Origin of the sequence: Novosphingobium sp. Leaf2 (assembly GCF_001421325.1) — a bacterium.
Taxonomy (GTDB): domain Bacteria; phylum Pseudomonadota; class Alphaproteobacteria; order Sphingomonadales; family Sphingomonadaceae; genus Novosphingobium.
This window is the reverse complement of sequence record NZ_LMJY01000005.1, coordinates 57,672-171,732: the sequence shown is the minus strand read 5'-3', so window position 1 is coordinate 171,732 and position 114,061 is coordinate 57,672. Positions and strand designations below refer to the sequence as shown.

Below are 114,061 nucleotides of genomic sequence, written 5' to 3'. Positions count from 1 at the left end.
CCGTGTCGTCGCCCCGTGCCCGCGAGAAGCGGGCGGTGTCGCCGAACTGCCGTTCCCACGACACGCCGATATAGGGCGCGAACTCACGGCGGCCCTCGTAGCGGAGCCGCAAACCGGCCTCCAGGTCCGTAAGCCCAGAGCCGATCCCGGTCTCCCGCACGTCCTGGGCCGCGAAGTTGGCCTCCACCCTGGGCTGGAGAACGAAGTAGTTGGTGATGCGCTGGTCGTAATAGCCCTCGGCGCGGGCGAGCACGTCGCCCTTGTCGGAGAGGAACAGCGCTCCCTCGACCTCGAATTGGTAGGGGGCCAGCCCCTCGATCCCGATCGTCGCATAGGTGCGCGACGGGTTCGGCTTGAAATCGTAGCGGACGCCGGCCTGGAGGTTCCAATAGGGATCGAGGGCGTGGCTATAGAGCGCCTGCACCTCGGCGCTCTCCAGCGACTTGCCGAAGCTGCCTTCACCCTCCGACTTCAGCCAGAGCCGGTTGATGTCGCCTCCGATCCAAGCCTCGCTATCCCAGCGGTAGCCATCGCTTCCCTTGCGGGCCTGATACTCCGCGAGATTGAAGAGCACCTGATAGTAGGTCATCCCGCCATGCTCGCGCCGCAGATCGTTCTCGCGCGAGCTGGCCATGGCATCCGCCCCCCAGAAGCGATCGGCGAGATGATCGCCGGACGGCGCGGGAGCGGGCTTGTTGCCGGGAGGAAGGTCGGTCCCGACCTTGGCGCCTGCCTGGCTACCCTCCGTCGCCATACCGGGCATCGCGCTCATGTCATGCCCGGCATGCGGGTCCTGCCCCGCTGCTGCCGGGGAGCCCATACCGGGCATCGCGGACATGTCGTGGCCGGCGTGCGGGTCCTGGGCGGGCGCGGCCTGCTGCCCGCCCATGTTCATGCCCTGCATCCCGCTCATGTCGTGACCGGCGTGCGGATCGGTCGCCCGAGCCGGCAGGGCCTGAGCGCGACGGGGGGCCTCACGCCGAACAGGAGCCTTCCGCTTGGCCGCGGGCTTCGCTGCCGCTTTCCGTGCGGGCTTGGGGGTCGCCTTGGCCGCGGGCTTCCCCGGCATGGTCATCCCCGGCATGTTGTGCATGGAATGATCCATGCTCTGCCCAGACACGGGGTTGGCCACGACTGCCGTGGCGATTCCGGCGAGAAGGAGCGACCGCTTCATGCTGCTGCCTCCCCGGCCTTGCGGACTTGCACGACGCGCATCATCCCTGCGTGCATGTGGTAAAGCATGTGGCAGTGGAACGCCCAATCGCCTTCCTCGCCGGTCACGTCCCAGCTCACCGTGCCGCCTGGCTGGACGAGCACGGTATGCTTCCGGGGCGCGTATGCGCCTTTCCCCGTCACCAGATCAAAGAAGTGACCATGGATGTGAATGGGGTGCCCCATCATCGTGTCGTTGATGAGGGTGACGCGCACCCGCTCGCCGTGCAGTAGGGTGATCGGATCGGGGCTTTCCGACAGCTTCTCGCCATCGAAGCCCCACATATACCGTTCCATGTTGCCGGTAAGGTGGAGCTTGATCTCGCGCTCGGGTGCCCGCGTGTCGGGATTCCGGTCTAGGGCAACCAGATCGCGATAGGTCAGCACGCGGTGCCCGACGTTCTCCAGTCCCTGACCAGGCTCGCCGGTGCGATCGACGGGCATGGCCGAAATGGTCTGGACACCCGGACCCTTCTTCACGCCCGGGGCCTTCGAGAAATCGCGCATGTTCATGCTGCCCATGTCCATGCCGGCCATCGACTGCCCATCCGTCATGCCCGGCATCGCACCGGACCCGTGATCCATCCCGGCCATCGCGCCACTCTGATCCTGCGGCGCGGTCATCCCAGCCATGGCGCCAGCAGCAGCGCCGGCCCCGCCATGGTTCATCTGGGAATGGTCCATGCCCGCCATCGATCCGGCCTGCGCGCCCGTCACACCGCTCTCCATGCCCTGCATGGAGCCGTGATCCATGGTGCTCATGTCATGACTGCCCATGCCCATGTCCTTCATGGTCGCGAGCGGGCGCTTGCGCAGTGGTGGGACCTCGGCCGCCATGCCCTCGCGGGGTGCAAGCGTCGCGCGCGCCATGCCGGAGCGATCGACGCTCTCGCCCACGAGCGTGTAGGCGCGCATGTCGGGCGGCGTGACGATCGCATCATAGGTTTCGGCCGGGCCGAACTGGAACTCATCGATCTGAACGGGGCGCACGTTCAAGCCATCGGCCGCGACGATCGTCATCGGCAGGCCAGGGATTCGGACGTTGAAGGTTGTCATGGACGATGCGTTGATGAAGCGAAGCCGCACCCGCTCGCCCGGCCGGAACAGCGCGGTCCAATTGTCCTTGGGGCCATGGCCGTTGACCAGATAGGTGTAGGTCGAGCCGGTCACGTCGGCGACGTCGGCGGGGTCCATCCGCATTTTGCCCCACATCAGCCGCTCTTTCAGTGGCTGATCCTTGCCGGCCAGCAGCCCGCCCAAGGTCTGGCGCTGACGGTTGAAATAGCCCGACTCCTTCTTGAGGCGATCGAACAGATAGTGTGGGTGCTGGAAGCTGTGGTCGGACAGCACGATGACGTGCTCGCGATCGAACTGCACCGGGTCGGGGTTCTTGGGGTCGATCAGAATAGGGCCGTAATGCCCCTCCTGCTCCTGAAGCCCCGAGTGACTGTGATACCAATAGGTACCGCTCTGGATGATCGGGAACTCGTAGGTGAAGGTCGAGCGCGGGGGGATGCCCGGGAAGTTGATGCCGGGCACACCGTCCATCTGGAAGGGCACCAACAGCCCATGCCAGTGGATTGACGTCTCCTCGTCCAGCTCGTTCACGACATGAAGGCGGACATTCTGCCCCTCGCGTAAGCGAATGAGCGGCGCAGGCACGGTGCCGTTGATGCCGATCGCATGGCTCTGCCGCCCATCGATCATCATCATCTGATGCGCGACCTTCAGCGTGATGTCGTCGCCCGAGACCGTCGGCAATGGCTTGGCAATGCCCGCGGACACCGGCTGCGCCCACGCCGGCATGTACGCCGACAGCGCAAGGCCGCTTCCGGCTAAGGTGGCACCGCGCAGCACTTGGCGGCGGTCGAGTACGCGCGACATGGAAGCTCCTCGAAGGGCGGGACCGCTATCGGCCCGTCTCACCCCTTCTACGCGTCCCGCACGCCCATCCCTTGTGCGCCGCCCAACTTTTCTAGGAGGCGCAAGCGTGCCCGGTAGAGGCGAGTTTCGACAGCCTTCTGGCTGATCCCCAACACCTCGGCGGTTTCGGCCTGCGTTAAACCCTCAATCGTGCGCAGCACCAGCGCTTCCTTAAGGTTCATCGGCAAGGTCGAAATGGCACCTGTCACCCGGTCCAACTCCTGACGGTCGGCTGCCCCGTCGTCGACCGCCACCTGATCGTCCACCACAGCTTCGGCCCGATGATCGATAGGGGTCGCAAAGGAGAAGAACCGGCGCACCGTGCGCTTTCGCGCCCAGTCACGGCACTTGTTGATCGCGATCGTCGAAAGCCACGCCTTCATGGCGCGCTGCCCGTCGTACCGCGGGAGGGCCTGGTGTGCGGCGACGAACGTCTCCTGCACGAGGTCGAGCGCTTCTTCGGGTTCGCCGACGCATGCCCGCGCGAGCCGGAACACCGGCTGTTGGTAGCGCCGCACGATTTCGGCAAAAGCAGCCTGCCGACCGGCGATGCTGAGCGTCGCCAGCTCGGCATCGGACAGTGTGGTCCAATCGAGGCTCACCCCTGGCCGTCGGTGAGCGCCTTCACCACCGCAGCGTCGAATTGGGAGGTCTGATCGGTCCGTAGAAGCTGCCGCATGGCGAAAATGTGGGCCAACGTGGCCTTTTGCAGCTCGCCCATTGCGGCATGGCTCTGATCGACCGCGGCCGTGACCTGTGGGCCGTTGCCGTGCTCGGCCTCGATCGCCTCGGCAAGCCGGGCATTGGTCGCGCGCAACTCCAGCTCGAGAGCGCGCCGTTGTACCGCGAACCGATCCTCCAGAACCTTCAGCTTAGCCTGCTGATCGGCATCGAGCGCGAGCTTGTGATGCAATACCTCGTGCAACGCTACACCGGGCTGCTTGGGTTGGGGCAACAGCGCACGCCCGACGAAAACGCCCCCGATCGCCGCGAGAAAGGCGAGGACGACACACAGAAGTACGCGCTTGGTTGAGGTCACGGCTCGCCTATCAGCAAAGTCGAGGGTGCGAGCGGTGAGGCTCCGCCGAGCGGTGCGAGCGACACCGCGGGGCTCGCGGTCGCGGGCAGTTCGGCGCCGATCATGCCGATCGCCAATGCCGCAACCGTCACCACACCGATGCCGAGCCCGGCCTGCCGCACGACCGGCCGGGCGCCGATGCGTGCGAGAACACGTGCTTCGACCTCGTCCAGCGCGGCCGGAACCGGTGCTCCCGCCAACCTCGCCAACGCTCTGTCCAGATCATCCATGTTTTCCACTCCGTCCCCTTAACACTGGTTACGCAGCGCTGCCCATCATCCCTCACCCGGCCGCTTGAGGGGTGCGCAATTGCGCCGCGTAGAATGGACAGAACATAACGGAGTACCTCATGCGTCCCGCCAGCCTCCTCGCCGCTCTTGCCATTCTCGGGCTTGCCAGCACTGCCCAAGCTCACCCCAAGCTCCTGTCGGCTTCACCCGCGCCGAACGCGACCGTTGCCAAACCCGCACGTCTCGCGCTTCGGTTCAGCGAGAAGCTGATGCCGAAGTTCTCAGGCGCGGACCTGATGATGACCGCGCATGGCGGTAGCGCGCACCCGCCGATGAAGGTCGCGGCTGCGGCCGGGGTCGCTGATGATGGCCGCACCCTCGTTGTCACGCCGAAGGCACCACTCGCACCGGGCCGCTACAGCGTCGCATGGCATGTCGTCTCGGCCGACACCCACCGCGTCGCTGGCAACTTCGCGTTCGCGGTAAAGTAAAAGTGGACACCGACTGGCCGCTGATCGCGGTCCGCTTCGCGCTCTATGTGACGCTAAGCGGACTGTTCGGCCTGTCGGCTTTCAGCCTTTATGGCCTCAAGGCCGGCGAGCTCGCCGACGCGATTGCGTTGCGCCTCTGGCTCGTCGGAAGCGGCCTACTCGCCCTCCTTTTCTCCGGGATCGCCCTCGCGCTGCTCGCCGCGGCGATGGCCGGGGCGCCGCCTTGGCCGGTCGATCAGGAGGCGATCGGGATGCTCCTCTCCGGGTCTGCGACGGGCACCGCGTGGGAAGCGCGGATGGCTGCGCTTGGGGTGGCCTCGATCGCGGCCCTCGTGGCAGCCGGTCGCCCGGTGTTGCTCGGCTTGGTGGCGTTCGCCGCGGCCGTGGCGCTCGCAACACTTGCCTGGACGGGGCACGGCGCGATGGACGAGGGCACCATTGGCTGGGTACATCTGGGCGCCGACATTCTCCACCTGCTTGCCGGCGGAGCGTGGGCGGGAGCGCTGCTTGGGCTTGGGCTTCTCGTCGCCCGGCCGGTCCGCCGCGTCGACGCCGCCCATCTGGCGCTCACGCACCGCGCCCTGCACGGGTTTGGCTTGGTGGGCACGATAATGGTCGGCACGATCGCCGTCACCGGGATCGTCAATGCCTGGTTGCTGGTCGGCCTTGCCAATCTGCCGAACCTCGCCGCTACGGTCTACGGCCAGCTTCTGATCGCGAAGCTCGCGCTCTTCGGCGTGATGCTCGCGCTCGCGTCGCTCAACCGATTTCGTCTCACGCCGGCGTTCGAGCGGTCGATCGCCGTGACCGATCATCGCGGCGCACTCGGCGCCTTACGGCGCAGCCTCGCGGTTGAGGCGAGCTGCGCAGTGACGATCCTTGCGCTCGTCGCATGGCTGGGGACACTCGAACCGCCCGCTTCGGCGATGTAAGGGGCGGGCGGCCGAACGCCGCCCGCCTCGCCGCTCAGGCGGCCATCTTCTCGCATTCTTCGGCGCACCGCTCGCAGGCGGCAACGCAGTCGTCCATGCCGTCGAGCACTTTGCAGCTCGCCGCGCAGGCCCGGCAGATCTGAGCGCAGATGCCGCACACGAGCTTATGCTGGTCGGAGCCGCGGGCCATGAAGTCGAGCGAGGTGGCGCAAACCTGCGCGCAATCCAGCATGATCTTGATATGGTCGGGCGCGGCGTGCGCACCGCCTACCTGAAGGCAATGTTGGGTCGTCATCGACAGGCAGGTCACATGGCAATGGTGGCAGGCGTCCATGCATGCCTGTATCTCTGCGCTCATCTGGTGGTGCATCGGTCATCTCCGCTAAGCCCCCGCCCGTAGAATAATACGCGGGATGCCGGTTTGGCCCTCAACTACCTGGCCTCATTCGTTGCCGGTCGGCGGAGTTTTTACCGACTTCGGTTTAGGACCACGCTTCACTGTTTCACGCCAAGGCCGCGCAGGAGACGGGAGAGCGACCCGTAGCGATGCCGCCCTGCCGCGAACGCCATCCATCGTTCTTCCCATTTCTCTGGCAATCGTTGCCAATGGCTGTCTCGCGGCGATCCGCTGGCGAAGCTCTGCGTCCGCTTCCTCCGTCCAGCGCCATCGCTTTCTTGTCGTCACCGCGTGCTCACGGGCGCAGGTGCCCAGTGTCCTCGCAAGGTTCGGCCGCTGCTTCGGTCTGGATCGTACAATGCTCGATCCCGAACCGGCTATCGAGCGTGTCCGCAACGGCCTTCCTGACCGCGTGGGCACCGGCGCCATCGACCAGCGTCACGTGCGCCGTGCAGTTGATATCGTCCGACGCCATCGACCAGACATGGAGGTCGTGAACGCCGGCAACACCGGGTACACCGGCGATGCTCGCACGCAGTTCCGGCAGCTTGATCCCCCCCGGCACACCTTCCAACAACACGTTCGTGGTGTCCCGAAGCAGCACCCACGTCCGGGGCAGCACCCATAGGCCGATCCCAACTGCCACAACCGGATCGACCCAAGTCCACCCGGTGAACCGTATTGCGAGCGCACCCGCGATCACGCCGACGGAGCCGATCATGTCGGCCCAAACCTCAAGGTAGGCGCCCTTGACGTTCATGCTCGCGTCCTTGCCGGACGTGAGCAGCTTCATCGAAATGAGGTTCACGACGAGGCCGATCACGGCGACGATCATCATGCCCGTCGACTGAACCGCCTCAGGCTGGCGGAACCGCTGCACCGCCTCCACCAGCACGTAGATCGCTACGCCGAACAGCAGCAGCGCATTGAAGGCGGCAGCCAGAATCTCAAACCGTTTATAGCCGAACGTCCGTTTGTCATCGGCGGGCTTTTGCCCAAGCCGGATCGCGAGCAGTGCGATCACCAGCGCTGCCACGTCGGTGAGCATGTGCGCTGCGTCGGAGAGAAGCGCGAGGCTGTTGAAGACAAAGGCGCCGATTACCTCGGCGACGAGGTATGCGGTCGTGAGCGCCAGCGCCCAGCTCAGCATCTTGGCGTTCGCCCCAGCAGTGTGATCGTGGGCGTGTCCGCCGTGATCGTGGCCTGCGCTCATTGGTCTTTTCCTTCTGTATCCGCGTCGGAGCGAGCATCACGCAGGATTTCGAGGCCGCCTTTCACCGCAATAGCGGCGACAGCAACGCCGACGACGAGGTCCGGCCAGTTCTGCCCAGTCCAAAGGACAATCACGCCGGCCAGGATGATGCCGCCGTTAGACACGAAGTCGTTGAGGCTGAAGGTCGTCGCCGCCCGCATGTTCACATCGGGCTCGCGCAACCGCTTCAGCAGCCACAAGCAGAGACCGTTCACGAGTGCGGCGACGATCGCCATCCCGATCATCGTGGGGCCGAGCGGTTCGCTTCCGGATAAGTAGCGCCGCCCGGCATCGAGGAGCACACCGGCGGCAAAGAGCAGCAGCAACACGCCCGATGTCAGTGCCGCCCCTCGTTTCCAGGCCTGTGAGCGCGAGAGCGCGAACAAGCTGATGATATAGACGATCCCATCGGAGGCGTTGTCGAGCCCGTTCGCGATCAGAGCGCTTGAATCCGCCGCCACTCCGGACACGCCGAAGCCTGCCGCCAACCCTAGGTTGAGCAGCAGGACTATCCAGAGAGTCCGGCGCTTCTCGGCCGTGTCGAGATCGAAGCTCTCTTCGCTCATGCCGGCAGCTCCTCGGCAACGGGGCCTACCTGCTTGGCCGGCCTTGGCAGCTCACGGCTACCAAAACGGGCATAGAGCGTCGGCAGCACAAACAAGGTGAGCAGTGTCGCGGAGATCAGGCCTCCGATGACGACGGTCGCCAGCGGCTTTTGCACCTCCGCTCCTGCGCCGTGCCCCAACGCCATCGGTACGAAACCGAGCGAGGCCACGAGGGCGGTCATCGCGACAGGCCTGAGCCGAACCAGCGCACCTTGATGGGCCGCAAGCGTGCGGTCCATGCCGTCCCGCATCAGGTCGTGAATGGATGACACCATGACCAACCCGTTGAGAACCGCGATGCCGGATAGCGCGATGAAGCCGACAGCCGCGGAAATGGAGAACGGCATGCCTCTCAGCACCAACGCAAGAATGCCTCCCACCAACGCCAGCGGAACGCCTGTGAACACGATCAGCGCGTCCCTGACGGAGCCGAGCGCGCCGTAGAGCAGGAGAATGATGACGACGAAGCAGATCGGGACGACGATGCTGAGCCGGTCACGGGCAGATGCGAGGTTCTCGAACTGACCACCCCATTCGAGGTACGTCCCTGCCGGTAGCTTCACTTCAGCATCGATGGCTGCCCGGGCGTCAGCCACCACGCCAGCGACGTCGCGATCGCGCACGTTGGCCTGCACCACCACACGCCGCTTGCCGTTCTCGCGGGTGATCTGGTTCGGACCATCGACAACAGCGATATCAGCCACGGTCGAGAGCGGTACGAAGCCGCCAGCGGCAGTCGGCACCGGCACCTGGGCGACGGCCGTAAGGTCCGATCGTGCGCTTTCCGCCATCCGGATCACGACGGGGGAGCGGCGATCCCCCTCGAAGATCACGCCGGCCTGTCGGCCGCCGATCGCGGCCGCAACCGTGTCCTGCACGTCGCCGGCGGTTACGCCGACGCGCGACATGGCAGTGCGGTTAGGCCGGATGTCGAGCATCGGCAGACCTTCGGTCTGCTCGACCCGCACGTCTGCGGCACCCTGAGTGCGCCGGAGAATGCCAGCGATCCGATCTGCGGTCGCATTCATCTCGCCGAAGTCGTCGCCGAACACCTTGATGGCGATGTCACCGCGCACGCCCGCGATCAGCTCGTTGAACCGCATCTGGATCGGTTGGGTGATCTCGTAGGCGTTGCCGGGAAGTGTGGAGAGACGCTTCTCAAGGTGCTCCACCAGCTCTTCCTTGGAAAGGCCAGGCTCCGGCCATTCCGCCTTCGGTTTCAGGATGACGAAGGTGTCCGTAGCGTTTGGCGGCATCGGGTCAGATGCGATCTCGGACGTACCCGTACGCGAAAAGGCGAAGCGGACCTCCGGCGCTTTGGCCAATGCCTTCTCCACCTGGAACTGCATGGCCTGGCTCTGATCGACTGACGTGCCGGGGATGCGCACGGCCTGCACGAGGATGTTGCCCTCATCGAGCTGTGGCAAAAATTCCTGGCCCAGCGTGGTGAAGGCGACGCCGGCAAGCGCCAGTGCGCCGATAGCAACGCCGACCGTGAGCGTGGGTCGACGCATCGCCGCATCGAGTCCTGGTTCGTAGCGCTGCCGAAGGAATGCGATGGCCCGGCTTTCCTTCTCCTCCACGCGCTTGCTGAGCCAGATGGCGATAGCCGCGGGCACGAAGGTCAGCGACAGGATGAACGCGAACACGAGCGCGATGATGACAGTGAGCGCCATCGGCTCGAACATCTTGCCCTCAACGCCGGTGAAGGTGAGCAAGGGCGCGTAGACGAGGATGATGATTGCCTGCCCGTAGACGGACGGCCGGATCATCTCGCGGGCTGAAGCCGCGACCAACCCGAGCCGCTGTTCCAGCGTCAGCTCGCTGTCTCGGCCATGCTGGGCTTCGGCGAGGCGCCGCAATGCATTCTCGACGATGATGACGGCACCATCGACGATCAGGCCAAAGTCGAGGGCGCCGAGGCTCATCAGATTGGCCGAGACGCCGGCTTCCAACATGCCGATGCTGGTGAGCAGCATTGTGATGGGGATGACAAGGGCCGCGATCAGCGCCGCGCGGAAGTTGCCGAGCAGGGCGAATAGGACGACGATGACCAGCAGCGCGCCTTCGGCGAGATTGCGGGCGACCGTCGATATGGTGGAGTTTACCAGCTCGGTCCGGTTCATCACGGGCTTCACGACCACATCGACGGGCAACGAGCGCCCGATCTGCGTCAGCCGTTCGCCCACCCCCGTCGAAACTGTGCGGCTATTCTCGCCAATCCGCATGACGGCGGTCCCGACCACCACTTCGTGGCCGTTCTCGGACGCCGAGCCCATGCGGAGTGCCTGGCCCGTTCGAATGGTCGCGATCTGGTTGAGCAGTATCGGCACACCCTCCCGGGTGGCGACGACAGTGCGGGCAAGCTCGTCGGCATTGCGCACGCGCCCATCGGATCGGACGGCCAGTCCTTCGCCGTTGCGATTGACGACGCCGGCGCCGGCGCTGGTGTTGTTGCGCTCCAGCGCCGTGGTGAGGTCCTGCAGCGTCAGCCGCATGGCGGCCATGCGCTGCACGTCGGGAACAACGAGGTATTCCTTGGTGTAGCCGCCAAGGGAGTCGACCCCCGCCAGTCCTTCCGTGCTTTTCAGCTGGGGCGTGACGATCCAGTCCTGGACCGTGCGCAGGTAGGTTGCCTTGTCGGCTTCGCTGACGAGGTGATCGCCTTCAGGCGTGATGTAGCTGCCGTCTCGTTGCAGCCCAGGCTCGCCGTTGCGATGGTGAACCTGATCCAGCTCGCGGTACTCGACGGTCCACATGAAGATGTCGCCGAGCCCGGTCGCGATCGGCCCCATCTCGGGGTTCACGCCCTCGGGGAGATCTTCCTCCGCGGTCCGCAGCCGCTCCGCCACCTGCTGACGGGCGAAGTAGATATCCGTCTTCTCCGTGAAGACGGCCGTGACCTGGGCGAAGCCGTTGCGGCTGAGCGAACGGGTATATTCGAGGCCGGGGATGCCGGCGAGCGCGGTTTCGACCGTGAACGCCACCTGCTTCTCGATCTGGTCTGGGGAGAGAGCAGGGGCGACGACATTGATCTGCACTTGGTTGTTGGTGATGTCGGGAACGGCGTCGATCGGGAGCTGGCGCAGCGCGCCGATCCCGAGCAGCGCAGCGGCGACGGTGAGAAGCAGGACCAACCAACGCTTCTCGACGGAGAGGGTGACGATGCGACCGATCATGGCTCAGTCCTCATCCCCGCCTTCGCCCTTGCCCAGTTCGGCCTTAAGCGTGAAGCTGTTGGTGGAGGCGATCCGCTCCGAGCCGGTAAGCCCGGACGTCACGACGACCTGACCACCGTTGGTGCGCCCCAATGTTACTGGCGTTGCCCGGAACCCGGTTGGGGTCCGCACGAAGACGAATGACTTGTCCTCGATCATCTGGACCGCGGCGGATGGCACGGCGACGGTGCGGTCCCCACTGGCGGGCACCAGAATCGAGACGTTGACCGTCTCGCCGACGCGCCATGTGCTGCCGGCATTGTCGAGCGTGACGATCACCGGCACCAAACGCGTCGTTTCGTCCAGAATGGGAGACACGAACGTGACGCGCCCCTCCTGACGGCGCCCCGCGGCTGTCACCTCGACGCGCGCGCCGGGCTTCACCCGGCCCGCATCGCTAGGCACCAGCGAGGTTGCGACCGTGACCTTGGAAAGGTTGGCGACCCGGAAAAGCTCGGCGTCGGCTGCGACCGTCTGCCCGAGCGTGGCGGAGCGCGCGACGACCTGACCGGCGATCGGCGAGCGCACCGCAATGCGGTTGAGCGCACCGCCCCCGCTACCGGTCGCGGATAATTGCTGCTGTGCCAGGCGAAGCGCGATGCTGGCTTCCATCGCGGCGGTCCGGGCCGCGACGAGATCCTGTTCCGGCGAGACGCGCTCGGCGAACAGGCGCTGCTCGCGGCGAAGGTTCGACTGCGCGAGGGCAGCACGCGCGCGAGCGGCTTCCACTTCGGCTTTGAGGGACGCCGCTTCGCGGCTCTCGATGATGGCAAGGGGATCGCCACGACCGACGGACTGGCCGAGATTGCGGGTCAGCGAGACGAGCCGCCCGCCCAACGAAGCTGATACCACCTGCACGCCTTGCGGATCGCCTTCGATCGTCGCCGAAAGCTCGATCGCACCCGCCACCCCGCCGACCGTCGGCCGCGTGACCTCGATCCCGGCGTCAGCGATCTGCTGCGCGGACAGGGTGACGACATCCTTGGGGCCTTCCTTAGCCTCGCTGGCTTCGGCACCTTCGGTCTTTTCGGCTCCGACCTTTTCGCCGGCTTCACCACTGCTGCCGGCTCCACCGCATCCGGCAAGGATGAGGGCCAGGGTCACGGGCGCCAGCGCCCGCATGATGATCTTCGTCATTGAATGGTTTCCTCGCGGGAGGGCGCGGCGGCAACGAGCCGTTCCAGGCGTGCCTTTGCGTCGTGATAGGTGGCGAGCGCGTCGATCGCGGCGGTGCGCGTCTCGGACAGGGTCCGCTCGGCATCGAGCAAGTCGAGCTGGCCGAACTTGCCCTCGCGGTAGCCGATCCGGGCAATGCGAGCCGCCTCGGCAGCCGACGCCAGCACCGGGCCGCTCGCATTGCGTGCGGACGTGGCGGCATTGGCCACCTCCGCCTGAGCGTTCGCGATGTCCTGCGCGACGTCCAGCTCGGCGGCACGCCGCAGGGCCTGCGCCTGATCGCTCTGCGCGCGGGCCTGGGCCACGGCTGCCTTGCCGTTGTTGAAGACGGGGAAGGGGATGGAAACCCCGAATACCGCGGCAACGTCGTTGGTCGCCTCGAGCCGTCGTGCGCTGGCGCTCAGCGTTACGTCGGGAACGCGCTGAGAGCGAGCGAGCCGCACCTGTGCTTCGGCCGTCGTTGCGTCGGCACGGGCCGCGGCCAGGGCGAGCGTACCGGCGGGTTCGATCGGCCTCACCGGTCCGAAGCCCTCGACACGATCATACCATGCGAGGTCCAGGGGCGCGGTCACGGGCTGGCCGGTCCGGCGCGCGAGATTGTCTCGCGCCACCTCGGCAAGCCGCTGGGCACGCTCCACAGCCGTCTCTGCGTTGATGCGCAGCACGTCGGCACGCTGCTGTTCGAGCGGTGACGCACGTCCCGCCTGCACACGGACCCCGGCTGCGCGCAGCGCCTCACGGGCGATGCCGGCCTGTTCGCGCGCTGTGACGACACGACGCTCGGCCGATGCTGCCTGGATGTAGAGCTGCGTGACGGCAAGCCGCAGATCGGCCTCTGCCAGCACCGTACCGATGCGCGCCCGGTTGCCGATCGCGTCGGCGACCGCGATCCGCGCCGACCTTTTGCCTCCCAACTCGATCGGGAGCGCCAAGCCGGCGGTCGTCTCCGCACTGCGGAGACCGCGATACTGACCGCTGCCGGCGATGTTCTCGGTTTCGGCGACGATCGACGGATTGGGGCGATAGCCGGCGACGGTACGCCCCGCCTCGGCCGCACGCACCCCTGCTGTGGCAGCTTCGAGGCTAGGCGCGGTTGCCCCGGCGAGCGCCAGCGCGCGCGCCAGCGTGAGTGGGGGACGGGTTGATGCCGGCTCGGAAGATTGCGCGTGCGCGATCGACGCGCACGACGCCACGGCAAATAAGGCCGCGATGAAACGGGACATGGTGACGAACTCCTGACGAACCTGAGGTGCCGCGCGGGAAGCTCCCGGCGGATTAGGCGTTCGTCAGGCTTGGGGTGGTCGCAGGGCCGGGTCCGAAGGCACCGGTGCCATCGGATCGTTGTTCCACGCGATGGGCGCCATCGGCAGCTCGTTCACGGATGCGACAAGACCGGCCTCGAAGGGCACGCCGATATGATGGCCGTGACAACCACCATGGTGGTGCGGGTAGGACTTGTCGGCATCGGCCGGCACCTGGTCCCCGTCACCGACGCTATGTTCGAGCGAGCTGGCGGCGGTAGGGTCGACGCATCTCACGCCTTCGGTCGCATGCGCGACCGATCCCAACCCAAGCGACAGCATGAGCATGAGACAGAGGAACAAGGAGGAAAGCCGGTGCATTGAAATCCGCTTTAGCAGCTTACCGATTGCCATGTAACGGCTGCCTGTAATTGGAAGGAGCAGGCGTGAAACCGGATCGCAGTTCGGCGCGCGCTTGTCGCATGATCTGGAAGCCGCCTGACAGACCGAGCAACGCCATCAACGTGGCCACCACAAGATCAGGCCACGCGCTGTTCAGACCGAAGACGCCGCCTGCGGCCAGCACCACGGCGATATTGCCGATCGCGTCATTGCGCGAGCAGATCCAGACCGAGCGCATGTTCGCGTCACCACTGCGGAAGCGGTACAGCATCACCGCAACCACGACATTCGCGATCAGCGCCGTGACCCCTACGACACCCATAACCTCGGCATGAGGCACAGCGCTGTGGAACGCGCCCCAACCCGCCGCGAGCAGGACATAAAGTCCGAGTAGCGCAAGCGTCGCTCCCTTCAGCATCGCTGCGCGCGCGCGCCAGGCTATCGCCATCCCGGCGACACCAAGGCTGATCGCGTAGTTGGCGGCATCACCGAAGAAGTCGAGCGCGTCGGCTTGGAGCGCTTTCGAACCGCCCGTGATCCCGGCGACGATCTCGACCGCGAACATCCCGCCATTGATGGCGAGCGCGATCCACAGCGCGCGCCGCCACTTCGGGTCGTTGAGGGTGTCCGTCTTGTCGGACGCGCAACTCGTGCAGGCCATGTTCGCCACCTCGATAGAATCGATCTGGCAGCCTATATGCACCCTCTAGTCGCTAGAGGGTCAAGCGCAATGTCTGAGAAACTGACGATCGGGAAGCTCGCTTTGGCGACAGGCACCAAGGTCGAGACGATCCGCTATTACGAACAGATCGGGTTGCTGCCAGCACCAGCGCGGTCGGCCGGCAACTATCGAACCTACGAGGGCGAGCATCTGCGGCGCTTGTCCTTCATTCGTCGCTCGCGCGATCTTGGCTTCTCGATTGATCAGGTACGCGAGTTGATGGGGCTCGCCGATCGTCGCGAACAATCCTGCATGGCCGTGGACGTGATCGCCAAACAGCACAGAAATGCGATTACGCGAAAGATTGCAGACCTGACCGCGCTCGCAGCCGAACTGGATACGCTAATCGATTCTTGTAGTCGCAACACGATGGCCGACTGTAGGATTCTTGAGGCCCTAGCGCCCGGCGCTTTTGAACCTGCCGCCTGACGATACCGTGTGTCGGGAAGCCGGCGGTCCATGCTGCTCTATATGAGTGGTGGCACTCGGTGAGCCCGATCCATCGCTGGCCTTGTTCCGCCGTCAGCTTGTCGCAATCGTTGCGCAAAACCACTCAAAAGAAGCCATGGTCGCCATCGTTGCCCCGCATGAGCGAGGGGAGGCAATCCATGGTCAGCATTGTGCGGGCGGGCACCGGTGAACGGGGTATCCCGGCAAGCTTCCCGATCCTGTTTGACGCCAAAATGGCGATTATCGAGCCTGCCTTCGTCTGGCTCATTGAACATGCCGAACTCAGTGGCCACGCGCAGGCATCGGAAACCGTGCGGACTTACGGTGAGCATCTACACGACTGGTTCGACGCGCTCGAGCAATCTGGGATAGAATGGCGCGAGGCGGACGAGCGTGTGATCGCCGCCTATCGCAACCGCATGCTGGAACAACCTAGCTCGCATACCGGGCGGCCTTATGCCCGGACCACGATCAACGCGCGCGTCTCCACTGTCTGCCGCTTCTACGGTTGGGCGCTCGATCGGGGACTGATCGACCATTGCCCGTTCCGATTGACTGAGAAGATGACGCTGATGCTCAACGGCGCTTATCGCCCCGGATTGCAGCGCCGACAGGTTAACGCGCTGATCGTCTCTCGGCCTGAAAGGCTGCCGCGGCCGCTGCGCGCCGACGAACTGGCCGGGCTGTTTGCGCATCTCAGGTCCACAGCGCGCCTTGCTGCGCAATGGGCGCTCGGAGCGGGCCTGCGCCGCAAAGAGCTTTGCGCGCTCGCCGTGGACCAGATCCCCGATAGCTGGCCGCTCGGCCTCGCCAGCGACCCGCTGGTCGGCGTGCCGCTGCATATCACCAAAGGCGACCGGCCAAGGACGGTTTATCCGCCGCTTCGGCTGCTGGATCATACTCATTGGTATATCGGCGAGGATCGTGCCCGGATCGTCCGCCGCGCCCGCCGTGCCAACCGGGGCTACCGCGCACCATCCAATCTCCTGCTGAACCAACATGGCCGTGCCATGACTCGCACGCTCCTAACGGCGCAGTTCGCGGAAGCGTTCGCGGCCTCAGGGCTTCACGGCACGCTGCACTGGCTGCGCCATACCTTTGCAATGGCAATGCTCGCCCGTCTTCAGGTGCAGGTCCGCACTAATCCCGATCTAAACCCGCTCAAGGTCGTGCAGGTGCTGCTCGGCCACGCCTCGATCGCGACCACGGCGATCTATTTGCGCTGCGTCGAGCTCCACGAGCGCGACCTGAGCGAGAGCCTTGCCTATCTCTATGGCGAGCTGATCCCCGCCGATGGCTAGGAGCCGCCTCGATCGGACGCTGCGGCTCGATCCGGTGCCGGCAGACCATCCGGCGGATGTTGCGGACGTCCAGTTCCGCGACGAATGGGGCGAGATCGTCCAGCGCTTCGATCCAGCGCTGTTCGGAATGCCGGACGACATTAGCGCAGCTATCGCCCAGGCCTTCCGCGATCATGACGTGGCATCCAGCGCCGCCACCCGTACTTCTCGCTGGTTCGCGCTGCGCGTGTTCGGGAGGTTCCTGGGTGAAGACGCGCAGGTCGGGTGCGCGGCCGACCTCGATACGGCAACGATACGCCGATTCATCACCTGGCTGGCGAAGCCCGCCAATGGACGCAGGCGCAGCGTAAAGTCGCAAGCGGGCCAGCTCGGTATGGTCAGACCGATCCTAAATCGCGCGATCGCGGACAATCCGGGCCTGTTCGCACCCAACCTCTCGGTGCCGAACAATGCCATCCCGCTTGCCGGCAGCCAGCGACTGCCACAGAAGCGGTTAACGCCCGCCCAGATGCGGTCGCTGCTGGCAGCCTGCTATGCGGCGATCGATGCGGCCTGGGACAAGTTCCAGTATGGCCAAGCCGTCATAGCCCTGCCCGAGCTGCCGCCACGACCTTCGTGGCGCGGAGAAGGATTGGACCGATGGATATGGCGGCTCCACCGGGCCAACGATGGTCTGTCCCCGGGCGGCAATGGTATGCGGCGCCTAGGTTTCAATTCGAAGGGACTGCCGAAAGCTCATCGGATCGCATCGATCGAGGGCTATCTGCATATAACGACCGATGCTCTGACGGCGTTCTACATCGCGCTGCTAATTCAGACGGCGGCCAATGTCGGGCCACTGCGTCAGATCAAGCGCGACTGCCTTGTAGCCCATCCGCTCGAACGGCATCGCATTATGGTCGAATGGACGAAACCCCGCGCGGGCAGAAAGGTGAAGCGCATGCAGCGGCGATCGTTTGACAATCGCCGTCCCAATGCAGCGCCTCGTCTGATAGAAAAGCTTCTTGCGATGACGGCGCCTCTGTTGCCGCATGTGCAGCGGTCCCAGCGCGACCGGCTGTTCCTGCACCGCTTCCTCATGACGACCGGCCGCAACGAACGCGAGCATAACGCCGGCCAGATCGCGCAGGCCACGTTGCGTTGGGCAATGCTGCGGTTCTACGAGCGCCAGAACGCCGCCATCGCCTTATGGAACCAAGCTCATCCCGATAAGCGCCGGCCGTTTCTTCCCGACTTCTCGCCCAAGCTGTTCCGCAGCAGCATGGCGAGCGCCCACTATACCGCGTCGCAGGGCGACATCATGGCGGCCAAGTCGGTCCTCAACCACGTTAGTGTCGCTACGACAGATATCTACGTCGATGGGGAGGCCGTTCGCCGCCTCGAACGCGATACGATCGGCCGACTCCAGTCGCTGATGATCACATGGGTGCGCGGCGAGTCAGGCTCGGATCGCCCGCAAGATAAAGAGCCAAGTACCAGCGCGCCGGTGACGGTGCTGTTCGGCCACGACTGTCTTCGTCCAACCGACGATGGGCACGCGCGCCCCGGCCACGTGTGCCCGAAACTGGGTGGCTGCCTTACCTGTCCGGGCTTGATTGTCCCGATCAACCCAGATCATCTCGCACGGATTGTGCAGGCCATCCGGCATCTTGAATCAGCCCGTGAGCGTATCGACCCAATCCGGTTTGGCCTCTTCTACGCGCCGAGTCTTCAGGTGTTGACGCAAGACCTACTTTCGGCGTTCCCGCCCGAGATGATGCCAGACGCGGACCGGCTCATTCCCTTTCTGCCGCCGCTGCCGGATCTGGAATAGCAATATGGCCTCCGTCCCGACATCTTCGCTCGCCACGACCCCGCCGCCATCGCCCGGAAACGAAGACGTGTCCGCCGCGATGTCGTTTAACTGGCACTTCGAAATGCCGGATGAAAGCCGGTTCAGCGACGATCAGTGGACGCCGCTTCGCCGCGCGGCGGAACTGTTCCTACTTTCGCTGCTGCACGATCCACCTGAAGGTCGGATGCCACTTCGAAAGAACACAATCCGAGGCCACTTCAGTAACATCCGCTTCCTAGTTCGATGGATGGCGGTCGAGAATGTCCGACGTTTCAAGGATCTTGATGAAGACACGGTCGATGGGTTCGTTGCGATGCTTCGCGCTCGTCGCGGCAGGAGCGGCGCGCTGCTTTCGCTTAGGACTGCCGAAGGTCATCTAGGCACGATCCGCACCTTCCACATGCAGCGCGAAAAGCTCGATGACGCACCGCCTGTGCCGCCGCCCCGCGCCGCTTCAGTGGGGAAGCGCCATTGGAAACCTTATGGTGGCCATCCTTACACCCCCGACGAGATCGCCGTGCCACTGGTGAGCGGGGCGATCGAGCTGCTCGGCGAAGCGGCGGACCAGATACTCGCACTTCGCGACCATCTCGAAAATCTCTATGCACGCCTCCGACCGCACCACCAGGGTCGGAGTCTTCACTGGCATATTAAACGTGCCATGCTGGACGAACCCTGTCCCTGCGCGCTTCGGTATGCACATCCCGAATGGCCGCTGCGCCGCCTGGCGTTCATGCTCGACCGGCTTGGCGATGCCTGCTTCGTTGTCATTGCCTACCTTGTTGGCGCGAGAGCTTCAGAGATCCTGAGGCTCGAAGAGGGCTGTATCGAACGCCACGCGGCCGACGACAACGAAGAGGAGCACGTTTATCTGGTCGGTACGATCACGAAGACGTCGCTGACGGAGCACGGCAATGTCCACCGATGGCTCGCACCTGAGCCGGTTCAGCGGGCGATTCACATACTCGAACGTTTGTCAGCTCCGCTTCGTGAACTCAGCGGGGAGAAGGATCTCTGGCTTCACCAACTCGGAAGGGGGCGATCGCCACTGCCGACGTCCATGCCTATTGCGCGGCTGCGGCCACCCATGGTCAACGTTCGCTTGAATGAGCGGTTTGCGCCATTCCTGACCTTGCCAGATCACCAAGGGGGCACCTGGCACCTGACCACTTATCAGGGGCGCAAGACGTTCTCGCGGTTCATCGGTCGGCGTGATCGTACCGGCCTGACGGCATTGCAACACCACCTCGGCCACGTTCACCGCGCGATGACCGACCGAGCCTATGTCGGCACCGACTTCGAGCTTGCCGAGCTGATCGACGACCAAACGGCGGAAGAAACCTGCAAGGCGCTCGAAGACCTGCTCCTGGCTCCGCATGTTGCCGGCAAGGCAGGGATCATGCTCTCCGAACGATCACCGTTCCGCGGCCGCACGCGATCGGGCGACGTCGATGTCTACATCACCGAGATCCTGGCCGAAACGGATATGCGCCTCGGGATCTGCGACTGGGGCTACTGCCTGTACCGGCGCGAAACCTCCGCGTGCCTCGGCGGCGAGCGCGAGCCGAACCCGGTGCTTCGCACTCAAACTACCTGCTCGACCTGCGCCAACTTCGCCGTGACCAACCGGCATAGACACGTCTGGGAAGCGCGCCTTGAACGTAACACCATGCTGGCCCAGCGGGATGATCTCGACGCCGAGAGCCGCGCGCTTGCCGAGGCCCGTATCCAGGAATCGCGTTGCATCCTCGACCAGCTCGACGAGGAAAATGCCGATGGCGTCCGAACCTGACCTGTCCACTCCGCAAGGCCGCCGCTGGGGTAAGACCGATGCCCGTCTGCGCGAAGCTCTTGGCGCCTTCGCCAATGACCCATCCACTGCGCCGACGGTCGCCGCCCTCGCACGAGCTGCTGGGGTCGGCCGCAATATCATCTATACCCACCATGCCGGCGTTCTTGACGCTCTACGGAAACTTCAGGCGCAGCGTGCTAAAGACACAGAAAGGATCGCAGGTGAGACGGATCGCACACGCACGGCTCTTCGTGATGCAGAAGGCTGCAACGTCGCACTTGCGACACATAACGCCAGCCTGCTGAAGCGCGCCCTCGAAGCCGAGCAGCGCGCGGAACGGCTCGAACTTCGCAACGCGCAACTCGTGCAGGAACTCGATCGGATTCGCCGCCCCATCCCAATCCGCACCAGCGCTGAACCGCACGATCCCTCCCCTGACTGAAGGCGGTTCCGACTTAACCGGGCGTCTTGGAAGGGGAGGGGGATTGGAAGTGGTGGGAATGCCGGCTTTGCGGGGCAAAGAGGACAGACCTATCCAGACCTAATGCTCTCTCAAATGGAAGGTGGCGCCGCAGGACAAATGGACGGCGCAATGGGCGCCCGCGATACGGTGCTGGGGAGAAGGCGGACGTGTTGTCAAACTGATCGGCTATGACTGTTCCAGTGCCGATCAGCGTCGCTACGCGCATGCCGAGGGATATGCCGACCCTCGCTATGACTATCGTTATCCCCTTCGCGAACTGGGCTGGACCCGGGCGGATTGCATTGCACGCATTGAGCGTGCGGGCCTGCCTGTACCGCCCAAATCCTCCTGTTTCTTCTGTCCCGCTATGCGGCCGCACGAGGTTGATGCGCTCTCCAGGGATGAGCTTCGCACCATCGTTCTGATGGAGGCTCGCGCAAAACCTCGCTTGCGCACGATTGATGGCCTGTGGCGCAAGCCCGTTGTCGGCCGCGGTGGGGCAACACCGAGACCGGGCAATATCACCGCCTATATCCGTCAGCACGGCCTTCTCTCGCCGAGCGAAGTTGATCGGATCGTGGCGGATGCACCGCTCGCGCTGGTCGCGTTCCAGGCGGCGCAAGCCTGCAAGCCCGTCGAGCAGCGCATGTCGATGGCGCGCTGGCTCGACGCATTCCACCGTGGTCAGTCCGCAGGCTGACCCCCCTCACTAGCTACGGAGACTCTCATGGCCGATCGCGCTTCTGTCGCGATCCGCATCGGCGGATCGCTGTCCCCTGACCTCCTTCCCGGCTTTTGCGCTGCCGTCGAGAGCGACGGCGCCTTCACGGATTGGGAGGGCACCGCGTTCGACCCGGACGATCTCGATCCGAGCGTTCCCCTGTACCTGGCCGACCATGAGGTTGCCTGGGGCCGGTTCGAAGCGATCGAGACTTTCTGTGTCGATCATGCCCTGGTCTTCGCCCGCTGGGCGGACGGCGCTTCTGGGGCGTTTGGCCCGGAGCGGGTGGTCTTTGACGGCACGACCGTTCGGAGTTTCAGCGCCTCGGACGATGACGAGATCCTAATTTCGGCGGAAACGGTGCGCCGTCTCGGCAGCTACGCGGCGGTGCTCTCGCATCTCGCGGCGGCGGAATTGGAGATATCCCCGTTCCGGATCGACGGCGCAGGCTGAGGACAAAGCGAAAACCGGTCTGTGACGACACCTCCCCGCCACAGGATGCTGCATATGGGCGCCCGCGAGGCGCTAGCAACCCGCGAACGGCGGGCCGAGTTGCCGTGTGCCACGGCTGCCCGCACCACCCCTTGTTCGCGAGTTTCCCTCGGCTGTGCCTCGGTGCCAGCCCCTCTTTTGCGAGCGCCCGGAGGATGCGCATCCGGCGGAGAGGCCGCCGGCAAAGACAGAAAGGCTCGCCATCATGACCACATCGCTTGCAGCCGCACTCGCGGCACTGGAGCTAGGGCACCTCGAACCCCGCGCTGAAGACCTCAGTGGCATGGCGCCGCCACCAACCGAGGCGCTGGAGCAGACCGTCACCGCAATCTGGAGCGATCTCTTCACGACGATGAGCAACACGTCGATCGAGCGTGACATCGAAGATCTGGGCTGGGGGCTGGTGAACCTATTCCACCGCGCCGCCGCCAAGAAACACGGGCTGGTCGACCGGTTGACCGACGACATTCGCTTGCTCCTCGCCGAACAGGACGGCTCCGAAATCAGCACGGCCAATCTGGAGGAAAAGATCGATCTCGCCAAGAAGGTCGAGGAATCCGCGGGTGCCTTCGAGATCATGCGCGATGTCGCCGCCGCGCACTATATCCGGGAAACTGGGAGATCGTGGGTGCCATCGTCCGGCAACCGCATTTCGCTCGGTGTCACCGCCGGGATCGTCGACGGCCATGCCTTCCTGCGGGCGCGCCGCGAGCGGGCTTTGAACGCCAACACCGCGCAGGGTACGCCGGTGGTGTTCGCCGGCGGTCGCCTGACGTTTGCCAATGACGCCGACATGATGACCTTTGCTGATAACCTCCTAGCGACCCTGAACAAGGTTCACGCTCACGTTGGTGACATGTATTTGGTCCACGGCGGCGATATGAAAGGTATCGAACGGCTTGCAGCGTCATGGGCCGAGCAGAACGGCATCCAGCAGGTGCGGTTCGGTCTCGATCGCAAACTCGGAGATCGCGCGGGCTTCCGTCGCAACGAGCAGATGCTCTCGCTTAAACCGCGGTTCGTGATCGCCTTCCAGGGCAATGGCGTGACGGAGCGGCTTGTCATCGAAGCCAAGGCTCGGGGACTCCGTGTCGTTGATCGCCGCGGCCCATTGGGAAGCCCTCCTTCAGCTGCTGGTCGCGGTGCGGGCTGAAGCCGGTGGCCGCCGGTTTCCCGGCGGCCCCTTTTCCGCTCCGCTCACGGTCGTCTTCTCGAAATTCCCGCAGGCAAGAGGGGAGGGCGCTGAGGCCCTTTTGGGTGTCGCTGAATAGCAGTGGAACCCGTCGGCCGTGTCGGCAGCGGGCGTGCATTTCAGAGTCCACCAGCCATCCGCGTCGCTCACGCTGCACCGGGTGCCGCTTTGCCACGAAGAAGGGAGATGATGATGCGCGATTTGCATGATGAGGAACTGCGCGCTTTGCTTGCGTTCCGACAGCGCCATGGTCGCTGCTGGAAGGCGGCGTTGCTGCTGCGCTGGTCGGCCTGCACCGACATTGATGAACCCGGTGCGGCGCATTTGCGCCATCTGCGCAATATCGGAGGATCGCGCTGGCTGATCGGGCTATCGGCCGCCACGCTTGATGACGCTGCGCGGCGTTTCGCCGGGGACGTCGATCCGGCGCTGATCGACATTTTCATGGAGAATGCCACGGGCTTTGCCCGTGGCGCGTCGGCAAGCGTCGGGATCGCTCCGGCGAGTGCTGCACATTCGCTGGCCATCGCGATCGAACTCAGCCTCAAAGCCTTTCTGATGAAGGCGGGCTATGCCGACGACTGGAACCGTGTCCATATTCGGCATGACCTCGAAAAGGCCCTGGCGCTTGCGACGGAAGCAGGCCTGTCCGGCCTGCCTCTGGAATTGCCGGATCTCACAGCGATCCTTTCGCCGGCCTATAGTCACCACGAGATCGACGCGTTGTTCCGGGTCGGGGCGTCACCCTTCGATATGGCCGACGCCTGTCTCTGCGTCGACCGTCTCCTTGCCGTGATCCGGGTGCAGATCGCGTAACCGGCCCCGCAACATCATCCGTGCGCGCACCACTCGAAAGGGATTTGCCAACCCGATTGAAGCCAGAGACGGTTTTCCGACTAAACCCGCCGGACGGCCATCATGTCTTCTTGTCGTAGGGGCCGCCGCTGCTTCGCTGCGAACGACAAGTCGAACTGGAAAATGGGCTGACCAACGGTGGTGGGGCTATCGGGCGTAGATTGCTGCGGTAATGGGGCAATGCTTCTGCAGCGGTTCCTGGGTTCATAGAACCAAAGCCACCATCCCTTCTTTTTGACCTGATCCCTAAGTCGGTCGTTCGGTGCTTCCAACCCGCTCCCCTTCGGGCCGAGTTGCCGTGTTCCACGGCTGCCCGCACCACCCCTTGTGTCGGGGTTCCCCTACGCCGCTTGCGCGCTCCGGTGGAAGCACCGCCCATGCCCGCCTTTTGCGGGGGTCAGTCGAAGGGACGGTCCCTTTGGCACCCAAAAAAGGAACCTCGACATGCAGAACCTCGTCATCCTCGCCGGCAATGTCGGCGCCACGCCGGAAGCCCGCACCACGCAGGGCGGCACCAAGATCACCCACTTCAGCCTCGCGACTTCGCGGCCCAAGCGGGACAGCAACGGCAAGGTCGTCAAGGACGACAATGGCCGCCGGATCGAAGATACCGAATGGCACCGGATCACCTGCTTCAACGGCGTCGGCAAGACCGTCGAGCAATATGTCGACAAGGGGATGAAGGTGATGGTGCGCGGTCGCATCCACTACACCCGCTGGACCGACAACGAGAATATCGAGCGGTACGGCGTCGAGATCATCGCCGACGAGGTGACCTTCCTCACCCGCGCCAAGCCCGCCAGTGGCGACCAAGGCGGCAATGACAGCTCGGTGGATGACGACGAAATTCCCTTCTGAGACCGGCAAAGGCCCGGCGGCTCATGCCGCCGGGCCTTTTTGCTGTTTTCCGCAGCACGGTCCGGGAACGAGGAAAGTTCGGGACATGGATCTGGAAGCGCGCGGCTAGGATATTGCTCTTCAGCGTCCTCTCAGCGGCAGTGGCCCGCCGCATAGCGGCTCCATCGCAGCACTGTGCCGGTCGCAATCATGGCGCAACTGATATCGCCGATGACAGGCGTTGTGCACCAGGCACCGGTGCGATTGCCTTTCGCATTTCCATTCGATCGGCACTGGAGCCTTGGTCCTGCAACCAGGATGTGACCGCTTCCGGTTCGGCCTCTCGCGCCGCCGAGCAGCCGCACCAGCGTGTCGCGCGCAGCAATGCCGCTGGCGCGCGGGCAGGGGTGCCCCCTGCGGCACGAGCCATCGATCTCCCGCGCCGCTATCCCAGCGAGCCGGATCCGTGGTCCCTCGCGACACCAGATCGGGCCATCGCCGTCCCAGACCCTGACAGGAGTGCAGGTGAACGACTGGCCGCCCTGCACGACCGCGACGGCAAGCAGAAATACATCGAGCATCAGCGCTCAACCCGGAAGGTGGTGTGCGTCATGCTTCAGGGAAGAGCGGCAATGTATCGGACCTCGCGGCGGGTTCGTCGGCGAGGATATCGTAGCAGCGCAAACGCATTGCCAGGTGGCGCGCCAACTCCGCCGTTGCACGGCGTCGTGCAACGGTATCGCCACACCCAATATCGGTGACGAGGGCCGGTTCGGCCGTTGCGAGCGACACCTCGAGGTGGAGGGCCAGGCTATCTTCATCGACTCGGAGCATGGCTGCAGAATAGAACAAAGAAAGAACATCTATCAAGTGTCGAGATCCAGCGAGCCATCCATTATTGCTTGCTGATCGCCAAGCCCTTTGCGATCGGCCAGATCGTCACGGCGGTCTCGCAGCTGCTCAACGCCGGCGGACCGGCTGTCGGCGAATAAGGCAATTGAAAAGGTCTAATCCCAATAGGCCGGTCAGGCACGATCAGCCGTAGAGCCGGTCATCCCACCAGATTGGTTCGGGCAGCTCGAAGCTGATTGCTTGCGCATCGGGATGTGCTGGATTGATCAGGATGTTGCGTTCCACCCGCGCCGGGATCGAAGGCACCAGCAACAGCGCCGAGCGTTGCGCCGTGAACCACGCCTCGCCAAAGGCCTTGCAGATGTCTTCGCGCTTGCCGTCCCACCCGGAGAATTTGGCGGTCGGGAAGACTTCATAGCTGACGTCGTTGGGGATCGTGATGCGGATATAATGCTGGTTGGGCGGCATCACCGTGTTGGCGTGGACGAGCTTTTCCAGCATCGCCGTCGAATAATGTTCTGACGTGTAGATGATCGGGCTGGCCGCGGTGTTCCACCGTCCCGGATAGAGCCGAGCGCCTTCGCTGTCATAGATGGGATGCGCGCCATCGGGATCGCCGATCCGGAAACAGGTCAGCACGCGGTCGGTGATCTGGGCGCTCACGCCCCGCCGCCGTAAGCCGCCCGTCCCAGCAGGTTGATGACGACATCGGCTCCCGGACCCGTCGCCAGCGCCACGTCGAGCGGCGGCTTGTTGTCGAGCATGGGGTGCGCGCGCCCGAGAAAGTCGCGGACCTTGGCGGGATCCTTATAGATATCGAGCGCGAAGCTGAACACCTTGGCGATCCGCGCCAGCTTGTCGCCTTCCTCGCTGGTCAGGCGCTTGGACGCCGACTTCTTGCGGCGATCGAGCGTCGCCTTGGAAATCAGGCGGAACTTGAAGCGGCTGTCGCCCGGTGCGACGGTGTCGGCGAGATGGTCGAGTGCGCCGACCGGCAGGCCTTCGAGAATTGAATAGCTCAGCCCCAGGCGCGTGTCGCCCTTGGGGGGCGCAACCCCAAGCAAGGTCTCGATCGTCACGGGCTGGCTCGTCATCTGCTGCTCCTGTCTCATGTGATGCAGATATATGTCTCACATGAGGCAAACACAAGCAACCGGTGATATCCGTCCGGTGGGGCCATGACCTCTTCCGGCCGTCAGCTTCACCCCGCTCTTTGAGGCGCAATCCTTGGTCCGGCGCGCGGCCTAATGCGATCAACCCGTAAAGGGTCCGGTCGCGTGCGCTACGGCTTTTGGCCTGCGGCAAAAAGTGATCGCGGCCACCCACCAAACACTTCGGGCGCCAGTCGAGCGGGGATGAACCCGCCGGCTTTCAAGGAGCCTCGACATGTTCACCGACATCAAGATCGCCCGCAGACACGCGCTCGGCCTCTCCAAGACCCTCATGATCGCGACGATGGTCATCGGGATCGGCAACCAGTTCGCCGTCATCACCGCCGACGACTTTGACGGCGACCTGGTCGTCATCAACGAATATGATCCGTTCGCGTGACACTTGCCGGGAGCCCCTGGGCTCCCGGCTCTGCCAAACATCAACGGGCATCGCGCGCTGCCTGCGCTCTCGAGCAACCGATTATCAACATGCGCGCGATACAAAGTCGGGATCAATGCCGAAACAAAGATTCTATCCCAAAGTGATGACGCATTGTGGAGCCGGGTGGTCCATGATGTGAACGCATGGCGCGGGGCCTGTCTGCAGTGTTTCTCCGCGGCCGAGGCTGGCGTGACCGAAACCTTGCTATCTTTGAGTACGGTGCCGGAGAAAGGTGCGGCCGTCCGTCTACGCCATCTGACCGGGCAGCGGTTCGACGATATCGCGGCGGTCCTTGGTACGGAAGGGGCCTTTGCCGCTGAGGGGAAAGCGGCGTTCAAAGCGATTGACGCTTTTCGTGCCCATGAGCGCCTTCGAACGTTTCTGGCGCATGGGGTGGCAAAGATTGCGGTTGAGCGGACGGACAAGTGGATCGTGGTTTACCGTCAGGTCTCTATCCGTGCGCGGCAGGCCGAACGCACCATGCTTCTGGTCGAGGAAGCGGAAGGCCTTGAGATGCTCGCTGATATACGGCGGAAAAGCCAACAGCTCTGCTCAATTCTGGCAAACCTGCGCCACCAGTTGGTGAAATAGACGCAGTACGCATCGCTAATTGGAAATGAAGCGAGGGAGTTGGCGGCTCCGGTTGCACCGGACCGGGCTCTAGGCTTGCGCCCCGAGCCCCGTGCCGGGTCTCGGCCCATGCGGGTAACGATCCCTGCCGTGGTCGCGCAGTCAACGGCGCTCGGTAACGAGCAGCGCTGCGCTGTCGCTGCAAGGGGCTGGTCGACCAAGCGCAAGGTGGGCTGGCGGGCATAGGCTCAGCCCGTCGCGCAGCGCCGCATCGTCGACCAGGATCCGCCACGGTCCACCATAGCGCCGGGCCGCGAGGTAGAAGGTCGCGCCATCGCACGCGACCATGCGGCATCGCTCCTGGCGATCGATCAACGACGCATTCCCGCCATAGCGGGCGACCAGCTCGTCGAGATCGGCGCGCATCAGGGCGCCGCAGCGGCGGCACTGGGTGCGAACCTGAACCTGCAGCCGCTGCATCGCGCCGACGCTTGATGTCCAGCGTGGCCATAGGGCAATGATCCGGGCGGTGTCTGTCATGATCGGAATGATAGCGAAGCTCTCACTCGCGCGTCCAGCAGCAGTTCCGAAAAGTCGGCCATGCCGTTCCTTATTCCCTCTGACCGCCGCACCAACGGTCCCTTCCTGGCTTGGCGTCCTCGCCGCGGCACTTGCCAGCGCAAGCCCGGTACCGGGCTTCTCCACATCCGTTGCGACCCTGTCGGGTGCGCGGGCGCGCTATGCCCCGGGGGTCCGGTCGCCTGTCGTAAGGCCCCGATCGGCGGGGTCTGACACAGCTTGGAAAGTCGAACGTCATGGCCGACCCCCAGAATGACAAAGTCCTATCCGCAGACCAGCGCATCGCGACCATCGCGCGGCTCAATGATGCTCTGCGCCAATCCATCCATAACCCGGGCGTCAACCAGGTGGTCATGACCGCCGGCGTCGCCGACTTGATCGGCGATACCAGTCTGTTTCGCGGGTTTCAGCGCCGCGCGGAACTGCTGCGCACGGTGCGCGACTATCATGCCTTTGGTCCCGACGTCGATCCGCATGGGGAGCGTGATTTCGGTCGCTTCGAGTTTGCGGGAGAGGCCCTGTACTGGAAGATCGATTATTATGATTGCGCGCTGACATATGGATCGCCTGACCCGACAGATCCCGACGTCACCACCCGCGTGCTGACGCTGCTTCTAACCCACGAATATTGAGCTATCATGGCCCCGACCCTGTCGGGGCCACCTTTTTACGGAAAGGATTCGCCGGTGCCGCCCGCGCGGATCGCTTTGCGTACCCGGTTGCGCCCGGCGTCGGCCTGACCAGATTTCCCATCCTTGGCGAGTGACCCCGGCCATCCCCCTGACCGGGGGGATAGCCGAAAAGTCTGCTTGAGCAGACTGTCGGCGGTGCCGCCCCGACGTCCCATCGGGCCTTGCTCCCCAGCACGAGAGGGGAGGCTGCGCGGCGAAAGCGGCCGCGTCTTGCTGCGCGGTGAGGAGACAGATCGGTGTCCCTCGAACACCCCAAGGAGACTCGTCGTGGCCGACTATTTTTCCCGCCATCCCGACCATGCGTTCATATTCGCGTTCGTCTGCTTCGCGATCACCGTTTACCTGTTTCGCTATGTCGGCCCGGGGATCGGCGGCGGTGGCGACTGGTCATCGCGCGACCATTATGAGCGCAATCTGCGCAATGGTCCCGACGACTATGAATCGTGACGGCGCTGTGCCCATGAAGACGGTCGTCGTCAGCCTGCTCAAGGGCGGGGTCGGCAAGACCTTTCTCGCCACCCACCTCGCCTGGTATCTGGCCGAGCAAGGCGGCAACCGCGTCGCCTTTCTCGACCTTGATCCGCAGGGCAGTTCCACACGCCGGCTTGCCACCGAGCGAACTGGGTGGTTCTCGGCGGACCTGTTCGATCCCGAGGCGCGGCTCGAGCTTACCGATGCGCCCGGGATCACCGTCTTCGCCGCCGATCCGCGCCTGCAGATGGTCAAGGCGGCCGCGGATGTGCGCGATTTCCTCGGCTGGTTCCCTGCGCTTGGTGCTCATTTCGACCATTGCGTCATCGACACCGGTCCCAAATGGGACGAGCTGACCTTGAGCGCGATGGCGGTGGCCGACGCAGTGATCGCGCCGGTCCAGGTCGCCGAGGATTCGATCGAGTGCGCCAAGATGCTGCTCACCGCGCTCAAAAAAGCGGAAGGTGCGCGAGGCGGGCGCAAGGTCGATTTTCTCGGGCTGTTGCCCTCGATGGTCAATCCGTTCGACCGCCGCGAAATGGACAATGCGGTCAAGCTCGCCCGCGCCGTTGGCGAGAAGCTGATGTTTCCCGCCTTCATCAAGGCGCGGCCAACATACAAGCATTCGGCCGAACAGCATCATCCGGTCTGGCGCGAAACCGGCAGCGGCGTAAAAGCGGCAGCGGACGAAATCCGGCCGATCCTGGCCGAGATCGTTCGCCGGATGGACGTCCGCCGCCAGAGTGCGGCGTGATGGGCAAGTTCGATCAGCGCGCCGAAGAGTTCGGACTGCTCGTCGGTCTCCATGATAGCGCGCGGCGCGTCGAGGATCTGCCGCTCGACTGGATTATGGCCGATCCGGAAAATCCGCGGCGCGTGTTCGACGAGACGGAGCTCAAGGATCTTGCTGCCTCGATCGCCGCGCGCGGAGTCCTGCAGCCGATCATCGTCGCCCCGAAAAATGGCGACGGCCTTCACGTCATCCGCGTCGGTGAGCGGCGCTTTCGGGCATCGCGCCTTGCCGGGCGCGAGACCATCCCGGCGATCGTGGTGGCGGTGGTGAACCGCGCCGACACGCTCGCCGATCAGATTGTCGAGAATGACCAGCGCGCAGGCCTCACCCCCCATGATCTGGCGACCGGGATCGAACGCATGCTGGGTGCCGGCGTCACCCAGGCGGAGATCGCCCGCGCGCTCGGCCGATCGAAGCAGTTCGTATCGCTCTATGCCGCCTGTGCCGACATGGCGCCCTGGCTGCGGGCCGCGATCGACCAGATGCCGATCCGGTTGCTCTACGACCTCCACCGGGCTGCCCGTACTCATGGCGACGCAGTGCGCGCCTATGTTGAACGGCTTGGTGATGAAAGCGTGACCCTGGCCGAGGGTGGCCGGTTCATCGCGGGACTCAAGGCATCCGAGACTCTGCCCGACGCCCGTCTGGGCGATGTGCCCGCGCTTTCGGACGGACAGGGCGCCGCGCGCGCCGCACCGAGCCGGCCGGTTCGTGCCGGTGCCGGTTTGCGGTCGATGTTCGCAACGGAGGTGCCGCCGCAGCCTCGGCCGCTCGATGCGGTTCGGGTGACGGTGGGTGGGCGGACAGGACGTTTGATCCTGCCCGAGCGCGTTCGGGTGGCGCTCGACGACGGCCAGGAGGTCGAAGCGCCTGTTGCCGAGATCGCCATGGAGTAAACCATCGGCGGGGCAGGTCGGGCGCATCCAATCACCCCTCACTCCGCGTCGAAACGATCGAGCTTTTTCAGACAATTTTTACAGCCGTGCCCCTTTCTTCAGGGGCGCGGCTGTCTTCATTTTCACGGGCGGAGGGAATTGGTTCGCTCGAGAAAATTCCTTTTTTCCGCCGATGCCAGTTCGGGTTGGATACGTCGCTTGAAGAGGGCCGGAGTCTGTTTGAGCAGACTATAAGACGAGTGGTTTTAGGTGAGGGCCGGATAGGCTTGGCGCCGTCATTGTTAAACAATAGCAATGGGGTGTGGCGTTTTTTGGTCTCCGTCTGCCCGATGATCTCGCGGCGCGCTTCGATGCTAAGGCGACTGTCGCCGGTGGACGCTCAGCGCTCCTGCGCAAGCTGATCGACGCTGCGCTTGAAGACGCCGGGGATGCGTCGAGCGTGACGGCACCGCCTCGGACGCGCACGACTGACCGGCTGCAGCTTCGGCTCCTGCGCGAGGATATCGTCCAGCTCGATGCGGCGGCGGATGCGCGCGGCCTCAAACGGACCGAGTGGCTGGTGATGCTGTTGCGCCGACGTTTGCATGCGACGTCGCCGCCGCCGCGTGGCGACCGGGTGCTGATCGCGCAGTACTGGCGCGAACTCAACCGGATCGGCATAAATCTCAACCAGGCGGTCCATGCGCTACATGCCGCGACCATGGTGGATTCCCGTCTCGACCTGGCGCGCGAGGCCGCGCGTGTCGCATCCTTCCGGGATGAGGTGGCCGATCAGTTGCGCGTGCTTGGCCGCGCGCTCAAGGGTGACATGGCCTATTGGGACACGGCCGATGAATGAGGATGATGACGGTGTCCTGCCGCTCCCCAGTCTGATGGAAGCCTGGCGACCGCCGACCGGGGGCAAGCGCAGCCTTCGTGGGGGGACACTACGGATCCGTTCGGGCGGCAAGGGAAGGGACGGTAGCAATGCCGCGCCGGCGCTGTCGGCGGCGCAAGCGCGGGCCAAGCTCGAGCGGATCGTGCGCAAGGCCCCCGAGGTCATGGTCAAGATCTCGGGCAAACAGCGTGGCGCCAGGCATCTTGCCGAGCATTTCGGCTACATCTCGCGTCACGGAAAGCTCGAAATCCGTAGCAGCGAGGGCGAGATCATCACCGATGAAAAGCGGTTGAAGGCGATCGCCGCCGACTGGGACATGCTCGATCAGGCGATGAACGCGCATGGCAAGGACCGTCCGACCTCGATGTCGATGGTGTTGTCGATGCCTGGCGGTACGACCGATGCCGCAACCATCCATGATGCCGTCCAGGCGTTCGCGCGCGTCGAGTTCGAAGGGCAGTTCAGCTATATGGTGGCGCTCCACACCGACACCGCTCACCCCCATGTCCACTTGACCGTCGCGACCCAAGGCGTCGACGGGACGCGGTTCAATCCGCGCAAGGCCGACCTTCATCATTGGCGCGAGAGCTTCGCCCATGAATTGCGCCAGCGCGGCATCGCCGCCGAAGCGACGCCGCGCCGCGCGCGCGGCCATGTCCAGAAGCGGGTGCGTTCGCCGGCGCACCATCTGGAGGCGCGGACAGCGGGGCAGGGGAGGGAGTTGGATCTCAACCGGCTGATCGAAGAGCGCGCGCAGGCGTTCGCACGGTCACAGAACCCGGAGCGTCGGGTGGAGGATGTGCTGGCGCTGGGCCGACAGAAGCAGATCCGGGGGGCTTACGCAGATGCCGCAGCCGCGCTGGCGACGACCGGGAAAGACGAGGACCGCGCGCTGGCCGAGGATATCGAAGGGTTCGTGGCCGATATGCCGGCGGCGGTGTCGCGGCGATTGGAGCGGGCGCGGGAGATCATGATCGATGATCGGAAAGCAGCGGATCTTCGCAGTCGAGAAAAGAAGGGCGAGGCAGTGCAACGACCTGATATTGACCGACGTGCCCGTAAGCCTCGTGATCGAGAGCGTTAGAAAGTGACGTAGGAAACAGACGTCGAGGCAACAGCAGCAAGCTTTGACCGGATAACAATATGCACGTTCGACAGGCGTTTTGCGGGGCAGTTGTCGACCCTTATGAGACGCTCAGAGCCAGAATTCGGCTCCCCAGGTGCAGACCTTCCGCTCTTCCGGCAGCTCGCGACCAGAGCCAGCCAGGTATGTATGGCAGCTGCGATTGCCGAAACCCGGCGTTGTTCCCCGCGGACGGGTCGACTAAGCATTTTGTTTTCGGATTATTGGGTGGATTTGCGATCCGTTCCGCGACGCGGCGTGACGCGGAAGGAGCTACGCGACCGTAGACAATGAGCGTATGAAGGAGTTCGGGTGGACGACGACAAAAACGACGCGCTCGGCTGGGCAAACTATTCGCCGGCGGCGCATCCCGCGGAAGCGCAGCGCGTGGCCGAGTTGGTACCGGATGCGAGCCGGGCCGCCGCCTATCTCGCCTTCGGATTGAGGCCGATGGGGGCGATGGATCGGGATCCTTATGGTCAGCCTATGGGGCAGATGAAGCCCTGGGCGCCCGAACCCGGTGATTTCAGCTCCGAGCCGGTCCTGGTCGACACGATGACCGGTTGGCGCTTCCGCGTCGACACCGGCGGAACCACGCTACGTCTTGATCTTCAGGGCACCGATAATTTTATCGAGGCGCAGGAACTGCTGGCGCGGGCCGAACAAAAGAAGAGCGCATTCGCCTTTAAATCGAGGCGTATCCCGTCAGTTCACGAACTTGCTCCAACTGACGGATCGGATTTCGCTTTTCCAGTCGTGCGGCCGATCGAGCTTCACGCCGACACGCGTGAAGAACTGGAGCGACATGTCTATGATCTTGGGGAGCTTTTCTGCGGACAGCTGCCGGTCAAGCGGCTATGGTTCCGCGGCCAGCGCCAAGAGTATTTACTCCCGCGCGATGCCTGGATCTCGCATCAACTGTATGGTCGATCGCTGCCGTCGCTGACCCCCTCGCTGGAGCGCTATGCCAAGCAGAATCCAGAGAGGATGAACTATGGCTTCGCCATTGCTGGGCCGAACCATCAGTGGAACAAACCTTTCATAATCTGGCTGATGCGCCAAAATAAGCATTGGTTCGACCATGATGCGCGTTTTTTACCGCTGATCGAGCGCGTGTTAGCCGATGGTGAGGATGCGCATTTCGCCGAACTGCTGATGAAGATCCAGATGAGTCCGCTTCAGATCGGGGAGCCGCCGCATCTCGATTGGCCCGAAGAGGCGGACGATCTGCGGCAGTGGTTCTTCTCGTTCATGAAAAAGCGGCCGTTCGCGATCACGCTGCAACAATATGGCTATTATACCTCGCTCCTTGATCTAACCGAAGATCTCGACGTCGCGCTCTATTTTACGCAGGCGAGCATGGATGAGCATCAGCTGATGCGCTGTGCGCCGCCGAAGCCGGGCCGGGTAATCTATGTGTTCGCCGAGAGCCGGGGAGGGTTTTATCACCATGGCAACGAACTATTCTGGGGGAGCGACGGGTGGCTTCGTGAACTGCCGCCTCGCCTCAGCCTCCAAAAGGCCGGGTTCATTCAGGGCGCGACCAACCGCACCCAGAATTTCTACGGGATCATGATCGTTGCGCAGATCACGCTTGGGCCGAACGAACCGCTTACCAACCTCGTCGACACTGACCTCTTCCCCCCTGAGAGTGACGATTTGCTCTACGCGACGCTGCGGGCGTCTCGCCCCGTGCTTGAGGGTCTCTATTGATAAGTGGACATCGCTTCGCCGTATAAGCAGCGATGTGCCGAATGCTGCGGCCTGTACGCGCCAGTAAGGCGGATGCCGGATGTCAGCTCTTGGCTAAAATTTGCCGGTCGACACGTGGAGGGAAAACATCGGCACTCCCATGATCCGGCGCCCCCTCCGATGGAACCGGTCCTTGTTGGTCACTCCGCGTCCAATTTCCGACGCCGCCAAGGTACGGACTGGCGGCTTTTTATATGGGGCCCGAAGATTGACCACGCGTGCGCCCGTCTAAACTTCGCTTTCAGTCACCGTCGAAGTCATGAAACTAGCGAAAGGCTCGCTTTCGCGGCCGAAGATGGTTCCGGCCCGGCCAGTCTGAAAATCAAAGTTTCGATTTCTTCGAGCGGCATGGCGAGGTCCTTTGCAATTTCCGCTTTGGTAAGCCGTTTGGTCCACAACGCAGCTAGAACCTTCGCCAAGACGATTGATCTTTCTCGCTCTATTCCTCCCGGCTCTCCGCTTCGATATCCCAGCTTCCCAAGCTCGATACAAAAAGCCCGGTAGTTCCAATCCGACAGAAGCTTGAGACTGTGCAGTCTGTAGGCAAGCGCCATCGCCGACACCTTCCAGCGCTTCTTTGCTCGGATGATCTGTTGCGGCGAGACAACGTTGGACAACTCGTTCTTGATATCATGCTCGGGCATGAGAAACGCCGAAGCGAATTGATCAGCTTGATACTCAGCGCCCTTGTCATTTCGCGCACCGGCGTGATGATGAAGGACCAAATGGCCGAGTTCATGCGCACTGTCGAAAATAGACCGTTCGGCAGTCTTTTCCTGATTTAGGAAGATGTAAGCACGATCGCTACGCCAGAAGGAATAGGCATCCACATTCTGCGTGTTCTCAGAAAGGGAGAGGACGCGCACACCCTTGGATTCCAGCAGTTTGAGCACGTTACCAATGGGCCGGTCACCCAAACCCCAATGCTGCCTCAGCAGACGTGCCGCACTTTCCGGACGGCTCCGTTCCTTGTTGAGATCGATGAGGTCGGTCGCAGGCAAATCAAAACGACCGTCGATCCACTCGTAAAGTTCGATACCGAGAACACCAGCTGCGAGCGAGGCGTCCCGTTCCGCAGCACTCATCTTCTTCAGACTTCGAAAGCTAACTGTATCAGCTTCTACAATCTCGGGCGCATCCAGAAAAAAGAAGTCGAGCGGGTATTCCAGCGCTTTGGCGATCTTTTCCGCCGTCGCCGTCTCGACCTGATGCCCATTCTCGGCCTTGGAAATAGTGACCGGCGTCAGACCGGCACGATCGGCCAAGTCTTTACCAGACAGCTTGCGCCTTTGCCGTGCGACTATGAGGCGATGTGAAGAAAAGGTCATGCGCTATCTTTGAAACGGATTTCGATATCGAAGTCGTCGAGGGGAGCGGTATCCGGATTGATTTCCTCAGCCCAATCGCGGTTCGGGGAAATGATAAAGATGCGCTCGTGGAAATGCTTGTAGGACCCGTTGCTGATCACAGGGTGAGAAAGCTCAAGGCTACCGTCCTCACCCACCATCACGTAGTAAGTTGGGATGCCATCCGCCTTCACCCCAGTGAGTGGCCCCGCATCAATACCCGCATGCTCGAACAAGGTTGGGCCACAGAGGCTCTCGGAGGCGCTGCCTTTCGCGGACCGCGGGTTAGGCGGAAAATCGGGATCGCAGGCTCGATCTACATTCTGGAACCCGATACGCATTTTGAGATCGCGATTGACCACTGCCTCGATGCCGCACGTCCGATCTGCGGCCCAAACGCCATCTAGAATCTGCTGCCGTAATTCCATAACACCATAAATGTAGGCCAACGTCCCGGGAGCATTAATAGGCATCAAGGGACTTGCGTCATCTGCCCAGGTGCGCGCCGCCATACCAACAGCTTGAATTTGCTCGAGCACGAGACCGAAATCATTCAGCCGGTCGGATACGGGACGCTCACCCTCAACTATAGCGGTAGCAAACGACGGCATTTACGACTCCGTTTAAGTTTCAACCCCTCGTTAGAGGGGTTGAAACTTAAACGCAAGCCGTCTCTTTGCATATGCTTCGGGCGCTGTCGCGGACATGCCAGAGTGGTGCACAGGGCCGCGGCCATGTCAGCTTATCGGACAGACCCGAACTACCCTCAAGATCTGGGAACTACGAAGCCAACGACTCGCCCTGCGACCCGAGGTTAGCGCAGCCACTTCAGTATGACCGCAATGTTCGAGCAAGTCAGACGATCGTGCGATCAATCATAGCTTGAAGCAACTCTTCGCGCACCAGAGCCTTTCCGTTCAAGATTACTTCGCCGAAGGTTTCGTCAATGATGCGATCGGCGCCGTCGTGGACGTGCACATGAATACCGTATTCCTGAGGCCGGCTGGCGGTCCACACGATTGCCGGGGTCGAGGCCCAGACGGTGTAGTTGCGTCCTTTGTGGTCGTCGAGATTAAGACTTCGATCGGGCAGAAGAGTAGTGAGGCGGGTCGCAGTACGGTCATGCAACGGCTTTAGCGGCGTCGAGATAATCGCACCCTTACTCCAAGTGCTGTCCCGTCCGCAATTTGCGCAGAAGTGCTTGCGATGCGGCGTTTTGGCGAAGTCTCCAAGGTCGAGATGAGGATAGCCACAATTTGAGCAGTCGATACACCCCATCTCCAAGTGCGCTTCGAGCGCACAAACGAAATTGAAGGCTGCGGCCGGAGTGATGTCGACCCGAGCGAGTTCACCCTCGCCAAACAGACCCTCCCGGGTAGAATGAATGGTTGATGCGACTGTGAAGTCCTTATCGATACGCTTGTCGGCCTGAGGGGTGTCGCGCACGTGGACGTGAATTTTTGGTGGGCGGGGTTTGATCTCAGCAGTCGAAAGCGCTGCGGGCATTGAGCACCAGATACCCACCTCAGCATGCTTATCTAGGTTCACTACAAACGGCTCGATCTCGTAGCTCATAAGCTGGGCGTGGTTAGCGCACCTCAACTCGTTGGAAGACTGCAGTTCGGCGAGGTCGGCCTTGATACCCCAGTGGCTCTGGTGCGTCCGGCACCACCATCTGTGGACACCGTGCCGATATTTTCCGGCGTAGACGAAGTCGCACGGCAAGACTACGTCGTTGGCGCGCTTTCCAGCGAGGTGTCGGAGAACGTCAGGTGAGCGGATCTCTATGTTTCCTAGCGTTTGTTGATGCGCCCAGCATACGGCGCCGTGCTCTTGTGCTCCGCTTTTAGACATAATCTCCAACGGCTGTTCATCGGCAATCTTGCTGACGAGTGCCCCTTCTCGCCCGGGACTGCTTTCGGCCCACCAAAGCTCCACTACGCCGGACGCGGGACTGATCACTCTCTCGATTAGCATCGACTTCCTTACGACCTAGCTTCCGATCCGGACGCCGCAATTCGAATTTAACACCATCATGGAACAAACTTAGTGGAGGACCCGGCGAGCGCCGTTGGCCTCTTAATTTCGGTCGTTCAGCAACATCACGCCACACCGCGCGTAGCCCGCAACGTCAACCCACGAATCAAGATGTTCTGGCGACTGGACTAGACGCGCAACCTTGATGACCACCATGCCCAGGATCTCGCGGATTTGCGCATCTCGGCACTCGTCCACAACGGATCGCAACGCGGCTATACGACGATAGGTGTCTTCGGGCGCGCCGTATATGTCGCGTCGATCCTGGGTGACGTTTGCGTAAGCCGCATCGAACTGCTCCAGAAGGCTGTTCGGGCATTCTCCCTCGCTCATCGCATTCCCCATATCGATCACGCACTTTCTCCGATGCAGAAGAAGTCATTCACCAAATTAGGCAGAAAACCGCCTTTAAACCGCATTTGATTGTAGTCCGCGAAAGCTTCTGTACATTTCAACAGCGACGCTTCCACAGCGAACTTCAATAGGCGAAGGCTTCCCATCACCTTCGGCGCGCCTATCAAATTGGAAGCGAGCCGTCGCGCCGCCGCATCGTCGGTGCAGAAACCGCAATCTGTTGCCTCACAGACGGCGATCGATTCAAGCTCCCCATCGCCGATGTCGTGGTCGGTGACCAGTTCTAGAAAGCGATCCGGCGAAATCTCATCGTCTGGGACAAACTGGATGCGACCGGCTGCCTCTAAGGCCATGATCTCGGCGGCACAAGCTAGTCCGCATTCCGAGACGACTATCGGAGACATCGCGATCTCGGTGTTTGGCAACTGGCAGATGATCGCTAGCCTCCCGCAATTGTGGAGATTAATTGCTGCGCAGGCATCAATGAGTAGTCGCACGGCGCCCGCTCGTTGATGCATGGGTTTCGTAGATGCTTTCAATCGACGTACCGAGCCGATCAGCGATCCACGACGGCGAAGTCCCGCCGTCAGAAATGCTTTGATGAACAAATTTCATCAAAACGGGAGACACAACGTCAAAGTGAACACGTTCCCTGGCAGGCAGCCCTAATGCTTCGGCTCGCTTTTCCGGGTTACCGTGATGATCCCGAATGTACTGTGCGAGAGAGGCAGCGCCGCCGCGAGGTAAAAGCTCGAGGTCTTCGCAACGACGCGCGGCGACATCGAACGACACACCATATAAACGCGCAAGTATTAGAATTTCGATATCGCCGATCTGATCAGCGTTCGCCCTAATAACCTGACGTATCGCCTGCAGCGAGCCGCCCACCGCCAACGCTGGTAACAGGAAAGCTGATGCAAATGCATCAGCAAAGCCTTCGGCGCGGTTGCGGAAGCGGCCGATAGTAGTCGCGAGATCTAGGTGCGCGGATTGCAGCGAATGGTGGGCCACGACGTGACCGAGTTCATGGCCAAGGGTGAACAGCATGCGGGCAGGAAAGCGTGGCGAGACAAAAACAAACACGTAACCGCCTGCGGCGACAGAGGCACCTTCATATTTGGAGTTCTTGAGTTCGCTGACGATAAGCCCATCGAGCATTCGCAGGCGTTGCGGAAGATCGATCGCTGGGCTGTCGATTTCGCCAGGGTAGATAAAGGCACGAAGCTGGGCCGCAAGCCGCTCAGCTTCGTCATGCGTTTCCGGTCTTTGAAGCCCAAATCGGTTGAGCCAATCGGGAAGACGTCCGCGAGCGGGCAGAACCTTAATCGCCGCCTCTACAAAACCCGCCAGTCGGTCCAGGGTCGGTTCACGCTCTGAGTCAGAGATGCCAGGTGCTCGGAAGAGGGCTCCGAGCGTCGAGCTAGTCGCAGGTGACCCGGTTGAGGTGAAGGCGCGCATCGATAGCTTGAGTCCACGCGCCAAAGCGCGCAATTCCGATGCCGTCACCGGCGCGCCATCAAGAATCTCACGGATGCGATCAGGCGCCAACCTAGTCCGTGAAGCGATTTCGCTAGGCTGGAGCGAAAGCGCTATAAGGGTTGCTGCGACGTTCGCCATTCAAACTGACTGTGCCTTAATCCCCTGCAGCCAGTCTAGGGTTTTTTCGATTTGGGCCTGATCGAGCCGCGCCCAACGCCCCATGAGGTCGATGACGCGGTTGGCGCGCTGCTTCTCGAGAATATAGGAAAGGCGCTCCAGGGTTTCGTTCCGACCTTGCGCGACTTCCCTAGGCGTTTCGAGCGCCACGGGATTTACGCCGACCAGATAGTTTTCTATCCGGCGGGCGAAATTTTTGGAGCTATGGGTATCGAGCGGATGCTGGTTACCGGCACTGTCGACCAAGACATTGCCAACGAGCTTACCGTCGGCATTCAACTGGAGCCGGTTCTCCGGGAACCGCTCATACGCGGCCAGGGCGTTAATTTTCTCCGCTACTTGGAAACCACCGACTACATACTGCTGGACACCTCGCGTCGTTCCGCTGATGACAAATACATAATCGCCCCGTTGCACTAGGCGCCGCATAGGGGGCATGCAGCCCCCGAGAGTGGGAGTTCTCCTGAGGATCGGATCGTTCAGATTTCTATTCCGCTCAGGGTCTGCGTTAGTGCTGCTGATATAAATATACCCCTTCACGATATGCCCCTCTTTATCACCGGCGATTACGGCAAATCTAGAGCGATTAAGATCGAAAGAAAGTGCGTATTTAAAATGGATTGTATCTATTTGAACCACGCCGGATTTGCCGCACGCGTTGAGCTTAGAAAGCATGCTCAGCGACCATCTGGCATCCGAAAGCCGCTACTGCCTTATCAGCGCCCACGGACGCCAAGTTTGCTCTGCCAGCGTCCGGCATCCAAACTGCGGCGCTCCGAAGCCGACCGTCGCGAATGTCCCAGGGCTGTGTGTATTGACGGTGGCCTGGTCTGATCATTTCCACATTGGCCTTGTTTGCCAATCTCGTGGAAAACCCATGGCTGCCAGGTCTCCGGTCGGATGGGTCGCAAGGAGGGCAACGATGTCCGAAACCCAATTATTCAAGACGTCAATCTGCTGCAGCAGGTAGCCGCTCAGAACCAAGCTGTTGTAAAGCTGTGCAGGCCCTGCGCCCAGATTGAAATCCAACGTCGCCGCGAGGGCGGCAGGCTTCTGTGGCAGCTTCATTCGGATCAGGAAGCCCCGGTTCCAAAGGCGTGCATGGTGCGCACAGCTGTTCCTTACGGTGGAGAGGTGCTTGAGGAGCGGCACCAGGACTACTTCAGGCAGACCGAGCGGTTTTGCGATAGCGTTGCGTAGGGCGCGGTCGTCGAGGGACGAATACCATCGTGACAATTGCCCAAACGACATCATTTCGGCGACCATCCAGACCGGGGGCATGGCCGGGTCATCATAAGTCCGCCGATAATGATCGATGTAGGTTTCCGGCGATGTCCCTACCTCGCGTGCCAGGCGCGAGAAATTGTCGTGGAACTGGCGCCGCTCGCTGTAGAGCGACGCATCGAGATAGCTGTGCGGCCCGCCCTGATGGGCTAGCGTGTAAGCCCAACTGCCCCGTACCGCGACTTCAATCCGCTCTATCGCACTCATCAAAAGTAGGCGTAGGCGGCGGTCAAACTCGTAGAGGGCGATAACCGTGTCGAAACTCGTCCCGTTGACGAACCTCGGCCCCGGCTGCCCCTTCGGCCTTTCGAAAGGTAGCCAGTAGGCGCTGAGCCGATAATAGCTGACATGGCGAAGCCAATATTCTGCAGCTGCCATATCCGGGATTGCCATCCCCTGCGCCGAAAGATGGCTCATCTGCTGAGCGATTGTCATCGCAGGCTTGGTAAACGGTCGGGACATTTGTCTGCATAGCCACGGGGCACCAGAAACAAAAGACCCGCCAAGTGTGCATGCTCGAGAGCAGAGGCCTGGCGGGTTCGATTGCCCCCGAGATAGGCTTGGGATCCTTACGATTCAATCAAAAAAATGTACGGATGTAGCGATGGGCCGAATGGCTTTCCTACATACCTCCATCTCGGCTAAAGCAGGGCATGCGCTTCATCCACACCGCCGATTGGCAGCTCGGCAAACCCTTCGGCCGCTTTGAACCTGACGTTCGTGCCGCCCTTACGGACGCGCGGTTCGAGTCCATCGACGCGATCGGTAAGGCCGCCGCTGAGAACCGTGCGGGCCATGTGCTGGTTGCAGGCGACGTGTTTGACACAGAGGGCCCGGAAGACCGCACGATCGTTCAGGCTATTTCCCGAATGGCTCGCCATGGCTGCCGCTGGTGGCTGCTCCCCGGCAATCATGATTATGCCAGAAACGGCGGCCTATGGGACCGCGTGATTGGAAAAGCTGCGCCGAGTATCACCGTGCTGCGTGACCCCACGCCAGTGGAGATTGAAAGCGGCACATGGATCTTGCCCGCCCCTCTCACCCATCGGCATAACCTGGACGATCCCACCAGCGCCTTTGATGCTATGGGGACGCCGGGTGCGAAACTCAGGATAGGGTTCGCACATGGGTCGATCCGAGACTTCGGCTCTCGCGGGGAAGCGAACAATCAGATCGCGCCCGACAGGGCCAGGCTTTCCGGCCTCGACTATCTTGCGCTGGGCGATTGGCACGGAACTCTCGAGGTAGACAGTCGCACCTGGTACGCGGGGACACCAGAGACGGATCGCTTCCAGCGCGATGCGCCGGGTCAAATCTTGCTGGTCGACATCGAAACGGGACGTCTTCCAACCGCGACGCCGCTGCGGACTGGGCGGTTCCAATGGCTGAAGCGTGACTGGCGGGTCAACGACTTCGCGGCTTTTGAAGCAGAACGGCAAACGCTGTGGAACGAGATCGAGCCGTCGGCGACATTGTTGCAGCTTGCAATTGCCGGCGTCACCAGTCTTTCCGAACGGATCAGGGTCCTCGAAATCCTCGAGGCGGATGTCGGCCACCAGCTACGATACCTCGAAGCTCGCACCGACGACCTTGTCGCCCAGCCCACCGAGGAAGACATGCAGCTACTGGCAGTGGAAGGCGTGCTTGGCTCGACCGCGCAGAAACTCAATGCGTTACGGGAGAGTGGGAGCGCCGACGCCGCGATCGCGCGGCGTGCCCTCGAGCGCTTGTTTGTCGAGTTTGCTCGGGGAGACGCCGCATGAGCCTGCGGATCCGGCGCCTCGCCATTTCGAACTTCCGGAAGTTTCGGGAGCCCTTTGCCATTGAAGGGCTGAGCGATGGTCTCAACATCATCATCGAGCCGAACGAGACCGGCAAGTCGACCGTCCTTGAGGCGCTGCGGGCTGCCTTCTTCGTCCGGCATTCAACCAAAAACCAGCTGGCGAGCTCCTACGCACCATATGGCGAAAATGTGGCCCCGGAGATTGAGGTCGGTTTTGACATCGCAGGCGAACAATGGAGTGTCGCCAAGAAGCTTCTAAAGTCCCCCTCCATTGAAGTGCGTGGCCCCACGGGACGAGATCAGGGAGAGGCGGCCGAGGAACGCTTGCAACAGCTGCTTGGGTTCGAACGTGACAGCAGCCGATCACGCGATCTCAATACCTATGGCGCGCTTGGCCTACTTTGGGTCGGGCAGGCAGAAGCGTTGGAGGTCAGTGCTCCAGGCCGGATGGTCCGCGATAGCGTTCACGCGACTTTGGAAGCCGAAGTGGGCGCCATCATGGGCGGCGGCTCCTATGACCGTGTTCGCGCCCGCGTAGATCAGCAATATGCTGAGCTTTGGACAGCAACAGGCCGACCAACAGGCAAACAGGCGCTTGCAAAGGAAAGGCTCGAGACGGCAGAAGCCGCATCGAAGATCGCGTCCGAGCGACTGGCAGCTTTGGAGGCAAGCTTTTCAGAGCTGGAAAGCGATCATTCACGCCTCAGGGTTCTCGATAAGGAACTGGCGGATGATACGGAGACGCATGCTCGCAAAAACCTCGTAGCTTCGACCGAAACGGCAAGGTCAGCCGCCCAGTTGCTCCACACCCGGCGAGCCGAATACCAAGCGGTGGCTGGCAAAGCACGGGGGCTCGAGGAGCTGCTCCAGCGTCATGACGCTGCCAAGGCCGCTCTGACGGTTACATCGCAGAAAGCTGACAAGTCCCGTATCGCCCGCTCCGAAATAGCCGCGGAGATGGCGCTCGCTTGTGATCGCGCCAATGCCGCAAAGGCAGCCCACACAGAGGCCCGGACCAATTATAACGCCGCTCGTGTCCTTCTGACCGGCGGCGAGAAGCAGGTTGAGGCCGCGCGTATCGCTGCGGCATCAGAGGCCGCGCGCCAGCGGCACTGCAAGCTCATCAGCCTGGAAGAGGGCTTGGCCAGCGCAAAGGCCGTAAAGGCTGCTGGTATTTCAGTCGGCGATCTCACCAACCTGGATGAGCTCGAACGCGCCATACTCAAAAGCCGCATCGAGCTTGAAGCCGCGGCGACGCGGATCGAGCTGGTCGGGTCAACCGAAGGCATCACCATTCAAGGGAAGCCCCTCGGGGTCGGTGAGCAGATACTGGATGGTGAGACGCGGATCGAACTGGAAGGCGGCGCAACGCTTATCATTCGCCCACCAGCGGCATCCGCCAGTACGTCTGCCAGATTGGTAAAGTCACAAGCGGCGCTTGCCGATATGCTTACGAAATTAGGTCATTCCGACGTGTCGGTCGCGCGAAACGCCCATGATGCATCTCGTCAGGCAGAGGGCGAGATCAAAACCCTGCTGACCCAGATCGAAGCGCTCACACAGCCGGACACGCTCTTGGATCTGCGCGCAGGGCCAGAGGCGCTGAAGCTTCTCGTCGCCGCGATGACTAACGTACCTGCCAGCGGAATAATCGAGCACCCGGACATTGCTGCGTTGAAGCTCGCGGTCGAGGAGATGGAGATCACGTCCGCCCGTGCCGAAGGCGCTCACGATGCCGCGATAGAGGCTCTGCGTAAACTGGAGGAGCAGGACAGGCCCCTGGCCGCAGCAGAAGTCGAGGCTGCCAGCGACCAGCGAAACGCCACCGCACTGGTCGCCGATATTGAGGCTCATGCAGATTTTGCTGCCCTCACCGACGCCCTCGCCGAGGCGCGCGGCAGCGCAGCCGACTATGCCGTGAAACTTGCTGAGGCCGAGCAAAATGCCTCCGCACATGACATTGCCGCGATCGAACGCAAGATTGCGGTGATCGACGCACGAGCAGCAGCCGCAAACGGAACGAAGCGAAAGCTTGAGACCGATATAGCTCGCCTTGAAGGCACGATCGAAAGCGAAGGCGGCAAGGGCCTGGCACAACGTGCGGCTGCAGCATTGGAAGAAGCCGAAGCCGCAAGTCTTGCCTATGGCCGCATCCGCGAGGAAGCAGAGACGATCAAGCTGCTGCGGGATACGCTCGAGCTTGCCCGCCTCGAAACCTCCAGAACCTATGTGGGTCCGGTGGCGAAGCGGGCGAAGCGCCATGTCGAACGGCTGCTGCCGGGATGCGAGCTCAGCTACTCTGAGGATCTGGGCCTTCAGAGCATAATTCGGGGCAACATTGATGAAGGGTGTGGCAACCTGTCGCGCGGTACCCAAGAGCAGCTTGGCATCCTGACACGGCTCGCAGTGGCTGACATGCTGCTGGAGCAAGGCAGGCCCGTCTCGCTGATCCTCGATGATCCGCTGGTCTTCTCCGACGATGCCCGGCTCGACCTGATGACGGAAATTCTCCTCGACGCCTCAAAGCGCATGCAGGTGATTTTGCTGACTTGCCGCGACCGTGCCTTTCGTCATGTCGAAGGTGCGCGGTTGTCGCTTAGCCCCACATCGAAATCGGCGTAATTCGCAAAGGATATGGATGAAAGAGACCTTTGGATGTCGGCTTTAGCCAAGTCCGTTCCCGTCCCGTCCTTGAAGGCGAGAAATTCGCGCAAGGGATGCTGGGCCAGAGCGGTCAGGAACCAAGCCAGGCAATAGTCGCGTTCGATCACCGCCTCGGGCACGCGGCGGCCGCGAGGCTTGAGAAGGCCGTTGGCGATACGAGGAAGATCGCGCTGGGGAATCATCAACTGCTCCGGATTATATCGAGTTCGTCGGGCTCGACGTTGAGCCGGATACGCCATCGTGCCAGCATCCGGCCCTCGTTGGGGAACAGGGGATCGAGACGCTGATAGGTCGAGGTCAGCCGCGCGCGCAGTGGCTCCAATGCGGCTGCATCGGCCAGCCCGTAAAATTCCAGCAGATAGCCCAGGCGGCGGATCACCGCGCCAACGCCGAGGCGAAGCGCGTAGTCGATCATCAGTTCGACCCGCAGCGTATCGCGCTTCATCCAGAGTCCCTTGGCGACCTCCGTGACGCCACCGACATATTGCGGATGGTCGAGACCATCGATGATGGTCCGCTCGGGATCGCTGATCCTCACTTGCTCTCCGGATGTGATCCAGATCTCGGTCAGGCCGAAGAAATCCTGCGGTTTGACGTCGACGAAGCGGAACTCATACCCGTGGATGTGCTGCGGGCGCAGGCGTTTGGCGCAGGAGACGACGATGGCCAACTGCGGTTGGGTGACCATGCGGTGCAGTTCGAGAGCGCTGCCGTGGGAGATGAAATAGGGCGCGTCTCCAACCAGCGTTCTTGCGATGAGGTAGGGATCGCTCACATGCTCGGTGTCGCGGCCCCGTTCGAAGGGCACCAGATTGTAGAGACCGGGCTTGAGGCGCGTGACGATGCCGCGCGCTTCGGTATTCGCGACGAGGCTGCGTGCCGATGACGGGCTCAGACCTGTGATCTCAGCGACGTCGGCGAGCGAAAAGATCGGCTGACGGCGCTCGTTGAGTTCGACGATCAGCTGGGCGGCCCGAGGCCCCAGCGTCTTGAGATTATATCCTTCGCGCAATTCGAGCCTCTATGAGCGATGTCTGGCGCGTTCTATATAACGATGATTATATTATCTGGCAAGATTGCCGCGCTTTGCAGGACGGTTCGCGCGCATAGTATATCCGGCAAGCTCAAGCTGCGTCCCTCGTGGTTTACCAATCACGGTAGATGTTCGTCAAAGCCGAACAAATGTGCCGGTTTTTAAACCAGGAGGCGATCGCCGGACCCATTTGTCGCAGAGGGGCTACGGCACAAGAGACGGATTCCCAGTCACCGAGAGCGGCTGCGCTCCTGAGGCTTGGGCTCGCGACCGGGACGAGGGATGGGGGGCGTAGCTGGGTCACGGCCACGGACCACATCCTGCCTGACGCTGGGAGCGGCATCCTTGACCATTGCCGGTCGGATATTCCGTCCCGCCGCAATATGCGCATCAAGCTGTGTGCGGGCGACTGTCATCACCCGCGCAACCGCCTCGGGATTGTCGAACAACGTCCGTCGAATCACCGCTTCCATCACGCGCATCTGGCTGTCGGCCGCGCGATCATTCGGCGTAGTGCCACGATCGCCGCGCCGCGCGCCCGGCCGCTCCAAACCACTGGCGTCGCTCTCGCGGCCCATCCTAGTTGAACCACGGACGACATCGACGTCGCGGGCTGCCATGGGCGAAATCGTATTGCGGCTCGTTTCCCCGCGCAGCCGATCGAGCTCCTGGAGATCGCGATCGTTGGGCTTGTAGCCACGTACATCGAGCCCCTTTTGACTGGCTTCGATCCAGACCGATCGCCGAAATTCTTCCGATCCCGTGACGTGAATCCGATCCCAGTTACGGTGTTGCGCGATCGCCACCAGATCCTTGACGACCTCCTGGCTCTCCGTTGCTGTGACCAAGCGCCGCCCCTGATCGCGAAACGCAGGATCCTTTGCTTGCGCCGTCGAAAAAAACGCGGGCTCGCCCGACCATTTTGCCTTGTCGGCATAATAGCGCTTCCGCACGCTATCCGGCACATCGCCCGCCTCGATCGAATGCACCTTGGGCGCACTTCGTGACGCACCGACAGCGCCGGCATGACCAGGCGCTTCAGTGGGAGCATCCTTTGGTCCTCCGGGCGCAGACTTTTCCGGCGCAGCCGCCCCAGGTGCCGACGTCTTGCGTCGTTTGGCATCGTCGAGGCCAACGCTGTTGGTAATGGCCCTCGCCGTACCAGATTGCTTGGAATCATTCTCTGCCATGGTCATGCCTCTCGGTCGCAAATTCTGGGGATTGGGCACCGGCACCCACGGGCTCGAGAACGGCCCGGGCCGTCATCGCCGTGACAAAGGCGATAGCGGCCTGTTCGTCGCCGAGCGGTGGTAGATCCACCATGTCGCCGAGCACCAACATGTCATCGGTGATTTCGGCAAAACCCGACAGTTCGTCACCGGTGAGCGCGCGCATGACGGGTCCCGCCCGCTCTGCTGGCGCGGTCGCTTGATCGTCGATCAACAAGGCGGCCTTTTTCGCGCTAAGCGCTTGCGCCAAAGGATCGCTGCTGCTCACCTCGCCTGCCAATTTGGCGGCCGATGACACGGCGTTGATCGCGATCGGACGGGGCGCGACCTTGGGTGGGTCACTGATCCGGCTCGTGAAGCGCTTCGAGCGGAAATACTCGATCTTGCGGCCCCTGATGGGCGGAATGCCACCGCGCAGCAGCAGAAGGTCGCCCTTGGGCATCTGCATCAGTTCCTGGGGCATCATCAACGCTCGGCGCTGGTCTGATTCCGATATGCTGCGGTTGGCGAGCAGGCCATGAATCGTCCGGCTCTTCGATTTGACGTTCATCGTGAAAAAGCCGAGCCGTTCGGAAAGTTCGTTGGCGACCTTCAGCTCTTTGGGGGTGAATACGATCTCCAGCCCGCAATTGGCGATAATCTCGTCGGTGACATCCACGCCATAGATGCTGCGGGGCTGGGACCGGCTCTGGATCACGGGCAACAGGCGAAGCCCGTAGCCTGCAACGTAAGCAAAAGCCGATGCGATGACCGGCGCCTTGCCGAGGCGGGCGAATTCGTCGAGCAGAATGAGCACCGGCACGCGGCCGCCATTCTCAGGCAGTTCCCGCGTATTCAGATCGATCAGCTGCTGGAGAAACAGATTATAGACCGGAGCAATGCGGTCAATATTGTCGGGCGACACCCCAAGATAGATCGATATCCGCTCGCGCCGGACCTGACGCAGATCGAAATCGGTCTCCGACGTCGCCGCGTCGACATAAGGGTTGAGCCACAAATTGAGCTTCGAGGTGATCGTCTGCTTGATGCCGGAAAAGGTGTTGTCCGACGCGGAGGTGAAGTCGCTCAATGCCGACACGCAGGCCTGGCTCAACCGCTGGCCGCGCCGCTGGGCCTCTTCCACGACCTTCGGCAGTTCGACCTTGGGGTCGCCCGTCGTCAGTCGCCGATAGATTTCGCCGATCGTGAAGGGGAGGGCGGGATTGGCCGCGACAAGGGCGCCGACGCCGACAAAAGCGGCGCGCGCGGCTTCGGCCCAGAACGGATCAGCCTTTTCCGGCGCCGGAAACAGCATGCCGCCGATCTTCTGGAGTTCATTGATCACATCGGTGTCGTCGAGCCGGTCGATGAAGCTCAAGGGATTGTAACGGGCGCTTCGCCCTTCGGGATCGAGTGGGTCGAACAGATAGACCGCCTGGCCGTGCCGTGCGCGAAACCCTGCGGTGATGTCCCAATTCTCGCGCTTCACGTCGAGCACCACCACCGAGTCTGCCCAGCTCAGAAGATTGGGAATCACAACCCCGACGCCCTTGCCGGCGCGGGTCGGCGCCTCGAGCAACACATGTTCGGTGCCGCCGAAAACGAGATAGCGGCCGCCTTTCTGCCCGACGACGATTCCACTGTTGCTGCGCAAAAGTTCGCGCCGGATTTCGCTCTCGCGCGCGAACCGTGCCTCGCCATGGAGCGTGCGCCCCTGCTTCAGGATGACGAGCAGAATGACGAAAGCGATTGCGCCGCTGACCAGCGCACCTCGCTCCAGCCACAGATGCAGGAGCGGATCGCCGCGGTAGTACCAGAGCCAGGCGGGTATCGCCAAGATCTGCATGTGCGGGCCGATCTGGTTCAGGCCGACCAGCGCGACCAGCACCGCGCACAAGACGCATGCCAAAAAGGTTGCCGCGAGCATCCCTGCGACGATGGCGACCCTAGTGAGCGGTCGTGCGTCCGACAGCCGGATCAAAATACACCTCCTCGACTTCGAATTTTCCGGCACGCTTGCGGGTCTGAACGACGACGTCGACGAGCATGTGCAGCAGCCCCCGGATATCGTCGCGGGCCAGATCGCGTCCGCCCTCGGATTCTTTCACCAGCAACGTCAGCTGCTCGAACGCGCCCATGGCTGAACCGGCATGGACCGTCGTGATCGATCCGGGATGACCCGAATTCACGTTGCGCAGGTAAAAGAAGGCGGTGCCGTCGCGCAGCTCTTGCAGGAGGATGCGATCGGGCCGCATGCGCAGCGCGCTTTCGAGCAGTTGCTTGGGGCCGACCTTCGCCAAACCCTGCCGCTCGCTCGAATATACCATGTGCACGACATTGCGATGCTCGACGACAAGCTCGCGCGTATCCTCAATCGTCAGCAGCCGCTCGTCCGGCGGGATCAGCTGAATCAGCGCCTTGGCGAAAGTGGTCTTGCCCGAGCCGGTCGCGCCGCTCACCAGGATATTCTTGCGGGCGGCAACGGCGGTCTTGAAGAAAGCCGGCCAGTCGCCGCCGTCGCGCTGCGCAACCAATTGCGCATCGACCTCGCCGAGACCGCGCGCAGCCGAGCGCGTGGCGGTGAACAAGCCGGTCTGCGCGAGTTGATCGATCGCGAGATTGACGCGCGAGGGCTTGCGCACCGTGAACGATGGCGCGCCGGTCGGCGTCACCGAAGGTATGACAATCTGGCAGCGCTCGCCTCCTGGCAAGATGGTCGAGCAGATCGGCGTCTCCGCATTCACGTCCTGCCGGGTGAAGCTTGCCGCTGCGACCGCGAGCGTCGCGAGCCATTCGCTATCGAGCTCGGCGACATTGTGCCAATGCCAGCCCAGATGGTCCTCAATGCCGACCTCGCCGGGCTTGTTGATGACAAGCTCCGTCACCTCGACCGGCTCCAGCAGCGGCAAGATCGGCGCGAGATAATGGCGTAGGACGGCGGTATCACTCACAGGTCAGCGCCGCAGCTCGAGATTGTAGACGTCAGCGAAGTTGAAGTCCTTGGCAACGAATATCCCGACCTCTTCGCCTTGGTTCTTCTTCAGCACCGGACGGATGTTGATGCTGTTCTGGAGCGCGATGCTTGCCCCCTCGCTCGGCGTGCGCGTGGTGTTGTTGAAATTATTGCTCCCGCCGGAAACGGATTGTCCGGCGATATAGGCGGCGTCGTCGACCAGCGAGAGCAGCAGTGCGCTACCGAAGCGCGCCCAAAAGAAGGTGTCCACGGACCCGGCGATGCCTGCGCGGCCAAGGGCGTCCGACCCTGGCGAAGCCAGGTCGATGCGCACGCCCTGCGGCGTGACGGCGCGCGTCCACAACACGAACAGGCGGTTCTGCCCTTGCTGGATGCCGCCATGATATTCGCCAAGGACTTTGGTGCCCTTCTCCATCAGCACGACGCGGCCATTCTCCGAATAGACGTCGCGCGGGATCAGGCAGGACGTGTAACCCGGCTGCGCCGAATTCATGGCGGTCTGAAGAATGCAGGGGATCAGCGTGCCGGCGGTGACGAGATAGTTGCGGTTGGGCAGCATCGAGGCGCGTGCCTCGCCAACGGCCGAACTCTGACGAAGCGCATCGAGCGCATTGGGCGCGCCGCGGGCGGTGGGATCGGTCGAGCCGTCGCCAGCTGTGCCCGCATTGTCGGTATCGGAGCCAGCACCGTTAGAACCCATTGGAGTTTGGAGCGCGTCGCGGCCGCCATAGGCGATCAATGTCGATCGACGTGCCTGATCGGCGAGGTTCTGGCGCGTGTTCTGCGGTGCCGCCGTTGGTTGCGCTCCGGGTTGTATTGCCGGAACGATCTGTCCGTCAGGGCCAACGGCCGGCGGAGGATTGAGGACGGGCGCGTTGGGATCGGCACCCACGGCGCCGAGCGGCTTGGGTTTTGCTGCGACAGCATCATAAGCGACCGTTTCGCGCGCCGCGAGATCCGGCCGTTTGGCCATTGCCTCGGGCTCTCCCATCAAACTCGAGCCGGTCTTGCTCGGTCCCGAGTTCACCCACAAAATGCCGAGCACCATCGCCGTCCCGGCGAAGATCAGGGCGGTATTCCGCTTTGCCGGTGTCATTCCCCCGATCGGGTCGATGCCGCGCTCGCGGATGATTTCGTCGCGTTCAGGTGTTGGATCGCCCTGCGGGCGACGAGGGGCCTCGGCCGAAGTCTCGTCCATCGCACTCACTCCTTCGGGTCTTGTATGGTGCGCTCGACATGCGGCGATGCGGTGTTAGTGCCGTGATCGACGCCATAAGGTGTCGGCGCGAGATTATAGATGCACAGCACCTCCCGGTTCCGGCGCAGGCGCAGTTGAGCCGCCACGGCGTGGACGACCACAAACTCGTCCCGGACATCGAATGGGACCAAGGACTCCGAACCATCCGGTCGCACCAGATAGATCGCCGGGATTTCATGGTTGCCGGGGAAGCGCAGGACCGTGAACTGGCCGTTGTCGGAGATTTCTGAAGGCTGAAGGTCGCTCGCACCCTGGACCTTGTAGTTCAGGTTGCGCGGCCCATCGATGACGCCGTGGTCAAGGGCTCCCCGAACGGCACTCGCCTGCAGCGCGGCGACGCGCTGCGCCTCCTGGGTGGCGCGAATGCGGGCGGCACGATCGGCCTCATCGCGCGGGTAGCGAAACCGAACCTGGAAGAATGTGTCGCGGCTCCCGCTGCCGATCGGTCCCCGGCGTGCTGTCAGCTCAAAGGCGTAGTTGCGCAGCTCGCCCCCGCGATTGGTTGTGACGATGAGGTTGGTCGGCCCCGCCCGCTCGCGGGGTTTGAGGAACAGGATATGTCCGGCAACCGCCACTTCCCATGAGATGGTGTCGCCGAGCGCGACGTGTTCGATAGTCTCATCGGCGCCGAGCACCACCTGGGTCGCCGTCCGAAATGTGCCGACGATCCGGTAGACCTGGGTTTCCTGATATTCGACGAACTTCACGCGCGGATCCGCCGGCCCACCGCGCGGGGTGTCCTCCGCGAGGGCGGGTGTCGCTAGTATGGCGAGAAGGCTCGCTATGGAGAGAAGGCGGTTCATCGCACCACCTCGGGGTCCGCGCGGTAATTCTCGACCTGGAACCCCAATGGGTTGCGATAGCGGTCGCCCTCCGCCATCGGCGCGTTCGTGTACCGGAAGGTGACGGTCGCGATCCAGTCGCTGCTCTGGGTGTCGGTGTCGGTCTGCACCGTCCGCGTGAAGCGGACGTTGGCAACACGATCGTTGATGAAGGCGATATTGCGCACGCGGGCCTGGACGACCGCGCCCTTGCCCCAGACGACCTGTGGGCTCGAGGCGTTGTTCGAGCTGAAAAATCGGCCCCAGCGCTGCTGCTCGCCTGGTTCGGACAGAATCGTGACAGCCCGGAAATTCTCCTCGGCCGCCGCCGGCAACCAGCTTTCCCGTGTCCGGACATATTGCGCGAGGAAGAATTTCGTGACCGCCTCGTCATAGCGCATCGGTTTCTGGGTGAGGGTGGTCTGCACATCGACCGCGCCTGTCGTCTGATTGACCCGAATAATGTACGGCATGACCGTCTTCAGCGGGGCGAGGCCCGCGAGTGCGAAGCCCTCGGCTGTCGCGGCAAGTAGCCCCAGGCCTGCCACGACCCAGGCGATGCGTTCGGATCGTAACGATTTGCGCTGACGGTCCTGATCCCAGGATCGGGCATGCCCGAAATAGAGTTCAGCGTCTTTTGCCGGCACGCCTTCGGTCTGGTTCCGCATGATCAGCAACTCCCAAAGGTGCCGGGGGTCGCGCGCGCGGACGTCTTCTCGGGAGGCGGGGCGGGAACAGGCGGGGGCGGAGTGCCGGCATCAACTGGCTGTTTGATCTGCGGCACGGGCGGCGGGGCAGGGGGTGCAACGATTGCCGGGAGCGGCGAACCCGGCAGCACGCTCCCGTAGATGTTCACCTCGCGCATATGTTTGCCGTTGCAGACGGGTAGTTTCTTTGGCCCCGATGCCCCATTAGCAAGTGCCGGAAGCAAGGCGCTGGCGAGCGCTGCCTGGCGCAGCGCGCGGCCTATCATGGATCGCCTCATCTTTGGGTCCTTCTTGTCTTCATGCGCGGCTCACTGAACCGCCCTGCTGAGCGGCCTTTTCGAGATTGCGACTGTTGCGAGCGATGCGGCGTTGCTGGAACGGCGCCGCCACGGTCCCCCACGCCGAGCCGGCAAAGGCGCCGACACCGGCCGAAGCCCCGCCGGCTATGCCGGTTGCGATCGAGGGGGCCTGAAAGAAGAAGATCGTTCCCAGAAAGATATAGACGGCGAACAGTACCGCACCCAGCGCCGCGTCTCCGACACCTTCCGACGCAGTGATCGCGGTCGCACCAAGGTCGGTAATCAAGGCCGTAATGGCGATGATCACGGCCATCAGAACGATGAAGTTGAATGCCTGCCCGAGCCAGCCGTGGAACAGTCTGCGCGTAGTCTCAAAGAGAGAAAGCGCGATAAAGATCGGTCCGAGCGCGATGATGATGGCGAGCGCTACCTTCGCGAAAACCGTGATCGAGAACCCGATCGCCGCAGACAGTCCGGCCAGCGCTTTCAAACCGAGGCTCAGGACGTACAAAACGAGCTTATAGGGGTTGATATCGCTGTACGTTGCCGCCTCGGTCTCGATCCTCGCGATGATGACGTCACACTGGCTGAAATAGTCGTCGAACACGTTGCCAACGCTCGTGACAGTATGCCCCGCCAACGCCTGCGAGATCGCATCAGGCATGCCGTGGAACAGGGGGTTTGTTACCCACTCTGTGTAGGCGACCGTCGTGGCCGCAACGTAAAGCAAACATAGTTTCACCATTCGGTAGACCAGCTCGCCCCACGGCTCGCTGATAATGCCGCGCATCACCATGTAGCCGAACAGCGCGATGTAGATGACCAAACCAAGCGCGAGTGGGCCGCGCACAACCTCGATGACATTGCTCAGTCGCTCGTTGAGGAACATGTCGAGCTTGCCGTCGATGTTCGTGTAAAGCGTAGTGAAGAGCCCGTCGGCCATCTCATGTTTCCATCACGGTCAATGGGCCGGCGACAGCGAGCGCAGCTTTTGATTGAGCGTCTTCACACTCTCTGCGTTCGAGCATTCCTGTGCGTCGCGATGCGTGCCATCGGCGCACGCCTTCAGGACTTCCGCGAGCTCTTTCGGGTGAGCTTTGAGATAATCCTTTCCGCGGGCGGGGGGTTGGCACGCGACCAGAAGTGCCGGGGCCAACAGCGCGATTGTCTTGAAGATGGTTGCCTTCATTGATGGAGGCTCCCGAGCTTACTTGCTAAGATTTGCTCGCTCTCCTGCTGCGATCGAATGCGCTGCTCCGCCTGCTGCCTCATTGTAAGAGCCTGGAGTTGCACCGCGTCGTTCTGGATATGCGCATTTTCCACCCCGACACGGGCTTGAATATCCATCACGTCCTTCGCGTCAGACGCGGTGTCGAGCGACGAGCGCAGTTCTTCGAGACCCGTCGTTCGCTGGGCGGTAACGCCATATGCTGCCTCGGCAATGGCCGCGTCACGCGCTGCCATTCCGCCATTGCGAGAAATGGAATCGCGGTTCGAACGCTCGAAAGCGGTCGCGTCAGGGCGAAGCGCGGGAAGATCGACCCGGTAGTTGCTGCGAATCCGATCTGCGGAAGACCCAAGACTGCCGAGGCCTGTCGTGTCCGAAGACATAAGGCGCTGAATGTCCCGTGCCTCGCTCGGCAAGAGGTGGCGAACGGCGTCGGTGTTCAGGGAAGAGGCAATCTGATTGACGTTCGTCAGCTTGTTGACGCTGTTGAACATGTCGGTGGCTTGGGAAATTTGCTGCTTCCCCTGTTCAATCATCGATAGGGTGTTCTTCACCGTCGAGAGGGTCTGCAGAAACGTGCTGGAATCATAGACCGGGATGCCCTGCGCGAAGGCCGGCACGGAGATCGCCAATCCGCCGACAATCGCGAGCGCTCGTATTGCTTTCATGACCTTATCCTTTCTTGTCTGTGGTGGCGCGGCGGCGCTCGTGAAAGACGGGCAGCCAGTGGCTGGGATCGTCGCCATGTTCGCGGCGAACCTGATCGAGGAGTTCGACGGTTTCGGTGGTGCCCGAGAGCACGGCCAGCTCGTCGGACAGGCCGCCGAGATCCAGTTCCACCACGATGGAATCGTGACCCTGCTTGACCAGAAACCGCCGGCTTTCGGGGATCAGATCGTTTCTGATGAGCTTGAACTCGGCACGGGTAAGGCCGAGGCCATCGATATAATCAACTTCTCGGCCGTGGGGGTTGGGCAAGAGGATCTTGGTGGCGACCTGCTCCATTATGCTGTGCGAGATGTCCGATCGCAGAGCGTCGGCCGGGCTTTGCGTCCCGAACACCAGAAAGGCATTCTGCTTCCGGTAGGTCTTCAGGCCGTCCTGCGCGAAGGCGCGGAAGGCATCATCGCCCAGCGCCTTCCAGAACTCGTCGATGTCTATCACGAGGCGACGGCCATCAAGCAGGGCATCGATCCGGTGGAACATGTACATCATCAGCGGCGTACGGATCTCGGGATTGTCGAGGAAATCCGTCATGTCGAAACCGATGAACCGGGCCTCGAGGGTCAACTCATCCCGGTCATTGTCGAACACCCAGCCGAGAGCACCGCCGCGCGACCATTTCTCAAGCCGCGCGCCTATCCCTTCCGGATCGCGCTGTCCGAGCAATTGACGAAGCGCGAGGATGGACCGCTCCTCCGGGGGAAGGCGTCCAATCGAGAGGATACCCTCGTCGATCATCCGCTCCTGCGTGACGCCGAGCTGGATGCCCGAGGGGGTCACCAAATGCCGGATCAGTCGGCCGAGGAAGACGATGTTGCCTGGAGTCTGCTCAAGCGCGCGCAGCGGCGCAAACCCGGTCGGCACGCCGTTGCGCAGCGCCAGATACGTGCCACCGGATGACCGCACATAGATCTCGGCCCCTCGGTCCTTGTCGATGAAGATCTGCTGCGCGCCGGTTTTCTCGAGCTGCGCCATCAGGAAATTCTGGACGACGGTTTTACCGCCGCCCGACGGTCCGATAATCAGCGTGTGGCCAAGATCGTTCACATGGAAGTTGAAATAGAAAGGAGACTGGGCTGCAGTCTTCATCAACGCGATCGCGGCGCCCCAGTGATTACCATCGGGCTTGCCGGCGGGGAAAGTGTGGAACGGTGAGAGCGCGGCAAAATTGCGTGACGTGATCGCCGCTGGCCGCGCACGCCATGCGAAGTTGCCAGGAAGCTGCGACCAGAAGGCGGCCTCCAGCGCCGGACCCTCCCGAGCGGCTACCAGACCCGCGTCGGCAAGGGCGGCCCGTGCGGTCGAGAGATTTTCGGCCAGGCGTTTTTGATTTTCACCGAAAACCGCGAGCGAGAAATGATGCTCGCCCAGGACGAAGCGATTGCTCTGCAGATCGTCGGCCGCGTCGGCCAGTTCAAGCGCCTGGCTTGCAGCGGCATCCTCGGTCGAGGCCATCTGGTTCTGCCGACGGCGCAAGCGCTCCGAGGCCCGCGCTTTGCCCATGAACGCGAAGGACTGCGTTACGACGAATGCGAAATCTTGGCTGAGGAGCGCGTTCATCTGCCCTGGCCGCGTCATGGCCGGATATTCGCGGATGCCAAAAAGGCCGACAAACCGGCTTGTGTCATGCGCCCGCACTTCAACCGTCTCGCGGCCGAAGATCACCCGTTCCCCATAGATGGCGGAGCCGAGATGGCCTCGGACCAGGGGCACCCTGCCAGCGCGGCCCATCATCACCAGTTCAAGCACCTCCAGCGGCTGCGAGAACATCAGGCCATTATGCTCGTACAAGTGGAGGCGCTGGGGCCGGCAGCGTGCGAGGAGCTTCTCGATGTCACGCGCTTTATCCTCAAAGCGCGCAAGCTCGTCCTCGTCGACTTCGGTCCTCTCCTTGCGTGCCGACACCAGACGTCGAAGCAGCACGCCGGTACGATCGGCCGATCCGACGGACGGACGCATGATGAGCGTCAGGTAGAGCTCGTTGACGAACATGCGCTTGGCGGTCACCCGCGCGCGGTATTTTGCATCGAGGTCGGCCGCAAAGGCCGAGCGAAACTCGCCTTCGGGATAGTCCGTGATCGGCCGGCGGACGATATGCGTCCAGATCGCCAGACGGTCGTCGGCGATATTACGAAGCGTGCCGTTGAGCTTTTCGTGCCAGTCGTTGAGATGGATTGGGTCGGCGGTCTCGAATGCGAGCCCATCGAGCTTGAACATCATCATGAGATCGCGCCCGTCGAGCGCGATGACGTTGTCGTCGATATGACGCGCATAGGGGAGATAACGCGCGGGGTCGGCCTCTTGTCTGAGGATCCGCCACGGCGTCCGGGCGGCAGCGCCGCCCAACGAGCTGGCGCGGCTAGCCATGCGCGAAGCCTCGGCGTTTCGCCCCATCGATCGGCAGGGGCGAGTAGGAGCTACCGCCCCACCATCCCCGATTGCGGCAGCGTGCCTTTGTCATTGTCCAGAGCCACAGGAGGCGGAAGGCGTTCGCGTCGTGCCGCACGATCAATCGGGCTATAGCCAGAAAGGCCCCAGCTAGCGCAAAGGCATAAAGCGGGTTGCCGGTGATGATGAGCGTCAGGCACGCCGCCAGCGCGATCGGCAGCGACGCTTCAATCGGAACGCCCAACCACATCGTCGGCCGGGTCACGGCCAGGAAGAGCGTCTCCTCCCTAAGCTTTTCGTCGTCCATCCCAGCGCACTCACGCGCCGCCAGTGATGGTATCGACGATCCACTGCGCGCTGAACACGATGAAGATGCCGACGATGACGGTGACCAGGAGCCCCAGGCTCGCTCGTCCGGTGAAGAACATGAAACCCACGATGACGACCGCGATCACTGCGATGGTTTTCGCAAAAGTGCCGGTCAGCCAGGTCTTGATGTTCTCCGCCATCGACGTGATGCCATCGGCTGATTGGGCGTGGGCCGGATCGGTGAGCAGGAGCGACACCACAACGACCGCGACAAACAGCGCCAGATATTGCGCAAAAGTGCGCCGGCGCGGCGTCAACCATATCTTGGAATTGGTCGCTAAGGCAGTCATTCGGCTTGTCCTTTCGGTGAACTGTTGGATGCTCCCCCAAAGACCATCAATGATGCCGTCTGCGTTCTTGCAGTGGTGTCCCATCCGTTTTGGACGCGCGGCGAGCGGAAGCCCGATGGCGCTGGGTAAATTTTGGTTCAGGCGATACTGGCGCGGGCAAAGCGGCGGGTTCTGGCATCGCTCGACGCCTGATCGCTGGCACGACGACATTCGACGACGCATAGACGCGGCCGACATAGCCATTTCCAAACCCGCGCGAACGACTGCCCGTATTGTACATCGACATGGCGGTCGCGATGGCGACCTCTGTAGAAGGGCTGGAGCGAACAACGTTCAGATAGTTGGAAGCCAGCACGCGTGCGGCTGCGGCGAGATTACGGCAGGGATCGAAAGCGTCATCGACCGACAGGCCAAGCCACCTCAGATTTGCGCTGTTGATTTGCCCCAGGCCAAGATCGATGTTGTAGCCGCGGGCAATGAGTGATCGCGCGGCTGCGGCGGCCGACACCCGATCGCTGGGATTGGGTGCGGCAACACCCTTCGCATTCACGCCGATGGCGTAGGGGTTGAAATGACTCTCGGTATGGACGACCGACACAAGCGTTTCGACCGCAACCGATGGTGCGCATTGCTGCGCTAGTCCGACCACGGTTGCGAGCTCGAGGATCACTGTGGTGTGGTCCCTTGTTCGCTGGGAGACGCTGGCAAGCTTTCAATATTCGCAAGCGAATAGGATTGCTGCCGCCCGTCGGTGAACGTCATCACCACCCGGCGCCGCGAAGCGGAATCGCGATCATAGACCTTGGTCTTCGCAACGCCGCCACCGGAGCAGCCGGGGAATGAGCCGCCTAATGCCAGACGCTCCCAGAGCTTCACCATAGGCGGCACGCAGGCGGGGTACTGAATCGCACCGCCCGGGTTCGAGAGGCAAAGCAAAACTTGGCAACCCAGATCGTTGGCGGACGCAGGAGCCGCCTGGGCAGACATCCCTATGATCGGAACGGCAAGGGCAAGGCGCAGGCGCTGCATCTGATTTCTCCGCTTTTCAGCGCCGCTGCATTAAAAATGCGCCGACCACTCTCCGTTGAAAATCACCTCTCTTTTGAACCCGGCCCGGCGTTTTCGGGCAATCCCCCCACAAGGGGGGAGCGCGCTGGAATCAGTCTTCGCTCGATGCGGCGCGGACGTGGCGCTGCCCTGCAAGGAATTCCTCAAGTGCTGCCGTTTGATCTGGACGTAAGGCATCGATCGCGCCGAGATGGTCGGAGCGTTCCTCGCCGAGCAGAAGAGATGGGCATCGCCCTTCGTAGTTCCCCAAATTGGGCCGGTGTTGCTGGTATCCGACCAAAGCTGCCAAATCTGGAGAGAACGTCCGTGCTACCTCGGGTGGATAGACCAACCACTGATTTTCATATGGTTTCAGCCATCCGAGGCAATAGCTTACGATCATGCCTTGACGCACACCCGATGACTGGTTGCCGCCAGCACCATGAAGGGTCGAGCCTAGGAAGATGATCGCAGATCCTGGACTGCATTCCACGGCCACCGGATCCTCGGGAGGTTCAGGTGTAAGCGCATTTGCGGCGTGGCTGCGCGGCCAGATCAGGGTCGTGCCATTGTCATGCCGATATTCGGTGAACGGCCACATGACGTTGAGGAGATATTCAACCTCGCCAGTTTGGCCCCGCCACATATCCTGATCGCGGTGGGGAAATTGCGGCAGTGCGCCGGGATGCAGCTCGAGAGCTTGAGCGAGATTGAGCTGGATCGTGTCGCACCACGGACCGAGCACAGCTTGCGCGATCGCCATGATCTGGGGATGCTGGATGAACGCCGACGCATGGTTCGAACGTTTGAGCAGACTGCCGAACCTCTTGGTGCGGCTGCCGTAGAAACCGCCTTCGCAAAATGGCGTTGCCTCGAAGTGCGGAGCCATATCTCTCGCCAGCAACTGGACAATAGCGGGGGGCATGATGTCTTGAAGCACGCAGAAGCCTTCGCGCATCAGTGTTTCGTAAATTGACCCGTGGGCCTCGATCTCGGCTGCAGGCAGCGGTTTGGTAGCCATGCGATCTCTCCCGAATTTCATGCCGCGGCGCGATCAAGATCCATCAGATGGATCTGCGCGAAGATGCCGGCTTGACGCAGAAGGTGCGGGGTATCCGGGGCAATATTGATCCGCATGGCCGTCAGGCCGCGGGGATCGTTGTTGTCCGGCAATCCCAGCGGAAGGCATTCCCATCCGAACGCGAGGATCTGTTGGAACCATGCCCATTCGGCAACGCCGGTATAGGTCAGGATGCCATTGCTGAGGGCGTATTCGACCAAGGCAGAGACGAGGCGATTGCGCGTGGCGAGGCGCTCGCGAGCCTTCAGTCGGCGCGCCAAGCAGAAGCGGGTTATTTCGCGAACTGTCGGGCCGGTGGGCGGTACGCCATCGCACAGGTTGGGGAAGATGGTATCGAGGATGTGCGGCCGGTCGGTCTGGAGCAGACGGGCAGAGCCGGCATGCTCGCCGGTTTCATCGGTGATAACGATATAGAGGGCTTCATCATCATCGAACTGATCGATCTCGTAGCGACGGGCGAGAACGGGAACGTCCCAGCCCAGTAGATCAACAAACACGCGTTTGCGCTCTTCAAACATTGATCTGAATACACGGCCGCTCAGCGCGTGTTCGATACCATTTCCTGTAACAACCATGATCACCTCCATTTGTGAGGCGATCATTCGATCAGCTTGTCATGATCTGCGTTATCCCCAGAACTGGGGAGGGATCGTCAGCGCAGGATATCGGTGAAGCTAATGGCGCCGTCGAAGAGCGCACGAATGGCGAGCATCGTGCGTTTGGTTACGCCGTAGCGATCGCGTGCATCCTTGAGATGCTGCGTTACGGTTTCGGCGCCGACCCCGAGAATTTTGGCGATTTCCCAATCGGTTTTACCCTGCGCAACCAGCGCGACGCATTCGATTTGACGCTCGGTAAGTTGCGGCGCGGCCGCGATAGGGGCGATCGTGGCGCGCGCTATCTTGCGGGCGGCTTCGAATGCGAAACTGCCAACAAGCTGGACGAGCGGCAGTTGCTCTGCATTGAGTTCCTCCCCGGTGCGCATGGCAAAGGAACAGGAACCGTTTACTTCGCCGGGGACATGCGCAGGGATCGTGAACCCTTCGCCAAGGCCCGCAGACCGAGCCGTTGCCAATACCGCGTGGTCCCGCGGATTGAGTGAAATCATAGCCGCCACCTTCGACCAGGCGAAACCTATGGTTGTCGTATGGCTTGCACGATGGATCGGGTCAGCAGCGTACAGTCGGCCCTCCTCGAACGCATCAACCCAATTTCTCGGATAGTTGACGAGGCGAACGGCTGTGCTTCCCGGGTTCAGCAGGTCGATGTGATGCACGAGCGCAAAATAGCGAAAGCCCATGGCTGCCGTGATTCCTTCGACAGCCTGTAGGAGTGTATAAGGGGTCGAAGCGGCGCGGGCCACAGTGCAAAACGCCTGCACTTCGGCAAGGGTGATCATAAGCCGCCTATCTACTTGCTACACGAGAGCCTCAATATTGAGATGTCCGTCGCGGACAGCGCGAAGCACAAGTTGGGTCCGACGACGGACGCCATAACGTCGGCGCGCGCCTTCGACATATTCGTGCACAGTGTCGCGGCTCAGACCCAGAATCTGTCCGATTTCCCAGTCGCTTTTGCCCTGTGCCACCAGATCAATGCAGTCGATCTGGCGTGGGCTGAGCGGTATCGGCACGTTTGCCAGTTCATCGGGACCGAGAAGGGTTCGAGCTTGGTCGAACGCGACCGTGCCAATCAATCGGGCAGAGAGAAGGTCCGGGCTTGAAATCTTGTCATCGCCTCGGCGCGCTATGGTGAACATCGCGTCGGGCTCGTCGCGCATTCTGATCGGCATGGTGAACCCAGATGCCAGTCCATGTGCGCGACCCCGTTCAAGGATCGAACGCTGGCGAGCATTGGGCGAGATATAATCGCCGATATGATCCCAGGTGAGCCCGGAGACGGTCTTGGCGCAGGCGACGTGGACCGGATCGTCAAGATGGAGGCGCGCGTCTATTACCTCCTCGACCCAGCGCACCGGATAGGTGGTTATTAGCAGGGCTTTGCGGGTGGTGCGTTTCAGGTCGACATTGTGCACCAATGCGAACCAGCGGAATCCGAACTGGCGCACAATCGCATCGAGCAAGGATTTTAGCTGATCGAGCGTCGTCGCCTGGCGGCATTCGGCTTCGAACGCGGTGATATCGCCCAAGCGGCCGGCATCTTCAAGATTGCTCATAGTGCGAACGATTCGCATTTTGATTACTGTTTCGTCTAGTCACTATTCGGCGAAGCCATTGAAAAACAAGGTCTGCTGCATTCTATGCCCAACTCTTCGCAGGAAATGCACAAGTCGTCCTAACAGAACATTCTACGATCCAGACGGAGGCGGAGCCGTGCGGCGAGGCTAACCATCTTCATCGGTTCTGTCGCAAACGCCGGCTAGAGACGGTGTTGAGTCTTTGAAATGGTGAACTATACCGCGAGGCGGTTGAACTGCTCTGCAATGGACGGATTTCCGTCGATGGTTACCTGCCTGGGCAGACCATGGCGCGCATATGCCTTGCGGAAGAAGCGCTTCGCGTCCTTGAGATTTCGGGTCGGCGAAAACAGGAAGTCGACCGTTGCCCCGCCTTTGTCGATGGCTCGGTAGAGGTAGGTCCACTCGCCCTTCACCTTGATGTAGGTTTCATCGACATGCCACTTTCCCATCACAGGGCGCTTGCGGGAATTGAACGCTGCCAGCAGCACCGGCGAATAGCGCACCACCCAGCGATGGATCGTCGAATGGTCCGGTCGGATACCACGCTCTGCGATCATCTCCTCCAGGTCTCGCAAGCTCAAGGSGTAGCTCAGGTACCAGCGTACGCACAGCAGGATCACCGGTCGGTCAAAATGGCGGCCCTTGAACATTCTACCTCTGCGTGGAAATGCCAACAAACGCCTCCTCTACCGCCACCTGCAGATTTTTGCGACAGAACCNCGGTCGGTCAAAATGGCGGCCCTTGAACATTCTACCTCTGCGTGGAAATGCCAACAAACGCCTCCTCTACCGCCACCTGCAGATTTTTGCGACAGAACCGTGGAAGGGCATCTCGAACGCAAGGAGGAGATTGCCGGCGATCATCTGGTCCCGCTCGCCCCGCAAAGCATCGATGTGCTGCGGGCCCTATGGCGCGCGTGGCCATTGGCTCTCTCGGGAAAAAGGATGGTGGAGACTGGTAGGCAGCCCCCCAAACTGCCGAGGCCATGACCATAGCATGGTTCAAACGGCAAGGCTTCACCAGCCTCGCCAATCATCACACCGCTCTCAACATTGCCGGAAACCGCCGTGGTACGTAGAACGTGTGCCCGGTGGCGTGAGAAGGGGGAAAGCGAGAATCCCTCCTACTCGATTCCCGTGGTACGTATGTTGCGGCTCTACCGTTGTCGGCCTATCCGCATGGGTCAGGGCTGCTGCGGTAGCTCTTTTAGTTTAGTTGCTTCTGCTTCGATGGCGGCCATCCTGTCACCCTCGCAGATAGCCGTGACTACGCGCCGGGTATGGGTGCAGTATGTATACAGAACGTCAGCCGAGACCACTGGGCACGACGGCATCTTCCAAGTCAGGAAAGCCTTGACCCCATCGATCGACAACCCGAGCAGATCGTTATGCGCTGCGCGTTGCTGCAATCGCTCATATTCCTGAAGCGTTGACACGGGCAACGGCGCTTTGAGCTCATCGAGCTCTCTGGTCATCGCCAGAAGCGTTACCCGGTCCTCGGCATCGGTCCGCTCGGCCGCTGCGCCAACACATTCGATCCTCAGCGCCACGAACAGGCTTTCACCGTCTGCCACAGTGCCCCCATGAGCGACGAAATAGGCGCACAACAAACGGCTCAGCGGGGCCGTGCTCGGCGAGCGCGTAACCAGTCCCCGCCCGCGCCCCGGCAGGGCGGTCGCGGTTTCCGCATCCTCCATGAGTCGAATGGCTTGCCGCACGATGCTCTTGTCAACGCCCATCCTGTCCGCAAGATCGAACTCGTTGCCGATCAGTTCACCCTTGGTCCAGCGTTCCGGGGTCGTAGCCGACATCAGATCATGAACCAGCTGCATCGCCTGACCCTTGAAGCAGCTGCTCTGGGGGATGGAAGGAGGGGCAACCTTGCGGTCCGATGGATGGGTATCCAGTTGCGAGACAAGCGAAGCCCGCTGGACCGTTCGAATCCAATCGAGCATTTCGAAGCCGGAAGCAGCCTGTGCGATCATGCTGCCAGCGCCCGCCGGCAGTCCTTCATCGGCAAAGGGCGGGAGAAGCGCGCCTATCAAATCGCCCAGCACGGCCAGCATGCGGTTACCGCTTGCCGCGATAATCGCTTCACCGACCGCCCGGGCTCCCAGTGGGCAAGCTTCCTGAAGCACGCGCCCCAAATGCTGCCGGTCAATATCCTGGACGCCATCGATCAGCCGGATGCCTACCGACTGCAGCAAGATCCAGGTTTCGATGATCGAACTGCGGTCCATGTCGGAAACATAAGCATAACCCGCCAGTCGGGCGATCAGTTCGCCGAGGTCGGGAAGAACGACCTCCAGACCGCCGTGGGGTCCGCGTCGCATCCTGGCATGGTCGCGTGCCTCCAGTAGCCGCACGACCTCGCGGAATACGTCGCGTCCGACGCCGTAGCGTTCAGCCAGGACCGCCTCTCCGCCGATCCGGCGGCCTGCTGGCCAACCCTGGTTCAGCAATTCATCTTCGAGGCTGCCGGCAATCAGAAAGGGCTGCTTGTTGAGTGGGCGGCTGCCGACCACGCTGTCAGCGAGATCTCCCAAGGGCATGGATGCGCTGACGCGACGGCGTTTTTCGCGGCACGAGCCCGTCGGCAGACCTGCAACCATTTTTGGTCTCTCCTCGCCCTAATTATAGATATCCGCAGCCGGCCTTTCTGAGCGCCGAAATCCAGCCGAGTAGTCGAGCAAGCCGATGCATCCCGTGGCGATGGCCAAAACGACCGCAGCGACTGCCATGGGGACAATATAGCTCCCCGACACGTCATATCCAAGGCCAATAAGCAACGGAGCCAGACCGATAGCGACCATCGTCAGTGACAGGATGATACCGAATATCTGGGCAGACGCTTTCAGCCCGAAATACCGTGTTGCAAAGAATGGGGCGAGGCCCGTCGTTGCGCCCATCGCTATGCCAATGAAAATCGATCCAAGCATCAAAGCGGGCAGGGCGACACTGGCGGTCATGATGGCGATGCCGACGATCGGCAGCGCGTAGAAAAGTTGGAGCAGGCGGCTATCGCGTATCCTGTCGGCCGCATAACCGGCAAGGAAAGCGCCGGCCGTACCTGTGATGAAGAGCACTGAAAGAACCAAGGCAGCGGTTTCCGGGGCCACCCCGCGTCCGGTCTGCCATGCCACGAGATGGACGGTCAGTCCGATCACCGTTGCGCTGCCCAGACTGGCGCCGATAGCCAGCAGCCAGAAGGTGGGAGTACGCATGGCCGCGCCTACGCCTGAAGAGGTACCCATTATCTCTGGTCCTCCAGGCATATGGGAGCGGGGGCGCAAAAAGCCGAGCGCAGCGATCACGGCGGCTGCGAGCACAATCATGCCCAAGGAACGGTATGCAGCGCGCCAGCCCAGAATGGCCAGCAATTGCTGCGTCATCGGCGATACGATGGCCTGGCTGCACGCTGGCGCCACCGAGACGATGCAACCAAGCGCCAGCGCCCGGTTCCGGTCGTACCAGGATGCGATCAGCGGAACGAAAGCCGGCGGACCTGATATCGCCGCTCCTGCGCCCATGAGCAGCGCAGCACCCCAGAACAGCAAACCTGCATCCTTCAGCAAGGATACCATCCCGAAACCGGCGGCGATCATCAAAAGGCCGATGGTCACAGGCCAGCGAACCCCGATCCTATCGATGATGCGCCCGCCGATCGGCATGAGCAGAGCAGAAGAGAGAGAGAGGATCGTGATGAATTGGGGGAACACGGATCGCCCCCACCCAAGATCCTTCGACACCGGCTCCAGAAAAACCGGAAAGGAACCCATGAACAGCGCGGACATGCCCGCAGCCATGCACAGGGCGCTCGCGGCCGTGACCTGCCAGCGTTTCGGCGTCGTCATACTCTCTCCCTTAACCCTGCTTAGTTAGCTTGCAGGCCTGAAATCATGCGTCAGAGAGCGTTGCTCCGTCCCAATGTTCAGCCAGCTTGCCGTCTTCGATGCGCCACATGTCGAACCAGTAGGTCCTATAGGTTTTCGACGGATCTTCGGGGTGGGGCAGGTCGCGCGGCAGGATCATGACGATCTTGTCGCCCTCGTGTACGAACATCGGCGGCTCGGTGGCGGGCTTCATGGACGTACGCGCCCTCTCAGCCTCTTCAGACTGCGTCCATTCGATGATAGCGTCGGCGCCTGAGCGGATGCTGGGGTTATGCTGAATGTATTCGTCGGTCAGATAGGGGCGTGCCTGCGGCGCGGTGGCCGGATCGACCAACAGACCCATGACCTTCATGACAAGTTCACTGGCCGCTGCGCTGTCGAGCTGGCCCTTTGTATTCGCATTCGTCGTCATATCTTTTTCCTTTTAGAACCACTCGGCGACATGTGCGCCATCGACCCAGGTTGAATGGATGCCCAGCCGCATCCGCAAAGGCAGGCTGAGCCGTGCTACCGGCCCTGCAGACAAATTTAGGCTCTCAAGGATGACCAGTTCGCTACGCCGCTCGAGCGGGCGGTTGAGCAATGCAATCACGAAGCCATCGCCTTCGGGCGCATCTGCCGAGCGGGGCACGAATACCGGGTCTTGGAACGTCGTTGCCGGCCCAGGAAACCAGTCGTCTCTGGTGCCGTCAGCCAGATCGAAGTGGCTGAGCTGATTGAAAAGAACCGGGACAGGACGACCATTGACGTCCGTCGACAGTTTGCTGGGGTCGAGCGTCGGCACGAACATGTGCCTATACTCCTGCATCTCGCGCCGCGGATCGATATGCGCGCCCTCACCGCCGACGGGGGTGAGGACGGTCCGGTGCGCCTCTGTCAGTTCATCGGGATTCGCGTGATAGTCGATCGTCCAACGCACCAGCGCATTTTGCACCGTGCCCGGAGGAGGCGCGTTGCCGTCGCTGTCCTGAACCACCGGCGCAAAGCCATTGCCATCGGCTTCGAGCAGATCGAGCAGGATCTTGCCATCTTCCTCCCAGGCGTTGACGGTGTGCCCAGGGAATGCAGACGGCGCCTTGAACCAACGGACCTCGTCCGCATTACCCATCCTCGGGATGATGCCGAAATATTGAGGCATGTCCGCTTCATAGATGAAATGCGGGCCGCCCGAGCGAAGACGATCCATATCGCTGGTGATCGGCATGACCGGGAAGATCATGTAATTTTGCGTCAGCGCGCAATCGTGGATCATCGCGGAGCGCGGCGCCTCGAACCACACCTCATGCTCCAGCCTGCCGGAAGCATCGAAAACGTAGTAGGCGATGTCACGTGTGGTCTCACCCTTGGCGGCGTAACCGAACGCGAAGAGCTGGCCGGTATTCGGATCTATCTTGGGGTGCGCCGTGAACGTTTTGCTGGTGATAGCGCCATCGCTTGTCCAGGGCCCATGCGTTTCGAGCGTGGTCGGATCGATCTCATATGCAAGACCGTCTTCCTTCGCCGATAGCAGGCGCCCGCCATGATAGAAGAGAGCGGTGTTCGCGGTGGTACGGCTTTTGCCCTCGACGGAAGGATCGTCAGAGAAGGGATCACGGTAATTGCCGAACAAGGAGCGCCGCGCGGCACGTTCGAGCAAAAACCTTTCGGTGCGCACATAACGGGTGCGGAAATCGACATGACCGTTCTTGATACGGAAAGCGCGGACCGACCCGTCACCTCCTGCAGCCACCGTCATAAGGTGAAGGTTGGCAATCTCGGGCGGAAAAGTCTGATCTGGCACTGCCTGAACAAGCAGTCCGTCGAGAGAGGGCGGGATCTCGCCCTCAATAACTTCCAGATCAAATACCTCACCTTCGAATCGACAGGGTTCGTCGATTCCCTGCGTCATCATCGCTGGGAAAGCCTTCGTCATTATCCTGCTCCCGCACAACTCGTTCCAATGTTGTCCGCTACCTTCGCGACTCGAGGCAAACAAAACCAGACGGCGGATCATCAGATGATCTTCCGTCTGGTTTGGGCGTCACAATGATGCACTCCAAACCGCAACAAGGAGAGGAAATCGCTATGAGCAGCAGTCACAACTCCGATGGCCATCCGGACAAGGTCGCGCTGAAGGCCGCTTTGCGGTCTTTTCTTGACGCACGCGTGAGCCTCGAAGGGGAGATGCCGAATGTCGAGGCCGCCCGGTGGTCTGAAAACAATGTCGGGGCCCATCCTGATTCAGTCACCAGGATCGAGGAGTTCCCGGCGGTCCAGATTTTCGCCGACCCGCTCCAGGGGCAGGGCGCCGCGATAGGTGTTGCGCGTGTTGCGGAACAGCTGCGGCCATATGCGGCGCGTGTCGCATTCGCAGGCGATCAGATTGCCGAAGTCGAGGAGATAATCTCGACCGCCACCCACGGGCACTTCGCGGATGTCGACAGACTTTTGCTTCCCGACGTCCTCTACGAAGGGCAGATACCGCCTGAACGGGCAGGCGATCGCGACGCCGTGCGCAACAGGGCAGACAGCTACTGGCAGGCGCTCGAGGAAAGCGACGGCACAGTGGCGCGATTCGCCTATCGCTGCGACCGTTATGACAACGGGAAAAAAATCACCAATAACCTCTCGATCCTGTTGTCACCCGATGCGGCGGTGCATTCACCGGCAAGTTGCGTCAGCGCGACGCGCCCCGCACGCCCCATCGCGCGGAACCGCCGATTTCCGGTGATCGATACGGATCTCGGGATTGCCGTCAGCTTTGTTCTTGTCGATTTCCATCCAGCACCGCACCTGGATCGCCCCGATTGCGGCACTTTCTACATGGCGGGGCTGTTCAAGATCAGCGACGATGAAATTCGCAGCCTGGACGAGATACGTGAAATCCTGCCGCTCGGTATTTCCGAGATTTGGACATAACGCCGTCTGGTTTGCTTCCGGCGTTGGGGGCATTTTTATTGCAACTCACCGGCGTCGCGCCGGGCTATAAGGCGAGGATACCATGATCGGAGTTTCGCGTACCCCCATCCATGAATCGATCCATTCGACAGCCGAAGGCCGGGCGATACGAGATCGTGTCCGCGCCATCGTGCCGATGCTGCGGGAGCAGGGAGCAGAGGCAGAGCGCATCGGATGCATGCCGCTTCCCTCGCTCAATGCACTTGCGGATGCCGGAGTTTTCAGGATTTCGGTGCCTGTTGAGCACAACGGTTATGCGCTGGGTGCACGCGATCTGGCCGAGATCGTCACGGAGATAGCGCGGGGCGACGGCTCTGCTGCGTGGATCACGATGATTGGTTCGGGTTTTGCGCGCGTAATGCTGACCTTTCCCGACCGCGCGGTCGAAGAGGTGTATGGTCTGGTGCCGGAGTGGAAGGGCCCCGTGGTTGCCAGCGCCTCGCTGTTCTCTGAAAAGATCCAGCGCGCCCGGAAAGTCGATGGCGGCTACGTGGTTGAAGCTGGCTGCAAGTGGGGCTTCGGCAGCGGCTGCAAGCACGCGGCATTCATGGTAGTTGGCGTTCAGGCCGACGACGTTCGCGGTATGGTGCTGCTCGAGCGCGGCCAATATGAGATCGTCGACGACTGGAAAGTCATGGGTCTGTCCGGATCTTCCAGCAACAGCATCACCGTGGCTGAAGAGGTTTTCATCCCCGAACACCGCTTTGCAGATCTTTCGCAGTTGCCCGCGAACCTGGACAACCTGCGCAACCGCTTCGGCGGTATGGGTTACAAGCTTGACGGGCTGGGCCTCATGTTGATCGTCGCAATGGAGACGATGGCGATTACGCTGGGTATGGCTCGTGGTGCATTCGACTGTTTCGTGGCACAATGTGAAAACAAGAAGCCGTTCAACCTTCCCTATGAAACGTTGGCTGCGACCCCTTCGATCGAAGTGGTCGCTGGCAAGACGCGCGCGATGATCAACGCCGCAGAAGCGCTTATCTTTGCTCGTGCCGATCATATCGACCGCAAGGCGCAGGCAGGCGAAGCGTTCACCCCGTCCGAAGAGTCCGAGATCATGATGGATTTCGTGCACGCCGGCAATGTCTGCGGGGCCGCGATCGACATGATCCAGATCGCTCTCGGATCGTTCTCCGTCAGCCTAGCCAATCCTATCCAGCGGTACGTCCGCGATACCCGCGTTGCTCTGACGCACGGCTCGACGCGCCTTGATCCGGCAGCCGAGATCAGCGGTCGACAACTGATGGGTCTGCCCCCCCTCAGCGCCTTCGCGGCGGCTGTGCCAGGCGTCGACAAGGCCCAGCAGATCTCGAGCAAGGCTGCATAAAAAATCTAAATTCGAGAAAATGGGCTTCCGGGTCCTAAGAAAGGCAAATCATGAAACTCGACTTGGCTGGCAAGCGCGCGCTTGTTACCGGCAGCAGCTCCGGTATCGGCCGGATGATCGCGATACAACTTGCAGCCGAAGGTGCGGAAGTGGTCGTGCACGGACGCGATCCTGGCCGAACCGAAAAGACCGCCGACGAACTGCGCGAAGCAGGCGGTAGTGCCATGACCGTTCTTGGAGACCTGATGGACGGTGATCAGGCCTCCACGGTCGTTGAGCGCGTTCGCGATCTTGGCGGTGTCGACATTCTGGTCAACAATGCCGGCGGTCGTCACGGTGGTTGGGAGCGTTCCGGCTGGTTCGGTACAAGCGCTGAGAATTGGATCGCCACCTACAAGCAGAACGTGATCTCAACTGCCACGCTAATCGACGGGCTAGTGCCCGAGATGGTCAATCGTGGCTGGGGACGCGCCATCCAGATCGCCAGCGCGGTTGCGCTTCATCAACCGCCCAACTTCGCGGATTATCAGGCCGCCAAGGCGGGCGAGATCAATCTTTCGCGATCGCTATCTCGTGGTTTGGCGGGTTCGGGAGTGACATCGAACGCAATCAGCGCCGGCATCATCCACACGCCCGGTTCCGACGCGGAACTGGAAAGCATTGCGCAGGAACTGGGATTTGGCGGCGACTGGCGCTCGCACGAGCGGGAAATCGCTCTAAACGCCTTCCGTCAGACCACACCGCGTATCGGAAAGCCGGAAGACATCGCCGCTGCCGTTTGCTTTCTCGCCAGCCCCCGTGCGGACTTCATCACGGGCATCAATTTGGTGATCGACGGCGGAATGTGAATGCTCTTCGAGTAGCGCCGTCTGGTTTATTGGCGCGAACGGGCGACTTCTACGAACACACAAGAATGAGTTTTGGGAGGAGTGAGATGAGAGGCGTATTCGCACTGGCAGGTAGTGGGCTTGCTATTATTATGGCGCAGTCACCTGCGTTTGCCCAATCTGCATCGACTGACGCAGCGGCCCCTCGTAACAACGAGGCGTCGGCTACGCAGGATCAGGCTGGAATTCAGGATATCGTTGTCACAGCACAGCGGACATCCACGACTGTGCAACGTACACCCGCCACAATCGAGGTGCTTAACCCTACGGATCTGGTCGCGCGCGGGGTCGGTTCGCTCAATGATGCATTGAGCAACGTTTCCGGGGTTTACATTCAGTCCAATAACAAGGGGCTGAACGTCAACATTCGTGGCGTAGGAACGGGCCTTGATTCAGCGGCTGGCGATCCGGGTGTTAATACCAACATCGACGGCGTTTATTACCGCCAGGCCAGCACGATAGCATCGGGTCTTTATGACCTGGATCGCATAGAAGTTCTGAAAGGCCCCCAAGGCACGCTCTACGGGCGCAATGCTACTGGTGGCGCCGTCAACGTACTTACGGCCGATCCCACCTTTGACTTCGGCTATCGGGCAGCGATCACTGTAGGAAATTACAGCTTGCTGCGTACCGACGCAGCGATCAACGTTCCGCTTTCTTCGACGCTTGCCGTGCGTGCGGCGTTCGGCAGCGAATCTCGCGATGGTTATTACGATACGGGACAGGATGACGCCGACAGAAAGGGCGGTCGCCTAAAAGTATTGTGGACGCCTAGTTCTTCACTGCGCCTTCTGGCCGGCGTTTCCTATTCCCACGATGGCGGGGTTGGTCCCGGAACGATCAGCGTCAGCGAGCCTGAAGGCTCCCGCCACGCGGTGGTCAACCATCTACCAGCGGGCCAACTAGACGCCAAACTGTTGACGGTGTTTGGTAATCTTGAGTGGGACGCAGGTCCGGTCCGCGTAACATTCATTCCGACTTATTCGCATTACCTGTATGACTATATTGGCACCAATACCAGCTTCTACTCGCAGCAGCGCGCGCGTGAAAAGCAATTCAGTTCGGAACTGCGCTTTTCATCGCCTGTAGGCAGCCCGATATCGTGGGTTGCCGGTCTCTATTACTATAACGATGACCTCGCAAATTACTCCAACTTGCTTGATCTTGGCGTTATCAACGATCAGCCGAATCTCAAGACCCGCTCTTATGCGGCCTTTAGTGACGTGACCGCAAAAGTTACGGATAGCTTCAGAATTATTGGCGGCGTTCGTTATACCAAGGATAACAAAAAGCAGATTGGCACGACCGTGGTTGGCGGCGGAGTGACCGTTGGCCCATTTGACGGGGTGCTGAAATCCAACGCGGTCAACTTCCGCCTTGGTGCGCAGCTGGACCTCACGCCGACCGTGATGGCCTATGCCACCTACGCCACCGGCTACAAGGCTGGCGGGTTCGTGCCTGATGAACCAGGGTACAATACATTCAAGCCCGAGCGCCTGCGCTCATTGGAAGGTGGGATCAAGTCGCGTCTGTTTGGAAACAGCCTTCAGCTTAATGCTGCCGGTTTTTACTATAACTACGACAACTATCAGGTCTCGTCCCTCGGGTTCGCCCACTACGGCGGCTTGAGCGCCCTGGTGTTCAACAGCCAAGGCAAGACCAAGATTTACGGCCTGGAATTCCAGGCGTCGTATCAGGCCACGTCAGACGACCAGATCGGCTTGACCTTGTCGCTTATGCACAGCGAATTCGGGACCTTCATCATTCCCGCGACGCCTGTGACGCCAGCGACAGACGTGTCCGGGAAGAAGCTGCCATCTGCGCCATCGCTCAGCGGATCGGCTTTCTATCAGCACGACTGGCATATCGGTGAGGGCAAAATCACTGCACGTGCTGATACCTATTTCTCGACTTCCTATTGGTCGGAATTCTCTCACGCTCCGAACAGTCAAAGGCCTGGCTATACCCGCACCGACTTGAGCGTAACCTACTATGGTGACAATGGCTTGTGGTCGGTTGGCGCTTTCGTAAAGAACATCGAGAATAGCTGGGTTGTAAGCCTGAAGGCGAACACCGCGGTCGGTGATTATTTCCTGCAGCCACCGCGTACTTTCGGTGCTACCTTGACCTTGAAAAACTGACACCGAGATGCGGCAGGCGCTGATGATGCGCCTGCCGCATCGTCCCCACGCTTTTAAGCGCGCGGCCAAGGCATGTCGAACCCATGGAATCTTACATGCGCTAAGTCTGGTATCTGCGATCAATATATTCGAGGCGTAGATAGCCAGGCAAGCCTTGCACGCTTTGGCTTAGCAGAGCGGCTTATGTGCATAACGTCTGGCTATGCCGACCTTAAGGGGATACTGTCGGATCAACGACTCTGCAGTGCGATCGTGATATCCCTTCCCGCCGCGAGGACTGCTTGTTTCGTAGCGTTAAAGAAAGGCTCGTCGCCATTGAAAAGGTGATCCGATACGACGAGTCCGATACTGCCGAGCACGTTATTAGACGCGTCAAAAACCGGCGCCGATATTCCCATCAGTCCAGCATCGAGCTCGCCTGCCGTGGCGACGACGTTGCTTTTGCGAAGGCTGCGTACGGCGGCTTTGAAGTCTTGCCAGGTATCGCCTAACCCGGCTTCGCTCACTTCAGTCGGATTTGAATCGTAGAAATTGCGCAACTGACGTGGATTGAGATGGGCAAGGATCGATTTCGAGGCGGCGCCTCTCGCAAGCGGCATCGGGCGGCCTCGCTCGTAGCTGATGGCAAAGCTGGGTGCCCGCAACACGTACTGATCTACGCACATGACGCGAAGGCGATAAATGCGGCATAGCAGGCCGATCGCATTGCCGTCATACGGCGCCACGATTTGACGCAAGGGTTCCTGAGCTTCGTGGATCAATGGATCATACCGTCGCATCAACCGATCAAGTTCGATGACAGCAGGCCCGACTATATAGCGTCCGGAATTGTTTGCCACCAGCAACCCCGCCGTTACGAGGCTGCGCACGTACTGGTAAGCCGAACTGGCAGAAATGTTCAATTCTGCACTAACTGCCTCCACAGTCCATTCTGGCTGCTCGATGGAGAATAGCTGCAGAATGGAAAGTACTTTGTCGGCCGTCGTCATCTTCGTCCTTGTGGTCGTGGTCTGCGGTTGCAGCACCCGCCATACCCTGTTCTAGCTCGGGTTTGGAACCCTCAGGTTTCCCAAGGGTCAGATCTGTTGGCAGTGCAACCAGGAACGGTTGCGGCGTATTGCAGCGCCGATCCGTCAGCCGCAGGCGACCCCAAACGTCAGGGCGCAAGAACTCGTTTGACATCAATTTTCCATGATATTAGGAAAAGTGTATTACGCAGCTGAGAAGACAGCGCATCGCAATCGAGGCAATATGGCGGTAAAATTTGTGGCGGATCGCTGGGGGCGTCCAAAAGATTCGCTTGTGGCGGCGCTGTATTATCTTGAGCTTGGATGTACAGAGCCTGCAGCGACCGCGGCGTTTTACGGGCGTGCGATGGGGTATGGCATCACGCAGCAGGATGCCTCATGGATTGCAGAAGCGCCAGGCAGGTGCCTTATATTGAGTCGTGGAGCCCCGAAAACCCTTTTATCGGCGGGTTTCGCGGTGCCGGATGTTGGTGAGATCGAGCTTTTGCAGTCGAGGCTGGATGCTGCCGATCGGCCGTATACGCGAGGCGCGACTTATCTTTTCCAAGAGGCGATTACGCTTCAGGATCCGGACGGTCATACGTTCACTTTTGGAATACCTGCGCAAGCAAGGGCGGAGCCCATCGAAAGGGTGCCGCCAGCCCGCTTGCAGCATGTAGTGGTCGCTAGCCGTAATCCTGCGCGTATTGTGAAATTCTTCATCGACGTGCTGGGCTTCACTCTATCGGACGATGTTTTGGACGATGAAGGCGGTGTACGAACGTCGTTCTTGCGGTGCAGCCACGAACACCATAGTTTCGCGGTATTCCTCGCTCCTGAAGACCGCCTGGACCATCACTGTTACGAAACGTCAGACTGGAACGCGATCCGCGACTGGGCCGACCATATGGCCAGCGAGCATATCCGCCTCCAATGGGGGCCGGGGCGGCACGGTCCGGGCAATAACCTCTTCATTTTCGTCCATGATCCAGACGGAAACTGGGTCGAAATTTCCGCCGAACTCGAGGTGGTGGGGCACGATCGGCCTGTTGGTAAATGGATACATGAACAACGCACGCTGAATAGCTGGGGCCAAGGCCTGCTGCGCAGCTGAATTCATACGCTTTCATGCGGAGCATATTATGAAATGGACTAGTTACATCGCAGATGGCCGCGCAAGCTACGGCTTCCTCGATGGAGAAGAGATTGTCGATGCTGGCGCTGTCCTTAGCGATCGCCATCCCGACCTTAAATCGCTTATCGAAGTCGGTAGCCTGATCGAAGCTGCGTATGAAGCAAAGAATGCTGCCCGCATTGCGCTTGCCGATGCGCAACTTCTGCCCGTGATACCCAATCCGGGAAAGATCTTCTGCGTCGGCCATAATTATGAAAGCCATCGGCAGGAGACTGGCCGCGACAAGACGGAGTTCCCGTCAATATTTACGCGCTTTGCAGATAGTCAAATCGGGCATGGCAGTCCGTTGATTCTGCCCAAGGTCTCTACCATGTTCGATTTTGAAGGCGAACTGGCGATTGTGATCGGTGAAGGCGGCAGGGCTATTTCCGAGGGTGACGCGTTGTCGCATGTAGCTGGCTACGCATGTTACAACGATGCATCGGTGCGGGATTGGCAATGGCATACCCGCCAGTTCACACCCGGAAAGAACTTCCCGGGCACCGGGGCCTTTGGTCCTTGGCTGGTCACCGCCGATGAAATCCCAGACCCAACCACCCTATCGGTGACGACGCGCGTCAACGGAGAGACTTTACAGTCGCAACCTACATCCGACATGATCTTCCCGATACCGACTATCATCGCCTACGTGTCGGCGTTCACGCCGTTGTCGCCAGGTGATGTCATTGCAACTGGTACTCCGGGCGGGGTTGGCGCGAAGCGTCAACCGCCGCGATGGCTCATGGCTGGAGATGTCGTGGAGATCGATATAACTGGCGTCGGTCTACTCGTGAATAAGGTCGAGAATGAAGGGCTGTAAAGCATCACGCGGCGGAAGGGCGCTTTATACGAAGCGTTTGGGCCTTCCGCTGGCAAATTGCGCGTTGGCTCTAACTGGTTGTGGCGGCGTCAGGCGGCGTTTGAGATCGTTACCGAAAGGTCGTCTAAATCGTTTCAACAAAACCAAAGGTCGGTGCTACTTATTTTACGATATCCTGGGCAGCCTCGATCCCCAGTCTGGCCGCATCGGAAGGCTCAACGCAGAGAGCGCGAAGGGCGCACGCCGCCATGGCGCTTCCCAAACTCTTTGTAGAGCCAGTAACATTGCCGGATATCATGCTGCGCATCGTAACGCCTACTAAACCGACCACGGTCAGCACGCCGGCTTCGAGATCCACGCCGCTCAATCGACCTATCTCGAGCCCGGTCCGCACGTCGTTTGCAAGACCCTTGTTGAGCTGGGAAATATAATTCGTTCGCCGGTCTTCCAGAGCCAATAGCGCCTGGAGCCGTTGTGGATGCGACTTGGCATACTCCATCACCGTGCATAGCGCGCGGGCGATTCTCAAGGCAGGATCAGAAAGGCCCTCATTGTTTTTGACAATGTGATCTTCGAGGTCCTTGGCGATCTCATCGTAGACTTCATCTGCAAGTGCGTTTTTGTCGCCGAAATGATTATAGAAACTGCCCTTCGCCACGTCGGCCCTATCCACGATATCGTCGACGGTGACGCCTTCAATCGGTGTTTCGGCAAAAAGCTGTTGAGCGGCGTTGATCAATGCGGTTCGCGTTTTACGCCGCTGGCGGTTTGGCTGCTTCAGGGTGGTAGGCCTATTAACAAGAGTGTCCATCGCAGCTTATCTACCGCAACTGAGCGGCATGTGAGAGCTTAAAGTTGCACTGACGCACAACCCTACCGCCGTTCACCGCGTCAAGGTACTCGAAATGCTCTCCGTCATGTGCGGAGCGGCGGAAGGCATCGACGCTGTCGTCATCGAACGCCGGGATCGGTCCTTTGTAGAGGCCCGCGTGCGAGTTGGCGTACTGGAACAGATCACCACTCCTTTTATGCATCGCTTGGGTCTGGATGAGCGTTTGCGCCGAGAAGGTCGTGTACATGGCGGTAAGCAGTTCTCGCTTGATGGTTCGCTTTCCGAGCCAATGCGCTGGGGCCGTTTGTTTCTAGCCGGAGATGCAACACATATTGTACCTCCGACCAGAGCCAAGGGAATGAACTAAGCCCTTTTGGATGTCATTCCCTGAGCGAAGCGCTGGTAGATCACTATCGGGGCGGAAGCGAAGCAGGTTTGGAGGGCTATTCGGCCAGAGCGCTCGTCAGGGTATGGAAAGCGGAGCGCTTCTCCCGGTGGTTCGCTTCAATCACGCATCGCTTCCCCGGGATGGACGGCTTTGCGCCTTGTATTCAGGCCGCAGAGCTTGACTACATCCGCAGACCGCAAGCTGCTCGGCGACCTTGGCTGGAAACTATGTAGGGCTGCCACTGAAGTTTGCGTGATACCTGACCATGCGGCCATTCCCTGACGAATGGGATCGTCACCATTCTTTGCCGATGCTCTTGATATGGCTGATGTGAGACCCCGATGATCCCGGTCGGCGGCTCCACGAATGGGGTGCGATGAAGCAGCATGCAGACGGATGCCGTCTGGCATATGGTTCCTCCGTCTGGTTTAGGGCTGCGGTTCCGGCTTGTGTATCGCATCATGATCAAAGTGAGCTTCGACCACCATCGATAGCCGCTGCGTGATCGGGCGGGAGACCTGAATCGATGGCAAATGAAATGAAGGCGCTGCACCTGATCGGGGGCGAATGGCTTGATGCTGGTGAGCCGGGCGAAAGCTTCAACCCCGCCACGGGCGATGTGATCGGGACATATGGTCTGGCAGGAGCGGTTGAAGCGGAGCGCGCGATCTCGGCTGCCGGCAAGGCGTTCAAGGAAAGTGGCTGGAAGGACGACCATCGCCTGCGGGCCAGCGTCCTCAATGCGATGGCCGATGCTTTCGAGGCACGATTCGACGAGCTGGTGGCACTTACCGGGCTAGAGAACGGCAAAGTGAACTTCCACGCGCAAATCGAGATCGGCATCGCTCCGCAGACCCTGCGCTACAACGCTGCACTGGCGCTGACTGAGGCCGGCCGGGCCGCCGAACGCGAGCCCGGGCAGATATCGCTGACCTTGAAGCAGCCGGTGGGGATCGCCGGGATCATTGCGCCGTGGAATTCGCCCTGTGCGTTGGTGACCCGCTCGCTGGCCCCGGCTTTGGCCGCCGGGTGCACCGCGGTCGTCATGCTGCCGTATCAGACCGCGCAGCTCAACCATCTGATCGCGCAAATCATCGCTTCTACAAAGGGTCTGCCCCCTGGCGTCGTCAACCTCATCACGGGCGGCAAGGAGGCAGGTGAGGCTATCGTCGCATCGCCGAAGGTGCCGACCATCAGCTTTACCGGTAGCACGGCCACGGGCCGCGCCATTGCTGCCAATGCCGCCCCGTTGGTCAAACGGTTGGGCCTCGAGCTTGGTGGCAAGACACCGTTGATCGTGTTCGACGATGCTGATCTGGATGCCGCGGTGGGAGCTGCCGTAGCGGCGCTTACCGTGTTTTCCGGCCAGTTTTGCATGACGGGCAGCCGGTTGCTGGTTCAGCGCGGTGTCGCCGACAAGGTGGCACAGGCGCTCGGTGAAGCACTGTCTGCCGTTCGCGTCGGCCCGGCCGCCGAGCCATCTTCCGAAATGGGGCCTCTGATTGACAAGGCGAGCGTCCAGCGGGTCGATCGTATGGTGGAGGCCGCAATCGACGCGGGCGCAAGGGCGATCGTGCGGGGCGGCCCGGTCACGGAAGGTGCGTTGGCAAAAGGTGCATTCTATCGCCCAACACTGCTCGAAGTGACCGATAACGCGGACGAAATCATTCAGCGCGAAGTCTTTGGCCCGGTGCTCGCCATGCAAGTGTTCGACACAGAAGACGAAGCCGTGAGCATGGCCAACGACACAGAATACGGGCTGGCTGCCAGTGTGTGGTCCCGCGATCTGAACCGACAGGTTCGTATGGCGCGGGCGCTTGATGCCGGCACGGTGTGGATCAACGGGTGGGCGGCGCTATCAGACCAGTTCGAAGAGGGCGGGTTCAAGCAGAGCGGTTTGGGCCGCATGCGTGGCCTTGCGGTGCTAGAGGATTTCATCGAGCATAAGCACATTTCCTTCGTTACCAGCTGAACCCGATCAATCGCTCCTGACGAGCGCTCGGTCAGCGTGCCGAGCGCTCGTCAGATCAGTTGCGCCGTTAGCGATTTGGAAGAACGTCTCGATAGAGGCGTTATCGCAGCAGTTACCCTGCCATTCATCGACGGGTGCGGGGGCATAGGTCCCTAGCTTTGGAACGGGCGATTTCCTGCCTCTGATTCCTCTTTCGCGCTTTGTTGTTCCTTCCACTGCGCTGCAAAATGAAGCGTGTCGGCACAATAGAATGCTGCCGAGGTTCACCTCGGCGATGACTATGTAGACGAGGTATGCACGACACGCAGGGTGATGCTGGCGAACGAGCCCACACATCGGTGTTTGTGTCGGCCCAGGCAGCAGCCCGAAGGCGGCGATCCTCGATGCCGTGCTAAACAATGTTGCGCGGCCGTAATCGTGAGGCCAGGTTTATGGATGACCACCACGGAGGCTCAGCCACCCACCCGTCAGATCCCGATCTTAAGTTGGCGTTTATCTGGCACCGGACGGGGTGGCTAGCTTAGGCGCCTAGTCTCGCTTTATGCGTCCTGGAGCATGTGCTGGCTGGCGAGCACGCGTGGGGCGATGATCGCCAGGACGGACAATATGAGGGCAACGGGCAACATGGCCTGCTTGATCCCACCGAGTGGGCCCGAGATGGCGACGACGAAGACGGGCGCGAGAACGGTCGCCAGGAAGTAGCTCGACATCCACATGCCGACAGACCGGCCGCGGTTTTCGAACGTCAAATGACTATTGAGGTTGGCGAGCAGCCACCCGAGAAAGAAGCCGCTCGACAGGCCTGCGACAAAAGCGCCTGTCATCACCCCGGCAAGGGACGGGACCGCGAAGATTATCGCAAAACCCGCTGCGCCGACGGCAAAGGCCGTCACCAACTGACCAGTCCGGGTAGCATTGCCGCGATGCGCCATGATCGCCCCGCCGATCGCGATGCCGGCGCTGTTCACCGCGGCACCCAGGCCCTTCATGGCCGATGATGTGGCACCGATAGCTTCCATGACGTAGCTCAGTTCGACAGATGCGATGTTCATGCATCCGCCTGCCAGGAAGGTGACGACACAGATGGGCAGGATGATCCGCCAGGCGATAGCCGCCGATCCTGTCTCGATCTGTACAGGTGCGCGCGGCTCCCACAGCAGGGTAAGCGCGAAGGGCAGGAGCAGGATCGGGATGAAATAGGTAACGAAGGGAATGCGCCAGCCCATTTGCCCCAGGATACCGCCGCCGATGAGGAAGAGCACCGCGGACACCGACGTGTAAATGACCTGCATCGAGAGATAGCGGTCCCGCTTGCTGCCGCTGTAATAGTCGCCGATCAGCATCGTCGATACGGTCATCAGTGTCGCTTCGGCGACCCCGACGACAAGGCGCGTCGCGATGATGGCGTAGATATCGTCGAGATAGAGCGGGGCGGTGGCTGCCAGTGTATAGAGCAGCAGGGCGATCAGGATCAGCCGCTTGCGTCCCAAGCGGGAAGCCAAGCGTCCGCTTATTGGCGAGAGCAGCACGATCGAGAGAGACGGCGCGGTCAGAACAAGCGGAGCCAGATAGGCGGCGCCGGGTGTCATCGCGAAATGCCGCTGGATATCGGGCAGCACCGGCGCGATGACCAGCATTCCCAAGATCGGTAAACAGGCGATCAGCAGGAGCAGGTGCGCAACTGACGCTCCTGCCGACTTCCCTTCGATCTCCCGCTCCCCCGGGCTGATCACCGTGCTTAGTGCCACGTCATTTCTCCCGATTTATAGTGTGCCGCCGCCAGGCAGGATGATGCCCGCCTGCTCCAATGCCGCCTGTTCCCGCTTGAGGGCGCGCTGGAACGAGGGGCGTTGCCGGACACGATCCTGGTGCGCGACCAAGGCGGGATATTTCGCCATCGGCGCGCCGCCGCCAACCGCCATCCCGAACACCCAGGACAGATAGACGTCCAAGATAGACCAGGCGTCGCCGTACCACCAACGTTCGCCTGCAACACGCCCGTCAAGATCGCGCAGGATAGGCTCGAGAGCCTTTAGCGCGTGTTCGCGAACCGGCGCCGGGTCGCCCGACGTCATTCGCATGGGAGCACGCGCGCTCCGAACGAGTATGTGCAGCGTGTTGGAGAACCAGGATAGATCGACCAGGCTCTCGATGGCGACACCGCCGTCGGCGGCCGCAGGAAGAAGCGCGGTGGAATTGCCCACGTGTGCCAGATGCCACAGGATAGCCGGCGTTTCGGTAAGAAGCCGCCCGTCGATCTCCAGCGCCGGCACCTTGCCTTTCGGATTGACGGCCAGATATTCGGGCCGCGCCTGCATGCCTTTGAAAATGTCGATCGGCCTCTCCTCGAAGGGCAGGCCGATCTCCTCCAGTGCGTTCAGCGTTACTCGCGAGCAGGAGCCCGGCGTGTGGTACAGAATGGTCGTCATGCCAGAGGCCTCTCAGCGTCCGGCAACGAAGGTGTTTTCGATGAAGCCGAGGCCTTCGACCGATACCCGCACGACGTCACCGGGTTGCATGAAGGTCGCGCTGGCGATTCCGACGCCCGCTGGCGTGCCGGTCGCGAGAATGTCACCCGGCTCCAGCGTCATGACGGTGGACAGATATTCGATCTGATCAAAGATGCCGTAGATCATGTCGCCGGTGGACGATCGCTGGCGCTCTTCGCCGTTATATTCGAGCGTGAGCATAAGGGCGTGCGGATCAGCGATTTCGTCGTCGGTCGTGATCCAGGGGCCGATCGGGCCATGCGTATCGAACGACTTGCCCAACGTGTAAGTCGGAGAGCGAAATTGCCATTCGCGGGCCGTAACGTCGTTGCAGACGACATAGCCGGCGATCACGGAGCGTGCATCTGCCCGGCTGACGTTGCGGCAGCGTTTGCCGATGATCACACCGAGTTCGGCTTCATAGTCTACCTGAGTGGAGACCGACGGGATTTCGACTTCGCTATATGGCCCGTTGATGCAGCTGACTTGCTTGTTGAACCAGAGTTGGCTGGTGGGTAGCGGAATGCCCGCTCCCTTCAGCGCTTCATCGGCATGCGCCTGGTAGTTCATCCCGATCGCAAGAAACTTCTGCGGATCGGCGATCGGGGCTTCGAGTGTCACGTCACTCACATCATAGCGCGGCGCATCGCACGCTTCGATCGCAGCGCGTAGCCCCGGCAGGCGGGTCAGAAACGCCCGCATGGAATGGCCCGCCTCCGGGTAGATCGCGGTAAGATCGACGACGCTGTCGCCGACGATCGTGCCAATGCGCGTTGTGCCATTTTGTGAGAAGCGAACCAGCTTCATGCCGAAACTCCTTATCATGTTCGTGTCAGTTCAATGGCCACGCCGGAAACTAGGCTATCCAGCCACATGGAGCATGGCGAAAGGGATCAGCCTTACCGAAGGTCACGCGGTGCGCATCTCTCTCCCACCCCTGGCCCCAAAGCCAAGTGCCTATAGAATGACTATATCGTTCAAAAATGACTGTCCAGTGTAAATTGACGGCGCGTAATTCCGGGCCTGAGGTCTTCGGGACAGGTCATAAATTGCAGCTCCAAATTCGATCCCGAACGTAGCGGGTCCGGCGGCGCAACCTCTAGCGATGGGCGGCTCTACGGTCTCTTGGCCGGTCTTAAATCGACGAACCCGCGATCATTTCATGCCCTTGCTCGCCGCCGTCGACGCCGCCAGCGCGTCACTTACCCTACCGACACTGGACCGCTGCTCGTGTGCCGCAGGTTTGCTCCGCCTTCTGACTAGGAAGGAAGGGAGGCGCTGGGCTGGAGTCGCCCGGCAATGTCAGCGTCAGGCAAATGCCTTTAGCCCTGCCAGACGCCGGGTATGATGCTGGGATAACCCTGAAGATGCGTGAGATAGTAACGGGACAGCCCCCATCGCGCAGTATTTTCTTGACTAGTTCGTCCAAAGATGACTGAATAGTGCATCAACTATGGTGAGAGGACGAACACGCGCTGGCTTTCCACGCGGCCCCGGTGGCTGATGTGGCGGCTTTCGGCTTTTTCTCTCTTCGAAAATAAGGGCGCGGCAGGCGGGTAAAGCCGAGTCTGCGTTCCGTACCGCCGAGGTTTTGAAAAAATGAGCATCGTGAAAGCGTACGACGTCGCTTACGCCCGCTTTAGAGCGCCAGACCTTAATCGCATGCGGCAATTCCTCTTGGACTTCGGCATGGTGGATGCCCAAGTCGAGAACGACTGCCTCTTCATGCGTGGCTATGGTGATAATCCCTTCATCCATGTGACCGAACGGTCGGACGAGCCCGGATTCGCCGCTTTCGGCATTTGGGTCTCGGATGAGGAGGATCTGCGCAAGCTCGCGGCCCATGACGGAGTGAGCGTCGAGGATCTTGACGCGCCGGGTGGCGGCAAGGTGGTGCGTTTGCGCGATCCCGATGGCTTCATCGTGGAAGCAGTCGCAGGCCAGGCCAAGGCTGCGCCTATCGAAACGGTTTCGCATGAGGGGTGGAATCAAGCAGCACGAGACACCCGTCGAGGCGTACTGCGGCGGGTTGTACAAGGGCCGTCCCACGTTCAGCGGCTCGGTCACATCGTGCTTGGCGTTTCAGACTTCCGGCGTTCCGAAGCCTGGTACAAGGAGCGGTTTGGACTGGTGACCTCTGACGAGATACAGCCTGCGCCGGATGTGGCGATCGGCGCCTTCATGCGGTGCGATCGTGGCGATCAGCCCTGCGATCATCACACTATCTTCCTGCTGCAACGGCCGATTCCAGCCGGCTTCATGCACGCCGCTTACGAGGTTGCAGATCTTGATGATCTCATGACGGGGCATGAGTATCTTAAAGGCGCAAGCTACGAGCATCAATGGGGCATCGGACGGCACTATCTGGGCAGCCAGATATTCGATTATTGGAAAGATCCCTGGGGTAATGAGATCGAGCATTGGACCGATGGTGATCGGTTGCTGACGGTCGATGGGGGCGGCGTGGCCGGCATCCCGGAGTTGATGGGCGTCCAGTGGGGCATGCCGATGCCGCCTCTTCCCGGAGAGAGAGAACAGGCATGAGCAAATCGTTCGATTGCGACCTGCTGGTCGTTGGATTGGGTCCGGCTGGGGATGCGCTGGCCGCTTTGGCTAGCACACAGGGGCTGTCGGTCATTGCGATCGATCAGGCACCGGCCCTGTTCGCGTTGCCGCGTGCAGCGGTGTTCGATCATGAGATCATGCGCATTTTTCAGATGATCGGCGTCGCAGAGCGGATCAGGCCAGTTTGCCGCGTTCCCGACCGATATCAGTTCGTCACGGCCGACGGCGATGTGCTGCTTGATTTCCCGGTCGCAAAGGTCGGGCCCTACGGCTGGGCTGAAACGTATGCGCTGCACCAGCCCGCGGTCGAACAGGTTTTGCGCGATCGGCTGGGCGAGCTAGATGTTGATGTCCAGCTTGGGGTGGCTTTCCAGAGCTGTGTGCAGGATGCCGAGGGCGTCGATGTCGTCGTGAAGGACGATCGGGGATCGCGATCGATACGGGCGCGGTATGTCGTTGGTTGCGACGGCGCGTGGAGCCCAGTGCGCGAGTTGCTCGGCGTCGGTCTCGACGACTATCAGTTCGACGAGCCCTGGCTGGTTCTCGACACGATCGTCGAGGATGCGGGCGACCTGCCAATTGTGTGCCAGCAGATCTGCGATCCCAAACGGCCCATCACCTATATGGCAATGAGCGGCAAGCGCTTTCGCTGGGAGTTCATGCTCAAGCCTGGCGAAACTGCCGAAGAGATGCTTGCGGACGCCAAGATTCGCGAGTTGCTGGAACCGTGGAACTGCGCCGACCGCATTCAGATCGAGCGCAAGGCTGTCTATCGGTTTCATGGACTTGTAGCACAGCGGTGGCGCGAGGGCAGGGTGCTGATCGCCGGAGATGCCGCACACCAGATGCCGCCTTTCGCCGGACAGGGCATGTGCTCGGGCATACGAGACGCCGCCAACCTTGCCTGGAAGCTTGCTGCTATCGTCAAGCGTAATGCGAGCGACTCTATCTTGGACAGCTACCAGGAAGAGCGCGAGCCGCATGTGCGAGCCATCATCGGCACGGCCATCGCGATGGGGAAGGTCGTTTGCATGCTGGACGAACGGGCGGCGGCCGGCCGGAATCAGGAGATGCTCGCGCGCAAGGCGGCTGGGGCACAGGACGTTTCGGTTGCCTACCCTGACCTGACCGGCGGAATCCTCACTAAAACGCCGGGCGCGGGTGCGCTTTTTCCGCAGTTTGTTTCCGACGAGGGACAACGCATGGATGAGGCGATCGGCGACGGGCCGGTCTTGATCGGAAGAGAGCTGCCGTCCTCCAGTGGACCTGATGTGCGGTTGCTCGATCTGGATGCTGCTGCCCTCGCGCCTTTCGCCGAGGGCATCGCCAACTGGTTGGATGAGCGTGGAACGCCCGCCGTCCTGATCAGGCCCGATCGTCACGTCTTTGGCACAGGCACTGCCGGGGATCTGTTGTCGGAGTGGCAAACCGCCGTGAGCGGCAGGGTCGCGGCGTAAAGCGCGCCATCACCTTTGAGATTCATCGTTTTTTGCAGGCAAGGATATCGAGTATGACTTTCACGCCTAATCCCGGTTCGCGTTATCGAATGCCCATCATGTTCGGGCCGGCCCCCGGGCCCCGTCAGCATCCGGAAGGTCGCATGTGGACCGCCGAGGAGGCAGGCCGCATGACCGCTGAATGGATGAAGATCAGCTACCGGACCGACCCCGCCAAGCTTGAGAAGCTGCTGCCCGCCGGTTTCAGCCTGCGCGGCGACCCGATCGTTTCGGTCAGCTGCGCCTGGTTCAAGAACCTCTACTGGCTGGCGGGTCGCGGCTACGGCATCCTGTCGGTCGACTTCCCCGTAACCTATCAGGGCAAAACCGAGCGGCATGACGGCGCGCTCTGTCCGGTAATCTGGGAAGGCTCGCCTGATGCGATCATGACCGGGCGCGAAGAACTGGGTTTTCCCAAGATGTTTGCCAATTTCGACGACATCAGCTGGGACGAGGCTGCGGGCCGGGCCACCTGTTCGGCATCCTGGTACGACCACACCTTCTTCGATATCCAGCTCACGAACTTGGTCGAAGAGCAGAATCCGGAAAAGAAGCTGCCCGGATCGGGTGGCGGCGCCCAGATGTATTATAAATATTTGCCACGGACGAGCGTCGGCGGGTGCGAAGGCGCCGATCTCGCCTATGTGACCACCACAGCCGCAGTTCCCGGATCGGGCGGAAGCGCGTCGAACATCAATTTCGACGAGTTCGAATTCCGCCGTTGGGCAGGCGATGGAAAACTGAACTGGAACCGCGCGACTTGGGAGCAGCTGCCGCTGTCCTTCCATGTCGTGAACGGCATCGCCGATCTCGACATCATCGAATATGTCGATGCCGAGATGGTGCATTTCACCGGGCCCGGCGTGGGTGTTGCGATGAATTCGCACCGCGCCCTTGAGCCGGTGGCAATTTGATAGAGAGGATTAGGGCGATGTCAGCTACAGTTATTGAACCGCGCGCAACACAGAGCGCCGTGAGCCTGGTTTCTGGTGAGACGTGGAACGGCAAGCTTTTTGATGGCGACTGGAACACGGCGTCGAACACGCTGAGCGTGCTCGAGCCCGCGACCGGCGAAACCTTGGGCGAGGTGGGCCTGTCGGACCCGGCCACCATGGGCCAGACCGTGGCGCGCGCCAAGGAAGGCCAGCGGGAATGGGCCTCCTGGTCGACGGACAAGCGCGCGGCGGTCATGCGCGAAGCGGCACGCCTGATGGAGACTGAGCGCGAAGCCGTCGTCGACATGATCGTTCGCGAGACGGGCGGTGTGCGCGGCAAGGGCTATGTCGAAATTCAGGGCACGATCGACGAACTCTATCACTCCGCTGCACTGCTGATCCAACCCGAGGGCGAACTGTTGCCGAGCCCCAACCCGTCGCGCCTCAGCCTGGCGCGCCGCGTGCCGATCGGTATTGTAGGCGTGATCGCGCCGTGGAATTTCCCGATGCTGCTCGCGATGCGATCGGTTGCGCCCGCGATCGCGCTCGGCAACGCGGTCATTCTCAAGCCCGATCCCCAAACGTCCATCGTCGGCGGCGCCTTGCTGGCGCGTATGTTCGAACTGGCCGGATTGCCCAAGGGCGTGTTTTCCGTGGTTAACGGTGGGCCCGATGTGGGCGAAGCCCTGGTCGAGGCCGCCGGCGTGCGGATGATCACCTTCACCGGGTCGACGGCGGTCGGGCGGCGAGTTGGCGAAGTGGCCGGTCGCAATCTGAAGCGCGTAGCACTTGAACTGGGCGGCAAGAGCCCGTTCATCGTGCTCGACGACGCCGATCTTCCTGCTGCGGCTTCGGCAGGTGCCTGGGGTTCGTTCCTGCATCAGGGCCAGATCTGCATGGCCAGCGGTCGCCACATCGTCCAGCGCAGGGTGGCCGACGATTATATCGAGCTTCTGGCGCAGAAGGCCAAGGCCCTACCCGTCGGCGACCCGTTTCGCGCGGAGGTGGCGATCGGTCCGATCATCAATGCCAAGCAGGTCGAGCGTGTGCACAAGATCGTCACCGACACGGTCGCAGCCGGCGCGCAGGTTGCTGCAGGCGGCACGTTCGAGGGACTGTTCTACAACCCGACCGTGCTGACGAATGTTACCCGCGGCATGCCAGCCTACGATTTGGAAATCTTCGGTCCAGTCGCGCCCGTGATCATCGTGGAGGACGAGGAAGAAGCCATTCGCGTCGCCAATGATACGGAATATGGCCTGTCTGGCGCCGTTCAGACCGGCTCGCTCGAGCGCGGCCTTCGGGTTGCGCGTCAGATCCGCTCGGGCCTGGTTCATATCAACGATCAAACGATCCACGACATGGCGGGTATTCCGTTTGGCGGCTCTGGCGCGTCGGGCAACGGCTCGCGTTTTGGGAGCACGACCAATATCGACGAGTTCACCGAATGGCAGTGGATGACCATTGGCGGCCAGCCGACGCGCTATCCCTTCTGACCCTTATCGCCCCTGCTGAGCATAGCGTTTTCAGCAGGGGCGGGCAGGTGTCTTTTCGGCAACTGCCAGAGGCCGTCATGCATGCTCTCGCCAGTCCATACGGACAACGGTGAGAGCGTACGGCTTCGTGTCTTCGGCGTCGATCGTCCGAGCAGATTGCCGCACCGCTGTCGCGGATGTGTTTCCTAGGCGGGAGACTGCCTGGTATTGCTATCGGCCGAGATGCCTACATTCTGGGGTGGGTAGCCGACGCCGAACGCACCCGTCTGCCTAGGCGATATGCTGCTGCAGACGGTAAGGTTCTGCCGCCCGGTACCAACGCCTCAATTACAGCAAACTAAAGGTGGAAGGCGGCGTCTGGCCGTCCACGTCCGCGAACAGGCTGGCCACAAGGCTCCCGTTTCGCGCACATCGGCCGGATGGTGCCCACTGACAGACCCATCGCGTGAGGGGCTGACGGCCTGTCGCATAGGCTCCATCGTTCGCACCAAGCCGCCGAAGGGCACAGGTTATCGCGCGTATGGATCGGACACTCGGCGTTGAGAACCACCAAGGTACCCAGCGCATTCCCGAACGTCGCATGTCATGGATGAGCCTGGATTCCGCCGGCTGAGAAGCCGACATCCGCAGTGCCGTCGTCGCAAGCGGATGCCGGCATAACGCCCGTCCTTCGCACGACCATCGCTCCAGCGAGCATCATCGCAGCGACAGCCAATGCGGCGCGAAGCCCGGACCTTCTGTTCATGATCTTGGCCTCTCGCTCCCGGCTACGCGTGCGGCCGCGTACCTTTGGGATGGCGGTGTCGGCGGTGCGGGCAGGGGCAGGATGCTGGCGAAGCACGCGCGAATGTCGATACTGGTTTTGGCTTACGTAAAGGCTACCGGAAGCCGGGGTAGTCGAACACCCCCGAGCACGTGCACTAGACAACGGAATGGAAAGGGAGAGCAGGGACGTGAGCGAAGCGGCAGAAGGCGCACCGACAAGCAGTCAGGACTCTTACGAAGCACAAAGACCGGTGGGCGCCACGCATGCGCCGGAAGCCATTGTCGTTGCGGCAGCGGGCGCGATCTGCATGGGCTTCAGCTTCGCCCCCGTTTTTATGGGCACTTTCCCCCTGTTTCTTCAGCCCGTATCGCAAACCTATCACTGGAGCGCCGCGATCTTCCCCCAGGCTATGTTGATTGCCGGCTTGGTAAGCGCGCTGGGCGGCCCGCTGATCGGCAGGGCGATCGACAAGGCCGGCGTGCGGACATTGTTGCTTCCGGGATTGGTGGTTTGGGCCATGACGCTGGCGGCGCTCCCTTTCATCGGCGGGAGCGTCGTTCTGCTGTACCTGGTGTCCGCGATCATGGGCGTGACCACGGTAACATGTGGGCCGGTGGCCTTGGCGAAGATCATAACCGGATGGTTCGACCGCCGTCGCGGCTTGGCGATGAGCATCGTTCTGGGTGGCGGTGTCGCCATTTTCACGGCCATGATGCTCGGGCTCACGCGCGTTCTCATTTCTGCTATCGGCTGGCAAAATGCCTATCTGGCGTTGGCCGCGCTCGTCATTCTGGTCGCGCTTCCCGTTTCCTACGCTTTCCTCAAGGAGGCGCCGCACGGCCGCGACGCAGCCATGGATGGCCTTCCGCCACCCAGCGCTTCGATAGAGCCGCTGGTAGCGTTCTCCAGCCGCACTTTCTGGGCGCTGGTCGCGGGATCTTCGCTCGTGTGCGCGTCATGCAGCGCGATCGCGAGCCATTTTCTGCCGCTTAGTGCGGAGCATGGCATCAGCTCAGGCACCGCCGTGTTCGCCCTCAGCCTCTATTCACTCGCTGGCCCCATCGGCTCGCTTATTGCAGGCGCAGCGGCGGATCGCTTGCCGAACCCCCGATTTCTCGCGATCATCTTCGCGGCGCCGCTAGCGGGCTTTCTCCTGATGCAGATAACCGGAGCCTGGGCGATCGTGGCGGGATTGGCGCTTGTCGGGGCAGGCTTCTCCGCAGTTGCGAGCCTGCTTCCGTTCCTCACCAGCCGCTATTTCGGATTAGCAAACGCCTCGACCATTTTTGCCGTGGCGATGGGGATTGTCACGCTATTCCTGGGCGTGGGTCCGGTGGTGCTGGGCTTGGTGCGCGACAGATGGGGCGCTTATGCGCCTGCCTCGCCCATCATTGTCGCGGTGCTCATCATCGGCGCGATACTGCCGGCGATCTTGCCACGCTACCCGCGCCATTGACTGTCACCCCTGACAGAGCGATGATGTGCAGGTCGCTGAATAAAGACAAGAGTCAGCGCCGGACAACGGAGGGATGCGTTTGGCCACCAGGCAGCTGACAGGCCGATCCGACATGACGGGATCCAACCCGCCATTGACCAAGTTTGAACGAGCCAATCCGCTTTTTCATGCAATTGTCGGCGCAGATCGTCCGGGGAACAAAGCCGCCTGCGCCATCGCGGCAGGCATTGAAGCCGATTTGATCGCGAAAGGCTGGCCTACGGGCGCGATCTATGGATCGGAAAGCCAGTTGGCCCACCAGTTCGGGGTTTGCCGCATCGTATTGCGAGAGGCGGTGAGAATTTTGGAGAGCCGCGGTACTGCCGGGATGCGGCGTGGACCGCATGGCGGCCTTGTCGTTCTCGGGCCCGATCTGGTGGCAGTGCTGGAAGCGATCCATCGCTATGTCACATCGCATCGCGGCGCGGACCTGCAGGGGAGCATCTGTAGGGACGTGCTGCACAAGACCTGCGCCCGCCTGGATGAGGGCCGCTCCGAAGCGCCGATAAGTGCAGAGATGGTGGAGTTTCTCGACTGTCTCAGGGCTGCTGTCGATCATTATGCCCGCGAGGGCGCGGAAGGGCGGATACCGATGGGCGCCGCCACGAAGAGCGCTCGCTCGCGTGCCGAGCAGGTCTTTCGCATGCTGCTCAAGGATATGAGCGGCAGGCATACAAGCGCCTATCGCCTGGGATCTGAAATGGATCTTTGTGAACGCTACAGCGCTGATCGCAGCGCATTGCGGCAAGCGGTCAGAGTGCTGGAGTTCGAAGGCATCGCCGCTTCTGTTGCCGGTCGCGGCAAAGGGCTGGTGACGCGTTCGGCCGAGCCTACGGCGCTGTGTCAGCTTATCAACTGTCATTTCGCATCCGTCGGAGTGTCGCCGGCTGACGCGATGGCCGTGTTCAAGCTTCTTAGCATCGAAGTGGTATCGATTGCCGCCAGGACGGCGACGGAAGAACATCGCCGAAACCTAATCGCGGCGCACCGGACCCTGTCGGCATCGGGCGACAATGTGAGCGCCAGGGTCATGCAGATGACGGAGGAAAGTCAGTTCGATATCGTTCCCGAACCTCTTATCGACGTCCTCCTGCGGTGCACCAAAAGCTATTCGAGCTGGCGTTCGGCTATCCGGGATCCCGATAGCCAGGTGCTGGGCGCGCTCTATCGTACGGAAACGTTGCGGGTGATTTCCGCCATACTTGATCGCGATCCAGTCGCTGCGGCGGCAGCTCAGGCGACGAAGGTGGACAGCCTCGCCGCACTGATCTGACCGTTAGCGAGACAATCAACCCAGGAATGTTCCGCCTGTCGCGTCGATGAGTTGCCCGGTGATCCACCCGCTCTCGTCGCTTGCCAGGAAGGCGACGATGTTGGCGATGTCTGCGGGCGTACCCAGCCGCCGTAACGCTGACTGTGACTTTGCCATGTCCACGAAGGCAGGATTTCCTTCCGCCATGCGCAGGAACTCCTCGGTACCGGTGGGACCCGGCGCCACCGAGTTCACCGTGATCCCCCTTGCACCCAACTGCTGGGCGATCGTCCTGCTGAAGACGTCGAGTGCACCCTTGGCCATGGCATAGGACACCACATCCGGATTGACGACCCGCGCCGTGGCGGACGAGATATTGATGATCCGTCCGCCATCTCGCATTCGCGGTAGCGCCCGCTGTGTGACGAAGAACGGAGCTTTTACATCGACGGCAAAAGCCTTGTCGAAGTCGGCTGGTCTTAGCACATCGACGGACCCGAACATGATCTGGCCCGCATTGTTGACGATGATGTCGAGCCCGGCCTGTCCCGTGCATGCCTTCAAACAGCGGTCGAAATCCTCGAACATGGCGTCCAGCGATGTTTCGGGTGTTTGCAGGTCCGCCTGAATGGCGAAGGCCTTGCCCCCCTGCTTTTCAATCGCTTCGACCGTAACGGCGGCGGCCTGCGGGTTCTTCCCATAGTGAACCGCCACGGTCGCGCCGTCTGCTCCTAATCGCGTGGCGATCTCACGGCCGATTCCCCGGCTCGCGCCTGTGACCAGGGCAACTTTTCCTTTTAGATCCGCCATCTTCACCAAGCCCCGATAATGTTGGTTTCGCCGCGCAGCTGTCGCGTCCCGTACCAGTAGCCGTGTCCGGTGCTGCGAAGGCGAAAGGGCAGGGCCACCGTTGCGATGGGCGGTGCCGTGATGTCGCCGGCGTCGAGGATGAGCAGTTCGCTGCGCATTTCCCGGTGCTTTCCCACGACCGTCAGGATGTAACCATCTCCCTCCGCCGCATCGTCGCTGCGTGGCACGAACTGCGGCTCGCCGATCGAACAGTCGTGGCCGGCGTAATATATTTTGGCGGGCTTCTGGCCATTGATATCCATGGTTGCGACCCACTGAAAACCCATCCCGATGCGTTCCTGCTCGGGAACGTCGAGCAGGTTCATCGTGACGAAGTTGTACGGCATCGTTTCAAACCGCGTGTCGATGCGCGGCAGCTCGCAAGGGTATCCGAACATCTGTTGTTCGGTGAAGCTGTCGTCGTTGCTTTCCATATCGATCACCAGCCGCTTGATAAAAGGCATGGCGTCCGCCGGATTGAACTCCGACCCGTCGGTGTTCGGGAAGAAGTGAAAAAAGGATCGCTTGCTGAACGTGTTGTCCGCGTAGATGAAGCGACCGTCGTCGAACGCGCCGACGGTATGGCCGTGGCACTGATTGGGCCCCTTGAACCAACGGACCTGCTCGCCCTTGCCCTTGCGCGGGAGCACGCCGAGGTAGACATCCTCGCTGGGATCCCACTTGAACGCTGGCTCGTTCCTTTCGATCCATTCCAGTTCATGGCGCAGTGGGGTGATCGGGAACACGACATAGTTCTCGGTGACCATGATATCGTGAACCATGCAGGTATAGGGCGCCTCGAACCAGGTTTCATGGATGATGCGGCCTTCGGCGTCCGCTTCGTAATAGGCGATGTCCCTGGTGGCGGGACCGGCCGCGCAATATCCGAAGAAGACCAGTTCGCCGGTCTTGGGATCGATCTTGGGATGGGCGGTTATCGCTTTGGCGGTAACGACGCCGCCCCAGTCATATTCGCCGATCGTCTCGAGGGTGAAGGGATCGAGCTCGATGGCCGGGCTATCCTCCTTGAGCGCGAGCATCTTGCCGGCATGGACCAAAACCGTGACGTTCGCCGTGCCGCGACTGAGGCCGGCGACCGAAGGATCGTCCGAGAACGGGTTGCGATAATGACCAAACAAAGCGCGCCCAGCCTTCTCTTCGGCAACGAAGCGTGGCGTCCGCACATAGCGCATCTTGAAGTCGACCTGGCCATCCTTGAAATAGAAGCAGGACGCCATCCCGTCCTCTCCAAGCATGAAAATGTCGTTCTCGACAAAGGCTGGCCATTTTCGATCACCGATGAGGCGGAAGAAGCCGCCGCTGAGCTGTCGCGGAACCTCGCCTTGGATCACCTCCAGTCCCTTAAGGTCGATCTCCGCGCGCATAGGCGCTTCAAAGCTCGTGAAATCGTTATTGGGAAAGCGGATATTCATTGCAGTTGACCTTCAGTCGGGATGCGGAATGAGGGGTAACGCGCTGGAGTTTACTTGCAGATTAGCTAGTAACCAGATGCAGGAATGGCGTCGTCGCGCTGCGAGGCCGGGCATGTGTTTCCGGCCATGCCCCCTAGCAAGCGCGTCCTTAACGAGGTGCAAGACCGGTGTCGTGACGTCGCGCGGACCGTGTCCTTGCGAGACGGGCATCGGTCGCGGCGACTATCATCAGGCGATGCCGACCGGCGGCAAGCCAAAATGCGTGCGGCCATAGTTGACTGCGGCGCTGTCGGATTGATGGGCAAGGTGACCGCGTAAAATGGCGACGTTGCGCCAGTAGCGACCAATCATGGAATCCTTCTTGGACGCGGACGTCCCCACCGTTCGAAAGATGATATCCACGGCCTCATGTGCCAGATGGATGCTCTGGAGGATGACGAGGCCCATGCGGCGCGCATCGTCCTCGGCATAGGGCGCGCCGGTCTCGCAGGTTTCGCGCGCTGCGTCCATGTAGTCGCTCGCCACCTGCAGCAATGCGCTGCGCGCCGTGTCAATCAAGGCGCGACAGCGGCCGAAATTGAGCTGATATTCCGCAAGGGCGAGCCGAGGCGCGCCGGTAGGCCCTGTGGCTTTGCGTGCTCGAAAACTTTCTTCATACAGGTCCAGCGCGCCTTCGGCGGCACCGACGACCACAGAGGCTGACTCAGTCAGGATGAAGGGCCGCGCCGGTCCGTGAAACAGCGGCTCGTCGCCATATATTTCGGCTGGCAACTGCGGATCTTTCGGCGGATAGGGTTTGGCGCGATACGACGGGATAAAAATATCTTCCATCACGACGCGGTCCGACCCGGTGCCCTGCATTCCGATGACGTTCCAGTTTTGAACGATGTCAAAGTCATTTCGATGGAATAGGCCCATGCGCATCGGCGGTGCATCGGGATCGGCGTCATCTGTCGTAAAGGCGAGCAGGATGTGCGTGGAATGCGCGCAGCCCGAGGCATAGTCCCAGGCACCGCTGACGATGTAGCCGTCCGGCACGGCACGGCCATGCCCCTGCGGCGCGGCGACTTCCGGAGCCCGGAAATCACCTGATGCGCCATAGGCTTCTTGCTGCGCTTTGAGCGGGTAGGTGGCCAACTGATGGACGTGGCCCAGCACCAGCGACAGTACCCAGGCAGTTTCCGGGCAGCCTCTCGCCACCGCGGTAATGAGCCGGACATAAGTAGGCAAATCAAAACCGTACCCGCCGAAGCGGCGCGGCTGGATGACCCGATAGAAGCCGGCCTCTACTAAAGTCTGGTTCATTTCCGCCGAGATATTCCCCGCAGCTTCTGCGGCCGCTTGGTTGGCTCTCAACTTTTCGCGCAGCGCATCCGCGCGTCCGACTATCTCGGCCGGCGTCAGGCAAACCTCCAGCGGTGGAATCATCGTTTCTAAAGTTCTAGCTTTTTGGATCGGCGGCTCAGAAGTCATGTCAATCTCCTCACGCCTGCCGTGAGGCTAGGCCTCTTCTCCTATTGCTAAGAACCTAAATGAAACCAGTACGGAGAATGAACACGTTCGCATCTGTCGCAGGTGAATTGCCTAGGTTGCGTGGGAGCAAGAGGCAAAGACCGACATGTCGCATGGTTGCGGAAACGTATGGCTTCATCGACTACAGGCGCGCCGCGATGATTGTGAGGTCCAACGTCACGATCAACGGTGTCCGGCAGCTAGGAAAATGAAGCGGGCGCGGCTCGATCCCGCTCCGATATTTGAGTTCAGGAAGCAAATCAGCGCTCACGGTTTCCGTGAACCGGCAACCCAACCCCGATAATGCAAGTCATTCATCGCCAGTGGCAAGGCCTGGGCGCGCCGGAAGCGGCCAGACGATCTTTGGGTTCGATGCGCCTGCGCGCTAGCGTCAAATCCGGCGCTGCCGTTGCCCCAAGGGCGGTGCTTCTTGTCATGCTGCGATCAGCTTACTGGGCGCTTCCCGGCATAACCGGGCTGGCGGTACCTTGCACAGCTTGAGGCATGGCGGAGCGGCCAGCCAATCCTGCCGGCCGCTCCGTCAACCCCCTTTAGAATTTAACCGTCAGTACGCCGCCGAAGGTGCGTGGATCGGACAGGGTGCCCGTTGCCTGAAGCGGCGAGATCGATTGCAAGTTCACGTAGCTCTTATAGCGCTTGTCCGTGACGTTGCGGACATAGGCGGTGGCCGAGAAGCGGCTGCCCGCCGACGTCCAAGTCAGGTTGAGATTGCCAAGCACGAAACCATTCTGGTGGACATAATCGAGCCCGCCTTGCGCCGCCAGTGCGGCTGAAGTGGGCCGGACGTCATAACCAGAGTTCCAGATCGCTTCTCCATGCAGGTTGATGGTCGATCCTCCGGAAAGGTCGAAATCATGATCGTAGAAAACGGTCGCCGTGGTCGGTGCGAATCCCCAAAGGCTGCGCTGCGCGACTGCGGATGCGAAGCCGGCGGGCAGGTCGTGGAACTTCGATTCGATATGGGAGAAGTTCAAGCCCAGGCGGTCGCTGGGGGTGAGCTGGAACAGACTCTCGATTTCCACACCGGTCATCCGCAACGGTACGTTGAACAATATGCCGGTGGCCGGGTTCAGCGGGTCCAATTGGATAGCGGCTTGGAACCCGCCATATTCGTAATGGAAGAGGCCCACATTGACCTGAAGCCGCCTGTCTAAAAAGCGGTTCTTGCTGCCGATTTCATAGGCGGTCAGCTTCTCCGATTCATACGGATAGGCCGTTGGGATGTTGCCGGCGCCCTGGCCCACCTGCACGTCGCCTGGGATGAAGCCGGTGGATACGGAAGCATAGACAAGATTGGTTGGTCCAAGGTCATATTCTATGCGGGCCTTGTAGGTGGCGTTCTTAAATTTGCGACGGCCCGCGTCCCCGCTGATCGTAATGCTGCTCAGCGCTTCCGGCAGGCCTGCATTGGGTGCATTGGGGGCGCCCACCGCGCAGCCGGTCAGGAAACCAAGGGGTGTGTTACAGAACACGTTAAGATTGGACGAGTAGACCTCGGAAGTGCTGACGGTCGTCTCGTCATACCGAAGGCCGCCGGTAAAGCGCAATTCTGGCGTAATCGGAACCGTCGCTTCGGCGAACACGCCGATATCCTTGGTTTTGCGGGCGACATCGGCATTGAACAGGAGGCCGTCCGATGATTCCCAGGCATTCCTGTTTTGGCTGCGGATGTTGTTGTAATAATAGAACAGGCCGGTCTGCCACTTGATGTTGGACCCGGGCTGTGACGTCAGGCGAAGTTCTTGGGTGACGAAAGGATCGTGCGGAGTAGTGACCCTCTGCTTGATCCCGTTGCCCGCCGGGCCGACGACGAACACCGTCGCGTCCTGAACGAATGTCCGGTAGCTGGGCAGATAGGTCAGCTGCACGCCGCCCAGGTCGAGTTTAGCCTCTGCCCAGACTTGGCGGGACTTCAGCTCTGCAGAGCCCACCGAAAAAGGCGAGAATACCACTTTGTTCGGGGCGACCAGATTGCCTGAGATGCCGCCATTGTAGATTTTGCGGTCCTGCAGGGCACCACCAATTAGAAGAGAAAAGCTATCGCTCGGTGCGAACAGCAGCTTTGCCTTGATCTCGTTGACGCGGCTGGCGCCAAAGCCCTTCTCCACATCCGCGCCATCGCGTTCGTAATGATTGGCAGCCACTCGCAGCGCCAGCTTGTCAGTGACCAGAGGCAGGTTCACGGCTCCGGTCGCACGGAACAGGCTGTAGCTTCCGCCCTCTAGCGAGCCGTCAAAACCGGCTTCTGACAAATTGGGATTGCGGGTGTGGATGCCCACGACGCCTGCGGTGGCGCTACGGCCATAAAGCGTGCCTTGCGGCCCACGTAGCACTTCCACCCGGTCGACATCGAAATTTCCTCCGATGCCGTTATAGACGTCGTCGACGTAGAGCGCGGTCGCGGGAACCCCTGAAAGCGTCTGCCCGGACAGTCCCCCGTTAGAAGAAACGCCCCGAATAGTGATGCCGCCTGCGGGATTGTCATTTCCGGTCGGCTCGTTTGTCACGCCTTCCGACTCGCCGCCGGATACGCCAGGCACCGTCTCAAGGATATTGCGCAGCGTGAATTTTCCGCGCTCCCTCAGATCATCACCACTTTGGACGGTGACCGCCGCTGCGGTTTTCTGCACATTGCTTTCGACCCTTTCTGCTGTGACTATGATATCCTGGAGTGACGACTGCTCCTGCTCAGGGGCTTTGGTCGGCGGTGGGGCAGCTTGAGCAAGGGCCGGGGCGGGGCAGGCCAGAATATAGCCGAGCGTCGCAACGCTCCCCATGAGGGCGCTCCGGTTGAAAATAATGTGTCTTGTCACGTGATATTCCTCCCCCTTCTAGACTGCTAGCTTTTCAAAGGCGGACGTCTTGGCCTTCGGTCGCAACAGTTTTGCAGCGATGGTTTCGCTCGGTACGGCACAATGCCCCCAGACCGGCGCATTAAACTAGTGGAAGCATTTCCGCGGACAGCACATCCGGTTGCTTGCGAGGCCGAATTATGACCACTGGTTTCGGCAGGTGGCTTTGTAAAATAGAACCCTAAGGCGGCAATCTGCCTGAAAGACAGGGCAGGCCGGGCTCTCGTTTATTCAAACGGCGCGAGCCGCGGCAATCGGGAGAGAGCCCGCATTAAACGATGTCGTCAGGATCGCCGGTCCGCTTGGTAAATTGCGCAACGAAGCGCCCAATTCGCAGGCGCTTTTCGCACGGAAGCATCCGCGCTTTCGCGTCTGCCCGGGGACCTGCTCGGTGCATGTGCGCGTGCAGGCACATTAAGATTTTGTGGGAGATAGGGAACAGCATGGATAAGAGCATGTTCGGGGATCACGCTATCCCAGCCGAGGTCCAGGCGTTCAACGCAGCCCAGGCGGAACGCTTCGGCCACCTACCTAGCTTGTGGGAAATGGGTATCGAGCAGGCGAGGAGCGGGGGGGTCATGCCGTCCCCCCCCTCGGCCCACAATGCCTATGACCTGTCAGCGGGCGACGTTGCGCTGCACGTCGTGCCTCACGCCTCGCCGCGGGCGGTGGTGCTGCATATTCACGGCGGCGGTTTCATATTGGGCGGGGCGGCCAAGCAGGACCCCATGCTGGAAGCCATTGCGATCGGGCTGGGCGTGACCTGCGCCTCGATCGAATACAGGCTGGCGCCCGAAAATCCATATCCAGCGGCGTGGGACGACTGCGAAGCTGCGGCTTCGTGGCTGGTCGAGAACGCGGCCGAGCACTTCGGCGCTTCGAGGCTGCTAATCATGGGCGAATCCGCGGGTGCGCTTCTGGCGGTGTCGACGCTGGTGCGATTGCGCGCCCGAGGGCTGGCGGATCGGTTTGCTGGCGCGGCGCTCAGCTTCGGTGTGTATGACAGCGGTATGACGCCCAGCCAGCGCCTGGCCGAAACCGGCGTATTGAAGGGCCGCGACATCACCAGGATCGCGGACTCGTACGCCCCCGGCATCGATCGGCGAGACCCGGACGTATCGCCTCTCTACGCGGACCTCCTCGGGCTGCCGCCGGCGCTGTTCACCGTGGGGACGCTGGACGCCATGCTGGACGATTCCATGTTCATGTACGGTCGGTGGCTCGCTGCTGGCAATCGCGCCGAACTGGCGCTCTATCCCGGCGCGGATCATGCTTTCATCGAAACGCCGCATCCGTCCGCCAAGTCAGCCAACGCGCGGATACAATCTTTCCTCTCCGAATGCCTGGAACAGGCATGAGCACCGCCGGACTGGCACCGGAGACATCCCGGTCGCGCGCGGCGCTGGTGAGCGCGATTGGCTGCGCAATCTGCCTGGTATTCGGGCTTATTCCGCTGTTCATGGGCGCGTTTCCTCTGTTCCTGCAACCGGTATCGTCCAGCTTCGGCTGGGGGCTGTCCGTATTTCCGCAATCGCCGATGATCGTCGGCCTGACCGCCGCCGCAACCGGGCCGTGGATTGGGCGACTTGTCGATCGTTACGGCGTGCGCCGCGTTTTGGCGCCGGGACTGGCGATCTGGTGTGCGGGCTTCTTCGCGCTTTCGCTGATGAACGGCTCGATCGCGCAGCTCTATCTTGTTACCATCTTCATGGCTGTGGGCGGCACGATCGCCGGGCCGATCAGCTATGCCAAGGTGGTGAATGGATGGTTCGGCCGCAATCGCGGCTTGGCGCTGGGGCTGGTGCTGGGCGGCGTGCCGGCGGTGGCGACAGCGATCGCGGTGCAGGTGACGCAGGGGCTGATCGACGCGCACGGATGGCGTGCCACCTTCCGCATCCTTGCGATCGTCGCCGCGGTCGTGACTATCCCCGCCGCTCTGCTCCTGGTTCGCGAGGCGTCCGATGGCAGTGCGCCCGGCCAGACAATTCCGGAATTGGACGGCGTGCCGGCGAAGGAAGCGGTGCTGTCGCGAGACTTCATCCTGGCGATCGGTTCCTGCGGGCTGGCGGTCGGCGCATTGATGGCGGTGACCGCGCATTTCATCGGCTGGATGGCGGAGCGGGGGGTAAGCAAGGAAACTGCGACCTTCGCACTGTCGCTCTATTCGCTGGCGGGGCCGTTAGGGCCGCTGCTGGGGGGGCTGCTGGTCGATCGTGTGCAAACGCCGCGCATCTTCGCCATCTTCTCCGCTTTAGGAGTGATCGGGATGGCCTTGCTCCTGGGTCTGGGTGGCGCAGGGGTGTTGCCGGGCATGGCGTTGCTCGGGCTGGCTTTCAGCAGCATCAACGGTCTCGCCCCCTATCTGGTCAGCCGCTATTTCGGTATGGCGTCCGCTTCGGAGATACTCGGCGCTACTTTCGCGGTTCTGACGATCGGCATGGGCGCCGGACCGGTGTTGATGGGGTTAGGGCATGATCTGACAGGCGGCTATTCCCAGCCGATAGGTGCGGCCATGGCGCTACTGCTGGGCTGCACGATCCTGGGCTTGTTGTTTCGTCCCTACCGTTTTGCGGCCATACCACGTCAATAAACACGGCGATTGTCATAAAGCGATTATTTGCGCATATTTTCCTGCGATTGGAGAGGAAGATGTCTGCATTGGCGAAACGCCAGGCGGCTATCGTGATCGCCCCGCCGGCCGCGCCGGAGGCGGCAAGCCTGATAGCGGAAGTGATCGGCGAATCGCAGCCTGACGGGGAGAAGGCCGCCTGCCGGGTCGCCCGGTTGATCGAAGAAGCGTTGATCGCGCGCGGCTGGCCGCATGACCTGGGCTGCGGGTCCGAACAGGCGCTTGCAGAGAGCTTTGGCGTCGGCCGGGCGGTAATCCGCGAGGCGGTGCGTATCCTGGAGGTACGCGGCACCGCGCGGATGGTACCGGGCCCCCATGGCGGCCTCCGGGTCCTGCACGTGAATCGGCGAAGAACCGTGGAATTCATAGTGGGCTTTGCTTCCTTCTATGGCGTCACCGAAGCGCAGTGCCGAGACACCGGCTTGGCGTTAGCGCGTGTGCGCGAGGCGGGCGTTCACGGCGAAACGACGGAACTCAATCGACAGGCCCGGCTGGTCATCGACTGTTTCGAGGATGTGGTCGCGGCCATTGCGGAACACGCCGAGGACGGCGACGGTTATTCGCGCGGGCCTTCCGTGCTGTTGGCGCCCGAAGCTTTGCTGCGCAGTCGAGCGGCGCAGATTGCCGGGCTGATGCTGCGGGAATGTAGCGCCGAAGAGTGGCGACATGGTCATCGGCTTGGCTCGGAGGAGGATCTCTGCTTCCGCTACGGCGTGGATCGGGATGCCTTCCGTCAGGCGGTCCGCATCCTCGAAAGCGCCGGCGCGGCGGAGACAAATTGCGGGCGCGGACGCGGCCTCGTCAGCAAGTCGCCGCGCGCGGGCACGGTGGCGCGTCTCGTCTCCTGCCTGTTTGCCAGCATGGGGCTCAGCACCGATGCCGTGATGCTGATGTTCCACCGGCTCAACATCGAAGTCGTCGCCCTCGCGGCGGCGCGGGCAAGTCGGGTTGACTGCGACTCGGTGGAGCGGGCGCTTAGGCGGCTTGAGGATGCGCTCGACGAGGAAGATTCGGATAATGTGCTCGCCTGCGTGTTCGAGGCCGAGGAGGCAGTCGTGCAGATTTGCCAAAATCCGCTGCTGAGGCTCATCGTGCAGAGCCTGCGCGCCTATCCTACCGCGCGGATGCCGCGAGATCCGCGCCGCTTGCGCGACATGAATCGGCAGTTCCTGAAATTAAGCCGACCGCTTTTGGCGACCCTGCGTGCGAACGACGTGGCGGAGGCCGTGCGCCTCCAGCGCGCGCGCTCCGAGACGATGACGTCTTTCTTTCGGACATTCTGACCCAAAAGCCAGAAAACGTCATTGATTATCACAACAAGATAATTTATGTCGTTATTCGACGTGAGGACGACACGCAGCAGTGAGCATAGGAGACGGATGATGCATGTAGGTTACGCAACAGGCTTTCAGCACCAGAGCGGCCCCGGCCTTAACGACGCGACGTTCATCCAGGACGATCTGCGCATGGCGATCGACGCGGAAGATCTCGGCTTTGAATCGATCTGGGTGACCGAACATCACTTTTCCGATTACTCGATCTCGCCCTCGCCGCTGCAGACGCTGACCTACCTGGCAGGTCAGACGAAGCGGGTGAAGCTGGGCACGCAGGTGATCGTGCTTCCGTGGAACGATCCGGTGCGCGTCGCCGAACAGGCGCTGTGGCTCGACAACATCACCAATGGCCGTCTGCTGCTTGGCTTCGGGCGCGGACTGGGCAAGATGGAATATGAAGGGATGCGGGTGGACATCAACCAGACCCGTCAGCTCTACAAGGAATATGCCGAGCTCGTGATCAACGCGCTGGAAACCGGCGTCATCGAAGGCGGCGAGATCACGCAGCAGCCCCGTCGCGAGCTGCGTCCGCGTCCTTACAAGAGCTTCCAGGGCCGCATTTTCGGATCGGCCGGCTCGCCTGAGTCGGTGAAAACGGTCGCCGAGCTCGGCATCGGCATTCTCATTATCAATCCCGAGCCTCGCGCAAACCTGGGCGTCGATTTCGACACCTACAATCAGGTCTGGGCGGAAAAGCAGGGCGCGCGCAAGGCGCCGCAGCCGCTGCTGTCGGGCACCATCTTCGTCGATGAGAGCAGTGAGCGCGCCAAGCGCATGTCGGCTGAATATCATCGCGGCAGCTTCCATGCGGCGGTCAAGAATTACGGCATGGCCGAAGAGGATTTCGGCACCTCGAAGGGCAATGAGTTCTACAAGAACATGCGTATCGCGCCCGAGAAGATCGACGAGATGGCCGACAAGATGGGCACCGTGATGCCCGCCGGCAATCCGACCGAGATTCTGGAAATCCTCGACCGGATCCGGGGCGAGTGCAACCTTCAGGGCTTCTTCCCGCACTTCCACTTCGGCCAGATGCCGCGCGAGGAAGCGCAGCGGAACATGCGGCTGTTCGCTGACACCTGCCTCAAGGAAGTGCAGAGCTGGTCGTGCGAGAGCACGCTCGATGGGGAATCCCTGCAGCTTGAAGCCGCTTAAGGGGATGGCGGGCGCCCGAAGGCGCCCGCTCATCATATAAAAAGATAAGCGGCGAGAGGAAACGCTGTGCGAAATCTGAAAGGCAAGACCGCGTTCGTCACCGGTGGGGCTAGCGGCATTGGCCTCGGCATCGCCGAGGCGCTGCTCGACCGCGGCGTTCGGGTAACGATCGCGGATTTGCGCAAGGACCGACTGGTCGAAGCGCGCGATCTCCTTGGCCATCGTGGCGAGTTGGACACGACGCTTCTGGACGTCATCGACCGCGATGCGTTCGCCGCTGCCGCCGCGCAGATGGAAGATCGCCAGGGTGGCTGCGACATTCTGGTCAACAATGCCGGTGTCGGCGCCAATCCCAAGGTTGATGCAGTCCGTTACGAGGATTGGGACTGGGTGTTGGCGGTCAATCTCGGCGGGGTAGTGAACGGCATCATGTCGTTCATGCCGGGGATGCTGCGTCGGGGCTCGGGCCATATCGTGAGCACCGCATCGATGGCGGGGCTGTTGCCGACTGCCAACAACTGTATCTATGCCGCTTCGAAATATGCGGTGCGGGGGCTGAGTGACTCGCTTCGGTTGACCCTGGCGCCGCGCGGCATTGGGGTTTCCGTGCTGTATCCAGGCCTGACGCAGAGCCGCATGTTGCAATCGGCCGAAAACCGCCACCCGCAGTTTCGCTCGGACGTGCCGGCATCCGCGCCCGAAGGCGGGCCCATCGCGATGCCCGAAGATGCCGGCATGTCTGCCCGCGACGCCGGCGAGGCGGTGGTCGAGGGCATCATCGCCAACCGCGACTATATCATCTCGCACTCCGAATTCCGCGATGAACTGGCCGCGCACTTCAACTCGATCCTCGCCGACTGTCCGCCCGCGCAGACGATCGATCCTTTCCGGCTGATGCTGGAGGAGGCGCGCAGGCGCGAGACGGCGGAGGCCGAGCGGGCGGTCGAGGCGCTGACCGCGCGCGCCGATTGAAGGGAGAGCATCCATGCAGGAAGCAGTTGCGCTGGCCGACGAACGGCAAAATGTGATCGACCCGATCGCGCCGCCCGAGCCCGACCTCACCTCGGACGAGATCATCGCCCGTGCCGACGCGATGCGCGACATGCTGCGCGAGCGCCAGGCCGCGACGGAAGCGACCGGCAATATGTCGGCCGAAACGAACCAGGCGCTGGTAGATGCGGGTTTCTACCGCGTGGTCCAGCCGCGTCTGTTCGGCGGCTATGGGTTCGACTTGCCCACCTATGTCCGCATGGTCACCGCCATAGCGCGGGGCTGCCCGGAGACAGGATGGGTACTTTCGTTGGTGCTGGGGCACGTCCATCAGCTGGCGACCTATCCGCTTGAAGCGCAGCAAGAAGCCTTTGGCGCGACTGGGGATTTCCGAGCACCAGAAGTCGCCGCGCCGCAGGGGCGGGGACAGGCGGTGCCGGGCGGTTTCCGGGTCAGCGGCGCGTGGGACTATGCGTCCGGCTGCGCCCATGCGACCCACATTCTGCTCGCCTTCTTCGTGGACGATCCCGCGCCGGGTGAACCGGCCATGCGTATGGGGCTGTTCGATCGCAGCGATTACCGGATCGTGTCCAATTGGGACGTGATCGGCATGCAGGGCACCGGTTCGGACCGCGTGGTGATGGACGATGTGTTCGTGTCCACGGCCCGCGCCAAGCCATACCCGCCCATCGGCCTGTCGCTGCCCGCCGAAGCCTATGCCGACGCGACCCTATTCCGCGGGCCGGCGCGGCCGTTCATCCTCACGGAATCCGCGTCCGTCGTGGTCGGCGCGGCGGAAGGTGCTCTCGACCTCTACGAGGAGACGTTCCGCGTGCGCAAGGCGACCGGGCCCACGGGGGCACCGCGTGTGGAGCTTGCGGAATATCAGCTGAACTATGGCCGCTGCCGCGCGCTGGTGGACACCGCGAAGGCGGCGCTGCTCCAGACGGCCCATGAATATATGGCCGTGGCCCAGCGGACGGCGAAGACGGGCGAAGCCTGCGACGAGGACGATATGCGCCGGATGGGGCTGGTGATCCTCCAGAGCGTCCACCTCGCGCATGAGGCGGTGGACATCATCTTCCGCACGACCGGAACGTCGGCGTCGAAGCGCGACTCGATGTTGGGCCGCTACTGGCGCAACGTGAATGTCCTGCGCGGGCATCTCGCGCATCAATCGGACAGCGCCGCAATCAACTACGGCCGCACGCATTTCGGCTTGCCGCCGGTGGGGATCGCCTGATGACTCGTGAACAATTGATCGGTCAGATGGACGCCTATCTGGCGGCAGTGGCGGCAGGCGACGTCGCGGCGGTCGATCTGGCGCCCGGCTTCCGCTCCACGGAAAATGCCGCGACGGTGCAACCAGGCGAAGGACTGTGGCGATCGAACGTGCGTTTCGCTGGCATCCAGTCCTTCGCGGACGCGCATTCGGGGCAGGTGGTCTGCATGGGAGTCGCATTCCTGGAGGACCAGCCGCGCCCCTTTTCGCAACGGCTGCTCATTCATGAGGGCTCCCTGGTCGAGGCTGAAGCCATCATCAGCACCGACGGCAAGGGCCATTTCGCGGACGTGGAGCAGTTGCTGAAGCCCGACATCATCTATGGGGCCGTCGTGCCGCCGCATCGCCGGTCCGACAGGGCGGGCCTGCAAGATGCGGCCGACCGCTATTGGGAGGGGCTGGAGCAGAGCAATGGCCTTATCCCTCGCTTCAATTATCGTTGCGACAAATATGATAACGGCGCCAAGACGACCAACACCTTGCGCACGCTGCTGTCGCCCGACGGGAAGGTGCACAGCTGCTCCTCGGCCCTGAATGACACCCGCGCTGCCCGGCCCAAGGCGCGCGAGCGGCGCTATCCCGTGCTGGATACCGAGCTGGGAGTGGCCGCGACCTTCGTGGCAGTCGATTTCCATCCGATCCCTGACCACCCTCGACCTGACGCCGGAGCGATGTATATGATGGGCGTTTTCAAGGTTGTGGACGGGGAGTTGCGGATTGTTGACGAGATTCGCGAATTCCTCCCGCTTGGCGCGCCGATCGGCTGGTGATTTGATCGCCAGTTGGTGGCTACGCGCCTGTCACTGGCGCTCGTACGCATGAGTAACCGACCTGCGTCGGCCGGCAGGCGGGAGACCAGTTCCGACAAGACGCTCTCCGTCATGGACCTGTTCACCCCGGAGCGGCCGGAATGGACTGTCGAGGAAGCAGCGGTTGCGCTCGGACAGTCGGCCAGCACTGTGTATCGCTACTTCCGAAGCCTGTCCGCCGTCGGGTTGATCTTCAGCGTCAGACCGGGGCGCTATCTGCTCGGGCCGGGCATCGTTCACTATGACCGGCAGCTCCGTCTGTCGGACCCGCTGCTGCGCGCGGCCGAGCCTACCATCATCGAATTGTCGCATAATGTCATGGGCCCCGGTCTTCTTTTCATCAGCCGGATACACCGCGATCATGTGATGACGGTCCACGAGCATCGCTTGAATGGGGAGCCTTTCGCAGCGGGAACCTTCGCGCGCGGAAGGCTCGCCGCGCTGTTTGGCGGGGCGCCAGCACTGTCGATGCTCGCCTTTATGGAAGTAAGGGCGGCTGGCGCGATGTTTCGCAAGGCAGGTTGCGACGAGAGCGAATGGTTGGAGACGAAGCGACGAATGCGAGTCGTGCGCAGTCGCGGGTTTGCGGTCGGTCGCGATGACCCCGATCAGGGTACGATCCACATCTCCGTGCCCGTAAGGCAGGATAGCGGGACGGTTATCGCAAGCCTGAGCCTGGCCTTGGCAAGCGCAGCTTGTGACGACGCGGCCGCTGAGCGCATGGGCGCCGTGCTGGCAGAGGCTTCGGCGCGCCTGGCTGAGCGAGCGCTGACCCAGGCGCGCTTCTGAGCCTGCTCCCGGAGATCCGGCATAGGCACCACTCGTTTCCTCCACAGCTTCGGCGCAAAACGAGCACCGAACATTCGGAGAAATTGATCGTGAGTCATCCAGTCCATCCTGGGAATACCGCGTTCGTCACAGGTGGAGCTAGCGGCATTGGCCTTGGCATCGCACAGGCGATGCTCGACGCCGGCCTAAATGTCGTCGTGGCGGACGTCAGGGCCGATCATCTCGACAGAGCGCGGGAAGCACTGGCACCGGCTGGTGAGCGAGCGTTGTGCATCCGCCTGAATGTGGGTGACCGGGACGACTGGCGGCGGTCTCGCGAGATCGTCGAGGAGAGGTGGCGGAAGCTTCACATCTTGTGCCTCAATGCCGGCGTTGGCGTGCTTGGATCGATGGTGGAAAGTGAGGCCGCGGACTGGGAATGGTCGACCGCCGTCAATCTGGGAGGTGTGCTTAACGGCGTAGAGGCATTCCTGCCGCATATGCGGGGGCACGGTGAGCCGGCGCATATAATCGCTACTTCTTCGATGGGCGGGCTGATCGTCGCCAACGATGGCGGTATATATTCTTCTGCCAAATATGGTGTGGTGGCGCTGATGGAGGGGCTTCGCCGCGATCTCGCGGGCACTAGCGTCAGCGCGTCCGTGTTGTGCCCGGCGGCGGTAAACACGAACATTTTCGATCATGAGCGCATGCGCCCTGAGGCATTTAACAGCGGAATAACGCGAGACGAAGACGAACTGAACCGAGCTGAAGCCCTTGCGCGGAATATCCTATCGCATGGCCGATCTCCCCGGGAGGTCGGTGCGATGGTGTACGAGGCCCTTGTCGCGAATGCGCCCTATGTATTCACCGATAACGGGGTCCGTCCGACCTTGGTTGCCCGCCGTGACGCGCTCCTTGCATCAGCAGGTGCGCTGTGAGCCGTTTGCTTATCATGGAGCTGGGCTCCGACATACCCTCGGTCGGCATGAAGGTCGATCACTTCGAATTTCCACGCGATGCTACAATCACGCAGCTACGCCAGCAGGTGCAGGCACTTCCGGGCAAACCGGACGGCTATCTCCTCGCGGTAGGCGGCCGGGGGCATGACTCGATAGAGGAGGTTGACTGGCAACATGAGGTGATCAGACCGCTGCGACATGCATTCGGATTTGTCACGGGCGCCGTGCGACGGCTGCGCGAGCAGGGCGAGGGGGGCTTGATCATCTTCCTACTGCCGTCGGCTGCACTTATTCCCAGTCGCGTTTCCACTGTACGATCGGTTTTGCTGCGCGCGCTTCTCGGCATGGCAGAGGCTTTACGGGCAGAGCTGGGGAGCGCATCCGCAATAAATACCAGCATCGTCTTCCACGCTTCTTGCGAGGGAGAAGCCGAGCTTGGCAGACGCGTTTCGCAAGTTTTCAAACTAGCGCAGATGTATAGTCTCTCAACCGATATAGACGAGCAACAGCTTCGGGAATATTTCTCTCCTCTTCTTGCGGCAATCGACGCAACGAGCGCGGGACCTCCGCTTCCCGATATTGGCCCAATGGCTGTCGTGTACGACTTAAATAGCATTGGAGCCGCGCACACCTAGAAAAGAGGATTTGCGCCATGCTCGTCCCGTTCCGGTTTTCAGTGCCGAAAGCTGTTTGATTGACGTCGCGGACACGGGCGCCCGTTAGACTTCGGCCCTGAGCTAACTGCTGCTGGGGCTTGGACGCTGCAAGAAACGGATGAATAGATGGTGACAATTCGAAGATTTGTCTCACCGCGAAGGGCTGCCATTGATCGATGGCGAGGCGGCGTGATGGGAAAGCGTTGACATCTGTAAGCATCATTCAGAGGTCAGGGCTGTACAGGTGCTTGGCTGCAAGGCAAGAAAGTGCGCCCTTTATCGTTCTTCGCGGTAACGACTACCGACGTTTCAGTACGCCAATCGGCTGAATCTTATCAGCATGGAGTATCAATATGCAAACCAATGAGGGACCCGATCCAAATCCTAAGCGGGACATTGCCTCTCCCGAAGAAATTATTGAAGAGGCGCGAAATGGGCGCATGTTCATTTTGGTCGATGACGAGGACCGCGAGAATGAGGGCGATCTTGTCATTCCCGCGCAAATGGCGACCCCCAGCGCGATAAACTTCATGGCCCGCCACGGCCGAGGCCTCATCTGCTTGGCTTTGACCAAGTCTCGCGTCGAGCAACTGGGCCTCGCTCCGATGAGTCGGAACAACGGCACTCGGCATGAAACTGCCTTCACCGTGTCCATCGAGGCCAGGGAGGGAGTGACGACAGGAATATCGGCCGCCGACCGGGCGCGGACGATCGCGGTAGCCATCGATGCCTCTCGCGGGCGGGACGAAATCGTTACACCCGGGCATATCTTTCCGCTGGTCGCACGCGAGGGCGGTGTTCTTGTGCGAGCGGGGCATACCGAGGCGGCCGTGGATGTCGCGCGTCTGGCCGGGCTCAATCCGTCGGGCGTGATTTGCGAGATCATGAGCGAGAACGGAACCATGGCTCGCCTGCCTGATCTGCTGACTTTTGCCGAAATGCATAATCTCAAGGTCGGAACGATCCGCGACGTGATCGCCTACCGCAGACGGTTTGATCGCGCAGTCGAATGCGTGGCGAACACCCCTTTCGAGTCAAACTACGGGGGCAATTGGCAGCTGCTGACTTACCGCGACCGGTATGACGGCACCGACAATTTCGTTCTGCAAAAGGGAGTTGTCGATCCCTCGGGCGAGACACTGGTGCGAATGCACACGGCTTCGCTGTTGAGCGATCTGCTCGGGCAGAAAGGTTCACGGCATCGGGCCATAGCAGAAGCGATGGAGTACATAGCAAAGGTTGGTTCCGGAGTAATCGTCCTGATCGTTCCGCGCACCAGTGATGGCACCAGCCTGCATACGTCCGACGTGACTGACCCGGAGGTAGATCGCAGATCCTACGGTGTCGGCGCGCAAATTCTGGCAGATCTGGGAGTCCACGACCTGGTACTCCTTACGAGTTCGCGGCACCCACATCTCGTCGGGCTGGAGGCATATGGCTTGCGTATCGTTCGGGAGCAAACATTCGGCAGTGATTGATGGCGAACGCGATGGTCGTTTGCCATTGTGGACCGTTTTACAGTCGCAAGCGAGTTGGGCAAAAATGCGTTCGAACGTCCTGCAAGTGGGAGCTTGAACTCGACACCGACTGAAAGAGCAAGGCGCGTTGATCAGCCCGCTATTCTATTGCTGAAGCTTTGCAAGTGATCAGTCGTATTGCCATTGCGCCGTCGTTTCTCTTGAGTAGGCTTCCCAAGCTGGGTGACACTGAGGGTTTTCGAAGCTATATCGCATCAACTGACCTCCGATTCCTGACGCCCGTCGTCGGAGCGGCGATACTCATTGAACTGATCGCTGGCGTGCTAGCACGCGCACGAACCGCCGATCGGCATCATCGCCGTTGTCCAGCTTGCGTCGCAACCGGGCGAGCGCCGGCGGCAGTTCCCAGTCCTGGAAGGGCGCGCCGTTGCGCAAAGCGCCGGGCTTGCGGGCCGGCACCGGGAGATAGTGCCAGGGATCGTAGATGGTCCGGTTCCGCCCGAAGAAGCGGGGATGCTCAGCGACGACTTCATCGCCGCATCGCGCGACAACGGGGTCGGCATAGGCCCGAACCTGCACCGTGCGCCGCGCCACCGTCGAGAGGACCGAGTGACGGTTGCGATCGTAGCTGGGTCAGCAGGTGCCCGACACGCCGTGCTCGCTCTCATTGAAGCCGTCGAACGGCCCCAGCATCGACTGTAATGCAGGACGTTCAATCTCCAGCATCTGCGCAATGGTCTGGTCGCCCTGCTCAGGATGGGCCTGTCGTTCGGCGCAGCGGCGGCACTCAGCTTCCAGCCAGCCATTGAGCTCTTCAAGGCTGGCGAACCGCAGTTGGGGCTGGAAGAAACGCCCTCGGATCGACTGCACCTGGTTCTCGACCTGACCCTTCTCCCATCCCGCCGCCGGCGAGCAAGCCGTGGGCTAGACCATATAAAGGTCGGCCATGATCAGGAACCGCCGATTGAACACCCGGTCCTTGCCGGTGAATACGCTCGTCACCGCCCTCTTCATTTTATCGTAGATGCCGCGCCGGAGCACGCCGCCGAAGAAGGCAAAGCCGCGCGCATACGCGTCGAGCAGAATCTCCTGGGTCTCTCGTGAATAGGCCCGGACATACACAGCCCGCGACGCGCACAGCCGCAAGTGCGCACCCTTTACCCGCATCGGTTTGCCGGCGATCTCGACATCCTCGTGGCTCCAGTGAACTGGTAGGCCTCGCCGGGCTGGAACATCATCGGACTAGAGCGGTTTTCGATCATTCTGGTTCGTAGCCACATGATCTGAAGTAGTTGGCGCACTCCTGTGGCTGGAAGATATCGACGAGGTTGCCGATCAAGCTCCACAGGCCACTGACGGTGCGCTCACCCGCTTTATGGAGCATGGCCTTGAGGCGGGAAAATGCTTTCTCGATCGGGTTGAAGTCGGGGCTGTAGGGCGGGAGAAAGCGCAGGGTTGCACCTGCGTCCTCGATGAGCACTTGCACCGATGCGCGCTTGTGGCTCGACAGGTTGTCCATGATGACGACGTCGCCGGGCCGCAGTTCCGGGACGAGGACCTGGGCGACGTAGGCTTCGAACCAGTCGCCGTTGATCGGCCCATCCAGCACCATGGGCGCGACCATGCCGGTCATGCGCAGGCCGGCGACCAACGTGGTGGTCTTGCGGTGGCCGTGCGGGAAACCCATCCGCAA

The 114,061-nt window shown here is 61.5% G+C and carries 108 protein-coding genes and 2 pseudogenes (2 of these 110 only partly in view); 48 read left to right on the top strand and 62 right to left on the bottom strand.

What is annotated here, in order from left to right; genetic code table 11:
- The 5 genes in view from ASE49_RS05470 to ASE49_RS05450 are tightly spaced (at most 47 nt apart) and all read right to left on the bottom strand, a layout consistent with a single transcriptional unit that may run on beyond the window.
- Positions 1 to 1,174: the 5' portion of a copper resistance protein B gene (locus ASE49_RS05470; RefSeq protein ID WP_056769098.1), read on the bottom strand. 41 nt of this gene lie to the left of the window's left edge; only the first 1,174 of its 1,215 coding nucleotides appear in the window; the start codon lies at positions 1,172 to 1,174; its stop codon lies beyond the left edge, outside the window.
- On the bottom strand, positions 1,171 to 3,096 hold the full coding sequence (locus ASE49_RS05465; protein ID WP_056769097.1) for a copper resistance system multicopper oxidase: 1,926 nt from the start codon (positions 3,094 to 3,096) through the stop codon (positions 1,171 to 1,173). The genes ASE49_RS05470 and ASE49_RS05465 overlap by 4 nt, the downstream gene beginning before the upstream one ends.
- Positions 3,097 to 3,143: 47 nt before the next feature.
- Positions 3,144 to 3,737: an RNA polymerase sigma factor gene (locus tag ASE49_RS05460; protein ID WP_056769096.1), complete on the bottom strand. Its 594-nt coding sequence runs from the start codon at positions 3,735 to 3,737 to the stop codon at positions 3,144 to 3,146.
- The gene (locus ASE49_RS05455) at positions 3,734 to 4,174 is read right to left on the bottom strand and encodes a periplasmic heavy metal sensor (RefSeq protein ID WP_056769095.1); all 441 of its coding nucleotides are present in this window, start codon (positions 4,172 to 4,174) and stop codon (positions 3,734 to 3,736) included. The genes ASE49_RS05460 and ASE49_RS05455 overlap by 4 nt, the downstream gene beginning before the upstream one ends.
- On the bottom strand, positions 4,171 to 4,443 hold the full coding sequence (locus ASE49_RS05450) for a hypothetical protein (protein WP_056769161.1): 273 nt from the start codon (positions 4,441 to 4,443) through the stop codon (positions 4,171 to 4,173). Before ASE49_RS05450 ends, ASE49_RS05455 begins: the two co-directional genes overlap by 4 nt.
- Before the next feature lie 119 nt (positions 4,444 to 4,562).
- Between ASE49_RS05450 and copC the strand changes: the two genes are divergently transcribed.
- The gene (gene copC, locus ASE49_RS05445; RefSeq protein ID WP_056769094.1) at positions 4,563 to 4,934 is read left to right on the top strand and encodes a copper homeostasis periplasmic binding protein CopC; all 372 of its coding nucleotides are present in this window, start codon (positions 4,563 to 4,565) and stop codon (positions 4,932 to 4,934) included.
- A 2-nt stretch (positions 4,935 to 4,936) separates the two neighbouring features.
- The gene (copD, locus tag ASE49_RS05440) at positions 4,937 to 5,866 is read left to right on the top strand and encodes a copper homeostasis membrane protein CopD (protein ID WP_056769093.1); all 930 of its coding nucleotides are present in this window, start codon (positions 4,937 to 4,939) and stop codon (positions 5,864 to 5,866) included.
- A gap of 34 nt (positions 5,867 to 5,900) precedes the next feature.
- Here copD and ASE49_RS05435 read toward each other — a convergent pair whose 3' ends face one another.
- From ASE49_RS05435 to ASE49_RS05400, 8 genes are all read right to left on the bottom strand, one after another.
- Positions 5,901 to 6,236, bottom strand: coding sequence for a four-helix bundle copper-binding protein (locus ASE49_RS05435; protein ID WP_056769092.1), 336 nt, complete (start codon positions 6,234 to 6,236; stop codon positions 5,901 to 5,903).
- Between the two features lie 322 nt (positions 6,237 to 6,558).
- On the bottom strand, positions 6,559 to 7,476 hold the full coding sequence (locus ASE49_RS05430) for a cation diffusion facilitator family transporter (RefSeq protein ID WP_056769091.1): 918 nt from the start codon (positions 7,474 to 7,476) through the stop codon (positions 6,559 to 6,561).
- Positions 7,473 to 8,081 carry a cation diffusion facilitator family transporter gene (locus tag ASE49_RS05425; protein ID WP_056769090.1) on the bottom strand — a complete coding sequence of 203 codons (609 nt, stop codon included), beginning with the start codon at positions 8,079 to 8,081 and terminating at the stop codon, positions 7,473 to 7,475. Before ASE49_RS05425 ends, ASE49_RS05430 begins: the two co-directional genes overlap by 4 nt.
- A complete protein-coding gene (locus ASE49_RS05420; protein WP_056769089.1) occupies positions 8,078 to 11,299 on the bottom strand; it encodes an efflux RND transporter permease subunit in 3,222 nt (1,073 codons plus the stop codon). The genes ASE49_RS05425 and ASE49_RS05420 overlap by 4 nt, the downstream gene beginning before the upstream one ends.
- A 3-nt stretch (positions 11,300 to 11,302) precedes the next feature.
- Entirely contained in the window at positions 11,303 to 12,475 is a 1,173-nt protein-coding gene (locus ASE49_RS05415) for an efflux RND transporter periplasmic adaptor subunit (protein ID WP_056769088.1), read from the bottom strand.
- Positions 12,472 to 13,737 carry a TolC family protein gene (locus tag ASE49_RS05410; RefSeq protein WP_056769087.1) on the bottom strand — a complete coding sequence of 422 codons (1,266 nt, stop codon included), beginning with the start codon at positions 13,735 to 13,737 and terminating at the stop codon, positions 12,472 to 12,474. Before ASE49_RS05410 ends, ASE49_RS05415 begins: the two co-directional genes overlap by 4 nt.
- Positions 13,738 to 13,800: 63 nt before the next feature.
- The gene (locus ASE49_RS05405; RefSeq protein WP_156370130.1) at positions 13,801 to 14,169 is read right to left on the bottom strand and encodes a hypothetical protein; all 369 of its coding nucleotides are present in this window, start codon (positions 14,167 to 14,169) and stop codon (positions 13,801 to 13,803) included.
- Positions 14,156 to 14,818, bottom strand: a complete 663-nt coding sequence (locus tag ASE49_RS05400; RefSeq protein ID WP_056769158.1) for a cation transporter — start codon at positions 14,816 to 14,818, stop codon at positions 14,156 to 14,158. The genes ASE49_RS05405 and ASE49_RS05400 overlap by 14 nt, the downstream gene beginning before the upstream one ends.
- Before the next feature lie 69 nt (positions 14,819 to 14,887).
- On the opposite strand from ASE49_RS05400, the gene ASE49_RS05395 reads away from it, so the two are divergent.
- From ASE49_RS05395 to ASE49_RS05350, 10 genes are all read left to right on the top strand, one after another.
- A complete protein-coding gene (locus tag ASE49_RS05395; protein ID WP_056769085.1) occupies positions 14,888 to 15,307 on the top strand; it encodes a MerR family transcriptional regulator in 420 nt (139 codons plus the stop codon).
- Between the two features lie 179 nt (positions 15,308 to 15,486).
- Positions 15,487 to 16,629 (top strand): tyrosine-type recombinase/integrase, encoded by a 1,143-nt coding sequence (locus ASE49_RS05390; protein WP_056769084.1) that lies wholly within the window; start codon positions 15,487 to 15,489, stop codon positions 16,627 to 16,629.
- Positions 16,622 to 18,442: a site-specific integrase gene (locus ASE49_RS05385; RefSeq protein WP_056769083.1), complete on the top strand. Its 1,821-nt coding sequence runs from the start codon at positions 16,622 to 16,624 to the stop codon at positions 18,440 to 18,442. The genes ASE49_RS05390 and ASE49_RS05385 overlap by 8 nt, the downstream gene beginning before the upstream one ends.
- 4 nt (positions 18,443 to 18,446) lie before the next feature.
- A complete protein-coding gene (locus tag ASE49_RS05380) occupies positions 18,447 to 20,255 on the top strand; it encodes a hypothetical protein (RefSeq protein ID WP_056769082.1) in 1,809 nt (602 codons plus the stop codon).
- A complete protein-coding gene (locus ASE49_RS05375; protein WP_056769155.1) occupies positions 20,239 to 20,697 on the top strand; it encodes a hypothetical protein in 459 nt (152 codons plus the stop codon). The genes ASE49_RS05380 and ASE49_RS05375 overlap by 17 nt, the downstream gene beginning before the upstream one ends.
- A gap of 121 nt (positions 20,698 to 20,818) precedes the next feature.
- Positions 20,819 to 21,418 (top strand): hypothetical protein, encoded by a 600-nt coding sequence (locus ASE49_RS05370; RefSeq protein ID WP_200921982.1) that lies wholly within the window; start codon positions 20,819 to 20,821, stop codon positions 21,416 to 21,418.
- Positions 21,419 to 21,445: 27 nt separating this feature from the next.
- Positions 21,446 to 21,892 carry a hypothetical protein gene (locus ASE49_RS05365; protein ID WP_056769081.1) on the top strand — a complete coding sequence of 149 codons (447 nt, stop codon included), beginning with the start codon at positions 21,446 to 21,448 and terminating at the stop codon, positions 21,890 to 21,892.
- Between the two features lie 244 nt (positions 21,893 to 22,136).
- Entirely contained in the window at positions 22,137 to 23,084 is a 948-nt protein-coding gene (locus ASE49_RS05360; RefSeq protein ID WP_056769080.1) for a DUF2493 domain-containing protein, read from the top strand.
- A gap of 225 nt (positions 23,085 to 23,309) precedes the next feature.
- Positions 23,310 to 23,939 (top strand): hypothetical protein, encoded by a 630-nt coding sequence (locus ASE49_RS05355; RefSeq protein ID WP_056769079.1) that lies wholly within the window; start codon positions 23,310 to 23,312, stop codon positions 23,937 to 23,939.
- Between the two features lie 483 nt (positions 23,940 to 24,422).
- The gene (locus tag ASE49_RS05350; protein ID WP_056769078.1) at positions 24,423 to 24,836 is read left to right on the top strand and encodes a single-stranded DNA-binding protein; all 414 of its coding nucleotides are present in this window, start codon (positions 24,423 to 24,425) and stop codon (positions 24,834 to 24,836) included.
- A 131-nt stretch (positions 24,837 to 24,967) separates the two neighbouring features.
- Here the strand turns inward: ASE49_RS05350 and ASE49_RS18645 are convergent, their stop codons facing one another.
- The 4 genes from ASE49_RS18645 to ASE49_RS05335 all read right to left on the bottom strand — a co-directional run bounded on the left by ASE49_RS18645 (position 24,968) and on the right by ASE49_RS05335 (position 26,761).
- Positions 24,968 to 25,396 (bottom strand): thermonuclease family protein, encoded by a 429-nt coding sequence (locus ASE49_RS18645; protein ID WP_082456316.1) that lies wholly within the window; start codon positions 25,394 to 25,396, stop codon positions 24,968 to 24,970.
- A gap of 28 nt (positions 25,397 to 25,424) precedes the next feature.
- A complete protein-coding gene (locus tag ASE49_RS05345) occupies positions 25,425 to 25,685 on the bottom strand; it encodes a hypothetical protein (protein ID WP_156370128.1) in 261 nt (86 codons plus the stop codon).
- Positions 25,686 to 25,850: 165 nt separating this feature from the next.
- Complete coding sequence (locus tag ASE49_RS05340) at positions 25,851 to 26,330, bottom strand: RES family NAD+ phosphorylase (RefSeq protein ID WP_056769077.1); 480 nt, start codon at positions 26,328 to 26,330, stop codon at positions 25,851 to 25,853.
- Positions 26,327 to 26,761 (bottom strand): antitoxin Xre-like helix-turn-helix domain-containing protein, encoded by a 435-nt coding sequence (locus tag ASE49_RS05335; protein WP_056769152.1) that lies wholly within the window; start codon positions 26,759 to 26,761, stop codon positions 26,327 to 26,329. The genes ASE49_RS05340 and ASE49_RS05335 overlap by 4 nt, the downstream gene beginning before the upstream one ends.
- A 292-nt stretch (positions 26,762 to 27,053) precedes the next feature.
- Between ASE49_RS05335 and ASE49_RS18525 the strand changes: the two genes are divergently transcribed.
- Both ASE49_RS18525 and ASE49_RS05330 read left to right on the top strand, forming a co-directional pair.
- Positions 27,054 to 27,218, top strand: a complete 165-nt coding sequence (locus ASE49_RS18525) for a hypothetical protein (RefSeq protein ID WP_200921981.1) — start codon at positions 27,054 to 27,056, stop codon at positions 27,216 to 27,218.
- Positions 27,219 to 27,449: 231 nt separating this feature from the next.
- Complete coding sequence (locus ASE49_RS05330; RefSeq protein ID WP_235522848.1) at positions 27,450 to 27,851, top strand: hypothetical protein; 402 nt, start codon at positions 27,450 to 27,452, stop codon at positions 27,849 to 27,851.
- Between the two features lie 141 nt (positions 27,852 to 27,992).
- Here ASE49_RS05330 and ASE49_RS05325 read toward each other — a convergent pair whose 3' ends face one another.
- Positions 27,993 to 28,370 carry a hypothetical protein gene (locus ASE49_RS05325; protein WP_056769076.1) on the bottom strand — a complete coding sequence of 126 codons (378 nt, stop codon included), beginning with the start codon at positions 28,368 to 28,370 and terminating at the stop codon, positions 27,993 to 27,995.
- 275 nt (positions 28,371 to 28,645) lie between these two features.
- Here ASE49_RS05325 and ASE49_RS05320 point away from each other — a divergent pair, with 275 nt between their 5' ends.
- The 7 genes from ASE49_RS05320 (at position 28,646) to ASE49_RS05290 (ending at position 34,974) form a co-directional block, all read left to right on the top strand.
- Entirely contained in the window at positions 28,646 to 29,041 is a 396-nt protein-coding gene (locus ASE49_RS05320) for a DUF3768 domain-containing protein (protein WP_056769075.1), read from the top strand.
- A gap of 327 nt (positions 29,042 to 29,368) precedes the next feature.
- Entirely contained in the window at positions 29,369 to 29,548 is a 180-nt protein-coding gene (locus ASE49_RS05315) for a hypothetical protein (RefSeq protein WP_056769074.1), read from the top strand.
- Between the two features lie 13 nt (positions 29,549 to 29,561).
- The gene (locus ASE49_RS05310; protein ID WP_056769147.1) at positions 29,562 to 30,326 is read left to right on the top strand and encodes a ParA family protein; all 765 of its coding nucleotides are present in this window, start codon (positions 29,562 to 29,564) and stop codon (positions 30,324 to 30,326) included.
- Complete coding sequence (locus ASE49_RS05305; RefSeq protein ID WP_056769073.1) at positions 30,326 to 31,261, top strand: ParB/RepB/Spo0J family partition protein; 936 nt, start codon at positions 30,326 to 30,328, stop codon at positions 31,259 to 31,261. Before ASE49_RS05310 ends, ASE49_RS05305 begins: the two co-directional genes overlap by 1 nt.
- Before the next feature lie 301 nt (positions 31,262 to 31,562).
- Entirely contained in the window at positions 31,563 to 32,099 is a 537-nt protein-coding gene (locus ASE49_RS05300) for a plasmid mobilization relaxosome protein MobC (protein WP_056769072.1), read from the top strand.
- Positions 32,092 to 33,222, top strand: a complete 1,131-nt coding sequence (locus tag ASE49_RS05295; RefSeq protein ID WP_056769071.1) for a relaxase/mobilization nuclease domain-containing protein — start codon at positions 32,092 to 32,094, stop codon at positions 33,220 to 33,222. Before ASE49_RS05300 ends, ASE49_RS05295 begins: the two co-directional genes overlap by 8 nt.
- Positions 33,223 to 33,573: 351 nt before the next feature.
- Positions 33,574 to 34,974: a hypothetical protein gene (locus ASE49_RS05290; protein WP_056769070.1), complete on the top strand. Its 1,401-nt coding sequence runs from the start codon at positions 33,574 to 33,576 to the stop codon at positions 34,972 to 34,974.
- A gap of 296 nt (positions 34,975 to 35,270) precedes the next feature.
- Here the strand turns inward: ASE49_RS05290 and ASE49_RS05285 are convergent, their stop codons facing one another.
- The 8 genes from ASE49_RS05285 to ASE49_RS05250 form a co-directional block, all read right to left on the bottom strand.
- A complete protein-coding gene (locus ASE49_RS05285; RefSeq protein WP_056769069.1) occupies positions 35,271 to 36,341 on the bottom strand; it encodes a helix-turn-helix domain-containing protein in 1,071 nt (356 codons plus the stop codon).
- Positions 36,338 to 36,970 (bottom strand): hypothetical protein, encoded by a 633-nt coding sequence (locus ASE49_RS05280; RefSeq protein WP_056769068.1) that lies wholly within the window; start codon positions 36,968 to 36,970, stop codon positions 36,338 to 36,340. The genes ASE49_RS05285 and ASE49_RS05280 overlap by 4 nt, the downstream gene beginning before the upstream one ends.
- Positions 36,971 to 37,214: 244 nt before the next feature.
- Positions 37,215 to 37,934 (bottom strand): hypothetical protein, encoded by a 720-nt coding sequence (locus ASE49_RS18115; RefSeq protein ID WP_156370126.1) that lies wholly within the window; start codon positions 37,932 to 37,934, stop codon positions 37,215 to 37,217.
- 504 nt (positions 37,935 to 38,438) lie between these two features.
- Positions 38,439 to 38,729 (bottom strand): DUF6378 domain-containing protein, encoded by a 291-nt coding sequence (locus ASE49_RS05270; protein WP_156370123.1) that lies wholly within the window; start codon positions 38,727 to 38,729, stop codon positions 38,439 to 38,441.
- 17 nt (positions 38,730 to 38,746) lie between these two features.
- On the bottom strand, positions 38,747 to 39,247 hold the full coding sequence (locus ASE49_RS05265) for a hypothetical protein (RefSeq protein WP_162234228.1): 501 nt from the start codon (positions 39,245 to 39,247) through the stop codon (positions 38,747 to 38,749).
- Positions 39,231 to 40,256, bottom strand: a complete 1,026-nt coding sequence (locus ASE49_RS17665; RefSeq protein WP_162234227.1) for an ImmA/IrrE family metallo-endopeptidase — start codon at positions 40,254 to 40,256, stop codon at positions 39,231 to 39,233. The genes ASE49_RS05265 and ASE49_RS17665 overlap by 17 nt, the downstream gene beginning before the upstream one ends.
- A 111-nt stretch (positions 40,257 to 40,367) precedes the next feature.
- On the bottom strand, positions 40,368 to 41,081 hold the full coding sequence (locus ASE49_RS18110) for a hypothetical protein (RefSeq protein WP_156370121.1): 714 nt from the start codon (positions 41,079 to 41,081) through the stop codon (positions 40,368 to 40,370).
- Between the two features lie 159 nt (positions 41,082 to 41,240).
- Positions 41,241 to 42,107 (bottom strand): Abi family protein, encoded by an 867-nt coding sequence (locus ASE49_RS05250; RefSeq protein WP_235522847.1) that lies wholly within the window; start codon positions 42,105 to 42,107, stop codon positions 41,241 to 41,243.
- 236 nt (positions 42,108 to 42,343) lie between these two features.
- Here ASE49_RS05250 and ASE49_RS05245 point away from each other — a divergent pair, with 236 nt between their 5' ends.
- A complete protein-coding gene (locus tag ASE49_RS05245; RefSeq protein WP_056769061.1) occupies positions 42,344 to 43,453 on the top strand; it encodes a metallophosphoesterase family protein in 1,110 nt (369 codons plus the stop codon).
- On the top strand, positions 43,450 to 46,095 hold the full coding sequence (locus tag ASE49_RS05240; protein ID WP_056769060.1) for an AAA family ATPase: 2,646 nt from the start codon (positions 43,450 to 43,452) through the stop codon (positions 46,093 to 46,095). Before ASE49_RS05245 ends, ASE49_RS05240 begins: the two co-directional genes overlap by 4 nt.
- Here the strand turns inward: ASE49_RS05240 and ASE49_RS18640 are convergent.
- The 25 genes from ASE49_RS18640 to ASE49_RS05120 all read right to left on the bottom strand — a co-directional run bounded on the left by ASE49_RS18640 (position 46,044) and on the right by ASE49_RS05120 (position 69,568).
- Positions 46,044 to 46,319, bottom strand: a complete 276-nt coding sequence (locus ASE49_RS18640; RefSeq protein ID WP_082456313.1) for a hypothetical protein — start codon at positions 46,317 to 46,319, stop codon at positions 46,044 to 46,046. The genes ASE49_RS05240 and ASE49_RS18640 overlap by 52 nt on opposite strands.
- Positions 46,319 to 47,149 (bottom strand): type IV toxin-antitoxin system AbiEi family antitoxin domain-containing protein, encoded by an 831-nt coding sequence (locus tag ASE49_RS05235; RefSeq protein ID WP_056769059.1) that lies wholly within the window; start codon positions 47,147 to 47,149, stop codon positions 46,319 to 46,321. The genes ASE49_RS18640 and ASE49_RS05235 overlap by 1 nt, the downstream gene beginning before the upstream one ends.
- Positions 47,150 to 47,400: 251 nt before the next feature.
- Positions 47,401 to 48,360: an LPD7 domain-containing protein gene (locus tag ASE49_RS05230; RefSeq protein ID WP_056769144.1), complete on the bottom strand. Its 960-nt coding sequence runs from the start codon at positions 48,358 to 48,360 to the stop codon at positions 47,401 to 47,403.
- A complete protein-coding gene (locus ASE49_RS05225; protein WP_056769058.1) occupies positions 48,347 to 50,305 on the bottom strand; it encodes a type IV secretory system conjugative DNA transfer family protein in 1,959 nt (652 codons plus the stop codon). Before ASE49_RS05225 ends, ASE49_RS05230 begins: the two co-directional genes overlap by 14 nt.
- Before the next feature lie 19 nt (positions 50,306 to 50,324).
- The gene (virB11, locus tag ASE49_RS05220) at positions 50,325 to 51,329 is read right to left on the bottom strand and encodes a P-type DNA transfer ATPase VirB11 (RefSeq protein ID WP_056769057.1); all 1,005 of its coding nucleotides are present in this window, start codon (positions 51,327 to 51,329) and stop codon (positions 50,325 to 50,327) included.
- 3 nt (positions 51,330 to 51,332) lie between these two features.
- Positions 51,333 to 52,550 carry a type IV secretion system protein VirB10 gene (gene virB10, locus ASE49_RS05215; RefSeq protein WP_056769141.1) on the bottom strand — a complete coding sequence of 406 codons (1,218 nt, stop codon included), beginning with the start codon at positions 52,548 to 52,550 and terminating at the stop codon, positions 51,333 to 51,335.
- A 5-nt stretch (positions 52,551 to 52,555) separates the two neighbouring features.
- The gene (virB9, locus tag ASE49_RS05210) at positions 52,556 to 53,413 is read right to left on the bottom strand and encodes a P-type conjugative transfer protein VirB9 (RefSeq protein WP_056769056.1); all 858 of its coding nucleotides are present in this window, start codon (positions 53,411 to 53,413) and stop codon (positions 52,556 to 52,558) included.
- Complete coding sequence (locus ASE49_RS05205; RefSeq protein ID WP_056769139.1) at positions 53,410 to 54,099, bottom strand: virB8 family protein; 690 nt, start codon at positions 54,097 to 54,099, stop codon at positions 53,410 to 53,412. The genes virB9 and ASE49_RS05205 overlap by 4 nt, the downstream gene beginning before the upstream one ends.
- A 336-nt stretch (positions 54,100 to 54,435) precedes the next feature.
- Entirely contained in the window at positions 54,436 to 55,380 is a 945-nt protein-coding gene (locus ASE49_RS05200) for a type IV secretion system protein (RefSeq protein WP_056769055.1), read from the bottom strand.
- Positions 55,381 to 55,398: 18 nt separating this feature from the next.
- The gene (locus ASE49_RS05195) at positions 55,399 to 55,626 is read right to left on the bottom strand and encodes an EexN family lipoprotein (protein ID WP_056769054.1); all 228 of its coding nucleotides are present in this window, start codon (positions 55,624 to 55,626) and stop codon (positions 55,399 to 55,401) included.
- On the bottom strand, positions 55,623 to 56,333 hold the full coding sequence (locus ASE49_RS05190; RefSeq protein ID WP_056769053.1) for a type IV secretion system protein: 711 nt from the start codon (positions 56,331 to 56,333) through the stop codon (positions 55,623 to 55,625). Before ASE49_RS05190 ends, ASE49_RS05195 begins: the two co-directional genes overlap by 4 nt.
- Positions 56,334 to 56,337: 4 nt before the next feature.
- Positions 56,338 to 58,755 (bottom strand): VirB4 family type IV secretion/conjugal transfer ATPase, encoded by a 2,418-nt coding sequence (locus ASE49_RS05185; protein ID WP_056769052.1) that lies wholly within the window; start codon positions 58,753 to 58,755, stop codon positions 56,338 to 56,340.
- Complete coding sequence (locus ASE49_RS05180; RefSeq protein WP_056769051.1) at positions 58,748 to 59,083, bottom strand: type IV secretion system protein VirB3; 336 nt, start codon at positions 59,081 to 59,083, stop codon at positions 58,748 to 58,750. Before ASE49_RS05180 ends, ASE49_RS05185 begins: the two co-directional genes overlap by 8 nt.
- A 10-nt stretch (positions 59,084 to 59,093) precedes the next feature.
- A complete protein-coding gene (locus ASE49_RS05175) occupies positions 59,094 to 59,435 on the bottom strand; it encodes a TrbC/VirB2 family protein (protein ID WP_056769050.1) in 342 nt (113 codons plus the stop codon).
- Positions 59,436 to 59,481: 46 nt separating this feature from the next.
- A complete protein-coding gene (locus ASE49_RS05170) occupies positions 59,482 to 60,105 on the bottom strand; it encodes a lytic transglycosylase domain-containing protein (protein ID WP_235522846.1) in 624 nt (207 codons plus the stop codon).
- Positions 60,102 to 60,464 carry a hypothetical protein gene (locus ASE49_RS05165; protein ID WP_056769049.1) on the bottom strand — a complete coding sequence of 121 codons (363 nt, stop codon included), beginning with the start codon at positions 60,462 to 60,464 and terminating at the stop codon, positions 60,102 to 60,104. Before ASE49_RS05165 ends, ASE49_RS05170 begins: the two co-directional genes overlap by 4 nt.
- Before the next feature lie 130 nt (positions 60,465 to 60,594).
- Positions 60,595 to 61,503, bottom strand: a complete 909-nt coding sequence (locus tag ASE49_RS05160; protein ID WP_056769048.1) for a phytanoyl-CoA dioxygenase family protein — start codon at positions 61,501 to 61,503, stop codon at positions 60,595 to 60,597.
- A 17-nt stretch (positions 61,504 to 61,520) separates the two neighbouring features.
- Positions 61,521 to 62,150, bottom strand: coding sequence for an acyl-homoserine-lactone synthase (locus ASE49_RS05155; RefSeq protein ID WP_235522845.1), 630 nt, complete (start codon positions 62,148 to 62,150; stop codon positions 61,521 to 61,523).
- A gap of 65 nt (positions 62,151 to 62,215) precedes the next feature.
- Complete coding sequence (locus ASE49_RS05150) at positions 62,216 to 62,962, bottom strand: LuxR family transcriptional regulator (RefSeq protein ID WP_056769047.1); 747 nt, start codon at positions 62,960 to 62,962, stop codon at positions 62,216 to 62,218.
- An 18-nt stretch (positions 62,963 to 62,980) separates the two neighbouring features.
- Positions 62,981 to 63,739 (bottom strand): LuxR family transcriptional regulator, encoded by a 759-nt coding sequence (locus tag ASE49_RS05145; protein WP_056769046.1) that lies wholly within the window; start codon positions 63,737 to 63,739, stop codon positions 62,981 to 62,983.
- 236 nt (positions 63,740 to 63,975) lie between these two features.
- Positions 63,976 to 64,413, bottom strand: a complete 438-nt coding sequence (locus ASE49_RS05140; RefSeq protein WP_268778238.1) for an IS6 family transposase — start codon at positions 64,411 to 64,413, stop codon at positions 63,976 to 63,978.
- Between the two features lie 534 nt (positions 64,414 to 64,947).
- The gene (locus tag ASE49_RS05135) at positions 64,948 to 66,375 is read right to left on the bottom strand and encodes a hypothetical protein (RefSeq protein ID WP_200921979.1); all 1,428 of its coding nucleotides are present in this window, start codon (positions 66,373 to 66,375) and stop codon (positions 64,948 to 64,950) included.
- Positions 66,376 to 66,393: 18 nt separating this feature from the next.
- Positions 66,394 to 67,617 (bottom strand): MFS transporter, encoded by a 1,224-nt coding sequence (locus ASE49_RS05130; protein ID WP_056769045.1) that lies wholly within the window; start codon positions 67,615 to 67,617, stop codon positions 66,394 to 66,396.
- A gap of 43 nt (positions 67,618 to 67,660) precedes the next feature.
- Entirely contained in the window at positions 67,661 to 68,068 is a 408-nt protein-coding gene (locus tag ASE49_RS05125) for a nuclear transport factor 2 family protein (RefSeq protein WP_056769044.1), read from the bottom strand.
- A gap of 12 nt (positions 68,069 to 68,080) precedes the next feature.
- Positions 68,081 to 69,568: a carotenoid oxygenase family protein gene (locus ASE49_RS05120; RefSeq protein WP_056769043.1), complete on the bottom strand. Its 1,488-nt coding sequence runs from the start codon at positions 69,566 to 69,568 to the stop codon at positions 68,081 to 68,083.
- 152 nt (positions 69,569 to 69,720) lie between these two features.
- Between ASE49_RS05120 and ASE49_RS05115 the strand changes: the two genes are divergently transcribed.
- From ASE49_RS05115 to ASE49_RS05100, 4 genes are all read left to right on the top strand, one after another.
- The gene (locus tag ASE49_RS05115) at positions 69,721 to 70,554 is read left to right on the top strand and encodes a hypothetical protein (RefSeq protein WP_056769042.1); all 834 of its coding nucleotides are present in this window, start codon (positions 69,721 to 69,723) and stop codon (positions 70,552 to 70,554) included.
- Between the two features lie 82 nt (positions 70,555 to 70,636).
- Positions 70,637 to 71,923 carry an acyl-CoA dehydrogenase family protein gene (locus ASE49_RS05110; protein WP_056769041.1) on the top strand — a complete coding sequence of 429 codons (1,287 nt, stop codon included), beginning with the start codon at positions 70,637 to 70,639 and terminating at the stop codon, positions 71,921 to 71,923.
- A 50-nt stretch (positions 71,924 to 71,973) separates the two neighbouring features.
- The gene (locus tag ASE49_RS05105; protein WP_056769040.1) at positions 71,974 to 72,771 is read left to right on the top strand and encodes an SDR family NAD(P)-dependent oxidoreductase; all 798 of its coding nucleotides are present in this window, start codon (positions 71,974 to 71,976) and stop codon (positions 72,769 to 72,771) included.
- A gap of 86 nt (positions 72,772 to 72,857) precedes the next feature.
- Entirely contained in the window at positions 72,858 to 74,951 is a 2,094-nt protein-coding gene (locus ASE49_RS05100) for a TonB-dependent receptor (protein WP_056769039.1), read from the top strand.
- 230 nt (positions 74,952 to 75,181) lie between these two features.
- Here ASE49_RS05100 and ASE49_RS05095 read toward each other — a convergent pair whose 3' ends face one another.
- Positions 75,182 to 75,940, bottom strand: coding sequence for an IclR family transcriptional regulator (locus ASE49_RS05095; protein WP_056769132.1), 759 nt, complete (start codon positions 75,938 to 75,940; stop codon positions 75,182 to 75,184).
- A gap of 262 nt (positions 75,941 to 76,202) precedes the next feature.
- Between ASE49_RS05095 and ASE49_RS05090 the strand changes: the two genes are divergently transcribed.
- Positions 76,203 to 77,072, top strand: a complete 870-nt coding sequence (locus tag ASE49_RS05090) for a VOC family protein (protein WP_056769038.1) — start codon at positions 76,203 to 76,205, stop codon at positions 77,070 to 77,072.
- 28 nt (positions 77,073 to 77,100) lie between these two features.
- Complete coding sequence (locus ASE49_RS05085; RefSeq protein WP_056769037.1) at positions 77,101 to 77,952, top strand: fumarylacetoacetate hydrolase family protein; 852 nt, start codon at positions 77,101 to 77,103, stop codon at positions 77,950 to 77,952.
- Positions 77,953 to 78,112: 160 nt separating this feature from the next.
- On the opposite strand, the gene ASE49_RS05080 is transcribed toward ASE49_RS05085, so the two are convergent.
- Entirely contained in the window at positions 78,113 to 78,763 is a 651-nt protein-coding gene (locus ASE49_RS05080) for a TetR/AcrR family transcriptional regulator (RefSeq protein WP_056769036.1), read from the bottom strand.
- Between the two features lie 94 nt (positions 78,764 to 78,857).
- Here ASE49_RS05080 and ASE49_RS18635 point away from each other — a divergent pair, with 94 nt between their 5' ends.
- A complete protein-coding gene (locus ASE49_RS18635) occupies positions 78,858 to 79,151 on the top strand; it encodes an FAD-dependent monooxygenase (RefSeq protein ID WP_235522844.1) in 294 nt (97 codons plus the stop codon).
- Positions 79,152 to 79,698: 547 nt separating this feature from the next.
- Complete coding sequence (locus ASE49_RS05070) at positions 79,699 to 81,144, top strand: aldehyde dehydrogenase family protein (protein ID WP_056769034.1); 1,446 nt, start codon at positions 79,699 to 79,701, stop codon at positions 81,142 to 81,144.
- Between the two features lie 539 nt (positions 81,145 to 81,683).
- Here ASE49_RS05070 and ASE49_RS05065 read toward each other — a convergent pair.
- From ASE49_RS05065 to ASE49_RS05055, 3 genes are read right to left on the bottom strand one after another with little or no spacing between them, the layout of a single operon-like run.
- Positions 81,684 to 82,892 carry an MFS transporter gene (locus ASE49_RS05065; RefSeq protein WP_156370117.1) on the bottom strand — a complete coding sequence of 403 codons (1,209 nt, stop codon included), beginning with the start codon at positions 82,890 to 82,892 and terminating at the stop codon, positions 81,684 to 81,686.
- A 15-nt stretch (positions 82,893 to 82,907) separates the two neighbouring features.
- Positions 82,908 to 83,573 carry a glutathione S-transferase family protein gene (locus tag ASE49_RS05060; protein ID WP_056769032.1) on the bottom strand — a complete coding sequence of 222 codons (666 nt, stop codon included), beginning with the start codon at positions 83,571 to 83,573 and terminating at the stop codon, positions 82,908 to 82,910.
- Between the two features lie 12 nt (positions 83,574 to 83,585).
- Positions 83,586 to 84,440: a fumarylacetoacetate hydrolase family protein gene (locus ASE49_RS05055; RefSeq protein WP_056769031.1), complete on the bottom strand. Its 855-nt coding sequence runs from the start codon at positions 84,438 to 84,440 to the stop codon at positions 83,586 to 83,588.
- A 792-nt stretch (positions 84,441 to 85,232) separates the two neighbouring features.
- Here ASE49_RS05055 and ASE49_RS05050 point away from each other — a divergent pair.
- The 6 genes from ASE49_RS05050 (at position 85,233) to ASE49_RS05025 (ending at position 93,659) form a co-directional block, all read left to right on the top strand.
- Positions 85,233 to 86,177, top strand: coding sequence for a VOC family protein (locus tag ASE49_RS05050; RefSeq protein ID WP_056769030.1), 945 nt, complete (start codon positions 85,233 to 85,235; stop codon positions 86,175 to 86,177).
- Complete coding sequence (mhpA, locus tag ASE49_RS05045; protein ID WP_056769029.1) at positions 86,174 to 87,655, top strand: bifunctional 3-(3-hydroxy-phenyl)propionate/3-hydroxycinnamic acid hydroxylase MhpA; 1,482 nt, start codon at positions 86,174 to 86,176, stop codon at positions 87,653 to 87,655. The genes ASE49_RS05050 and mhpA overlap by 4 nt, the downstream gene beginning before the upstream one ends.
- Positions 87,619 to 88,608 (top strand): acetoacetate decarboxylase family protein, encoded by a 990-nt coding sequence (locus tag ASE49_RS05040; RefSeq protein ID WP_235522843.1) that lies wholly within the window; start codon positions 87,619 to 87,621, stop codon positions 88,606 to 88,608. The genes mhpA and ASE49_RS05040 overlap by 37 nt, the downstream gene beginning before the upstream one ends.
- Positions 88,605 to 90,125 (top strand): aldehyde dehydrogenase family protein, encoded by a 1,521-nt coding sequence (locus ASE49_RS05035; RefSeq protein ID WP_235522842.1) that lies wholly within the window; start codon positions 88,605 to 88,607, stop codon positions 90,123 to 90,125. Before ASE49_RS05040 ends, ASE49_RS05035 begins: the two co-directional genes overlap by 4 nt.
- A 953-nt stretch (positions 90,126 to 91,078) precedes the next feature.
- Positions 91,079 to 92,347 carry an MFS transporter gene (locus tag ASE49_RS05030; RefSeq protein ID WP_200921978.1) on the top strand — a complete coding sequence of 423 codons (1,269 nt, stop codon included), beginning with the start codon at positions 91,079 to 91,081 and terminating at the stop codon, positions 92,345 to 92,347.
- A gap of 112 nt (positions 92,348 to 92,459) precedes the next feature.
- Positions 92,460 to 93,659, top strand: coding sequence for a GntR family transcriptional regulator (locus tag ASE49_RS05025; protein ID WP_056769025.1), 1,200 nt, complete (start codon positions 92,460 to 92,462; stop codon positions 93,657 to 93,659).
- Positions 93,660 to 93,674: 15 nt separating this feature from the next.
- Here the strand turns inward: ASE49_RS05025 and ASE49_RS05020 are convergent, their stop codons facing one another.
- The 4 genes from ASE49_RS05020 to ASE49_RS05005 form a co-directional block, all read right to left on the bottom strand.
- On the bottom strand, positions 93,675 to 94,448 hold the full coding sequence (locus ASE49_RS05020) for an SDR family oxidoreductase (protein ID WP_056769024.1): 774 nt from the start codon (positions 94,446 to 94,448) through the stop codon (positions 93,675 to 93,677).
- Between the two features lie 2 nt (positions 94,449 to 94,450).
- Positions 94,451 to 95,920: a carotenoid oxygenase family protein gene (locus tag ASE49_RS05015; RefSeq protein WP_056769023.1), complete on the bottom strand. Its 1,470-nt coding sequence runs from the start codon at positions 95,918 to 95,920 to the stop codon at positions 94,451 to 94,453.
- 228 nt (positions 95,921 to 96,148) lie between these two features.
- Positions 96,149 to 97,393: an acyl-CoA dehydrogenase family protein gene (locus ASE49_RS05010; RefSeq protein WP_056769022.1), complete on the bottom strand. Its 1,245-nt coding sequence runs from the start codon at positions 97,391 to 97,393 to the stop codon at positions 96,149 to 96,151.
- Positions 97,394 to 97,983: 590 nt separating this feature from the next.
- Positions 97,984 to 100,266, bottom strand: coding sequence for a TonB-dependent receptor (locus tag ASE49_RS05005; RefSeq protein WP_200921977.1), 2,283 nt, complete (start codon positions 100,264 to 100,266; stop codon positions 97,984 to 97,986).
- Positions 100,267 to 100,760: 494 nt separating this feature from the next.
- Between ASE49_RS05005 and ASE49_RS05000 the strand changes: the two genes are divergently transcribed.
- From ASE49_RS05000 to ribB, 11 genes are all read left to right on the top strand, one after another.
- Positions 100,761 to 101,663, top strand: coding sequence for an alpha/beta hydrolase (locus ASE49_RS05000; protein ID WP_200921976.1), 903 nt, complete (start codon positions 100,761 to 100,763; stop codon positions 101,661 to 101,663).
- A complete protein-coding gene (locus ASE49_RS04995; RefSeq protein WP_200921975.1) occupies positions 101,660 to 102,895 on the top strand; it encodes an MFS transporter in 1,236 nt (411 codons plus the stop codon). Before ASE49_RS05000 ends, ASE49_RS04995 begins: the two co-directional genes overlap by 4 nt.
- Before the next feature lie 59 nt (positions 102,896 to 102,954).
- Positions 102,955 to 104,217, top strand: coding sequence for an FCD domain-containing protein (locus ASE49_RS04990; RefSeq protein ID WP_056769018.1), 1,263 nt, complete (start codon positions 102,955 to 102,957; stop codon positions 104,215 to 104,217).
- Positions 104,218 to 104,262: 45 nt separating this feature from the next.
- Positions 104,263 to 105,423 (top strand): LLM class flavin-dependent oxidoreductase, encoded by a 1,161-nt coding sequence (locus ASE49_RS04985; RefSeq protein ID WP_200921974.1) that lies wholly within the window; start codon positions 104,263 to 104,265, stop codon positions 105,421 to 105,423.
- 66 nt (positions 105,424 to 105,489) lie between these two features.
- Positions 105,490 to 106,395 carry an SDR family oxidoreductase gene (locus ASE49_RS04980; protein ID WP_056769017.1) on the top strand — a complete coding sequence of 302 codons (906 nt, stop codon included), beginning with the start codon at positions 105,490 to 105,492 and terminating at the stop codon, positions 106,393 to 106,395.
- A gap of 52 nt (positions 106,396 to 106,447) precedes the next feature.
- Positions 106,448 to 107,656: an acyl-CoA dehydrogenase family protein gene (locus ASE49_RS04975; protein ID WP_200921973.1), complete on the top strand. Its 1,209-nt coding sequence runs from the start codon at positions 106,448 to 106,450 to the stop codon at positions 107,654 to 107,656.
- Positions 107,656 to 108,465, top strand: a complete 810-nt coding sequence (locus ASE49_RS04970) for a hypothetical protein (protein ID WP_056769015.1) — start codon at positions 107,656 to 107,658, stop codon at positions 108,463 to 108,465. The genes ASE49_RS04975 and ASE49_RS04970 overlap by 1 nt, the downstream gene beginning before the upstream one ends.
- A 48-nt stretch (positions 108,466 to 108,513) precedes the next feature.
- Complete coding sequence (locus ASE49_RS04965) at positions 108,514 to 109,293, top strand: helix-turn-helix domain-containing protein (RefSeq protein WP_082456309.1); 780 nt, start codon at positions 108,514 to 108,516, stop codon at positions 109,291 to 109,293.
- An 89-nt stretch (positions 109,294 to 109,382) separates the two neighbouring features.
- The gene (locus ASE49_RS04960; RefSeq protein ID WP_200921972.1) at positions 109,383 to 110,213 is read left to right on the top strand and encodes an SDR family NAD(P)-dependent oxidoreductase; all 831 of its coding nucleotides are present in this window, start codon (positions 109,383 to 109,385) and stop codon (positions 110,211 to 110,213) included.
- Complete coding sequence (locus tag ASE49_RS04955; protein WP_162234226.1) at positions 110,210 to 110,869, top strand: hypothetical protein; 660 nt, start codon at positions 110,210 to 110,212, stop codon at positions 110,867 to 110,869. Before ASE49_RS04960 ends, ASE49_RS04955 begins: the two co-directional genes overlap by 4 nt.
- Positions 110,870 to 111,243: 374 nt before the next feature.
- Positions 111,244 to 112,368: a 3,4-dihydroxy-2-butanone-4-phosphate synthase gene (ribB, locus tag ASE49_RS04950; RefSeq protein ID WP_056769013.1), complete on the top strand. Its 1,125-nt coding sequence runs from the start codon at positions 111,244 to 111,246 to the stop codon at positions 112,366 to 112,368.
- Between the two features lie 321 nt (positions 112,369 to 112,689).
- On the opposite strand, the pseudogene istA reads toward ribB, so the two are convergent.
- Both istA and ASE49_RS17640 read right to left on the bottom strand, forming a co-directional pair.
- A pseudogene (gene istA, locus ASE49_RS17645) lies at positions 112,690 to 113,609 on the bottom strand (IS21 family transposase); the annotation flags it as partial.
- A gap of 17 nt (positions 113,610 to 113,626) precedes the next feature.
- Positions 113,627 to 114,061: pseudogene (locus tag ASE49_RS17640) on the bottom strand (IS630 family transposase); its annotated part runs 397 nt beyond the window's last position; the annotation flags it as partial.

What these genes read in the sequence shown, in the direction of transcription:
- ASE49_RS05465 (WP_056769097.1), bottom strand. Translation starts at nt 3,096, where the DNA reads ATGTCGCGCGTACTCGACCGCCGCCAAGTGCTGCGCGGTGCCACCTTA.
- ASE49_RS05450 (WP_056769161.1), bottom strand. Translation starts at nt 4,443, where the DNA reads ATGGATGATCTGGACAGAGCGTTGGCGAGGTTGGCGGGAGCACCGGTT.
- copC (WP_056769094.1), top strand. Translation starts at nt 4,563, where the DNA reads ATGCGTCCCGCCAGCCTCCTCGCCGCTCTTGCCATTCTCGGGCTTGCC.
- ASE49_RS05435 (WP_056769092.1), bottom strand. Translation starts at nt 6,236, where the DNA reads ATGCACCACCAGATGAGCGCAGAGATACAGGCATGCATGGACGCCTGC.
- ASE49_RS05430 (WP_056769091.1), bottom strand. Translation starts at nt 7,476, where the DNA reads ATGAGCGCAGGCCACGATCACGGCGGACACGCCCACGATCACACTGCT.
- ASE49_RS05425 (WP_056769090.1), bottom strand. Translation starts at nt 8,081, where the DNA reads ATGAGCGAAGAGAGCTTCGATCTCGACACGGCCGAGAAGCGCCGGACT.
- ASE49_RS05420 (WP_056769089.1), bottom strand. Translation starts at nt 11,299, where the DNA reads ATGATCGGTCGCATCGTCACCCTCTCCGTCGAGAAGCGTTGGTTGGTC.
- ASE49_RS05415 (WP_056769088.1), bottom strand. Translation starts at nt 12,475, where the DNA reads ATGACGAAGATCATCATGCGGGCGCTGGCGCCCGTGACCCTGGCCCTC.
- ASE49_RS05410 (WP_056769087.1), bottom strand. Translation starts at nt 13,737, where the DNA reads ATGTCCCGTTTCATCGCGGCCTTATTTGCCGTGGCGTCGTGCGCGTCG.
- ASE49_RS05405 (WP_156370130.1), bottom strand. Translation starts at nt 14,169, where the DNA reads ATGGCAATCGGTAAGCTGCTAAAGCGGATTTCAATGCACCGGCTTTCC.
- ASE49_RS05400 (WP_056769158.1), bottom strand. Translation starts at nt 14,818, where the DNA reads ATGGCCTGCACGAGTTGCGCGTCCGACAAGACGGACACCCTCAACGAC.
- ASE49_RS05395 (WP_056769085.1), top strand. Translation starts at nt 14,888, where the DNA reads ATGTCTGAGAAACTGACGATCGGGAAGCTCGCTTTGGCGACAGGCACC.
- ASE49_RS05390 (WP_056769084.1), top strand. Translation starts at nt 15,487, where the DNA reads ATGGTCAGCATTGTGCGGGCGGGCACCGGTGAACGGGGTATCCCGGCA.
- ASE49_RS05385 (WP_056769083.1), top strand. Translation starts at nt 16,622, where the DNA reads ATGGCTAGGAGCCGCCTCGATCGGACGCTGCGGCTCGATCCGGTGCCG.
- ASE49_RS05380 (WP_056769082.1), top strand. Translation starts at nt 18,447, where the DNA reads ATGGCCTCCGTCCCGACATCTTCGCTCGCCACGACCCCGCCGCCATCG.
- ASE49_RS05375 (WP_056769155.1), top strand. Translation starts at nt 20,239, where the DNA reads ATGGCGTCCGAACCTGACCTGTCCACTCCGCAAGGCCGCCGCTGGGGT.
- ASE49_RS05365 (WP_056769081.1), top strand. Translation starts at nt 21,446, where the DNA reads ATGGCCGATCGCGCTTCTGTCGCGATCCGCATCGGCGGATCGCTGTCC.
- ASE49_RS05360 (WP_056769080.1), top strand. Translation starts at nt 22,137, where the DNA reads ATGACCACATCGCTTGCAGCCGCACTCGCGGCACTGGAGCTAGGGCAC.
- ASE49_RS05355 (WP_056769079.1), top strand. Translation starts at nt 23,310, where the DNA reads ATGATGATGCGCGATTTGCATGATGAGGAACTGCGCGCTTTGCTTGCG.
- ASE49_RS05350 (WP_056769078.1), top strand. Translation starts at nt 24,423, where the DNA reads ATGCAGAACCTCGTCATCCTCGCCGGCAATGTCGGCGCCACGCCGGAA.
- ASE49_RS18645 (WP_082456316.1), bottom strand. Translation starts at nt 25,396, where the DNA reads ATGCTCGATGTATTTCTGCTTGCCGTCGCGGTCGTGCAGGGCGGCCAG.
- ASE49_RS05335 (WP_056769152.1), bottom strand. Translation starts at nt 26,761, where the DNA reads ATGACGAGCCAGCCCGTGACGATCGAGACCTTGCTTGGGGTTGCGCCC.
- ASE49_RS18525 (WP_200921981.1), top strand. Translation starts at nt 27,054, where the DNA reads ATGTTCACCGACATCAAGATCGCCCGCAGACACGCGCTCGGCCTCTCC.
- ASE49_RS05325 (WP_056769076.1), bottom strand. Translation starts at nt 28,370, where the DNA reads ATGACAGACACCGCCCGGATCATTGCCCTATGGCCACGCTGGACATCA.
- ASE49_RS05320 (WP_056769075.1), top strand. Translation starts at nt 28,646, where the DNA reads ATGGCCGACCCCCAGAATGACAAAGTCCTATCCGCAGACCAGCGCATC.
- ASE49_RS05310 (WP_056769147.1), top strand. Translation starts at nt 29,562, where the DNA reads ATGAAGACGGTCGTCGTCAGCCTGCTCAAGGGCGGGGTCGGCAAGACC.
- ASE49_RS05305 (WP_056769073.1), top strand. Translation starts at nt 30,326, where the DNA reads ATGGGCAAGTTCGATCAGCGCGCCGAAGAGTTCGGACTGCTCGTCGGT.
- ASE49_RS05295 (WP_056769071.1), top strand. Translation starts at nt 32,092, where the DNA reads ATGAATGAGGATGATGACGGTGTCCTGCCGCTCCCCAGTCTGATGGAA.
- ASE49_RS05285 (WP_056769069.1), bottom strand. Translation starts at nt 36,341, where the DNA reads ATGACCTTTTCTTCACATCGCCTCATAGTCGCACGGCAAAGGCGCAAG.
- ASE49_RS05280 (WP_056769068.1), bottom strand. Translation starts at nt 36,970, where the DNA reads ATGCCGTCGTTTGCTACCGCTATAGTTGAGGGTGAGCGTCCCGTATCC.
- ASE49_RS18115 (WP_156370126.1), bottom strand. Translation starts at nt 37,934, where the DNA reads ATGAGCTACGAGATCGAGCCGTTTGTAGTGAACCTAGATAAGCATGCT.
- ASE49_RS05270 (WP_156370123.1), bottom strand. Translation starts at nt 38,729, where the DNA reads ATGAGCGAGGGAGAATGCCCGAACAGCCTTCTGGAGCAGTTCGATGCG.
- ASE49_RS18110 (WP_156370121.1), bottom strand. Translation starts at nt 41,081, where the DNA reads ATGCTTTCTAAGCTCAACGCGTGCGGCAAATCCGGCGTGGTTCAAATA.
- ASE49_RS05250 (WP_235522847.1), bottom strand. Translation starts at nt 42,107, where the DNA reads ATGAGCCATCTTTCGGCGCAGGGGATGGCAATCCCGGATATGGCAGCT.
- ASE49_RS05245 (WP_056769061.1), top strand. Translation starts at nt 42,344, where the DNA reads ATGCGCTTCATCCACACCGCCGATTGGCAGCTCGGCAAACCCTTCGGC.
- ASE49_RS05240 (WP_056769060.1), top strand. Translation starts at nt 43,450, where the DNA reads ATGAGCCTGCGGATCCGGCGCCTCGCCATTTCGAACTTCCGGAAGTTT.
- ASE49_RS18640 (WP_082456313.1), bottom strand. Translation starts at nt 46,319, where the DNA reads ATGATTCCCCAGCGCGATCTTCCTCGTATCGCCAACGGCCTTCTCAAG.
- ASE49_RS05230 (WP_056769144.1), bottom strand. Translation starts at nt 48,360, where the DNA reads ATGGCAGAGAATGATTCCAAGCAATCTGGTACGGCGAGGGCCATTACC.
- ASE49_RS05225 (WP_056769058.1), bottom strand. Translation starts at nt 50,305, where the DNA reads ATGCTCGCGGCAACCTTTTTGGCATGCGTCTTGTGCGCGGTGCTGGTC.
- virB10 (WP_056769141.1), bottom strand. Translation starts at nt 52,550, where the DNA reads ATGGACGAGACTTCGGCCGAGGCCCCTCGTCGCCCGCAGGGCGATCCA.
- virB9 (WP_056769056.1), bottom strand. Translation starts at nt 53,413, where the DNA reads ATGAACCGCCTTCTCTCCATAGCGAGCCTTCTCGCCATACTAGCGACA.
- ASE49_RS05205 (WP_056769139.1), bottom strand. Translation starts at nt 54,099, where the DNA reads ATGCGGAACCAGACCGAAGGCGTGCCGGCAAAAGACGCTGAACTCTAT.
- ASE49_RS05200 (WP_056769055.1), bottom strand. Translation starts at nt 55,380, where the DNA reads ATGGCCGACGGGCTCTTCACTACGCTTTACACGAACATCGACGGCAAG.
- ASE49_RS05195 (WP_056769054.1), bottom strand. Translation starts at nt 55,626, where the DNA reads ATGAAGGCAACCATCTTCAAGACAATCGCGCTGTTGGCCCCGGCACTT.
- ASE49_RS05190 (WP_056769053.1), bottom strand. Translation starts at nt 56,333, where the DNA reads ATGAAAGCAATACGAGCGCTCGCGATTGTCGGCGGATTGGCGATCTCC.
- ASE49_RS05185 (WP_056769052.1), bottom strand. Translation starts at nt 58,755, where the DNA reads ATGGCTAGCCGCGCCAGCTCGTTGGGCGGCGCTGCCGCCCGGACGCCG.
- ASE49_RS05180 (WP_056769051.1), bottom strand. Translation starts at nt 59,083, where the DNA reads ATGGACGACGAAAAGCTTAGGGAGGAGACGCTCTTCCTGGCCGTGACC.
- ASE49_RS05175 (WP_056769050.1), bottom strand. Translation starts at nt 59,435, where the DNA reads ATGACTGCCTTAGCGACCAATTCCAAGATATGGTTGACGCCGCGCCGG.
- ASE49_RS05165 (WP_056769049.1), bottom strand. Translation starts at nt 60,464, where the DNA reads ATGCAGCGCCTGCGCCTTGCCCTTGCCGTTCCGATCATAGGGATGTCT.
- ASE49_RS05160 (WP_056769048.1), bottom strand. Translation starts at nt 61,503, where the DNA reads ATGGCTACCAAACCGCTGCCTGCAGCCGAGATCGAGGCCCACGGGTCA.
- ASE49_RS05155 (WP_235522845.1), bottom strand. Translation starts at nt 62,150, where the DNA reads ATGGAGGTGATCATGGTTGTTACAGGAAATGGTATCGAACACGCGCTG.
- ASE49_RS05150 (WP_056769047.1), bottom strand. Translation starts at nt 62,962, where the DNA reads ATGATCACCCTTGCCGAAGTGCAGGCGTTTTGCACTGTGGCCCGCGCC.
- ASE49_RS05145 (WP_056769046.1), bottom strand. Translation starts at nt 63,739, where the DNA reads ATGAGCAATCTTGAAGATGCCGGCCGCTTGGGCGATATCACCGCGTTC.
- ASE49_RS05135 (WP_200921979.1), bottom strand. Translation starts at nt 66,375, where the DNA reads ATGGTTGCAGGTCTGCCGACGGGCTCGTGCCGCGAAAAACGCCGTCGC.
- ASE49_RS05130 (WP_056769045.1), bottom strand. Translation starts at nt 67,617, where the DNA reads ATGACGACGCCGAAACGCTGGCAGGTCACGGCCGCGAGCGCCCTGTGC.
- ASE49_RS05125 (WP_056769044.1), bottom strand. Translation starts at nt 68,068, where the DNA reads ATGACGACGAATGCGAATACAAAGGGCCAGCTCGACAGCGCAGCGGCC.
- ASE49_RS05120 (WP_056769043.1), bottom strand. Translation starts at nt 69,568, where the DNA reads ATGACGAAGGCTTTCCCAGCGATGATGACGCAGGGAATCGACGAACCC.
- ASE49_RS05115 (WP_056769042.1), top strand. Translation starts at nt 69,721, where the DNA reads ATGAGCAGCAGTCACAACTCCGATGGCCATCCGGACAAGGTCGCGCTG.
- ASE49_RS05110 (WP_056769041.1), top strand. Translation starts at nt 70,637, where the DNA reads ATGATCGGAGTTTCGCGTACCCCCATCCATGAATCGATCCATTCGACA.
- ASE49_RS05105 (WP_056769040.1), top strand. Translation starts at nt 71,974, where the DNA reads ATGAAACTCGACTTGGCTGGCAAGCGCGCGCTTGTTACCGGCAGCAGC.
- ASE49_RS05100 (WP_056769039.1), top strand. Translation starts at nt 72,858, where the DNA reads ATGAGAGGCGTATTCGCACTGGCAGGTAGTGGGCTTGCTATTATTATG.
- ASE49_RS05095 (WP_056769132.1), bottom strand. Translation starts at nt 75,940, where the DNA reads ATGACGACGGCCGACAAAGTACTTTCCATTCTGCAGCTATTCTCCATC.
- ASE49_RS05090 (WP_056769038.1), top strand. Translation starts at nt 76,203, where the DNA reads ATGGCGGTAAAATTTGTGGCGGATCGCTGGGGGCGTCCAAAAGATTCG.
- ASE49_RS05085 (WP_056769037.1), top strand. Translation starts at nt 77,101, where the DNA reads ATGAAATGGACTAGTTACATCGCAGATGGCCGCGCAAGCTACGGCTTC.
- ASE49_RS05080 (WP_056769036.1), bottom strand. Translation starts at nt 78,763, where the DNA reads ATGGACACTCTTGTTAATAGGCCTACCACCCTGAAGCAGCCAAACCGC.
- ASE49_RS18635 (WP_235522844.1), top strand. Translation starts at nt 78,858, where the DNA reads ATGCTCTCCGTCATGTGCGGAGCGGCGGAAGGCATCGACGCTGTCGTC.
- ASE49_RS05070 (WP_056769034.1), top strand. Translation starts at nt 79,699, where the DNA reads ATGGCAAATGAAATGAAGGCGCTGCACCTGATCGGGGGCGAATGGCTT.
- ASE49_RS05060 (WP_056769032.1), bottom strand. Translation starts at nt 83,573, where the DNA reads ATGACGACCATTCTGTACCACACGCCGGGCTCCTGCTCGCGAGTAACG.
- ASE49_RS05055 (WP_056769031.1), bottom strand. Translation starts at nt 84,440, where the DNA reads ATGAAGCTGGTTCGCTTCTCACAAAATGGCACAACGCGCATTGGCACG.
- ASE49_RS05050 (WP_056769030.1), top strand. Translation starts at nt 85,233, where the DNA reads ATGAGCATCGTGAAAGCGTACGACGTCGCTTACGCCCGCTTTAGAGCG.
- mhpA (WP_056769029.1), top strand. Translation starts at nt 86,174, where the DNA reads ATGAGCAAATCGTTCGATTGCGACCTGCTGGTCGTTGGATTGGGTCCG.
- ASE49_RS05025 (WP_056769025.1), top strand. Translation starts at nt 92,460, where the DNA reads ATGACGGGATCCAACCCGCCATTGACCAAGTTTGAACGAGCCAATCCG.
- ASE49_RS05020 (WP_056769024.1), bottom strand. Translation starts at nt 94,448, where the DNA reads ATGGCGGATCTAAAAGGAAAAGTTGCCCTGGTCACAGGCGCGAGCCGG.
- ASE49_RS05015 (WP_056769023.1), bottom strand. Translation starts at nt 95,920, where the DNA reads ATGAATATCCGCTTTCCCAATAACGATTTCACGAGCTTTGAAGCGCCT.
- ASE49_RS05010 (WP_056769022.1), bottom strand. Translation starts at nt 97,393, where the DNA reads ATGACTTCTGAGCCGCCGATCCAAAAAGCTAGAACTTTAGAAACGATG.
- ASE49_RS05000 (WP_200921976.1), top strand. Translation starts at nt 100,761, where the DNA reads ATGTTCGGGGATCACGCTATCCCAGCCGAGGTCCAGGCGTTCAACGCA.
- ASE49_RS04995 (WP_200921975.1), top strand. Translation starts at nt 101,660, where the DNA reads ATGAGCACCGCCGGACTGGCACCGGAGACATCCCGGTCGCGCGCGGCG.
- ASE49_RS04990 (WP_056769018.1), top strand. Translation starts at nt 102,955, where the DNA reads ATGTCTGCATTGGCGAAACGCCAGGCGGCTATCGTGATCGCCCCGCCG.
- ASE49_RS04985 (WP_200921974.1), top strand. Translation starts at nt 104,263, where the DNA reads ATGTCGTTATTCGACGTGAGGACGACACGCAGCAGTGAGCATAGGAGA.
- ASE49_RS04970 (WP_056769015.1), top strand. Translation starts at nt 107,656, where the DNA reads ATGACTCGTGAACAATTGATCGGTCAGATGGACGCCTATCTGGCGGCA.
- ASE49_RS04965 (WP_082456309.1), top strand. Translation starts at nt 108,514, where the DNA reads ATGAGTAACCGACCTGCGTCGGCCGGCAGGCGGGAGACCAGTTCCGAC.
- ribB (WP_056769013.1), top strand. Translation starts at nt 111,244, where the DNA reads ATGCAAACCAATGAGGGACCCGATCCAAATCCTAAGCGGGACATTGCC.